Source organism: Xenophilus arseniciresistens (genome assembly GCF_028023875.1).
Lineage (GTDB): Bacteria > Pseudomonadota > Gammaproteobacteria > Burkholderiales > Burkholderiaceae_C > Xenophilus > Xenophilus arseniciresistens.
In genome coordinates this window covers 671,203-781,468 of sequence record NZ_JAQIPB010000002.1, presented here as the reverse complement: position 1 = coordinate 781,468, position 110,266 = coordinate 671,203, and the positions used below count along the sequence as shown (strand labels likewise).

Sequence of the window (110,266 nt, the reverse complement as noted above, 5' to 3'; positions counted from 1 at the left end):
CGTCAAGCCCGTCAACCAGAAAGCCTGGCTGCTCGTGCTGCCGGTGTTCATCTGCGTGGCCTTCTCGGCCATCCTGCCGTTGATGACGGTGGTGAACTACTCGGTGCAGGACATCATCTCGCCCGAGCGTCGCGTGTTCGTGGGCACCGAGTGGTTCGCCTCGGTGATGCGCGACGACGAGCTGCACGCGGCGCTGCTGCGGCAACTGGGCTTCTCGCTGGCGGTGCTGCTGGTGGAGATTCCGCTGGGCATCGTGCTGGCCCTGTCGATGCCGGCCACCGGCTGGAGGGCTTCGGCGGTGCTGGTGGTGGTGGCGCTGTCGCTGCTCATTCCCTGGAACGTGGTGGGCACCATCTGGCAGATCTACGGCCGCGCCGACATCGGCCTGCTGGGCTACGCGCTGCAGAAGCTGGGCGTGGACTACAACTACACCGGCAACGCCACCGACGCATGGGTCACCGTGCTGGTGATGGACGTGTGGCACTGGACGCCGCTGGTGGCGCTGCTGTGCTTTGCCGGCCTGCGCTCCATTCCGGATGCCTACTACCAGGCCGCGCGCATCGACGGCGCCAGCAAGTTCGCGGTGTTCCGTTACATCCAGCTGCCCAAGATGCGCGGCGTGCTCATGATCGCGGTACTGCTGCGCTTCATGGACAGCTTCATGATCTACACCGAGCCCTTCGTGCTCACCGGCGGCGGCCCGGGCAATGCCACCACCTTCCTCAGCCAGTACCTCACGCAGAAGGCCGTGGGCCAGTTCGACCTGGGGCCGGCCGCGGCCTTCTCGCTGATCTACTTCCTGATCATCCTGCTCTTGTGCTTCATGCTCTACAACTGGATGCAGCGGGTGGGCGCGCAGGATACGGAGGCGAAGGAATGAACGAGCAAAGACGCTTTCGCAAGCGCAGCATCTTCCTGCTGCTGTACCTCCTGTTCGCGCTGTTGCCCATCTACTGGATGGTCAACATGAGCTTCAAGACGAACGAGGAGATCCTCTCGAGCTTCTCGTTCTTCCCGGCGCAGTTCACCTGGGCCAACTACGTGCGCATCTTCACCGACGCGTCGTGGTACTCGGGCTACATCAACAGCCTGATCTACGTGGCCATCAACACGGTGATCTCGCTCACGGTGGCGCTGCCGGCGGCTTACGCCTTCTCGCGCTACTCGTTCCTGGGCGACAAGCATGTGTTCTTCTGGCTGCTGACCAACCGCATGACGCCGCCGGCGGTGTTCCTGCTGCCCTTCTTCCAGCTCTACACCACGGTGGGGCTGATGGACACGCACCTGGGCGTGGCGCTGGCGCATCTCTTGTTCAACGTGCCGCTGGCGGTGTGGATTCTCGAAGGCTTCATGAGCGGCATTCCGCGCGAGATCGACGAGACGGCCTACATCGACGGCTACTCGTTCCCGCGCTTCTTCCTCACCATCTTCCTGCCCCTCATCAAGGCGGGCGTGGGCGTGGCGGCCTTCTTCTGCTTCATGTTCAGCTGGGTGGAACTGCTGCTGGCGCGCACGCTCACCAGCGTGAACGCCAAGCCCATCGTGGCCACCATGACGCGCACCGTGAGTGCATCGGGCATGGACTGGGCCACGCTGGCCGCCGCGGGGGTGCTGACCATCGTGCCCGGCGCGATCGTCATCTGGTTCGTGCGCCACTACATCGCGAAGGGCTTCGCGATGGGGCGGGTCTGAAGGAGAACGCACATGCTCGACTGGATGGTCTGGACCACCCCGGTGGCGGTTTTCTTCTGCTGCATCGCGCTCATGCTCGTGGGCATGACGGTGTGGGAAATCAAGTCGCCCACCACCTTGCGCCGCGGCTGGCTGCCCATCGAGACCACGCGCGGCGACCGGCTCTTCATCGGGCTGCTCACGGCGGCCTACATCAACCTCGCCTTCGTGGGCCTGGCCGGCAAGCTGCAGGAATGGCTCAGCCTGGATGCGGAGCCTTCCATCTGGTGGGGCTTCGGCATCTCGATGGCCGCGCTGCTGCTGATCATGCGCAAGGGCTGAGGAGGGCCGCGCGCCGACCCGCTTTGTTTCCAGCATTCGATCCGGCTTTCCGCTGCCCCGAGGCCGGTCTGAATACCCAGGGAAGGGGGCAGCACCAACTGGAGACATTGCTATGGAGATGCGCCACACCGCATTGGTTCTTGCCGTCGCAGTCTTGTGCGCCGGGCAGCAGGCCGCATGGGCAGGGGAAGCCGAGGCCAAGAAGTGGATCGACAGCGAGTTTCAGCCTTCCACCTTGAGCAAGGAGCAGCAGGCCGCCGAGATGAAGTGGTTCATCGACGCGGCCGCCAAGCTCAAGGCCAAGGGCGTCAATGAAATCTCGGTGGTGTCCGAGACCATCACCACGCACGAGTACGAATCCAAGACCCTGGCCAAGGCCTTTGAGGAAATCACCGGCATCAAGGTCAAGCACGACCTGATCCAGGAAGGCGACGTGGTCGAGAAGCTGCAGACCTCGATGCAGTCGGGCAAGTCGATCTACGACGGCTGGATCTCCGACTCCGACCTGATCGGCACGCACTACCGCTACGGCAAGATGATGAACCTGACCGACTACATGGCCGGTGCGGGCAAGGAATTCACCAACCCCGGGCTCGACATCAAGGACTTCATCGGCACCAAGTTCACCACCGCGCCCGACGGCAAGCTCTACCAGCTGCCCGACCAGCAGTTCGCCAACCTCTACTGGTTCCGCGCCGACCTGTTCGACCGCAAGGACCTGAAGGACAAATTCAAGGCCAAGTACGGCTACGACCTGGGCGTGCCGCTGAACTGGAGCGCCTACGAGGACATCGCCGAGTTCTTCAGCGTCGACGTCAAGACCATCGACGGCAAGCCCATCTACGGCCACATGGACTACGGCAAGAAGGACCCCTCGCTGGGCTGGCGCTTCACCGACGCCTGGCTGTCGATGGCCGGCACCGCCGACGTCGGCAACCCGAACGGCCTGCCCATCGACGAATGGGGCATCCGCGTGGCCGACGACAAGTGCACGCCGGTGGGTGCCGCAGTCTCGCGCGGCGGCGCGACCAACTCGCCGGCCGCCGTCTATGCGCTGACCAAGTACATCGACTGGATGAAGAAGTACGCGCCCAAGGAAGCCACGGGCATGACCTTTGGCGAGGCCGGCCCGGTGCCCGCGCAGGGCCAGATCGCGCAGCAGATCTTCTGGTACACGGCCTTCACGGCCGACATGACCAAGAAGGGCCTGCCGGTGGTGAACGAGGACGGCACGCCCAAGTGGCGCATGGCGCCCGGCCCGAACGGCCCGTACTGGAAGCAGGGCATGCAGAACGGCTACCAGGACGTGGGCTCGTGGTCCTTCTTCAACGGCCATGACGCCAACAAGACCGCCGCGGCCTGGCTGTACGCGCAGTTCGTCACGGCCAAGTCGGTGTCGCTGAAGAAGACCATCGTGGGCCTGACGCCGATCCGCGAATCGGACATCCAGAGCAAGGCGATGACCGACATGGCGCCCAAGCTGGGCGGCCTGGTCGAGTTCTACCGCAGCCCCGCGCGCGTGGCCTGGACGCCCACCGGCACCAACGTGCCCGACTACCCCAAGCTGGCCCAGCTGTGGTGGAAGAACGTGGCCGAGGCCGTGACGGGCGAGAAGACGCCGCAGAAGGCGATGGACAACCTGGCCGACGAGATGGACAACGTGATGGCCCGCCTGCAGCGCGCCGGCATGGCCCGGTGCGCGCCCAAGCTCAATGCCAAGGGCGACCCGAACAAGTGGCTGAGCGACCAGCATGCGCCGTGGAAGAAGCTGGCCAACGAGAAGCCCAAGGGCGAGACCATCGAGTACGCCAAGCTGCTGAGTGCCTGGAAGGAAGGCAAGGTGCGCTGAGCGCCGCGCTCCCGCCTTCCTGCCGCCCGCATCGCCCTGCGGGCGGCGGCCGCAGCCGCGCCGCGAGGCGCGGCTTTTTTACTCGGTGCGCGCGGGGCGGTCCGCCTTCGTGCCCCGGGATGCGCTTCGCGTACATTTTGACGACCTTTGCCTGACTTTTTGCCTGCCTTGCCGCCCGTGACGACCGACCTCCAGAGCCCCGCCCAGGTGCCCAAGCGCGTACTGGTGCTGCGCTACTCGCAGACCGGGCAGCTCGACGCGGTGACCGACCGGCTCATCGCGCCGCTGCGCACCGACCCCGCGCTCTCGCTGACCGAGCTGCGCCTGGTGCCGCAGACGCCTTTTCCCTGTCCGTGGCCGCTGCTGCGTTTCTTCGACGCCTTTCCGGAATCGGCCCACCTCGCGCCCGGCCCGCTGCAGCCGCTGGCGCTGTCGAGTGACGAGCGTTTCGACCTGGTCATCCTGCCCTGGCAGGTGTGGTTCCTCGCGCCTTCGCAGCCCATCACGGCCTTCCTGCAGCATCCGCTGGCCGCGCGCGTGCTGCGCGGCGTGCCGGTGGTCAGCGTCATCGCCTGCCGCAACATGTGGATGCTGGCCTTCGACAAACTGCGCGGCCTGCTCGAGGGCTGCGGCGCGCGCCTGATCGACAACGTGGTGCTGACCGACCCCGGCCCCACCTGGGCCACCTTCATCACCACGCCGCGCTGGCTGCTGACCGGGCGCCGCAACGCCTTCTGGGGCATGCCCGCGGCGGGGCTGAACGCGGCGCAGATCGAAGGCTGCGCGCGCTTCGGCCATGCCCTGCGCGCGGCCCTGGCGCGCGGCGACGAGCGCGGCAGCGGCCCGCTGCTGGCGGGCCTGGGCGCGGTGCGGGCCGACGCGCGGCTGTACGTCAGCGAAAAAGCCGGCACGCGCAGCTTCTACCTCTGGGGAAAGCTGATCCGCGCCGTGGGCGGCGCGGGCAGCGCGGCACGCCAGCCGCTGGTGGCGCTGTACGTGCTGTTCCTGATCGTGCTGATCCTCACGGTGGTGCCCATCAGCATGACTGTGCAGGCGCTGGCCAGGCCCTGGTGCCGCGGGTGGCTGCATAGAATCCGCGCCCAATACGAATTGCCTTCCGGTTCGGCCACCGCCTCCGATGCACCGGCTGCCTCCGACCGCTGTCCCCCGCCATGACGATCGACGTCTTTCTGACGCGCACTGCCGCCTTCCTGCCTTTCTCGCCCGTGGACAACGAAGAGATGGAGGCCCGCCTGGGCCAGGCGGGCGACAGGCCTTCGCGCGCGCGCCGGCTGGTGCTGCGCAGCAACGGCATCGCGCAGCGCCACTACGCCATCGACCCGGCCACGGGCGAAGCGGCCATGAGCAACGCCCAGCTCACGGCGCAGGCCGTGCGCGCGCTGGGCGACGTGCAGGAGATCGGCCCGGTCGACGTGCTGGCCACGGGCACTTCGCTGCCCGACCAGCTGATGCCCGGCCATGGCGTGATGGTGCACGGCGAGCTGGGCTGGCCGCGGCTGGAGGTCGTTTCCTGCGCGGGCGTGTGCCTGGCGGGCACGGCGGCCTTCAAGCACGCCTGGCTGGCGGTGCGCGCAGGCGACGCGCGGCGCGCCGTGGCCACGGGCTCGGAGCTGTCGTCTTCCTTCATGCGCGGCGCGAACTTCGAGTCCGAGCTGGCGCACCGCGTGGAGCAGCTAGAGACCCGGCCCGAGATCGCCTTTGAAAAGGACTTCCTGCGCTGGATGCTCTCCGACGGCGCAGGCGCCGTGCTGCTCGAGCGCGAACCGCGCGGCCCGCGGCCGCTGCGCGTGGACTGGGTCGAACTCAGCTCGGCCGCCCACGAACTGCCCGTGTGCATGTACGCCGGCGGCGAGCGCGACGCGCAGGGCCGCCTGCAGGGCTACATGCGCACGCCGCCCGAGCAATGGGCCCGGCAATCCACCTTCGCCGTCAAGCAGGACGTGCGGCTGCTCAACGAGAACATCGTGCGCGCCACCCTGCGCGAGCCGCTGCTGGCGCTGATGCACAAGCGCCAGCTGCAGGCGCAGGCCATCGACTGGTTCCTGCCGCACCTGTCTTCGCATTACTTCGCCGATCCCGTGGCCCAGTGCCTGCAGGAGATCGGCCTGCCGATCCCGCGCGAGCGCTGGTTCACCAACCTCGCGAGCAAGGGCAACACCGGCTCGGCCTCGCCCTACATCATGCTCGACGAACTGCTGCGCTCGGGCCGCGTGCGGCCGGGCCAGCGCCTCTTGATGTTCGTGCCCGAGAGCGGGCGCTTTTCCAGCGGCTTCATCCACTTAGAGGCCCTCTGATCCGCCATGCGCCTGGACGACGTACCGCAGGAAGGCAACGCCACTTTGGGCGGCCACCGCAAGCTCATGTACGCGCGCGACGCGCAGGGCCGCAGCGTGACCGTGGGCTCCCAGGGCTGGGAGGCCGAGGAGATCTGCACCCTGCATGCGGTCGATGCGCTGGTGCAGCTGGCCGAGGCCGCGCGTGAACGCGTGCGCGCGGGCAGCGCCTCGCCGCTGGAGTACTGGATGTATGCGCGCCGCATGGACGCGGCGCTGCTGTCGCAGACCAGCGGCTTCTGGCAGTGGCGCGTGCGGCGGCACCTGACGCCCGCGGGCTTCGCACGGCTGTCGGCCGCGCAGCGCGCACGCTACGCGCAGGCGCTGGGCCTGGATGTGCAGGCGCTGGGAACCGTGCCATGAGCCAGACGAACACCACCACCGCCGCCGCCACGCCGGCCTTCGAGCACCTGCATGCCGCGCACTGCGAAAGCGGCGTGATGGCCAACATGCTGCGCCACCACGGCGTGCCCATGACCGAGAGCCTGGCCTTCGGCCTGGCGAGCGGACTGGCCTTCGCCTACCTGCCTTTCGTCAAGCTCTCGGGCTTGCCGCTCATCTCGTACCGCATGCCGCCGCGGGCCATCATCAAGGGCCTGCTGGCGCCGCTGGGCGCGCGCTTTCGCTTCCAGACCTTCGCCACGCCCGAGGCCGGCCAGCAGCGGCTGGACGAGCTGCTCGCGCGCGGCCAGAGCGTCGGGCTGCAGACCTCGGTCTACTGGCTGCCCTATTTCCCGCCCGACATGCGCTTTCACTTCAACGCGCACAACCTGCTGGTCTACGGCAAGGAGGGCGACGAGTACCTGATCAGCGACCCGGTCTTCGAAACCCCCATGCGCTGCAGCGCGGCCGACCTGGCGCGTGCGCGCTTCGCCAAGGGCGCGCTGGCGCCCAGGGGCCTGATGTACTGGCCCGAAGCCATCGCGCGCAAGGCCCCCACGCCCGACGCGGTGCTGCGCGCCATCCGCACCAACGCGCGGCGGCTGCGCGCACCCATCCCGCTCATCGGCGTGCGCGGCATGCGCATGCTGGCCGGCAAGCTCGAGAAGCTGCCGCCGGGCGAGCCCTTCACCGTCGCCTACATCGGCCACCTGGTGCGGATGCAGGAAGAAATCGGCACCGGCGGCGCGGGCTTTCGCTTCATCTACGCGGCCTTCCTGCAGGAAGCCGCGCAGATCACCGGGCGCGACGTGCTGCGCAGCTTCTCGGACCGGCTCACGGCCATCGGCGACGACTGGCGCGCGTTTGCGCTCAAGGCCGCGCGCATGGTCAAGGGGCGCGAAGCGGTCGACCCGCCCGCGCTGGCCGCGCTGCTGCGCCAGCAGGCCGCGCAGGAAGACGCCTTCTTCGCCGAGCTGGGCCGCGCAGCACGCTGAACGCGGCGCCGCTTTTTTCTTCTTCCAGCACGCATGCTCGCCATCGACGGCCTGTACCACCGCTATGCGGGCGCCAGCGCGCCGGCGCTCGACGGCGTGCAGCTGCAGGCCGCGCGCGGCCAGGTGCTGGGCCTGCTGGGCCCCAATGGCGCGGGCAAGACCACGCTGATCTCGCATCTTTCAGGCGCGCTTGCGCCGCAGCGCGGGCAGATCACCGTCGATGGCCAGCCGCTGGCCGCGGTGCGTGCACGCACGCCCACGCGCATCGGTGTGGCGCCGCAGGAACTGGCCTTCTACCCGCCGCTCACGGTGATGGAAAACCTGGCCTGCTTTGCAGCCGCCTGCGGCCTGCGCGGCGCCCGGCGGGCCGGGCGCATCGCGGCCTGCCTGGACTTCGCGCGGCTGCAGCCTTTTGCCGACGTGCGCGCGGAGCAGCTCTCGGGTGGCCTCAAGCGGCGCCTGAACCTGGCCATCGCGCTGCTGCCCGAGCCCGAGCTGCTGCTGCTGGACGAGCCCACCGTCGGCGTGGACCCGCAGTCGCGCGCCTTCGTGCTCGACGCCATCCGCGCGCTGGCCGATGCCGGCACGGCCGTGATCTACGCCTCGCACTACATGGAGGAGATCGAAGCCATCGCCGACCGCGTGCTGATCCTGGACCATGGCCGCGTGCTGCGCGACGGCCCGCTGGACGCGCTGCTGGCCGAAGGCGCCACCGTGCTCACCCTGCGCGCCGATGGCTTGAGCGCCGAGCGCCTGCAGCGCTGGGGCCAGGTGGAGCAGGGGCCCGACCCCTGGTGCCTGCGCCTGGCCGCACACCAGCGCCCCAGCGCCGTGCTGGTGGCGCTGGAGGCCGAAGGCGTGGACGTGCGCCAGGCCGAGTTCGGCCGCGCGAGCCTGGAGCAGCTGTTCATGGCGCTCACGCACCGGGCGTTGCGGGACTGAGGTGCGGGCATGAGCGAGCAGCGCACGCCACCCACGCCAAGACAGGCCGGTTATGCGGCCGTCCACACCGGCATCGTCACGCTGCTGGAGGCGGCTCGCCACGCCGCTGCGCGCAGCGTCAATGCGCTGATGACGGCCAGCTATTGGGAGATCGGCCGGCGCATCGTCGAATTCGAGCAGGGCGGGCAACAGCGGGCAGCACGCGGGCAACAGCTCTTGCAGCGCCTCTCGAAGGACCTGAGTGAGCGCTTTGGCCGTGGCTTCAGCGTCGACAACCTCGAGCAGATGCGGCTGTTCTATCTGGCTTACCCGCCCCAGAGGATTTCCGAGACGCTGTCTCGGAACAGGGCGCAGGCTCTGGGCACTCTCTCATCCGAGACGCCGTCTCGGAATATGGACAAGACGCGGCGGCAACTGGAGACGCAGCGCATGGCACGCGGCGGACTTGAGGAGGGCGGCGCATGAAGGCCGAATCCTCAAGCGTCCTGCGCGCCTGGCGCTTTGCCATGCTCGCCGCCCTGATCCGCAAGGAACTGCTCGCGCTGCGGCGCGACGTGCATGGCCTGGCCGTGCTCTTTGCCATGCCGGCGGTGTTCATCGTGATCATGTCGCTGTCGCTCAAGGAGTACTACAGCCCGCCGCTGACCACGCTGCGCTATGCGCTTGACGTGCAGGACCGCGGCGTGCCCGCGCAACTGGTGCGTGCGGCCTGGCTGCGCACCCATGGCGATCCGCTGCCGCTGCCGGCCGACTGGCCCGAGGCCCTGCGCAGCGGCCGCCTCAAGTACGTGGTGCAGCTGCAGGCGGGCCTGTCGGACGCGCTCGAATCCGAAAGCCTGCCGCGCAGCGCCCACGTCCAGTTGCTGGCCGAGCCCGGCATCGACGGCCATCTGCTCAATGCGCTGCGCGCCGAACTGGTGGGCGCGGCCGGCGAGGTGAAGGGGCGGCTGGCCTTCCAGGTGGCGGGCGCGCCGCTGGTGGGCGATGGCGACTCGATGGCCGTGCTGGTGCAGGCCCGGCGCTTTGCCGGCGCCAGCGTGCGGCCCACGGCCGTGCAGCAGAACGTGCCGGCCTGGCTGGTGTTCGCGATGTTCTTCGTGGTCGCTTCCATGGCCTCGCTGGTGGTGCAGGAGCGCGCCACGGGCGCGCTGGGCCGGCTGCAGAGCCTGGGCGTGCCGCGCGGCGTGATGCTGGCCTCCAAGGCCTTGCCCTACCTGGGCATCAACGCCCTGCAGGCGGGGCTGATGCTGGCCCTGGGCCTGTGGGGCGTGCCCGCGCTGGGCGGCGATGCGCTGTCGCTGGCCGGCGTGCACATCGGCGCGCTGCTGCTGGTGCTGGCCGCCATCAGCCTGGCGGCCGTGGGCCTGGCGCTGGCCCTGGCCTGCCTGGTGCGCACCCATGCGCAGGCCGCCACGGCGGGGCCCGCGCTCAACGTGGTGATGGCCGCCATCGGCGGCATCATGGTGCCCACCTTCGTCATGCCCGAGTTCATGCAGCGCGTGGCCCAGGCCTCGCCCATGAACTGGGCGCTGGAGGCGCTGATGACCGTGCTGCTGCGCGGGGGCAACTGCATGGATGTGGCCGCGCCCGTGGGCCGGCTGGTGCTGGGCGCCGCGCTGCTGTTCGCGCTGGCCGCCTGGCTGTTTGGAAAGAGAACGCGCTGATGACGCCCACCGCGATGGACCGCACCACCCTGATGGCCGAGCTGCCCGCCATGCTGCTGGCCGCCGTCGAACGCGCCGAGCCGCCCGGCGGCCTGCAGCCCGAGGAGCCGCTGTTCGGCCCCGACGCGCGGCTGGACCTGGACTCGCTGGACGCGCTGCAGCTGTCGATGGCCATCCAGAAGCGCTATGGCGTGCGCATGCCCGACAGCAAGGAAACCCGCCGCGCGCTGCAATCGCTGTCGCACCTGGCCGATCACCTGCTGGCGCACATGCGCGCGCAGGCTTGAACATGCGCACTGCGCGCGAAGCCGCATGAGCGAGCAAAGCGCACAACGCCTGCCCGTGCATGTGGCCGGCCGCGGCCTGGTCAGCAGCCTGGGCTGGGGCTGGGCTGCGGCCCGGGCCGCGCTGCAGCGGCCGCCGGCCGACGCCGGCTGCGTGGAGGTCGCCCCCGGCCATCGCTGGCCCCTGCATCGCCTGCCGCCGCTGCCCGGCCCATGGCAGGCGCGGCTGGCGCAGGCCGTGCGCGCCGTGGTGGCGCAGACCGGCCTGCAGCCGCAGCCGGGCATGGCGCTGTTCATCGGCTCCTCGTCGCTGGACATGGGTTACGAGGAAGAGCAGGCGGGGCTGCGCGCCCCGGCCTTCGCGGGTGACCTGCACAGCTTTGCCGATGCGGTGGCCCGTGCATTGGACTGGCCCGGCCCGGTGTTCTGCTTCTCCTCGGCCTGCACCTCGTCGGCGCAGGCCCTGATGGCCGCACGCGACTGGCTGCAGGCGGGCGAAGGCAGCGACGCGCTGGTGCTGGGTGTGGAGATGGACAACCTGTTCACGCCGGCCGGCTTCGGCGGGCTGCAGCTGCTGTCGCCGCTGCGCGCGCGGCCCTTTGGCGCGCAGCGCGACGGCCTGGTGCTGGGCCAGGCCGTGGCGGCGCTGCACCTGTGCACGGCGCCCACACGCTGGCGCCTGGCGGGCGCGGCCCATGCCGTGGACGGCAGCCAGCCCACCGGCGCCGCGCCGCAGGCCATCGAAGCCGCGGCGCGCGCCGCGCTGGCCCAGGCGGGCTGCACGCCGGCGCAGCTCGGCCTGGTCAAGCCACAGGCGGCCGGCAGTCCGGGCAACGACGCGGCCGAGGCGCAGGCCCTGCACGCGCTGTTCGGCGCGCAGGGCGTGCCGCCGCTGATCGGTTTCAAGCCCTGGATCGGCCATTGCATGGGGGCGTCGGCCGCCGTCGAGCTGGCGCTGCTGCTGGGCTGCTTGGAAGAGCGCCTGTGGCCCGCCGCGCTGGCGCCGGATGCACAGCCCGATCCGGCGCTGAACCTGCGCTGGCTGGCTCTGCACGAAGCGCCGGCATCGCTGGCGCGCGTGCTCTTCCACACCATCGGCTTCGGCGGGGGTCACAACGCCTGGGTTCTGGAGGCGCAGCCTTCATGACACGGCACCCGCTGCCACTGCACATGCCCGGCTGGCGCCTGTGCGCGCACGTGGGCCAGGCCGCGCCGCCTGCGCACTGGCGTGAGGCGCTGGCGCAGATGCTGGGCCATCGCCCGCGCCGCCTGGGCGAATGGACCGAGCTGGCGCTGTATGGCGCGCTGGGCTGCCTGCAGGCGGCTGGCGAAACGCAGCTGCCGCCCGCCGCGCGGCTGCGCCTGCTGAGCCGGGGCGGCCCCGCACAGGCGCAGCGCGAGGCGCTTGCGCAATGGCAGGAAGACCTGCCCATGCCCTTCACCTTCATGCAGAGCCAGCCGGCCATCACGCTGGCGGCGCTGGCGCAGGGCCTGGGCTGGCAGGGCGATGCGGCCTTCCTGGCCATGCGGGGCGAGGGGCCGGCCGCGCTGACGGCCCTGGGGCTGGCCGGGGCGGCCGATGCCGGCCTGCTGCTGGGCCGGGTGGAGGCCGGGCCGGATGGGCTGCGCAGCGAATGGTGGCGCTGGGTGCGTCAGTAAGGCGCGGCGGCCGGTTCCTCGCTGCACCAGGCCGGGAACAGAGCCTTGACCTGCTCGCCCGACAGCGCCCGGTGGCCGTCGACCAGTTCGGTGGTCAGGGCCTGGCGCGTGTCGTCGTGCAGGTAGCTCAGCGGAAAGCCCACGTAGGAACGGGTGGTGCGGGCCTGCTCGAAGAGCACGCGCATCCGGGTGTGCCGCGGGTCCATCGCAATGCGCGCCATGGTGGCGTCCACCGCCTTGGCGGGGCCCTCCAGCAGATGGGTGTAGTTGCGGCCGTCGAACATCAGCACGGCGGTGATGCGCTCGCGTTCATTGGCCGCGCGCGCCAGCGGGATGAGGGCTTGCAAATGACGGGGGGCCCGGTGGCGCTGCGCTCTGCTGACGTAGAGCACGGTCTTGATCGACATGGTGGGGGCGGCGTGGAGACAGGGCAGGGTTTTGCACCGGCGAGCCTAGTGGGCCGGGCCGCGCCTGGGTATCCCCCAAATTGGTGATTTACGCGTGGGGTGTGTCGCTGCCGTGACGGGCATGGAGCGCCTTCGCGCCGCGGGCGACTGCTACATTGGCTCATGCAAAAAACCCTGCTCGCGTGTGCGGCCGGCATGCTGGCCACGGCATGCGCGACGGCCAGGCCAAGCCTGCCCGAAGACGACTATGCCTTTCTGGGTTTTGGCCTGGCCAAGGCGGCGGGTTGCGCGCAGCAGGGCCACATGCCGCCCGAGCTGGCGGCCCGGGGCCGCAACCTGGTGCTGAGCGTGATCAACGCGCACACATACGACCGCTGGAAGCTGCAGCGGCATGTGGAGCTGGCCGCCCAGAGCCCCAGCTCGCCGGAGTTCTGCCGCCAGATGGGGCAGGGCCTGGAGGAAGCGCTGGCCCAGGCGCAGACGCGGGTGACCGCGCAAGCCCGGGAGGGCCAGGTCGGCCTGCAGCTGCGCGAGAAGGCGGGCTGGGCGCCGCCGCAGATCCGCTATTGCAACCGGGTCGGTTCGCAGACGGTGTGCAGCAGCGCCGACTGAGGCCGCGCGCTCAGCCGGGCGTGCCGCTGGCCGCGATGGCCTGCGTCAGATTCACGCGCGCCTGCGCTTCGCAGCGCGCATGCAGGCCGGGTGTCTGGTAGATGGGGTCGCGCGCCAGGAAGCTGCCCAGGATGCGGCGGCGCCGCGGCTCGAAGACCTCGGGCGGCACATGGGCGTACTCGCGCCGGATCTGGGCCTCGTACTGCGCGAAGCGCGCGGGCGCGGCGCCCAGGATGGCCAGGTCGATGTCCACCAGCAGCTGCGCGTCGGGGTCGATGGGCGCGGCGGCTGTGGCCTGGTGGCAGGTGGCCATGACGAGGGCATGCACGCGCGCGATGGCGTCGGCCGGCACGCGTGCCTCCTGCAAGGCACGCACGGCCCATTCGGCGCTGCGGGCCTCGTTGTCGTCGGCCTGCAGCGCGTACACCGCGTCGTGGAAGAACAGGCCCAGCGCCAGCTCGCCCGGGCGCCGGGCCAGCGCGCGCTCGCGGGCCAGCGCGTCCAGGCATTCGCCCAGGTGCTGCAGCGTGTGGTAGTGGCGCCAGGGTTCGGACCAGGCGGCGGCCAGGGCCTCGAACAGGCCCTCGGGCGCGCTCAGGCCCAGGTCCTGCCAGGCCTGCTGCCAGTGCGCGTGCAGGGCGGGGGATGCGGCAAGGGTCATTGCGCCAGCGCCGCCTTCACTTCGGCGCCCAGGTCCAGCACCGACATGGCGTAGTAGCTGCTCCAGTTGTAGCGCGTGATGACGTAGAAGTTCTGCGTGCCCGCCACATAGCTGGGCGCGTCTTCGCCGTTGCGCAGCTCGATCAGCGCGAGCAGGCCCGGGTGACTGAGGGCCGGGCCCTGCAGCTGCGCGCCCGCCGCCACGAAGCTGTCGGCGCTGAAGGTGGGCAGGATGTCGGGCGCCATGAGCACATCCATCTTCAGCCGCGCGGTGTCGAGGCGCACGGGGTAGACGCTGGGCATGCCGGGCTGCCAGCCGAAGGCCTTGAAGTAGTTGGCGACCGAGCCGATCACGTCCTGCGGGTTGCCCACCAGGTCGATGCGGCCGTCGCGGTCGTAGTCCACCGCGTACTTGGCGATGCTGCTGGGCATGAACTGCGGCATGCCCATGGCGCCGGCATAGCTGCCCAGCGGCGTGAGCGGGTCGGCGTGGGTGCGGCTGCCGGTGTCCAGGAAGCTTTCCAGTTCCTCGCGGAAGAAGGCGCGGCGCTGCTCGGCGCGCGGGTGTGCATCAGGGAAGTCGAAGGCCAGCGTGGCCAGCGCGTCGATGACGCGAAAGCGCCCCATGTCGCGGCCGTAGATGGTCTCGACGCCGATGATGCCCACGATGATCTCGGCCGGCACGCCGAACTCGCGCTCGGCGCGCGCCAGGGTGGTGGCGTTGTCGCGCCAGAAGCGCGCGCCCGCGGCGATGCGCACGGGGTCGATGAAGCGGCTGCGGTAGACGCGCCAGTTCTTCTGCGTGGGCGTGCGCGCGGGCAGCATGAGCCTGGGCACGTTGGGCAGGAAGCGGGCCTGGCCGATGGTCTGGCGCACCCAGGCGCTGTCCAGCCCGCGCCGCGCCGCCACTTCATCGGCAAAGGCCATGGCGTCGGCGCGCGTGGCGTAGGGCGTGCTGCCGCGCACGGGGTTGGCGGCCTGGGCCTGGGCTGGCAGCGGTGCCAGGACGGTGGTGGCCAGGCCGAGCAGGGCGGCCGCCAGGGTGGAGCGCAGGGCGGGGCAGAGCATCGGCACCATTGTGCCGCGCGGCCGGTGCCGGCCCGCGCGCATCAGCGACGGATGGGGCGGATCTGCTGGAGTTCGCGCCGCAGCGCCGCCAGGCCCGCGGGCGAGGGCTCGCGCCCGTAGCGCCAGGCCTCCAGGCGCAGCAGCCAGTCGCGCAACGGGGCATGGGCCTGCGCATCGGCCTCGCGCGCCAGGCGCTCGGCCATCTGGCGCGGCGCGGCATGGGGCGGCAGTTCGATGCCGGTCGCGGCCAGCCGCGCGCGCGCCTGGGCCAGCAGGCGCAGCCACGGGTCGGTGCGCCGGCGCTCCCACAGCGCCCAGCCGCCGACGGCCAGGCTGCCTGCGGCCAGCAGCACCAGCAGCACCCAGGCCAGGTCGGCCAGGCTGGGGCTGTCAAAGCCCAGGCGCTTGAGCAGATCGAGCTGGCGGCTCTGGGTGTAGTTGAGCACCCACTGGTTCCAGTGGTTGTTCAGCGCTTCCCAACTGGCGCGCAGGTTCTGCATCAGCGTGGGGCTGAAGGCGCCCACGGCCGAGGCCATGAAGCCCGGCTGCGGCGCCAGCCGGCGGAACTGGCCGATGCGCTCGGGCGAGATGGCGCCCGTCGGGTCCACGCGCACCCAGCCGCGACCTTCCTGCCAGACCTCGGCCCAGGCATGGGCGTCGCTGTTGCGCAGGGTCCAGTAGTTGTCGACCGGGTTGACCTCGCCGCCCTGGAAACCCGTGACGATGCGCGCCGGCACGCCGGCCGCGCGCATCAGCACCGCAAAAGCCGAGGCGATGTGTTCGCAGAAACCGGCCTTGTGCACGAACCAGAATTCGTCGGCCGTGTTCTCGCCGTAGATCTCAGGCTCCAGCGTGTAGCCATAGCCTTCGGTGCGCAGCCGCGTCAGCGCCATCTGCACCAGGCGCGGCGTGAGGTCGCCTTCGGGCTGTGCGGCACGGGCCTGCGTGAGCAGTTGCTCGGCCAACGCGCGCGTCTGCGGGTCGCGCCCTTCGGGCAGCGCGGTGTAGCGCGCCAGGCTTGGCACGCGGCGCAGCGGCCCGTGCGTGAATTCCAGGTGGCTTTGGGCGCGCAGGCGCAGCAGGTCGCCCAGCGGCCGGTTGGCCAGCCATTGCAGCTCGGGCGTCTGGAACACGCGCAGGTTGCCCGGCACCTCGGGCGCCTGGGCCACGGCGTCCAGCATCAGCAACCAGGGGCGGTTGCTGGGTTCGAGCGTGATCTCATAACCCACCGCCTGGCCGCGCACGCTGAGATTGCCGGGCAGGCCGACGCGCTCCCAGGGCTGGTCGGCGCGCCACTCGCGGCCATCGAACTGCGAGAGCACGGGGCCGCGGAAGTACAGCTGATTGCGCGGCGGAACGATGTCGTCGTCGAAGCGCACGCGCGCGGCGATGGTGTCGTCGAGCACCAGCGAGGCGATGGTGCCCACCTGCATGGTGTTCGACAGCCCGCTGCGGCCGGTCATGTTGTCGTTGGGCGTGCCCCACAGCGGCGACAGGCGCGGAAAGAACATGAACAGCGCCAGCATCAGCGGTGCGCCGGCCAGCGCCATCCAGCCCGCGGTGCGCGCGGCCTGCATCAGCGGCGGCCGGCCCGCGGGCATGTGCGCGTTGACCAGCGCCGTGAGCAGGCCCAGCAGCGCCAGCAGCATGGCTGCGGCCGTGAGCAGCGACTGCGACCAGAAGAAGTTGGTCAGCATCGCGAAGAAGCCCAGGAAGAAGATGACGAACGCATCGCGCCGCGCGCGCAGCTCCAGGGTCTTGAGGGCCAGCAGCACCACCACCAGGGTCACGCCCGCTTCCTTGCCCAGCAGGGTGCGGTGCGAGGCCCAGGTGGCCAGCAGCGCCAGCACCAGCAGGCCGGCGCGCCACCACAGGCTGGGCAGCGTGCGCGAGCGCAGCGCCAGCGCGCCGCGCCACACGAGCACGGCCAGCGCCAGGCCCACGCACCACAGCGGCAGGTGGCCCACCTGGGGCAGCAGGATCAGCGCGATCACCCCCAGAAGGAACAGCGTGTCGCGGGCCTCGCGCGGCATCTCGCCGAAGAGGCGTGCGCGCAGGGCGAGGGTTGGGCTCATGCTGTTGCCAAGGCTTCGAGGCAGGCGCGCTTGTGCGCTTCGCCCTGGTCCGGCCCAAGCGTGCGCGCACCCAGCTGCAGGCCGTATTCCAGCCCCAGCCGATCAGCCTGCAGCACCCAGGCCGTCAGGCGCGACAGGCGCGCTTCGTGGTCGGGCAGGCCGGTGGCGGCCGGCTCCAGCCACAGCTCGTGGCGCTGGGCCATGGCGGCGTCGCGGCTGACCAGCTCGTCGGAGCCCGCGGCCTGCGCGCGCGCCGCCTTCTTCCAGACCACCAGCTTGAGCGGATCGCCGCGGCGGTAGGGCCGCACGCCGTCGTACTCGCCGGCGCCCTGCGTGCTGGCCGAAGCCATGGCCTGGCCGCCGCGCGGCTGGCCGGCCGGCAGCGGCGGCGGATGGGCTTCAGGCTGCGGGTAGACCAGCATCTGCGCCGCGGGCCGCCACACGGTCCAGACGCGGAAGGTGCCCAGCGGAAAACGGGTCTCGGCTGTGAGCGGCGGCATCGCATGCCAGCCGCGGCGCGGCGGCTGGAAGGCGATCTCGACCGTGGACTGGCCCTGGCCCGGCACGTCGGTCCAGGCCCAGGCGATGGGGGCCGCGGCCTTGCGCCGGCGCGGGCCATGCACGGCCAGGCCGATGCCGTAGCGCGTGCGGCGCCGCGCGTTGTGCAGCACCACGCGCAGCAGCGCCGCGCTGCCGGCGTACTGCGGCGTGGGCGGCAGCAGGTGCAGGTCCAGCCCGCGCAGCGTGCCGTGGCCCACCTGCATGCCCACGGTCGCGCAGCCGGCCAGCAGGAAGGTGAGCAGGTAGCCCAGGTTGAGCTGGTAGTTGATCGAGGCCAGCAGCAGGATGGCCAGCGTGGCCATCAGCATCAGCCCCGCGCGTGTGGGCAGGATGTAGACGTTGCGCTGGTTCAGGCTGATCTGGTCGCTGGGCGCCAGCCGGGCCAGGAACCAGGCGTCCACACGCTGGCGCAGGCCGCGGGCGGCGGCGCCCTGCGCGGTGGAAGAGGCTGCCGCGACGGCCATCGCGGCTTCAGGGCAAAGGCGTGGCCGCCACCATGGCCCGCACCTGCTCCACCGCGCCGCGGCCCGCGTCGCCCACGGGCGTGAGGCGGTGGGCGATGGTCTGGGGCAGCACGGCCTGCACATCGTCGGGGGCCACGTAGTCGCGGTTGGCCAGCAGGGCCTGCGCCTTGGCCGTGCGCAGCACCGCGATGGAGGCGCGCGGCGACAGGCCCTGCAGGAACCAGCGGCCCGAGCGCGTGGCTTCCACCAGGTCCTGCAGGTAGTTGAGCAGCGGCTCGGCCGCATGCACCTGCAGCACGCGCTGCTGCAGCGCATGCAGCTCGGCGGCCGTGAGCAGTGCGGGCAGCTCAGTCAGCATCTCGCGCCGGTCGCGGCCCGAGAGCAGCTCGCGCTCGGCCGCGCGGTCGGGGTAGCCCAGCGAGATGCGCATCAAAAAGCGGTCCAGCTGCGACTCGGGCAGCGCGAAGGTGCCCAGCTGGTCCAGCGGGTTCTGCGTGGCGATCACGAAGAAGGGGCTGGGCAACGGGCGGGTCTCGCCTTCGACCGTCACCTGCTTTTCCTCCATGGCCTCGAGCAGCGCGCTCTGCGTCTTGGGACTGGCGCGGTTGATCTCGTCGGCCAGCAGCACCTGCGTGAACAGCGGGCCCGGATGGAACACAAAAGCCTGCTGGCCGCGGTCGTAGATGGCCACGCCCGAAAGATCGCCCGGCATCAGGTCGGAGGTGAATTGCACGCGCGAGAACTGCAGCCCGAAAGTGTGGGCCAGGGCATGGGCCAGCGTGGTCTTGCCCACGCCCGGCACGTCCTCGATCAGCAGGTGTCCGCCGGCCAGCAGGCAGGCCACGCAGTCGCGCACCTGCGCCTGTTTGCCGACGATCACCGTGTTAAGCTGATTCAGCAGACTGGCGAGCTTGGCAGCGACGTCCATTTTTGTATCCATCTGCAAACGATAGCGCATGCCCACGCAAGCCTTCATGTCGTGTGGTCATGGCTGAACCGACTCAATGAGACAAGAAGCTCCGCGCGTGCCGCGGCCCGTGCCAGTCACAGCGGAGCTGCCCCCATCCATGGCAAGCACCGGCTACTTCATCCACCGCGACTTCTGGCAGCATGAGATGGGAGGCGGTCACCCGGAATGCCCGGCCCGCCTGGACGCGATCGAGGACCGTCTGCTGCTCACGGGCGTGGCCGATGCACTGGCGCGGCGCGAGGACATCCCGCTGGCCACCTTGGCCCAGATCACGCGCGCACACAGCGCCACGCACCTCGAAACCCTCGAGGCGCTGCACCAGCGCCTGGTGGCCGATGAATCGGCCGGCGGCCCCACCCATGCGCAGGTCGACCCCGACACCGCCCTGAACCGCCGCACCCTGCTGGCCGCGCGCCGCGCCGCGGGAGCCGCCATTGCCGCCACCGATGCCGTGCTGGCCGGCGAACTGGGCAATGCCTTTTGCGCCGTGCGCCCGCCCGGCCACCATGCCTGCCGCGAGCAGGCCATGGGCTTTTGCTTCCTCAACAACGTGGCCATCGCGGCGCGCCATGCGCTGGACGCGCATGGCCTGTCGCGCGTGGCCATCGTCGACTTCGACGTGCACCACGGCAACGGCACCGAGGACATCCTGGCTGGCGACGAGCGCGTGCTGATGGTGGGCATCTTCCAGCATCCCTTCTACCCCTTCAGCGGCACCGAGCAGCCGGCGTCCAACATGCTCAACCTGCCCGTTCCGGCCTACACCAAGGGCATGGACGTGCGCGAGATGATCGACTGCATCTGGATGCCGCGGCTGGAGGCCTTCCGGCCGCAGATGGTCTTCATCAGCGCGGGCTTCGATGCGCACCGCGAAGACGAGATGGGCCAGCTGGGCCTGACCGAGAACGACTTCGTGTGGATCACCGACCGCGTCATGGACGTGGCGCGCAGGCATGCGAACGGCCGCGTCGTGTCCATGCTGGAGGGCGGCTACGCGCTCGATGCGCTGGCGCGCAGCGTCGAGGCCCATGTGCGCGTGATGGCCGAGCTGTGAGTCCGACCGGCACCGAAGCCCTGCGCGCCGTCCAGCCCGTCAGCGACTGGGCCGGCTTTCTTCAACGCCTGCAGCAGATCGACGCCCACAGCCTGGCGCTGGAGGCCGGCCTGGTGCTGCTTTGCCTGGCCCTGGCCTGGGGCGTGAGCCGCTGGTTCGGCCGCGACCAGCCGCGCGACTCCATCTGGTTCGGCGCCCGCATCTTCGACGGCCTGCTGTTCCCGCTGCTGGCGCTGGTCTTCCTGGAGCTGGCGCGGCGCGGCATGTCGCAGTTCCAGCCCGTGCTGCTGCTGCGCATCGGCGTCTCGGCCTTCCTGGCGCTGGCGCTGATCCGCCTGGTGGCGCGCGTGCTGCGGCTGGCCTTCCCGGCCTCGGCACTCGTGCGGCTGGTGGAGCGCACCGTCTCGTGGCTGGCCTGGCTGGGCGCGCTGCTGTGGATCGTGGGCCTGCTGCAGCCCGTGGTGCAGGAGCTGGACCAGATCACGCTGGGTTTCGGCAAGAACAGCGTAAGCCTGCGCATGCTGTTTGAGGGCCTGCTGTCGGCCGGCATCGTGCTCACCCTGGCGCTGTGGGTGGCGGCCACCATCGAAAAGCGCGTGCTGCGCGAGGCCGTGACCGACCTGTCCATGCGCAAGGTGGCCTCCAACGCGGTGCGCGCGCTGCTGCTGCTGATCGGCCTGCTGTTCGCGCTCTCGGCCGTGGGCGTGGACCTGACGGCGCTGTCGGTGCTGGGCGGCGCGCTGGGTGTGGGCCTGGGCTTTGGGCTGCAGAAGCTGGCGGCCAACTACGTCAGCGGCTTCGTGATCCTGCTGGAGCGCTCCATTCGCATCGGCGACAACGTCAAGGTCGACGCCTTCGAAGGCCGCATCACCGACATCAAGACCCGCTACACGCTGATCCGCGCCGGCAACGGGCGCGAGGCCATCGTGCCCAATGAGTCCCTCATCACCAGCCGGGTCGAGAACCTCACGCAGGCCGACCTCAAGTTCGGCCTGGTCACCGTGGTGGTGGTGGACGGCGGCGCCGACGTCGAGCAGGTGCAGCGCATCCTGGTCGAGGCGGCGCAGGCGCAGCCGCGCGTGATGCGCGAGCCTGCGCCCGTGGCGCACTTCACCAACTTCGCGGCCGACGGGCTGGAGTTCACGCTGAACTACTGGGTGCCCGACCCGGACAAGGGCAAGGACAACCTGCGCTCGGCCGTGAACGCCGCGGTGCTCGCGGGGCTGCGGGCCGCCGGCATCGAGATTCCCGGGCCGCAGCGCGTCGTGCGCGTGACAGCGCTGCCCGATGGGCACTCGACGTCGCGTGAGCCTGGCCTATAATTTTGTTGAAAAGCACGGTCGTGCTTTTTTGGCCATCCGTTCGCATCGCAGGCCCTGCCAGGGTGTCTGGAATGCAAAGCCTGCGCGGGGCGCTGCCTAGAATGATTGGCTGCCCCGGATATCTCAGCACCGGTTTCTCAATTCATTGGAGTTCTGCTCATGAAGGTTCTGGTCCCCGTCAAGCGGGTTGTGGATTACAACGTGAAGGTCCGCGTGAAGTCGGACGGCACTGGCGTGGACATCGCCAACGTCAAGATGAGCATGAACCCCTTCGACGAGATCGCCGTGGAAGAGGCGGTGCGCCTGAAGGAAAAGGGCGTGGTCACGGAAGTGATCGCGGTCTCCTGCGGTGACGCCAAGTGCCAGGAAACGTTGCGCACGGCCATGGCGATTGGCGCCGACCGCGGCATCCTGGTCGAAACCACCGAAGAACTGCAGCCCCTGGCCGTGGCCAAGCTGCTCAAGGCCCTGGTCGACAAGGAACAGCCCGGCCTGGTGATCCTGGGCAAGCAGGCCATCGACGACGACGCCAACCAGACCGGCCAGATGCTGGCGGCCCTGACGGACCTGCCCCAGGCCACCTTCGCAAGCAAGGTGGAAGTGGCCGGCGACAAGGTCAACGTCACGCGCGAAGTGGATGGCGGCCTGGAAACCCTGAGCCTGAGCACCCCCGCAGTCATCACCACCGACCTGCGCCTGAACGAGCCGCGCTATGTGACGCTGCCCAACATCATGAAGGCCAAGAAAAAGCAGCTGGACACCGTCAAGCCCGAAGACCTCGGTGTGGACGTCGCGCCTCGCCTGAAGACCCTCAAGGTGGTCGAGCCCGCCAAGCGTGGCGCTGGCGTGAAGGTGCCCGACGTCGCCGCCCTGGTCGACAAGCTCAAGAACGAAGCCAAGGTCATCTGAGGCCGAAGGAAGGAACACAGACATGACCGCACTCGTCATTGCCGAACACGACAACCAGTCGATCAAGCCCGCCACCCTCAACACCGTCACGGCCGCAGCGGCCGCCGGTGGCGACGTCCACGTGCTCGTGGCCGGCCAGAACGCGGCTGAGGCCGCCAAGGCCGCCGCGCAGATCGCGGGCGTGGCCAAGGTGATCCATGCCGACGGCGCCAGCCTGGCCGACGGCCTGGCCGAGAACGTCGCAGCCCAGGTGCTCGCCATCGCTGGCGACTACAGCCACCTCCTGTTCCCGGCCACCGCCAGCGGCAAGAACGTGGCCCCGCGCGTGGCCGCCAAGCTCGATGTGGCGCAGATCAGCGACATCACCAAGGTGGTCTCTGCCGACACCTTCGAGCGCCCGATCTACGCCGGCAACGCCATCGCCACCGTGCAATCGGCAGATGCCAAGAAGGTCATCACCGTGCGCACCACGGGTTTTGATGCCGCAGCCGCCACCGGTGGCAGCGCCGCCGTCGAAACCCGGGACGCCGTGGCCGACAGCGGCAAGAGCGCCTTCGTGGGCCGTGAGGTGAGCAAGAGCGACCGCCCCGAGCTGACGGCCGCCAAGATCATCGTCTCGGGCGGCCGCGCGCTGGGCAGCAGCGAGAAGTTCAACGAAGTGATGACCCCGCTGGCCGACAAGCTGGGCGCGGCCATCGGCGCCAGCCGTGCGGCGGTGGATGCGGGCTACGCCCCCAACGACCTGCAGGTGGGCCAGACGGGCAAGATCGTGGCGCCGCAGCTGTACATCGCAGCCGGCATCTCGGGTGCGATCCAGCATCTGGCCGGCATGAAGGACTCCAAGGTGATCGTGGCGATCAACAAGGACCCGGAAGCGCCGATCTTCAGCGTGGCCGACTATGGCCTGGAGGCGGACCTGTTCACGGCCGTGCCGGAGCTGGTCGGCAAGCTCTGACGCCACTGCGGGTTGGCAGGCACTGCTGACTGACCCCGCACAGGGCATCGCGCGCGATGCCCTTTTTTCCGCCCATTCACGCATCCCCGGCGCCGCCGCCGCCCCTCAAGAAAGACGCCCATGAGCTACACCGCCCCCCTTAAGGACCTGCTGTTCAACATCGAGCACCTGGCGCGCATCGAAGAGATCGCGAAGCTGCCCGGCTTTGAGGAGGCCGGCCTGGACACGGCCCAGGCCGTGCTGGAGGAATGCGCGAAGTTCACGCAGGACGTGGTGGCGCCGCTGAATGTGGAGGGCGACCGCAATCCCTCGTCCTTCAAGGCCGGTGTGGTCACGACCACGCCCGGCTTCAAGGACGCCTTCGCGCAGTACGCCGCGGGCGGTTGGCAGGGCCTGCAGCACCCGGCCGACTTCGGCGGCCAGGGCCTGCCCAAGACCATCGGTGCGGCCTGCGTGGAAATGCTCAACAGCGCGAACCTGAGCTTCGCGCTGTGCCCACTGCTGACCGACGGCGCCATCGAGGCGCTGCTCACGGCCGGCTCCGATGCGCTCAAGGCAACCTTCCTCGAGAAGCTGGTCAGCGGCGAGTGGACCGGCACCATGAACCTGACCGAGCCCCAGGCCGGCAGCGATCTGGCCCTGGTGCGCAGCCGCGCGGAACCGCAGCCCGATGGCAGCTACAAGGTCTTCGGCACCAAGATCTTCATCACCTATGGCGAGCACGACATGGCGGACAACATCGTCCACCTCGTGCTGGCCCGCGTGGCCGGTGCGCCCGAAGGCGTCAAGGGCATCAGCCTGTTCGTCTGCCCGAAGTTCCTCGTGAACGAGGACGGCAGCCCCGGCGCGCGCAACGACGTGCATTGCGTGTCCATCGAGCACAAGATGGGCATCAAGGCCAGCCCCACCGCCGTGCTGCAGTACGGCGACCACGGCGGCGCCGTGGGCTACCTGGTCGGCGAGGAGAACCGCGGCCTGGAGTACATGTTCATCATGATGAACGCCGCCCGCTATGCCGTGGGCGTGCAGGGCATTGCGGTGGCCGAGCGCGCCTACCAGCAGGCTGTGGCCTATGCGCGCGAGCGCGTGCAGAGCCGTCCGGTCGATGGCTCGGTGGCCGGCAGCGCGGCCATCATCCACCACCCCGACGTGCGGCGCATGCTGATGACCATGCGCGCCAATGTCGAGGGCTGCCGCGCCATGGCGGCCGTGGCCGCCGCAGCCTACGACGCCGCGCACCAGCACCCCGATGCCGATGCGCGCCAGCAGAACCAGGCTTTCTATGAATTCCTGGTGCCGCTGGTCAAGGGCTACAGCACCGAGATGAGCCTGGAAGTGACCAGCCTGGGCGTGCAGGTGCACGGCGGCATGGGCTTCATCGAGGAAACCGGCGCGGCCCAGCATTACCGCGATGCCAAGATCCTGACCATCTACGAAGGCACCACGGCCATCCAGGCCAACGACTTGGTGGGCCGCAAGACCGCGCGCGACGGCGGCCAGACGGCCAAGGCCATCGCGGCCCAGGTGCAGAAGACCGAGGCCGATCTGCTGGCCGAAGGCAGCGCAGACGCCAAGGCCGTGGCCCAGCGGCTGAGCGCCGCGCGCGAGGCCTTCGTCGACGTGGTGAACTTCATGGCCAGCCAGAGCAGGGCCGCGCCCAACGCGGTGTACGCGGGCAGCGTGCCCTACCTGATGCTGGCGGGCAACCTGGTGGCCGGCTGGCAGCTGGGGCGTTCGCTGCTGGTGGCGAGCGAGCTGGCCGCCAAGGGCCAGGATGTGGCCTTCATGCAGGCCAAGATCGCCACGGCGCGCTTCTATGCCGAGCACATCCTGTCGAAGGCGCCAGGCGCGCGCGACGCGATCGTGGAAGGCGCAGACAGCGTCACGGCGCTGGCGCTCGACGCTTTCTGACCTTCTGAGTCTTCGGGCCCGGCTGCAGGCGCCCATGACAGGCGCTTAACGCAAGACGCGCGAGAGTGGCCGAGCAACACTGGGGTGTCCTTGCGCGTGCGTCGTGACCATTTCGCTTCTGCGCCGGGCCGCCCGATTCCGCTTTCGTTTCCAGTTCCTCATCAAGGAGACCGCATGTCCAAGCTGCCCGGCGCACTGGCCAACCTGCCCCTGCCCATCATCGGCTCGCCGCTGTTCATCATCAGCACGCCCAAGCTCGTCATTGCCCAGTGCAAGGCCGGCGTGGTGGGGTCGATGCCCGCGCTGAACGCCCGCCCAGCCTCGCAGCTGGAGGACTGGCTGGCCGAGATCACCGAGGAACTGGCCGCCCACAACAAGGCCAACCCCGACCGGCCCGCCGCGCCCTTCGCCATCAACCAGATCGTGCACAAGAGCAATGACCGGCTCGACCACGACATGGAGATGATCGTGAAGTACAAGGCGCCGATCGTCATCACCTCGCTGGGCGCGCGCACCGACGTCAACGACGCCGTGCACAGCTACGGCGGCGTCACGCTGCACGACATCATCAGCAACACCTTTGCCAAGAAGGCCGTCGAGAAGGGCGCCGACGGCCTGATCGCCGTGGCGGCGGGCGCGGGCGGCCATGCGGGGGTGAAGAGCCCGTTCGCGCTGGTGCAGGAGATCCGCCAGTGGTTCGACGGTCCGCTGGCGCTGTCGGGCTCCATCGCCACGGGGGCCGGCGTGCTGGCTGCCCAGGCCATGGGCGCCGACTTCGCCTACATCGGCACCGCCTTCATCGCCACCGAGGAGGCGCGCGCCAGCGACGCCTACAAGGAGGCCATCGTGGCCGGCGACTCCGACGACATCGTCTACAGCAACCTGTTCACGGGCGTGCACGGCAACTACCTGGCGCCCAGCATCCTGGCTGCGGGCATGGACCCGGCCAACCTGCCCGAGGGCGACCTCAAGACCATGAACTTCTCCACCGCCGCGGGCGACAAGGTCAAGGCCTGGAAGGACATCTGGGGCTCGGGCCAGGGCATCGGCGCCATCACCGAAGTGGCCAGCGCCGCCGCCTACGTGGAAAAGCTCAAGGCCGAGTACGCCGCCGCGCGTCGCCGGCTGGCGCTCTGAGCGGCGGTCGCCATCCGAGCGCAGCCCAGGCACCCCTGGCGCTGTCACGCCTTGCCATCAGGCTGTGATCGGCTGCGGTTATAAGCTGCGGCGTGAGCTTCCTGACTTTCTTCGCGTCCTGGTCCGCCGAGGCGGCCGACGCCCATGAAGACCTCTTCCTGGTCCTGAATCCCGACCCCGAGACGGGCGGGAGCGCGCCTGCGCTGGTGGTGCTGGCGCGCCTGGCTTCCAGCGTGCTGCCCGAGGTGGTGGTGGCCCTCATGCTGCTGGGGCTGCTGCTGGGGCCGCGCGTGCGCGTGCAGCGCCATCGGCTGCTGATCGTGCTGGCCGCCATGGGGCTTGCCTGGCTGGCCGCGCGGGCGCTGCAGTCGCTGTGGCCGCAGCCCCGGCCCTTTGTGGTGGGCCTGGGCACGCCCTGGCTGGCGCATCCTGCCTCGCCCAGCTTTCCCAGCATGCATTCCACCGTGGCCTGGGCCTGGGCCGCGTCGCTGGTCCTGTGGCGCAAGCCCTGGGTGACGGCGCTGGCCGTGATCACGGCGGCCCTCATCGCCTGGAGCCGCGTGGGCCTGGGCGTTCATTTCCCCATCGACGTGACCGTGGGCGCGATGCTGGGCATCTGCGCGGCGCTGTTCACGCACATGTGCTTCTCGCCGCTGCGGCTGCGCTGGATGCAATGCGTGGGCCGGCGCACCGTGCGCCGGCAGCGCACGCGCTGGCTGGGCGCCCAGCGCGTGCTCTAGGGCCTGTTCACGCTATTTCAGGGGATCGCGTTGTGCCGGGAAGGGGCTGGATGCAAGGCGCCCGCGCTTGCAAGGCTGGAGCCTTGCAAGCGCGGGCAACGCCGCAGACGGCCCCTACCCGGCGCAACCCGAAGGGAAGCTCATCGCAGCCCGCCCCTCGGCGTTGCGCTCCTTGTGCGTGCATACGCACGCACGGCGTCGCGCGCCTTGATGGACGGGCTGGGATGAGCTTCGCGACCCCTGAAATAGCGTTAACAGGCCCTAGACAGGCAAGGACAAACGGCGCTGGCTGGTGAAGCAGCGCTCGGCGCCCGTGACCGGGTCGGTGAAGCGGATTTCCTGCGCAAGAAGCTGCAAGGGTTGTGCGAAATCGTCAGCGCCTTCGGCGCGCAGTTCGGGATAGATGCCATCGCCCAGGATGGGCACGCCCAGGGCACAGCAATGGGCGCGCAACTGGTGCTTGCGGCCCGTGTGCGGGCGCAGCGCCAGATGCGCGAAATGCCCGTGCTCGGCCAGCACTTCGATGGCCGTTTCGCTGTTGGCTTCGCCGGGTGTTTCCTCGGAGCGCATGAAGACCGATTCGAGGCGGCTGCGGTAGACCGCGGGCAGCGGCCGTGGGGGCGGCCAGTGCACCAGCGCTTCGTAGCGCTTGGCCACCGCGCGCTGTTCGAACAGGCGCTGGTAGGCTCCGCGCGTGGCGGGCTGGATGGCGAAGACCACCAGCCCGGCGGTCTCGCGGTCGATGCGGTGGATGGGCACCAGCGCGTCCAGCCCCAGCTGCTTCTTCAGCCGCACCAGCAGCGTCTCGCGCACGTAGCGGCCCGAAGGAATGACCGGCAGGAAATGCGGCTTGTCGGCCACCACCAGCCAGTCGTCCTGGAACAGCACGGGCGCCTCGCCCGCCACCACGGGTTCGTGCGGCAGTTCGCGGTAGTACCAGACGCGCAGGTCCTTGGCATAGGGCCGCTCCGGGGTCACCTGCCGGCCCTGCGCATCCATGACGCGGCCGCAGCGCATGCGGGCGACCCAGTCCTCGCGCGGCACCAGCGAAAAGCGTTCGCAGAAGAAGTCCAGCACCGTGGCCCAGGGGCCCGGGGGCAGGGCGACACAGCTGGGGCTGAGCCCCTCGAGCGTGGGCAGCGGGCAGGGCGTGCGTGCGCGGCGCTGGCTGCCGGAGCTGCGGGGCGCGCGCGGTGGCCGCGATGCAGCGCTTGGAGGGGAGGGCGGGCTTGCGGCCATGCGGGGCGGCGTTGGCGGACGGACGGTCTGGATGTTGGAGTCGGACTGTAGCCGCCACCAGGGGTTTGCCCGCGGCCGGCGGCCTTGTCCGCTCGCGCGTACGGGTTCAGAATTACGCGTAATTACAGCCAGCCTCAGGAGGCCCCGGGCGCTTCTGGCTGGCGGTTGCCGCAGCCGCACAGGCAGGGCAGCCGCCGCGCGCAGCGCCCCACGTTCCATGCGAGTGGTGTCCACTTCCCTGCACGAAGACGTGGCCGAGCGCCTGCGCGCGCTGATCTTCGAAGGCGTGCTGCCGCCGGGCGCCTTCGTGGACGAGCCCGCGCTGTGCGCGCAACTGGCGATCTCGCGCACGCCGCTGCGCGAGGCGCTCAAGGTGCTCACGGCCGAAGGCCTGCTGCGGCACGAACCGCGGCGCGGCTGCTTCGTGGCCGAGATCACGGCCAAGGACCTGGACGACATCTTCCCCGTCATCGCGCTGCTGGAGGGCCGCTGTGCCTTCGAGGCCGCGCTCAACGCCAGCGAGGCCGAGCTGCAGGCGCTCGAGGCCGTGCACGAGCGGCTGGCACGCCACGCGCGTGCGCGCCGCATCCAGGCCTACTACGACACCAATTACCTGATCCACGAAGCCATCATCCGGCTGGCCGACAACCGCTGGCTGGCGCAGGTGATTGCCGATCTGCGCAAGATCCTGCGGCTGGCGCGCCTGCAGTCGCTGCAGGTGCCGGGCCGCATGGAGCAGAGCCTGTCGGAGCATCTGGCCGTGTTCGCGGCCCTGAAGGCGCGCGACGCAGAAGGCGCCGAAGCCGCGATGCGCACCCACCTGCACCGCCAGCGCGAGGCGCTGCGCGTGCTGGCGGTGCAGGAAAAGGCCAGGCGCATCGGATAAAAGCCACAGCCACACGGGCCCCGCGTCGGCGGCCCAGGCATGCACAGGAGAGTCAGGCATGACTGCCAACGATTGGATCCAGCGCGGCGTTTCGCTGCTGCGCGCAGGCACCGCCGATGAGAAGGCGGCTGCCGAGCTGCCGGCCGCACCGCCCAGGCCGGCCGCCGACGCGCGCCCGCCGCGCACCCTGACCGAGCGCATGGCCGCCACGCTGCGCCGCCATGGCGAGGCCCTGGCGCCGCGCGCGCTGCGCAAGGCGCTCGAGGACATGCAGGCCGTGATCGACCCGCGCCTGAGCGAGGTGGAGGGCGGGCGCCGCGCGCTGGCGCTGGCCCAGTGGTATGAAACGCTGCAGCCCGACGAGCACCGCGACCTGTGGCTGCTCATGTGCGAGTGCCTGGCGCCCGATGCGCGCAAGCTGCAGGCCGCGCGCGAGCAGTTCGAGGCCGCGCAGCCGGGCTCGCCCGACTATGCGCAGGCCGAAGTCAAGCTGCGCAAGGCGCTGCTGTCGCCGCGCGCGCGGTTGCTGCAGCGCTTTTCCATGGCGCCCGATGGCATGCGCTTCCTGATCGAGTTGCGCGCCGCATTGCTGCCGGAAGTGAAGAAGGACCGGCGCCTGCTGGTGCTCGACGCCGAGCTGGAGCAGCTTTTTTCCACCTGGTTCGACGTGGCCTTCCTGGAGCTGCAGCGCATCAGCTGGGATTCGCCGGCCTCGCTGATCGAGAAGCTGATCCAGTACGAGGCCGTGCACGACATCAAGAGCTGGTCCGACGTGAAGAACCGGCTCGATGAGCGCGACCGCCGCTGCTATGGCTTTTTCCATCCGCGCCTGCCCGGCGTGCCGCTGATCTTCGTGGAAGTGGCACTGACCGGCGCGGTGAGCGACAGCATCACGCCGCTGCTGGACGAACAGGCCAGCGCCGATGCGCGCAAGGCCGACACGGCGATCTTCTATTCCATCAGCAACACCCAGACCGGCCTGCGTGGCGTGAGCTTCGGCGATTCGCTGATCAAGCGCGTGGTGCAGACGCTGACCGAGGAATTCCCGCGGCTCAAGACCTTCGCCACGCTCTCGCCCATTCCGGGCCTGCGCAACTGGCTGACGCGCGAGGCTCCGGCGCTGCTACAGCGACTGCCCGAGCGCCAGCAGCAGGCCCTGGGCCGCCTGCTGGGCGCGATGCCGCCCGCACCCGCGCAACTGCTGGCTGCGCTGGAGGAGGCGCCGTCGCTGGCGCCGCAGTCGCCGCTGCGCCAGTGGCTGCTGCAGGCGGCGGCCGAATACCTGGGCCGCGGCCTGCGTGACGGCCAGCCGCTGGATGCCGTGGCGCGCTTCCATCTGGGCAACGGTGCGCGCGTGGAGCGGCTGAACTGGGCTGCCGACCCCTCGGCCAAGGGGCTGCGGCAGTCCTGGGGCCTGATGGTCAACTACGTGTATGACCTCAAGCGGCTGGACAAGCACCGCGCCTGGCTGGCACAAGGCAGGATTCCGGTGTCGGGCGAGCTGGAGGGGCTGTTCCTCAAGGCGGCGCCCCAGGCGCCCGCCTGAGCCGGCCGGCGCGACGCGCCGCAGCAACGACGAAGACGGGCCGTTCCAACCATAAGGCGCCGCCGCGGCCCCGGCGCCAGGCAACAAGCAGGAGACAACAGCAATGACCCATGGAATGCAAAGGCGCGACATGCTGCGCCTGACGGCCGCCGGTGCGGGCCTTTACATGCTTGCCGGCGGCAGTGCCCGGGCGCAGGCCGGGGGCTGGCCCACGCGGCCCGTGAACCTGGTGGTGCCCTTCCCGGCCGGCGGCGGCACCGACGCCTTCGCGCGTCCGCTGGCGGCGCAGTTCTCCAAGATCACGGGCCAGACCCTGGTGATCGACAACCGGGGCGGCGCCGGTGGCACGGTGGGCGCCAGCATCGCCGCCAAGGCCGCCCCCGACGGCTACAACCTGTTCATGGGCGCCGTCCACCATGCCATCGCGCCCGCCGTCTACCCCAAGCTGGACTACGACATCGAAAAGGACTTCGTGCCCGTCATGCTGCTGGCCAACGTGCCGCAGGTGGTGGTGGTCAATCCCAAGCGCGTGACGCAGAACACCCTCCAGGAGTTCGTGGCGCACGTCAAGCGCAACCCCGGCAAGCTCAACTACGCGTCGGCCGGGGCCGGCACCTCGCACCACCTGGCCGGCGAGCTGTTCAAGCTGCAGACCGGCACCTTCATCACCCACATCCCCTACCGCGGTGCCGGGCCGATGCTGCAGGACCTGATCGCCGGCAATGTGGACTGCGGTTTCGATGGGCTGGGCTCATCGGCCCAGCACATCAAGGCCGGGCGCATCAAGGCGCTGATGGTGGCCGGCAGCAAGCGCAACCCGGCCTTCCCCGACGTGCCCTGCGCCGCCGAGGTGGGCCTGCCCGACTACACCGTGACCACCTGGTACGGGCTGTGGGCGCCCAAGGGCACGCCGGCCGAGGCGCTGGGCCAGATCACCGAGCAGATGCGCAAGGCGCTGGCGGCCGATGAGCTGCGCGCCATCTGGGCCAACAACGGCTCCGAAATCCCGAGCGTGAGCGGCGCGGCCTATGGCCAGTTCGTGCATGCGGAGGTCCAGCGCTGGGCGGGGGTGGTGAAGGCCTCCGGCGCAAAATTGGAGTGACACCTCCCAGGCCGCTTCGCGGCTCCCCCCTCTCCTTCGGGAGGGGGACGCACCCAGAGGCCCGGCAAAGCCGGTTCCTCGGGTGCCCAGAGGACTTCGCTGCGTTCGTCATCTTGGGGCGAGGGTGGGGAGTTCGGGGGCTCGGCCATGTTTTTCTGGACAGAATGACGGGCTTGCATGAAGCTGTCACGCTGACCGGCCGGCGCGAGGAGGCGCCAGGCGCGGTTGTCTTTCCTTACCGCCTACAACTATGTCTGCCATGAGCAAGCCAGCCAACGCCAATCTCTTTGCCCACCTGCGCGCCGCCTTCCCGCATGACCTGGACGCCATCGCCGTGGAAACGGACGACCGGCTGCACTATTCGTGGCGCGACCTGGAGCGCGCCAGCGCCATGATCGCCAACTTGCTGGGCGCCCTGAAGCTCAAGGCCGGCGCGCGCGTGGCCGTGCAGGTTGAAAAGTCGGTCGAGGCCATGCTGCTGTACCTGGCCACCCTGCGGGCCGGCTACGTGTTCCTGCCGCTGAACACCGCCTACCAGAGCGCCGAGATCGAGTACTTCATCGCCAACGCCGAACCCGAGGTGGTGGTCTGCAGCAGCGCCAATGCCCCCTGGGTGGGGCCCATTGCGCAGAAGGCCGGCACGCGCCACGTGTTCACGCTCGACGACGACCGCAGCGGCACGCTGCTGGAGCTGGCGGCCCAGTGCAGCGACGAGCATGCGGTGGTGCAGAGAAAGCCCGAAGACCTCGCGGCCATCCTCTACACCAGCGGAACCACGGGGCGCAGCAAGGGCGCGATGCTCACGCACCGCAACCTGCTGTCCAACGCCGAAGTGCTCAAGGACTACTGGGGCTGGGCCCAGGGCGACGTGCTGCTGCATGCGCTGCCCATCTTCCACGTGCACGGCCTGTTCGTGGCCATCCACGGCGCGCTGCTCAATGGCAGCAAGATGATCTGGTTCAGCAGGTTCGACCCCAAGCGCGTGGTGGCGCGCCTGCCCGACGCCACCGTCTTCATGGGCGTGCCCACGCTCTACGTGCGCATGCTGGCCGAGCCGCTTCTGGGCCAGCGCCAGTGCGAGGACATGCGCCTGTTCATCGCGGGCTCGGCCCCGCTGCTGATCGAGACCTTCCAGGAGTGGCAGCAGCGCACCGGCCACACCATCCTGGAGCGCTACGGCATGAGCGAAACCATCATGCTGACCTCCAACCCCTACACCTCGGTGCAGGGCGCGCGGCGTGGCGGCACGGTGGGCTTCCCGCTGCCCGGCGTGAGCCTGCGCGTGCGCGCCTATGACGAGCACGGCGAGCCGCGCGAATGCCCGGTGGACGAGATCGGCAACATCGAGGTCAGCGGCCCCAATGTCTTCGCCGGCTACTGGCGCATGCCCGAGAAGACCAAAGAGGAGTTCACCGCCGACGGCTACTTCAAGACCGGCGACGTGGGCAAGATCGACGGCCTGGGCTACGTCACCATCGTGGGCCGCAGCAAGGACCTGATCATCAGCGGCGGCTACAACGTCTACCCGGCCGAGATCGAGGGCTACATCAACGAGATGCCCGGCGTGGCCGAGAGCGCGCTGGTGGGCGTGCCGCACCCGGATTTCGGCGAAGTGGGCGTGGCGGTGGTGGTGCCCAAGGCCGGCGCCTCGCTGGCGGCCGATGCCATCGTGGCCGAGCTGAAGGGCAAGCTGGCCAACTTCAAGATTCCCAAGCGCTGCTACGTGGTCGACGAGCTGCCGCGCAACACCATGGGCAAGGTGCAGAAGGCGCTGCTGCGCGAGCAGCACAAGGGGCTGTTTGGGGCCTGAGCGCGCAAAGGGGCTGGCTTGGGCCCATGCGTTTCTCACGCCTGCAGGCAATGCAGAAGCACACGGTTCGAGCCGCAAGCGCCATGAGTTCAGAAATCCTCGTCCTGGGCGCCGGCATGGTCGGCGTCAGCACCGCACTGGCCCTGCGCCAGCGCGGGCATCACGTCACCTTGGTGGACCGCAAGGCGCCCGGCCAGGAAACCTCCTATGGCAATGCCGGCCTGATCCAGCGCGAGGCAGTGCAGCCCTATGCCTTTCCGCGCGACTGGCGCGTGCTGGCCGACGTGGCGCTGGGCCGCGGCAATGACGTGCACTACCAGTTGCCGGCGCTGCTGGCGCTGGCGCCGCGGCTGGCGCGCTATTGGGCCAACTCGGCACCTGGCGCCTATGCGCCGTTGGCGCGCGCCTATGCGCAACTGATCGTGCATTGCCTGAGCGAGCATGCGCAGTGGGTGGCGCAGGCCGGCGCGGATGACCTGGTCGAGCGCAAGGGCTGGGTGCGCGGCTTTCTCACGCCGGCCGCTTTCGAGGCCGCCAGCGTGCAAGCGCGCCAAACCGCGCAAGAACATCAGCTGGGCTGCACGCTGCTGGATGGCGCCGCACTTGCGCGCTTGATGCCCGCGCTGCGCGGCCCGCTGGCCGGCGGCATCCACTGGACCGACCCCTGGGCCGTGAGCGACCCCGGCGGCCTGGTGGCCCGCTATGCCGCGCTGCTGGGCCGCATGGGCGGCGAAACCGTGCGTGCCGAAGTCCGCAAGCTGCAGCCGCAGGGCGCGCATTGGCAGGTGCAGACCGATGCGGGCCCGCTGCAGGCGCAGCATGTGGTGCTGGCCCTGGGCCCCTGGGCCGACGGCGCCACGCGCGCGCTGGGCTACCGCCTGCCGCTGTTTGTCAAGCGCGGCTACCACCGGCACTATGTCGTGCAGCAGCCGCTGCCGATGCCGCTGCTGCTGACCGAGCCCGGCTTCATGCTGGCGCCCATGACGCGCGGCCTGCGCATCACCACCGGCGCCGAGTTCGCGCCGCACGAGGCCCCGGCCTCGCCGGTCCAGTTGGCCCAGGCCGAGCGCGTCGCGCGCGGCCTGCTGGAACTGGGCGAGGCCGTGGAGCCCCAGCCCTGGCTGGGTGCGCGCCCCTGCACGGTGGACATGAACCCCGTCATCGGCGCCGCGCCGCGCCACCCCGGGCTGTGGTTCAACTTCGGCCACGGCCACCAGGGCTTCACGCTGGGGCCGGCCAGCGGCCGTCTGCTGGCCGAGCTGATCAGCGGCGAGGCGCCGTACATCGACCCCAAGCCCTACTCGCCGCAACGCTTCTGAGTGGCGCACGGGCCGGCCACGCGCGGTCTATAGACTGTGGCGCATGGCATTTGAAACGGGCAGCAGCAGTCGCAACACCATCACTGAAGCGCAGCACCGCCTGGCGCAGGTGGACGGCCTTCGGGGCTTTGCGCTGCTGGGCATCCTGGTGGTCAACAGCCAGGTGATGGCCTCGCCCTACTACGCACAGGCCGTGGCCGATCCGGCCTTCTCGTCGCCCACGGATCTGGCCGTGCGCTGGCTGGTGGCCCTGGTCTTCGAGACCAAGTTCTACCTGTTGTTTTCCTTCCTGTTCGGCTACAGCTTCACCTTGCAGCGCGCCGCCGCCGATCGCCAGCAGGCGGCCTTCGTGCCGCGCTGGCTGCGCCGGCTGGCGGGCCTGGCCTTGCTGGGGCTGGCGCATGCGCTTCTGTTCTATCCCGGCGACATTCTTTTGCCCTATGCGCTGCTGGGCCTGCTGCTGCTGGGCTGGCGCCATCTGAGGCCCGAACGCGCGCTGCGCCGCGCGGGCTGGGTTCTGGGCCTGCTCGCCGTGCCCTGGCTGCTGCTGAGCGTGCTCTCGCTCATGCAACCGTGGGCTGGCGCCGACTTCAGTGTCTACGAGGCGCAGGCCCAAGTGGCCATCGCTTCCTATCGCGGCGACGTGGCCAGCACCGTGATGCAGAACCTGCGCGACTGGCGCGGCAGCGTGTGGTGGCAGCTGATGCTGGTGCAGGGGCCTTTCGTGGTGGTCATGTTCCTGGTCGGCCACGCGCTGGGCACGCGCCAGGCGCTGGCGCAGCCCTGGCAGCAGCCGGGCCGGCTGCGGCGCTGGGCGCTGATGGGGCTGCTGCCGGGCCTGACGGGCGCCGTGCTCTACGCCAACAGCGGCCAGCCTGCGGCCGACCCGGGCTGGCGGCTGATGGGATTTGCGGCGGGGCTGCTGACATCGCCGGGCCTGTCGCTGGCCTATGCCTGTGCCTTCCTGCTGGCCTGGCGCACGCGCACCGGCCAGCGCGTGGGCGCCTGGCTGGTGCCGGCCGGGCGCATGGCATTGAGCAACTACCTGATGCAGTCGCTGGTCTGCGCCTTCATCTTCACGGGCTGGGGCTTGGGCCTGAGCGCCGCGCTGCCGCCGCTGGCCGTGCTCGGCATCGCCGTGGGCCTGTATGCGCTGCAGCTGCCGCTGTCGGCCTGGTGGCTGCGCCGGCATCTGCATGGGCCGGTGGAGTGGGGGCTGCGCGCGTTGACGCTGGGTCGCTGGCCCGCCTGGCGGCACACGCCTGCGGTTTGAGTGCAGCAACAAAAAAGCCAGGCACTTCGGCCTGGCTTGGCGGGTTCAGCGGCTGCTTGCTTATTGCACCAGCAGCACGCTCATCCCGGCATCGGCGATCACGTTGGTGGCCACCGAGCCCATGAGGGCGCGGCCCAGCGTGCCGTGGCCGCGCGTGCCCATCACGATCAGGCCGGCGTTCACTTCCTTGGCGGCCGCCACGATCTCGGCCGCCGCGCTGCCGTGGCGTGACTGGATGCTGTAGTTGCTCACGCCCAGCTCGCTCAGCTGGGCCTTGACCGGCTCGAGCACCTTGGCGCTCTCGTCGCTGTAGTACTCGTTGAGCAATTCCTTGCTGATGTGGCGGCTGGCATGAGGCGGAATGGCTGCGCACACATTGACCAGAACCAGTTCATTGCCCTCCACGAACTGGGCCCGGTGCGCGACCAGGTAATCGAGGGCCTTGCGGGTGTAGGCGCTGCCATCCACGGCGACGACGATCTTCATGATTCAGGACTCCTTAAAAACACGGAAGGGCTGGCCGGGACACGCCCGAGCCAGGGAACATCGCAGCGCTGTTGTTCTTGGAGCTGCCTCGTTCGCGGGCAGGCTTGGTTTTTCTGGCCTTGCCAGGAAATTCTAGGCGCGCGCGGGCCCTGCACGATGTCGGCCGCGGGCGCGCGCGAAGTGCGGCGCGCCGGCCTGACCGCCGACCAGCGCCGGCGCGTGCGGGGATTTGCGGGACCACCGATCTGGCGCCCTGGGTCGTTTTTTCGCCCACGGCTTCGTCGGCAATTGCAGATGCCGCATGGAGCCGCCAAATCAGAAATCGCGCCCACGGCGCCACAGCAAAATCAGCCCGCCTCGCGTGCGGATTAGGCGCCATGCCTCAAAAAAAGGCGGCATGCCGGTGGAAAAAGCACTGCGCCTTGCTTTTCAGCGCCTGATTTCATCCACTAGAATCCGCGCATTCCAGATTTTCTTGAAAGGCCACAGAAATGACCGCCACCCTCGCGGAAATCAATTCCCAGATCCAGGCACACGACGACAAGATCGCCGAATTGCGCCGTCAGGCCGAGCAACTGCGCAATCAGGAACGCGCAGGCGTGATCGAGGAACTGCGCCGCAAGATCGCCGAATACGGCATCACCGCCAGCGATTTGCGCCTGACGGCGCGCGGCCCGGGCAAGCGCAGCGTCAGCGCATCTCCCTCGAAGCCCGCAGCACCTGCGGCCGCCAAATACCGCAGCCCCACGGGTGAAACCTGGTCTGGTGGCCGTGGCCGCAAGCCGCGCTGGGTGGTGGAAGCGCTGGCAGCCGGCAAGTCGCTGGAAGAATTCGAAATTCAGTGATCTTTGGAGGCGCCTGCATGGCCGCAGCCATGCAAGGGCGTCATCCAGATGAAAAAAAGCCCGCGCATGCGGGCTTTTTTTGTGCGCGCGAACGCCGCGCGAGAACCGATCAGTTGGTCAGCACCAGCTTGCCCATCACGCCGCGCGAGCCCATGTGCGCGTAGGCGGCCTTGAGTTCAGACATGGGCATGGTGCGATCGATCACGGGCTTGATCTTGCCCTGGCCGTACCACTGTGCCAATTCGGCCATCATGGCTGCGTTGGCCTGTGGCTCGCGCTTGGAGAAATCGCCCCAGAAAACGCCGACGAGCGATGCGCCTTTGAGCAGCGCCAGATTGAGCGGCAACGAGGGAATCGGGCCGGAGGCGAAACCCACGACCAGATAACGGCCGCGCCAGGCAATGGAGCGGAAGGCGGGCTCGGCGAATTCGCCGCCCACCGGGTCGTAAATGACATCCGGGCCGCGCCCGCCCGTGGCCTGCTTGATCGCTTCGCGCAATGCCGGGCCGGGTTTGTGTTCGCTGTAATTGATGGTGCTGTCGGCGCCCAGCGATTCACACAGCGCGCATTTTTCTGGCGACGACGCTGCTGCAATCACCTTGGCACCGGCGGCCTTGGCGATCTGGATCGCGGCCGTGCCCACGCCGCCGGCTGCGCCCAGCACCAGCACCGTTTCGCCAGCCTTCAATTGCGCGCGGTCCATCAGCGCATGCCAGGACGTCGCATAGATCATGATGAATGCGGCTGCGTCCACATGGCCGAAACCATCGGGCAGCGGCATGCACAACGCAGCCGGCGCGATTGTGTAGGTGCCAAATCCGCCGGTGCCCGAAAGGCAGGCCACGTTTTGCCCAACCTTCAGATGCTTCACGCCTTCGCCGACAGCCTGCACCACGCCGGCATATTCCGAGCCCGGCACAAAAGGCAGCGGCGGCTTGATCTGGTATTTGTTCTGGACGATCAGGATGTCGGGGAAATTCAGGCTGGCGGCCTTGATTTCGACGAGCACTTCGCCCGGGCCGGGTTGCGGCGTGGGCAGTTCCTTCCAGGTCAGCGCGTCCACGCCAACGGGGTCTTCGCAAAGCCAAGCATGCATAGATGAGTCGTCTCTGTGTCGTTGATCGGGGTCATGATAGGAGCCGGCCCGAAGCCTCTCTTGTCTCTGGCGTGACCCCGTGGCACGCCGCTGGCAGGGCCTTGCGCCATGGCGCGTGCGATGGGCGCGCGCAGTCATGAAGAGCATCCCTAGAATCGCCGGCAGACCATGAAGATCCTCATTTCCAACGACGATGGCTATCAGGCGCCCGGCATCGTGGCGCTGCATGATGCCCTGGTGCAACTGCCCGGTGTGCAGGTTGAAGTGATCGCCCCCGAGCACAACAACAGCGCCAAATCCAATGCCCTGACGCTGTCGGCGCCGCTGTATGTGCATCGTGCGGCGCACAACGGCTTTCGCTACGTGACGGGCACCCCGGCCGACTGCGTGCACATCGCGCTCAAGGGGCTGCTGGAGTACCGGCCCGACCTGGTGGTCTCGGGCATCAACAACGGCGCCAACATGGGCGACGACACCATCTATTCAGGCACCGTGGGCGCCGCGATGGAAGCCTATCTCTTCGGCATCCCGGCCATTGCCTTCTCGCAGATCGAGAAGGGCTGGGGCCATGTGGATGCGGCGGCGCACGTGGCGCAGCGCCTGGTGCAGCGCATCCAGCGCGAGCGCATGCTCGAAGGCCCGGCCTGGCTGCTCAACGTCAACATTCCGAACCGTCCGCTCGATGCGCTCAAGCCGATCAAGGTCTGCCGCCTGGGGCGCCGCCATGCGGCCGAGAAGGTGATCACGCAGGACAGCCCGCGTGGCGAGACCATGTACTGGATCGCCAGCGCGGGCGGGGCCAAGGACAGCGGCGAGGGCACCGACTTCCACGCGACGGCCGAAGGCCACGTGGCGCTGACGCCGCTGCAGATCGACCTGACCGATCACGCGCAGTTGGGCGAGTGGCGCCAGGCCGTGGCGCGCCTGGACGCCCAGGCCTGAGCGGCGGCACGCAGCACCCATGGCACAGGCTCCCCGTCCGTCCTTTCCTGCTCGCCTGAACGTCTCGTCGACGCCCGCGGGCCCGTCCTTCGCCAAGCCCCGATCAACCGCTGCGGCCAGCGCGCAGGTGGTGCGCCCGCCGGTCAGCAGCACGCCGGCCATGGCCTCGGCCGCGGTGCGGGCACGCATGGTGCAAAAGCTCGCGGCCCAGGGCATCGCCGACGCCCGCGTGCTGCAGGCGCTGGGCACGGTCGAGCGCCACGGCTTCGTCGACAGCGCGCTGGTGAACCAGGCCTATGAAGACACCAGCCTGCCCATCGGACTGGGCCAGACCATCTCCAAGCCCAGCGTGGTGGCCCGCATGGTCGAGCTGCTGCTGGGCGCGCCGGCGCTGGTGGGCAAGCCGCAGGACAAGCTGGGCCGCGTGCTGGACATCGGCACCGGCTGCGGCTACCAGGCGGCCGTGCTCAGCCATGTGGCCAGCGAGGTCTACAGCATCGAGCGCCTGCGCGGCCTGCACGAGAAGGCGCGTGCCAATCTGCGGCCATTTAGGCTCAGCACGGTGCATCTGCTGTTCGGCGACGGGCGGCTGGGCTACCCCAAGGGCGCGCCCTATGCGGGCATCGTCGCGGCCGCCGGCGGAGAGGACATTCCGGCCACCTGGATCGAGCAACTGGCCGTCGGTGGCCGCATCGTTGCTCCGATGCAATCTGCAAATGGCGGCCAAGCGCTTGTCGTCATTGACAAAAATGCCCGAGGGACTGAACGCCGAATGCTTGAGCCGGTGCACTTCGTCCCCCTAAAATCCGGCATTGCTTGAAGGAAAGACACACATGCAGGGTTTTGAGAAGCCGCGCGCGTCCCTTTGGGGCGCCGCGCTGCTGATGTCCATGGTCATCGCCGGCTGCGCGTCCAACACCGGCCCGGCGCCCGTGGAAGACCGCGGCACCATGGGCGGTGCACCAGTCGCCACCTCGGCAGCAGGCGACATGCCTGCGCCCGTGAAGCCGCCTCCGGGCATCGAGAATCTGGGCAAGCCCGGCTACTACGAGGTGCGTCCCGGCGACACCGTGCGCAAGATCGCGCGCGACACCAGCCAGAAGTGGCAGGACATCGTGCGCTGGAACAACCTGGACGGCAACCCCGACCGCATCGAAGTCGGCCAGGTGCTGCGCGTGGTACCGCCGGTGGCCACGGCTGCGGCCCCGGCACCTGCGCCCGCCGCCGCATCGCCGGCTGCCGCGGCTGCGCCTGCACCCACCGAGGTGGCCAAACCTTCGGCACCCGTGGCCACGGCCTCCGTCGCCTCGCCCGCCTCTGCGTCGGGCGACGAGAACGTGGGCTGGATCTGGCCGGCGCAGGGCAGCCTGCTGGCGGGCTTCGACGAAGCCAAGAACAAGGGCTATGACATCGGCGGCAAGGCTGGCGATCCGGTGGTCGCGGCCGCGGACGGTCAGGTGGTCTATGCCGGCGCAGGCCTGCGCGGCTATGGCAACCTCATCATCCTCAAGCACAACAACACCTACCTCACGGCCTACGCGCACAACCGGTCGCTGCTGGTCAAGGAAGACCAGCGCGTGCGCCGTGGCCAGCAGATCGCCGAGATGGGCAACAGCGACGCCGACCGCGTGAAGCTGCACTTCGAGATCCGCCGCCAGGGCAAGCCGGTCGATCCCTCGCGCTACCTGCCTTCGCGCTGAGCGTTTCGGCGCAGGACGTCATCCACCAGCCCGCCTCCTCGGAGGCGGGTTTTTGTTTTTAGCCCGCCGCGGATGCGGGGCAGGCCGCCAGGCGGGCCGGCGAGAATCCAGCCATGACAGAGAACACCCACGAGAACAAAGACAGCGAAGAAAAGGTCGCCGCCGCCCCCAACCCCTGGCTCAAGGTCGAATCCATGGACCTGGATGCGCAGGGTGTGGCGCATCGCGAAGACGGCAAGGTTGTCTTCATCGAGGGCGCCTTGCCTTTCGAGGAGGTGCGCGTGAACGTGCACCGCAAGAAGAACAACTGGGAGCAGGGCAGCCTGCTGGCCGTGCGGCGCGAGTCCTCGCAGCGCGTGCAGCCGCGCTGCCCGCACTTCGGCCTGCATGCGGGCGCCTGCGGTGGCTGCAAGATGCAGCACCTGGACGCAGCCGCGCAGGTCGCGGTCAAGCAGCGTGCGCTGGAAGACAACCTCTGGCACCTGGGCAAGGTGCGCGCCCAGACGCTGCTGCGGCCACTGGAAGGCCCGAGCTGGCACTACCGCTATCGCGCCCGTCTGTCGGTGCGTTACGTGGCCAAGAAGGGCACGACGCTGATCGGCTTTCATGAGCGCAAGAGCCGCTATGTGGCCGACATGTCGGTGTGCCCGGTGCTGCCGGCGCGCGTGAGCGCCATGCTGGTGCCCATGCGCGCGCTGGTCGACAGCATGGACGCGCGCGAACACTGCCCGCAGATCGAGATGGCCTGCGGCGACGCCCCAGGCGAGGCGAAGCTGGGCGTGATCGCGCTGGTGCTGCGCCACCTGGTGCCGCTTGGCGACGCCGACCGCGAGCGCCTGCGCGCCTTTGCACGCGCGAACGAAGGCGTTCAATGGTGGCTGCAGCCCAAGGGGCCCGACACGGTGCACCTGATGGACGAGGAGGGCGCCACCCAACTGGCCTATGAGCTGCCCGACTTCGACGTGCGCATGCCCTTCAAGCCGACGGACTTCACGCAGGTCAATCCGCACATCAACCGGGTGCTGGTCTCGCGCGCGCTGCGCCTGCTGGACGTGCAGCGCCACGAACGCGTGATCGACTGGTTCTGCGGCCTGGGCAACTTCACCTTGCCGCTGGCCACGCAGGCGCGCGAGGTGCTGGGCATCGAGGGCAGCGACACGCTGGTGCAGCGTGCCCATCAGAACCTGGACGCCAACCGCAAGGCGGCCAGCCGCCGGCCCTGGGCGCCGACGCAGTTCGTGGCCCGCAACCTTTTCGAGATGACGCCGGAGATGCTGGTGGCGGACGGCGTGGCTGAACGCTGGCTGGTGGACCCACCGCGCGAAGGGGCCTTTGCGCTGGTCAAGGCGCTGGCAGACCTGCACCAGCAGCCCGAACTGCGCCCGGCCGGTTGGACGCCGCCGCGCCGCATCGTCTACGTGAGCTGCAACCCCTCCACCCTGGCGCGCGACGCCGGCCTGCTGGTGCATCAGGCGGGTTACCAGTGCACCCATGCGGGCATGGTCAACATGTTTCCGCACACGGCGCACGTGGAATCGATGGCGGTGTTCGATCTGCTTTGATGTTCAGCGGTGCGCGCAAAGAAAAAAGGGGCCTCGCGGCCCCTTTCTCTTGGGTCTCCCAGGCTGCGCCTGGAGGACTATTCGCGCTCTCCGCCGAAGATGCCCAGGAGGGCCAGCAGGCTCTGGAACACGTTGTAGATGTCCAGGTACAGCGCCAGCGTGGCGCTGATGTAGTTGGTCTCGCCGCCATCGAGGATCTGCTTGATGTCGTAGAGCATATAGGCCGAGAAGATGCCGATGGCCGCCACCGAGATGGCCAGCATGCCGGCCGTGGAGCCCACGAACATGTTGATGATGGCGCCGAAGAACAGCACCAGCACCCCCACGAACAGGAACTTGCCCATGCCGGACAGGTCACGCTTGATCACGGTGGCCAGCGAGGCCATCACGAAGAAGACCGCTGCCGTGCCGCCGAAGGCCGTCATGACCAGCTCGGAGCCGTTCTTGAAGCCCAGCACCATCGCGATGAGGCGCGAGAGCATCAGGCCCATGAAGAAGGTGAAGGCCAGCAGCACCGGCACGCCGGCGGCCGAGTTCTTGGTCTTGTTGATGGCGAACATGAAGGCGAACGCGCCGCCCAGGAAGACCACCAGGCCCAGGCCGCCGCCCAGCGAGCGCGTGATGCCCGTGGCCACGCCGATCCAGGCGCCCAGCACGGTGGGGATCATGCTCAGTGCGAGCAGCCAATAGGTGTTGCGCAGGACGCGATGGCGCTCTGCCTGGGTCAGCGTCTGGCCATACGCGGCAGGCGTGTCGAAGGTATTGACGCGATCATTCATGGTCCCAAGCTCCTCTTGTTTGCTTTGCTGCGAGATGCAGGTGGGCCGATTCTAGAAGCCGGCCCGGCGCTGCGGCCCTCAATTCCTATGGCGTGAAGTCCCTTTGCCCGGTCGGTTCTTTGCCCTTTGCGTACCTGGCGGTGAAGACTGATTGAACTTTTGGCGCTGCAGCCGCGCGCTATGCTTGAGCGTTTTTTTGCAACCAGCGATCAGATCATGAAAACCAAGCACTACCTCGAACTCGACGACGTCAAGCAGATCGCCGCTGCAGCCGAGGCCGAAGCCCTGAAGAACCAATGGGCCGTGAGCATCGCCATCACCGACGACGCGGGCCACCTGCTGTGGTTCCAGCGCCTGAACGGCGCCCCGGCCATTTCCTCGCACATCGCGCCGGCCAAGGCACACACGGCGGCCGTGGGCCGCCGCGAGACCAAGGGCTATGAAGACGTCATCAACAACGGCCGCACCGCCTTCCTCACGGCGCCGCTGGTCAAGGGCATGCTCGAAGGCGGGGTGCCGATCGTCAAGGACGGCGAAGTCATCGGTGCCGTGGGCGTGAGCGGCGTGAAGTCCAACGAGGACGCCCAGATCGCCAAGGCCGGCATCGCAGCCTTGGGCCTGTAAGGCGCCCGGCAGCGTCCGCGCTGCGCATACAAAACAAAAAGAGAGGCCCGCTGCGCCAAGGTGCAGCGGGCCTTTTCTTTTCTTTGTCAGCCCTGCGCGGGGCGCAAAGCAAAACAGCCGGCTCGAAGGCCGGCTGTCGCATCGGGAAAATGTTTCAGCGTGGAAAAAAGGGCTTGGCTGGGGCTACAAGCATTGGCTAGCCAAAAACGACCCTTGGAGAGTGGTCTCCTTGAGTCGCCCCACGATGAAACTTGCTGGTTCGCGAAAGAAGGGGCTGATCGCGCGTTCGGATTACTTGGTCAGGATCAGCTTGCCGAGTTTGGTGGCCTGCAGGCGATAGAGCGAACCGTTGTGCATGATGCCGATCGTCTTCTGGCCTTGCAGCAGCTCGGCGCTCTGAACCAGATGGGACGGATGGGCTGCCACAGGGACGCTGCCGCCACCGGCCTGGTCCAGCGACGGGTGGCTCAGGACTTGGAAGGCATTGGGCATCGCTTGCATCGGTTGGTTCCTTTCGAAATCGATGAGCGAATGATAATGATTCGCAATAGAAAAGCAATCGGGGCGATGAAGTTTTTTTCTATCGCCCCGCCGCCCTGACCGCTCAGTTTGTATCGGGCTCGGTGATGAAGCCGATCTTGCGAACGCCGGCCAGCTGCGCGGCGGCCATGGCCTGGGCCACGCGTTCGTAGCGCACGGCCTTGTCGCCGCGGATGTGCAGCTCGGGCTGCGGGTCCTTGGCGGCCTCGGCCTGCAGCAGGGTGGCCAGCTGCGCGTCCTCGATCTTTTCGTTGTTCCACCAGTAGCTGCCGTCGGCGGCCACGCTGAACTGGATGGTCTGCGGCGGCGTCTGCTCCTGCTCGTTGGTGGCGCGCGGGAGGTCGATGTTCACGGCGTGCTTCATCACCGGGATGGTGATGATGAACACGATCAGCAGCACCAGCATCACGTCGATCAGCGGGATCATGTTGATCTCGCTCATCACGTCATCGCCGCCGTCGCTGTTCATGGATCCGAAAGCCATGGTGTCAGCCCTTCTTGAGTGCGACCACCGTGGAGTCGCCGCTGCCCTGCACGCGCGCGCCGGTCACGAAGTAGGCGTGCAGGTCGTGGGCGAAGCTGTTGAGCTTGCCCAGCACGAACTTGTTGCCGCGCACCAGCGCGTTGTAGCCCAGCACGGCCGGGATGGCCACGGCCAGGCCCAGGGCCGTCATGATCAGCGCTTCGCCGATGGGGCCGGCCACCTTGTCGATGGTGGCGTTGCCGGCCGAGCCGATGGCCATCAGCGCGTGGTAGATGCCCCACACGGTGCCGAACAGGCCGATGAAGGGGGCGGTGGAGCCCACCGAAGCCAGCACCGCCAGGCCGCTTTGCAGGCGCGCGGTGAATTCGTCGATGGCGTTGCGCAGGCTGCGCGTGACCCAGTCGCTGACGTCCAGCGCATCATGCAGGTGGGCCTTGGTGTTGCGGTGGTGGGCGGTGGCTTCGCGGCCTTCCAGGGCCAGCACGCGGAAGGGGTTGGCGTCGTCCTCGCCCAGCTTCTTCAGGCCGGTGGCGAAGTCCTCGCTGTGCCAGAAATCGCCCGAGCGGCGAACGTGGCGCTTGTAGCGCATGATGTCGAAGGCCTTGATCAGGATGACGATCCAGGACACCAGGGACATGCCCAGCAGGATGAGGGCCACCCCGCGGATGACCCAGTCACCCTGGGTCCACACGTGCATCAGGCCGAATTGCGAATCCATAAATACTCCAGCAAAGAAACTTGAACTGATCAGTTCAGGACGAAATTGAAAGGCGCGCGCAGGCGGTAGACCGTCTGGGCGTTGCCGCCCAGGCGGAAAGGCGTGACCTGCGAACTCAGCGCCGCGGCGCGCGCGGCCTGGTCCAGGCGTTCGTAGCCGCTGGACTTGGAGATCTCGGCGCGCTTGGCCATGCCCTGCGCGTCGTAGTACACGTCGATGATGACGGTGCCGGTCTCGCCCAGGCGGCGGCTCATGGCGGGGTAGACGACGCGCGGCTCGCGCACGTACTGGGTCTGGCCCTGGGTCACCTCGATCAGCGCGGGCGCGGGCGGGGCGGGCGGAGCAGGGGGCGGCGGCACGGGGGCCGGCGGCGCGGGCGGGGCCGGCGGGGCTTCCACCACCACGGGGGCGGGCGGCGGCGGCTCGACCTGGCCCACAGGGGCCCGGGGTGCCGGCGTGGGCACGGGCTCGCGCACGGCACGCGGCTTCGGCGGCGGCTTGGGCGGCTCCTTCTTGGGTGGTGCGGGCGGAGCCGGTGGCGGGGGAGGCGGCGGCGCCGGCTTGGGCGGCGCCACGATCTGCGCCATGATCTCCACGGGAATCACCACTTCCGCCGCCCGGCGGATCAGGCCCGACTGCAGGGCCCACAAGGCGGCCACGTGAAAGAGGATCACGCCGCCAGCGATGACGGTCGTGCGCGACAGGCCCAGCGGGCCGCTGGGGGGTGAGGAAAAGCGGCTAGACACGTTCCACCAAAATCATGTCCACGCGCGCAGGAAAAAGCGCGCGCCGACGTTGCAGCAAGCCGCCGAGGGATTGCTCAGTTACTTACGAAAGATCCACCATGCGGAGCCTGCGACAAGAATCAGGCTGCCGGCGACTGCCGAGACGATTTCCATGCGTTGCTCCCGGTGATGGCATTGGCAAGCTGGATCGTCCGCGTGTCAGGTTCGCAATGAAGCGCCGCGACCGGGTGCGATGCACTGCATTGAGCCACCACGTCCCGGGCACAGCTTTCGCAGCGGCCGCACTGGGTGGCCACGCCGAGTTCGAGTTGAACTTCGTCGAAAGTCATGCCCGCGCGCGCATGCCGTGCGATTTCGCGATCAGAGACCCGGCGGCAGACGCAAACGATCATGGTGGGCAGCAGGTGGCTGGCTATGGTTGACGCCCGCCAGTATAAATACGAATCCATCGCATTTCTAGGCCCCCGCAATGGCCCCCTGGAAACAGGGACTCTGCGCGGACCGGCCCGCGGCCGGCCGGGCGCGTGGCCGCCTGCTCGGTGGGCGAAGGCCCAAGCCGCGACAATCGAGCCCTTTTTGCCGCCCGAGCCCCGCCTCCAGTCCCCATGACGATTCAATGGTTTCCCGGTCACATGAACGCCACCCGCAAGGCCATTGCGGAGCGCATGAAGACCACCGACGTGGTGATCGAGCTGCTGGACGCCCGGCTGCCCGGCTCCAGCGCCAACCCGGCCCTGGCCGGCATGACGGCCACCAAGCCGCGCCTGAAGATCCTCAACAAGCAGGACCTGGCCGATCCCGCGCGCACCACCGAATGGCTGGCCCACTACGCCTCGCAGGAGGCAACCGGCGCCATTGCACTGGACGCCAGCCAGACCCCGCCGGCCCAGCGCCAGGCCATCATCGACGCCTGCCACCGGCTGTCGCCCAACCGCGGCGGGCTGGCCAAGCCCATGCGGGTGCTGATCTGCGGCGTGCCCAACGTGGGCAAGTCCACCCTGATCAACACCCTGAGCCTCAAGCGGCAGGCCAAGGCGGCCGACGAGGCCGGCGTGACCAAGCAGGAGCAGCGCATCCTGCTGGCCGACGACTTCTATCTGTATGACACGCCCGGCATGCTGTGGCCCAAGATCATCGTGCCCGAAAGCGGCTACCGGCTCGCCATCAGCGGCGCCGTGGGCCGCAATGCCTACGACGACGTGGAAGTGGCGCTGGAGCTGCTGGCCTACCTCAAGGGCCAGTACACCGAGCCGCTGCGCGCGCGCTACGGCCTGGCGGCCGACACCGCCCAGCAGGCGCTGTGCACGCAGACCGATGAGGAGATCCTCGAAGCCATTGGCCGCAAGCGCGGCGCGCTGATCAGTGGCGGCCGCATCGACCTGCAGAAGGCGGCCGAGGCGCTGATCACCGACTTCCGCGGCGGCGTGATCGGCCGGCTGACGCTGGAGACAGTCAAGCAGTTCTCGCAATGGCTGGTGGCCGGCCAGCGGGCCGAAGCCGAGCTGCGCCGCCAGCGGGCCGAGGCGCTGGAGCAGCGCAAGGGGCGCGGCCCCGGCACCAGGCGCCGCGACGACTGACGGCGCAGCGGCCGAATTCGAAAGCAAGACACGGAGTGCCTGGCCGCGTCAGACTTCCTAAAGTCCTTCCATCGTCACCGAAAGGAGGGACCCGATGAACATGAGCACCCGCACCGAAGCCCGCGAACTGCAGGCCGCCGCCACCGTCGCCGACCCGCGCTGGGCCGCCGTCGCGGCGCGCGATGCCAGCGCCGATGGGCGATTCGTCTACTCGGTCCGCACCACGGGCGTGTACTGCCGCCCTTCGTGTGGCGCGCGGCCGGCGCGGCCCGAGAACGTGGCCTTTCATGCCTCGCCCGAAGAGGCCCGGCGCGCCGGTTTTCGCCCCTGCCGGCGCTGCCGGCCCGACGCGCCGCCGCTGGCGCAGCGCCAGGCCGCGCTGGTGGCTCGGCTGTGCCAGGCCATCGAAGCGGCGCCCGAGGCCCTGGACCTGGCCGCGCTGGCCCGGCTTGCGGGCCTGAGCCCTTCGCACCTGCACCGCACCTTCAAAGCCGTGACCGGGCTGACGCCGCGCGCCTGGGCCGCGGCGCACCGGGCGCGCCGCGTGCGCGAGGCCCTGGACCAGAGCGCGCTGCGCGTCACCGACGCCATCTACGACGCCGGCTACGGCGCGGCCAGCCGCTTCTACGAGCGCTCCGGCGAGGTGCTGGGCATGACGCCCACGGCCTGGCGCAAGGGTGGGGCCGACACCGCCATCCGCTTTGCCATCGGCGAGTGCTCGCTGGGCGCCATCCTGGTTGCGTGCAGCGAGCGCGGCGTCTGCGCCATCGCGCTGGGCGATGACCCCGAGCAGCTGGCGCGGTCGCTGCAGGACCGCTTCGCGCATGCGCAACTGATCGGCGCCGATGCGCAATTCGAAGCGCTGGTCGCCAGGGTGGTGGGCCTGGTCGAGGCGCCGGGGCAGGGCGCCGATCTGCCGCTGGACCTGCGGGGCACGGCCTTCCAGCAGCGCGTGTGGCAGGCGCTGCGCGCCATCCCGGCCGGCCAGACGGCGAGCTATGCCGAGATCGCCGAGCGCATCGGCGCACCGAGCGCCACGCGCGCCGTGGCGCAGGCCTGCGGCGCCAACCCGCTGGCCGTTGCCATCCCCTGCCACCGCGTGGTGCGGCGCGACGGCAGCCTCTCGGGCTACCGCTGGGGCGTGGAGCGCAAGCGCGCATTGCTGGCGCGCGAGCAGGCGGGCGGCAGCGCGGCATGAACGCGGTTGCAGCGCGTGTGGCGGCCATCGCTTGGGAGCGCGTCGAAGCCGGTCTCGACCAGGAAGGCGCTGCCGTCTTGCCCGGCCTGCTGACGCCCGCCGAATGCGAGGCCGCCGCTGCGCTGTACGACCAGCCCGGGCGCTTTCGCAGCCGCGTGGTGATGGCGCGGCACGGCTTCGGCCGCGGCGAGTACCAGTACTTCGCGCATCCGCTGCCGGCCAGCGTGGCGGCGCTGCGCGCCAGCTTCTACCCGCGCCTCGTGCCCATCGCCAACCGCTGGCAGGGGGCCATGGGGCTGGCGGCGCGCTTTCCCGATCGGCATGAGGACTTCCTCGCGCGCTGCCACGCGGCCGGCCAGCTGCGGCCCACGTCGCTGCTGCTGCGCTATGGCCAGGGCGACTACAACTGCCTGCACCAGGACCTGTATGGCGAGCATGTGTTCCCGCTGCAGGTGGTCGTGCTGCTGTCGGCACCGGGCCGCGACTTCGAGGGCGGCGAGTTCGTGCTGACCGAGCAGCGCCCGCGCATGCAGTCGCGCCCCATGGTGCTGCCGCTGGGCCAGGGCGACGCCGCCGTGTTCGCCGTGCATCAGCGCCCGGTGCAGGGCACGCGCGGCGTGTATCGCGTGAACCTGCGCCATGGCGTCAGCCGCGTGCGCAGCGGCCACAGGCACACGCTGGGCCTGATCTTCCACGACGCGCAATGACCAGAACCGCCATGCAGGCCGACGCCCACACCGCCAGCCTCTTCGATGACCACGCCGACCCCGCGGCCAGCGCGCCGCTGCAGTTGGAGCCCGGCGCCGCCGTGCTGCGCGGCTTTGCGCTGGCGCAGGTGCAGTCGCTGCAGCAGGACCTGCAGGCCGTGCTGGCAGCGGCCCCGCTGCGCCACCTGGTCACGCCGGGCGGCAGGACCATGTCGGTGGCCATGAGCAACTGCGGCGCGCTGGGCTGGGTCAGCGATGCCAGCGGCTACCGCTACACGCCCACCGATCCGCTTTGCGGCCAGCGCTGGCCCGCGATGCCCGCGAGCTTTCGCGCGCTGGCCGTGGCAGCGGCAGCACGGGCCGGCTACGAAGGTTTCGCGCCCGACGCCTGCCTGGTCAACCGCTATGCGCCCGGCGCGCGGCTCAGCTTGCACCAGGACCGCGACGAGCGCCGGCTGGGCCAGCCCATCGTCTCGGTCTCGCTCGGGCTGCCGGCCGTCTTTCTCTGGGGCGGCCCGCAGCGCGGCGACCGCACGCGGCGCGTGCCGCTGGCCCATGGCGATGTGGTGGTCTGGGGCGGCCCGGCGCGCCTGCATTTCCACGGCGTCATGCCGCTGGCCGAGGGCGAGCATCCGTTCATGGGCGCCTGCCGGATCAACCTGACCTTTCGCTGCGCGGGTTGATGGCCTTCGCGTGAATCCGTGCAGATGTGCACAGGCACCGGGCGGCCACCTGCCTAGACTGCATCGATCCTCTTCCTTTTTTGCGAAGCGACCCCGCCATGCCCGACCAGCGGCTGAACGATCTTCACCTGCGTCCGTTTGCAGGAGACAGCGACTTTGCCGCGATGGCCGAAGTTGCCAACGCCGTGTTTGCGGCCGACGCCATGGGCTGGGTGCGCACGCCCGAGCACATGCGGCGCGAGTACGCGGCGTTCACCGACTTCGATCCGGCCAGGGACATCGTCATGGCGGAGGTGGGGTCGCGGCTGGTGGGTTATGTGCGCACCGCGCACTGGACCGACGAGACCGGCCTGCTGGCGCAAGGGCAGACCGGCTTCGTGCATCCGCAATTCAGGCGCCGTGGCGTGGGCACTGCGCTGCTGCGCTGGATCGAGGCGCGTCAGCGTGAAGTGGCCCGGGCGCGGCATGCCGCGGCCTCGGTCCACCATGTGTTCGTGACCGAAGGCGAGTTGGGGCGCGCCGCCATGCTGCAGCGCGCAGGCTACGCGACGGTGCGGCAATTCCTGCGCATGCAGCGGCCGACGCTGGACGACATCCCCGAGATCCCGATGCCGGAGGGCTTCGAGCTGCGCAGCGTGCAGCCCGAGCATCTGCGCCTCATCTTCGACGCGCACATGGAGGCCCTGCGCGGCCATTGGGGCATGGCCCCCGCCAGGCCCGGCGACTTCGAGCGCTGGACGAAGGCGCCCACCTTCCAGCCGCAGCTGTGGCAGGTGGCCTGGCATGTCGAAAGCGGCCAGGTGGCCGGTCAGGTCAAGCCTTTCATCAATGCAGAGCAGAACGCGACGCAGAACCGGCGCCGCGGCGAGACCGAGTTCATCAGCGTGGGCCAGCCCTGGCGGCGGCGTGGCCTGGCGCGCGCGCTCATCACGCGCTCATCACGCGCGCATTGGTGGCGCAACGCGAGGCCGGCATGAACGAATCGGTGCTGGGCGTGGATGCCGACAACGTGCACGAAGCCGCGCGGCTTTATGAGCAATGCGGCTTTCGCGTGACCCAGCGCAACAGCGTGCTGCGCAAGGCCGTTGCCGGCCTGCCCTGATCTTTTCGGTCAGCGCTGGCGTTGCAGCACCACATGCGCAGCCTTGTCCGAGGCCGCGAACTGCACGCACTGGTAGCCACGCGCGCGCAGGTCCGCGGTGTTGTCGAACAGCCGCTCGCCGCTGCCCAGCAGCACGGGTGCGATGGCGATGTGCAGCTCGTCGATCAGGCCTGCGTCCAGGTACTGGCGGATCGTGCTGGCGCCGCCGCCGATGCGGATGTCGCGCCCCGCGGCCGCCTCGCGTGCGCGCGCCAGGGCTTCATGGATGCCGCCGGTGACGAAGTGAAAGACGGTGCCGCCTTTCATGGCCAGGGGCGGGCGGGCATGGTGCGTGAGCACGAACACGTTCACGTGGTAGGGCGGCTCCTCGCCCCACCAGCCCGTCCAGTCCAGGTCGGGCCAGGGGCCGCGCACCGGGCCGAACATGTTGCGTCCCATGATCCAGGCGCCGATGTTCCGAAAGCCGCGCGCGGCGAAGTCCTCGTCGATGCCGGTGCTGCCACCCTCCTTGCCGAACACCGCCTTCTGGAAGGTGCGCGTGGGCAGCGCCCATTCGTGCAGCGCGGGGCCGCCCATGCCCAGCGGCTGCTCCAGGCTCTGCTGCGGCCCTGCACCGTAGCCGTCGAGCGAAATGGAAAAGCTCTCCACGCGAACCCGTGTCATGGCAACCCTTGCTGCGGCCCGTGGCCGATCGCATGAATGTGCCTTCACGGCGCGGCCGACGCAAGCCGGCTCAGCCGGCCAGCAGCTTCTGCACCAGCTCGGCCGTGGTGGCGGCGGCGTACTTGCGCATCAGGCGCGCGCGGTGCAGCTCCACCGTGCGATGGCTGATTGCCAACTGCTTGCCGATCTCCTTGCTGGTCAGGCCCTGCATCACGTGGGCCGCCACCTCGCGCTCGCGCGGCGTCAGCTCGGCCTTGCTCGCGCGGCGCGCGCCCAGGTCCTCGAAGGTCCAGATGCCGGCCTCGTGCGGCGCCGCGCGGTTGAGCGCGCGGCCCGTCACATGGCACCAGAAGGTCTCGCCGGGCCGCGCGCCGTGCAGGCCGCCCAGGCGCCGCATCATGCGGTTGTCGGCGTAGCGCCCGTGCGTGTTGAGGATCGGGATCATGCGCTGCCCCGTGCGCTCGTACTCGGCCACGCTGGGGTAGAGCACCGCGAAGGACTGGCCGATGAGCTGCTCGCGCGTGGTGCCGAACATCTCGCACAGGAAGGCGTTGCAGTCCACCATCACGCGCTGGCGCGACAGCACCATGCCCACGGGCGCGTGTTCGAAGGCGGCGCGGTAGTCGATGGGGTCAAGGCTCATGCGGTCTTCATCGTGATGACGTGCCAAAGGGGCAAGAATGGGTCCTCCTCGGGCCGCTCATGACGTAGTACTACGTATGTCTGTACGTAGTATCGTTGAGCCCTCATTTCCATTCCCATCCACCGTTTTCCTGAAGCGAGGAACCATGGCGAACAAGATCTACCCCGACGCCAAGTCGGCGCTGGCCGGCGTCGTTGCCGACAACCAGATGCTGGCCGTGGGCGGCTTCGGCCTGTGCGGCATTCCCGAGGCGCTGATCGAGGCGCTCAAGGACAGCGGCGTCAAGAACCTGACCTGCATCTCCAACAACGCGGGCGTCGACGGCTTCGGCCTGGGCAAGCTGCTGGAGACGCGGCAGATCAAGAAGATGATCGCCAGCTACGTGGGCGAGAACAAGGAGTTCGAGCGCCAGTACCTGGCCGGCGAGCTGGAGCTGGAGTTCACGCCCCAGGGCACGCTGGCCGAGAAGCTGCGCGCCGGTGGTGCGGGCATCCCGGCCTTCTTCACCAAGACCGGCGTGGGCACACAGGTGGCCGAAGGCAAGGAGCTGCGCGAGTTCGACGGCGAGACCTACGTGATGGAGCGCTCGCTGGTGCCCGACGTGGCCCTGGTCAAGGCGGCCGTGGCCGACAAGTCCGGCAACCTGCGCTTCAACCTGACGGCGCGCAACTTCAATCCCGCGGCTGCCACGGCCGGCAAGGTCTGCATCGTCGAGGTCGAGAAGATCGTCGAAGTGGGCGAGCTGGCGCCGGACGACATCCACCTGCCGGGCATCTACGTGCACCGCATCGTGCTCAACAGCAACCCCGAAAAGCGCATCGAGAAGCGCACCCTGAGCGCAGCCGCGCCAGTGGATGCAGCGGCCGCCAAGGTCCAGGCCCAGACCGTGATCGCGCAGGCCGCCGCCGGCAGCGAAGTGCCCGCACCGTCCACCCTCAAGAACACCCAGCAGTAACAAGGAAGGAGCGCACCATGCCCTGGACCCAAGACCAGATGGCCGCACGCGCGGCGCAGGAGCTGGAAGACGGCTTCTATGTGAACCTTGGCATCGGCATCCCGACGCTGGTGGCCAACCACACCGGCAGCAAGGAAGTGTGGCTGCAGAGCGAGAACGGCATGCTGGGCATCGGCCCCTTCCCGACCGAGGAGCAGGTGGACGCCGACCTGATCAACGCCGGCAAGCAGACCGTCACCACGTTGCCCGGCAGCGCCATCTTCGGCAGCGATCAGAGCTTCGCGATGATCCGCGGCGGCAAGATCAACCTGTCGATCCTGGGCGCCATGCAGGTCAGCGAAAAGGGCGACCTGGCCAACTGGATGATCCCGGGCAAGATGGTCAAGGGCATGGGCGGCGCCATGGATCTGGTGGCCGGCGTCAAGCGCGTGATCGTGCTGATGGAGCATGTGGCCAAGAAGAAGGACGGCACCACCGATCTGAAGATCCTGCCCAGCTGCACGCTGCCGCTGACCGGCGTGGGCGTGGTCGATCGCATCATCACCGACCTGGCCGTGATGGACGTGACGCCCGAGGGCCTGCGGCTGGTCGAACTGGCCGACGGCGTGAGCTTCGACGAAGTCCAATCCAAGACGGGCGTGACGCTGCTCAAGTGAGCGCGCAGGCGCGCGTCTGCGGCCTTGGCGGCTCGCGCGCGCAAGCCCGTCCGCGGCGCCGCCGCAACGGCTAGGATGTGTGCCCTATGAGAGGGAACACAGCCATCGGCGGTCTGGGGAATTCATCCTTCGCGAGTCTGGCCCCGGCGCCAGCTTCGGCGGACGAGGCCGAACCCTGGGTGCGCGGCGAGCTGATCCGCAGCCTGATGCGGGCCTCGCGCGGGGGCTACATCTTTTCGGCCGTGCTGCTGCCGGCCATGCTGGTGCTGTGCTGGGGCTACGCGCCGCTGTGGCAGTTGCTGCTGTGGTTCGCCTTCGGCATGGCCACCACCGCCGCCCGCGTCTTCCTGGAGCGCGTCTACATCACGCGCTATGCGGGCCGCAGCGCCCGCACGCAGGAGCGCTTCATCCGCCGCAACCGCTGGCTGTGGAACGCCAGCGCCCTGAGCTGGGGCACGTCGGCGCTTCTGTTCTTCGAGCGCGCGCCGCAGTCCCACCAGTTCCTGTGCTGGATGATCCTGGCCGGTGCGGTCACCTTCCCGCTCAACAGCCTGGCGCTGTATCCGCCGCTGCTGCGGCGCTTCGTCAACACCTTCTTCGGCGTGGTGCTGGTGGTGGTGGCGCTGCGGCTGATCCAGCACGGCTTTTTCGAGCTGCACTTCAACCATGCCTTCCTGCTGCTGCCGTTGTTCCACTGGTGGCTGCTGCTGCGCGCCGGCCGGCGCATCCACGAGACGGCGCGCAACAGCTTCGAGCTGCTGTTCCACAATCACATCCTGATCAACTCGCTGACGCAGCAGCGCCAGGCGGCCGTCTCGGCCGTGGCGATGAAGAACCGCTTCCTGGCCAGCGCCGCGCATGACATGCGCCAGCCGGTGCTGGCGCTCTCCCTGTATGCCGACTGGCTGCGCAACGAGCCCGAACTGGTGGAGGAGATCGCGCCCAAGATCGTGCGCGCCACGCATGCGGTCAATGCGCTGTTCGATTCGCTGTTCGACCTGGCCCGCATCGACGCCGGCCAGGTCAGGCTGCACATCGAGCGGGTGGACGTGGCGCAGTTGCTGCAGGACCTGGAGCTGCAGTACCGGCCCGTGGCCGAGGCCAAGGGCCTGCGCTTCAAGCTGCACGTGCAGCCCGGCACCGTGCTGACCGACCCGGTGCGGGTGCGGCGCATGATCGGCAATCTGCTGTCCAACGCCATCAAGTACACCGACCGCGGCGGCGTGCTGCTGGGTGCGCGCCGAACCAGCGAAGGCCTGCGGGTGGAAGTGTGGGACACCGGCATCGGCATCGCGCGCGAGAACCTGCGCGACGTGTTCCTGGAGTTCTACAAGGTGGCCGACCATGCCGGCACATCAGACGGCTTCGGCCTGGGCCTGGCCATCGTGGCGCGGCTGTCGCATGCGCTGGGCCATCCGGTGAGCGTGCGTTCGCGCCTGGGGCGCGGCAGCGTCTTTCGCGTGGCGCTGCACGACGCCGTGGAGTCGCAGGCGCAGGCCCGCGCGAGCGGCGCGGTGGGCTGAGCGCGCCGCGCGCCGCCGCGCGTCAATTGGCGCCGGTCGACAGCAGCCCGTGGCTGCGCGCGTGGTGCAGGGCCTGCGTGCGGCTCTTGACGCCCAGGCGGCGGAACAGCCGCCACAGGTGCACCTTCACCGTGTGCTCGCTGATGTCGAGCTGGGTCGCGATCTCGCGGTTGCTCAGGCCCTGGTCCAGCATGGCGATGAGCTGGGCCTGGCGCTTGGACAGCTTGCCTGCGCTGGCGGGCGCGGGCTCCTCGCCGTCGGCATCGGCCTGCAGCAGCCCGCGCAGGGCCGATGCCAGCTCGCTTGAGCCGGCCGACTTCTCGATGTAGATGTCGGCGCCGGCTTCGATGCAGGCCTCTTCCATGTCGGCCGCCGGCGAGGCCGAATACACCGCCACAGGGACCGCGGGGTAGCGCTGCTTGACGGCGATCACACCCGAGCAGCCCGTGGTGTCGGGCAGCTTGAGGTCCAGGCACAGCAGCTTGGGCGTGCCATGCTGCTTGATGCTGTTCGTCAGGCGCTCCAGGCGATCCAGCTCCACGATGTTCTCGGCCGGCTTCAGGCGGCGCAGCACCATGACGATGGCGTCGCGCATCAGCGGGTGGTCATCGATGACGTAGATGCTCAAGATGTGACTCCTCAGGTGCTGTCGTTATGGTGTGGGAATGAAGGCGAGGCCGACCCGGCGCGAAGACGTTCAGGTGGCGGCTTCGGCCTGCAGGGCCAGCAGGGCGTCCAGCGCGGCCTGGCGGCCCGCAGCGTCCAATGGTGCCAGTTGTGGGGCCAGCGTGTCGAGTGCCTGGGCCGGGCCCGCCTGCAGCGCGGCGATGGCCTGGCCCGCCTGCTGCGGCGAGGCGAAGCCCAGGCTTTGCAACAGCAGCGCGCCGCGGCCGTCCTGCAGCTTGAAGTAGAACTGGCCGTCGCGCTCGCGGTATTGCTTGAAGCTCGGGCCGCTGACCTTGGCGATGCTCTTCCTGGCCGAAGGCGCCGCCTGGGTTTCGAGCTTGCGCAGGCCCACGGCATGGCGCGCGCGCGCCATCAGCGCACGCGACTCGGCCCGCGCCTTCTCGGCACCGTCCAGAAGAATGCGCTCAATCTGAGCCGGGTCGGCCATCAGCGCGTCGTAGCGCTCGCGCAGCGGCGCGATTTCCTGGTCGATGCGCTCGAACAACTGCTGCTTGGCATCGCCCCAGCCGATGCCTTCGGCAAAGGCCCGGCGCATGGCCTCGGTCTCTTGTGCGGTGGCGAAGGCCTGGTAGATCTGGAACAGGGCCGAGCCTTCGGTGGCCTTGGGCTCGCCGGGCGCGCGCGAATCGGTCACCAGGCTGGCGATGGCCTTCTGCAACTGTGCACGCGGGGTGAACAGCGGGATGGTGTTGCCATAGCTCTTGCTCATCTTGCGCCCGTCCAGGCCCGGCAGCAGGGCCACCGCATCGTCGATCTCGGCCTCGGGCAGTGTGAACAGCTCGCCATACAGGTGGTTGAAGCTGTTGCCCATGTCGCGCGCCATCTCGATGTGCTGCACCTGGTCGCGGCCCACCGGCACCTTGTGCGCGTTGAACATCAGGATGTCGGCGGCCATCAGCGCCGGGTACATGAACAGGCCCACGGTCACGTCGGCGTCGGGGTCGTGGCCGGCTTCGGCGTTGCGGTCCATCGCGGCCTTGTAGGCATGGGCGCGGTTGAGCACGCCCTTGCCGGTCACGCAGCTGAGGAACCAGGTCAGCTCGGGAATCTCGGGAATGTCGGACTGGCGATAGAAGGTCACGCGCTCGGGGTTGAGCCCGCAGGCCAGCCATGTGGCGGCGATTTCCAGCGTGGAGCGCTGGATGCGCGCGGGCTCGTCGCACTTGATCAGCGCGTGGTAGTCGGCCAGGAAGTAGAAGCTCTGCACATCCGGGCGCTGGCTGAAGCGCACCGAATGCCGCACCGAGCCCACGTAGTTGCCCAGATGCGGGGTGCCGGTGGTGGTGATGCCGGTGAGGAAGCGGGTGACGGAAGGAGTGCTCATGGCAGGCAGGGGCGATGCGAATGGCTCAGCGCAGCAGCGCAAGCAGCGGTGACAGCAGGAAGTCGATGACGGTGTAGCCCACGTTCATCAGGGGGCGCAGCCAGTAGCTGCCCACCACGCCGGCGATGACCAGGCCCATCACGATGAAGAAGCCGAAGGGCTCGATGCGCGCCAGCCAGTATTGCGCCTGGCCATTGGGCAGCAGGCCCGCCAGCACGCGCCCGCCGTCCAGCGGCGGCAGCGGGAACAGGTTGAAGGCCCACATCACGAGGTTGACCAGGATGCCTGCCTGGGCCATGGCCAGGAAGAAGCGCTCCTGCACGCCGGCCAGGCTCAGCGCCACCAGCACCAGCGCCCACAGAATGGCCTGGATGAAGTTGGAGGCCGGGCCGGCCAGCGCCACCCACATCATGTCGCGCTTGGGGTGCTTGAAGTGGCGCATGTCCACCGGCACCGGCTTGGCGTAGCCGAACAGGAAGGCGCCCGAGGTCGCGAAGTACAGCAGGATCGGCATCGCGATGGTGCCGATGGGGTCGATGTGCTTGATCGGGTTGAGGGTGAGCCGCCCCAGCATCCAGGCGGTGTTGTCGCCGAAATGCCGGGCCACATAGCCGTGGGCTGCTTCGTGAACCGTGATAGCGAACACGACGGGCAGTGCGTAGATGAGAACGGTCTGGATCAGGTTGGAGAAGTCCACCGGCGGCATTGTCCCTCAAGCGCAATGCTGCGCCGGAGTAGGCATATGGGATTACCTCAGCCCAGACCCAGCGCCGCCAGCGGCCCGCGGCCTTCGCGCACCAGCAGGGGCTCGTCGCCGCTGCCCATGGGCGTGAGGTCCACCACCGTGGTGGGCTGCGAGGGGCAGGCGCCCGCATCGATCACGCCTGCGATCTGCTTTTCGAAGCGCGCGCGGATCTCCTGCGCGTCGTTCATCGGCTCGCTCTCGCCGGGCGGGATCAGCGTGGTGGCCAGCAGCGGCTGGCCGTGCAATGCCAGCAGTTCCTCCAGCGCGCGGTGGGCCGGCACGCGCAGGCCGATGGTCTTGCGCTGCGGGTGGCTCACGCGGCGCGGCACTTCCTTGGTGGCTTCGAGCAGGAAGGTGTAGGCGCCCGGCGTGGCCGCCTTGAGCAGGCGGTACTGCCGGTTGTCCACGCGCGCGTAATTCGCCAGCTCGCTGAGGTCACGGCACAGCAGTGTGAGGTGGTGCTTGTCGTCGACCTGGCGGATGCGCCGCAGGTGATCGACCGCGTCCTTGTCGTCCAGCCGGCAGGTCAGGGCGTAGCTGGAGTCGGTGGGTACGGCCACGACCTCGCCGCGCTGCAGCAGCGCGACGGCCTGCTTGAGCAGGCGCGGCTGCGGGTTCTCGGGGTGAACTTCGAAATACTGAGCCATGGCAGGAGTCTAGGACTAGGACTCGGCCGGTTCGATCGGAACACGGCGCTCGCGCACTGTCAGCCAGGCACCCGCAGCGCCGCACAGCGCGATCAGACCGATGCCCAGCAGCGAGGCCAGGTCGGGCATGTGGCCGAAGACCAGCCAGCCGCCCAGCATGGCAAAGCCGATCTGTGCGTAGAGATAGGGCGTGACGGTGGACGCCGGCGCGCGCTGGTAGGCCAGGATCAGCATGAAGTGGCCCACCGTGCCCATGGCGCCCATCAGGCACAGCAGCGCCCACCAGTGCCAGGACGGCAGCGCCTGCCAGAACGCGGGCAGCGCCAGCGACGCGATCAGCGTGCCAACCCAGCCGGTGTACAGGTGCAGCGTCAGCGGGTTCTCGGTCTGGGCCAGCTTGCTGGTCAGCACCTGGAACCAGGCATTGCTGGCCACCAGGCCCAGCGGGAACAGCATGGCCCAGCTGAAGGCCTCGCCGCCGGGGCGCAGGATGATCAGCGTGCCCACGAAGCCGCCGCTGACCAGCGACCAGCGCAGTGGCGACACGCGCTCCTTGAGCACCGTGGCCGCCATGAAGGTGATGGCCAGCGGCGTGACCAGCACGATGGCCGTGAACTCGGCCACGGGCATGTGCTGCAGGCTCAGGAAGGCGAACAGGCTGCTGGACAGCAGCAGCGCGCCGCGCAGCACCTGGTACACCGGGTGCGCCGTGCGCAGCAGGGCCGTGCCCTGGCGCGGCAGCAGCACGACGGTGGTGGCCACGGCCTGGAAGGCGTAGCGGAACCAGATGCCCATCATCACGGGCACGGCCGTCACGGCCACCTTGGTGGCCGTGTCCAGCACGGCGAAGCAGGCCACCGCCAGGATCACCAGCCCGATGCCGGCCAGCAGCCGTTCGGAGTCGCGGTCGCGGGTGTCCAGCGGGGCGGCCGCGGGCGTTGTTGCGCTGCTCAGGCTGGCGTCATTGGCCGCCACGATGCCGGCGGCCGGCGCCACCTTGGGCAGGACGACGGGGTCGGGCAGGGTGGGCGCTGCCGGCGCGTCGGCGACCGGCTTCACCGGATGCGGTCCGCCAGCAGCTCCCACACCGGCTGCAGGCCATTGGGCAGCGGCGGCAGCCGGCCCAGGTCGCAATGGCTCTCGTCGGGGCTGTGGAAGTCGCTGCCGCGCGAGGCCGCCAGGCCGTACTCGCGCGCCTTGTCGGCATATTCGATGAACTCGGCCGGCGAATGGCTGCCCGTGACCACTTCCACGCCTTCGCCGCCGTGGCCCTTGAACTCGGTGAACAGCGCGTATTCCTCGTTGGCGCTGAAGGCGTAGCGGCCCGGGTGCGCGATGACGGCCATGCCCCCGGCGCCCCGGATCCAGTGCACGGCGTCCTTGAGTGTGGCCCAGCGGTGCGGCACGTAGCCGGGCTTGCCTTCGGTCAGGTACTTGCGGAAGACCTCGCTGGTGTCGCGGCAGTGGCCGCGCTCGACCAGGAAGCGCGCGAAGTGGGTGCGCGAGATCAGCTCCGGGTTGCCCACGAATTTCAGCGCGCCCTCGTAGGCGCCATGGATGCCCACGCGCGCCAGCTGCTCGGCCATTTCCTGGGCGCGCTTGCCGCGCCCGCCCCGGGTGTCGTACAGGCCCTGCGTCATCGCGGCGTCATCGGCGTCGAAGCCCAGGCCCACGATGTGGACCGTCTGCTCGCAGAAGGTGACGGAGATCTCGACGCCCGTGAGGTAGCGCATGCCCTGCGCGTGGGCCGCGGCGGCTGCGCGGTGCTGGCCGCCCACCTCGTCATGGTCGGTCAGCGCCCAGAGCTGGACCCCGTTGCCGGCGGCGCGCGCCGCGAGTTCTTCCGGGGTGAGCGTGCCGTCCGACACCACCGAGTGGCAATGCAGGTCGGCGTTCAGGGCGAGGGGGCTGGGAGCATCGGGCACCGGGCCATTCTAGGAAAGGCGTGGCGCATGCGCTGGCGCAAGGGTTGAACCGGGGCGCCAGGTCCGCGCATGGCCCTGACGAACAACCCCTTGCACAAGTCAGGCTTGTCACAATCGCGCCGCGTGTGGGTTCAGAGAATCCGCGAACTTTCGGACTCATGCGCCTGCGCGCCCCCCTTTTTGTGAATGCCATCAAAGAAGCCCGCCGCTTCATCGAACGCCAACCCGAGGACGAGAGCGCCCGCGTCCTGACCAGCCTGGTGCTTGCCCTGGAGACGGACCGCAGCTTCGAACTGGCCACGCTCTACAAGCTGGACTACAAGGCATTCAACCTGGCGATGGACGTGCTGCGCGAATGGCGCCTGGACCGCTACTACGCCGGCAAGGCCAAGCTGTTCGACCTGTCGTTCCAGCTCAACGAGATGGCCCAGCCCAAGGCCGCCGCCAGCGAGCCGCCCGCTACTTCTTCCTGAACGCGATCCACGCGGCCACGGCTGTGAAGCTGGCCACGATGCCGACCACGACCCAGAAGCCGTGGGCGTCCTCGGCCAGCGGGATGCCGCCCACGTTCATGCCGAACAGGCCCGCCAGGATGTTGATGGGCAGGGCCAGCACCGTCACCACCGTCAGCACGAACAGGCTGCGGTTGTTGTCTTCCTGAACGCTGGCCGCTATTTCTTCCTGCAGCAGCTTGATGCGCTCCTGCAGCCCTCCCATGTCGCGCAGCACCACGGAGAACTCCTCCGAGGCGTCGCGCAGACCCTGCGCGTCGGCCTCGCCCATCCAGGCCGGCGGCTTGTGCAGCAGGCGAAAGAGCGCGGCCGGCTCGGGCGCCAGCAGGCGCTGCAGCCGAACCAGCACGCGGCGCAGCCCGCCCAGGCGGGCCCGCTGCTGATCGGGCCGGCCTGCCAGCAGGGCGTCTTCCACCGCGTCGATGCGCGCCGTCACGCTGCGCACGATGCCCACCAGCGCATCGGCCTGCGCGCGCATCAGCTGCTCGAAGAGTTCGGTGCTGGACTGCGGCGCGTGCCCCGCGCGCACCGCGGTGCGCAGCGCGTCGATGGAGCGCAGCGGCCGCGCGCGCGCCGTGATCACCAGCCGCGGGCCCACGGCCACCCACAGCGTGGAGATGTCCGAGGGCTCGAAGCCGAAGTCGAAATGCACGTCGTTGATGATCGCCAGCAGCAGGTCGTCGGCCCGCTCCACGCGCGTGGAAGGCTGCGTCTCGCGCAGGGCCTCATGAAAGCTGTCGGGCAGCGGTGCGTGCCGCTCCAGCCAGGCGCGGGCCGGCGCATGGCTGAGGTTGAAATGCAGCCACATGAAGCTGGCGTCTGGGGCGCCATCCGCGGGCTGCTGCGCCTGCGCCTCGATCCGCACGCGCGCGGCCTCCAGGTCGATGCCGCGCACGGGCTGCTGCCCGCCGGGTTCGAAGGCATAACCGCAGATCAGGCCGGCGGCATCGCCGTCCCAGGTCGGGGGTGCGGGTGGCGAAAGGGGGGTGGGCACGGCGGAAGGGTCCAGGCGGGTGCGGCCCATGATGTGTCAGATTCATGTCCATCGTGTGACGCCCCGGGGCAGGCGGCGGCTCGGGCCTGCGCCAGGTGGGCCGCCAGACTGACATGCAAATGTCATGGGTGCTTTCTAGCATCGCGCCATGAACGACAAGCTCCTGCCCGACCACCACGACAGCGTGATGCAGCGCATCGAACGTGATCTGCTCGACAGCTACGACGAGGAGCTGGAGATGGAGATCGACGACGCTCGCCTGGCCGAGGGCGCCGAAGGCGAAGATGGCCTGAACCGCCAGACCTACTTCCGCGAGCTGCTGCGCCTGCAGGGCGAGCTGGTCAAGCTGCAGGACTGGGTGCAGCACCACAAGAAGAAGGTGGTGATCCTGTTCGAAGGCCGCGATGCGGCCGGCAAGGGCGGCGTGATCAAGCGCATCACCCAGCGCCTGAACCCGCGCGTGTGCCGCGTGGCCGCGCTGCCCGCGCCCAACGACCGCGAAAAGACCCAGTGGTACTTCCAGCGCTATGTCTCCCATCTGCCTGCAGGTGGCGAGATCGTGCTGTTCGACCGCAGCTGGTACAACCGCGCCGGCGTGGAACGCGTGATGGGCTTTTGCACCGATGACGAGTACGAGGAGTTCTTCCGCACGGTGCCCGAGTTCGAGAAGATGCTGATCCGCTCGGGCATCACCCTGGTCAAGTACTGGTTCTCCATCACCGACGACGAGCAGCACCTGCGCTTCCTGGGCCGCATCCATGACCCGCTCAAGCAGTGGAAGCTCTCGCCCATGGACTTCGAGAGCCGCCGCCGCTGGGAGGCCTACACCAAGGCCAAGGAGATCATGCTCGAGCGCACGCACATCCCCGAGGCGCCCTGGTACCTGGTGCAGGCCGTGGACAAGAAGAAGGCGCGGCTGAACTGCATCGCCCACCTGCTGACCCAGCTGCCCTACGAGGAGATCGAGCATCCGGCCATCGTGCTGCCCGAGCGTGCGCGCAACCCCGATTACACGCGCCACCCCGTGCCGGCCGACATGTACGTGCCCGAGCGGTACTGACGAGTTTCAGTAGGGAAGGCCCGCGTACTGCTCGGCCAGCGCGGCCAGCGCCTTCTCGGAGCGGCTCAGGTGCAGCAGCTCGTTGTGGCGCAGCTTGCGCGCGAAGTCGGTGTCGTTCGGGAAGGTGTGCAGCAGCTGCGTCAGGTGCCAGGACAGCCGCTCCGACGACCACACGCGGCGCAGCGCGGTCTGCGAATAGTCTTCCAGCAGCGCGTCCTGCTTCTGGTTGAAATGGGCGTCGAAGGCGCGCGAGAGGTAGTAGACGTCGGACACTGCCAGGTTCAGGCCCTTGGCGCCCGTGGGCGGCACGATGTGCGCCGCGTCGCCGGCCAGGAACAGCCGGCCATGGCGCATGGGCTCGGCGACGAAGCTGCGCAGGGGCGCGATGGACTTCTCGATGGTCGGGCCCGTCACCACGGTGTCGGCCAGCGCCTTCGGCAGGCGCGCCTTGAACTCTTCCCAGAACCGGTCGTCGGGCCATTCGTTGATGTCGGTGTCGATGTCGCACTGGATGTAGTAGCGGCTGAGCATGGGGCTGCGCTGCGAGGCCAGCGCCATGCCGCGCTCGTGGTGCGCGTAGATCAGGTCCTTCATGGGCGGCGTGCGCGACATCACGCCCAGCCAGCCGAAGGGGTAGACCTGTTCGTAGCAGCGCAGCACCGAGGCCGGGATGCTCTGGCGGCCGATGCCGTGGAAGCCGTCGCAGGCCGCGATGAAGTCGCAGTCGATGCGCCCGGCCACGCCGCCGCGCACATAGGTCACGTAGGGCTGCCCGCCCGTCACGTCGTGCAGCGCCACCTCCGAGGCCTCATCGAGCACCACGCCGCCGGCGCGGTCGCGCGCCGCATACAGGTCTTCGGTGATCGCGGTCTGGCCGTAGGCCATCATCGGGCGGCCGGCGTACTTCGTGGTGTCGATCATGAAGGAGGCGTTTTCGCCCCAGGTCACGAGCGTGCCGTCGTGCACCAGGCCCTCGCGGTCCATGCGCTCGCCCAGCCCCACTTGGCGCAGCAGCTGCACCGTGCCGTGCTCGAGCACGCCCGCGCGGATGCGCTGCAGCACGTACTCGCGGCTCTGGCGTTCGACCACGATGTTGCGGATGCCGTGCAGGTCCAGGATGTGGGACAGCAGCAGCCCGGCGGGGCCGCCGCCGATGATGGCGACTTGGGTCTTGTTGTTCATGGCAGTCTCTGTGGGTTGGCGGTGAAGGGGCGCGCGTGGCCGCGGCTCAGGCCAGGCGCGCGGGCTGGGCCAGCCAGTCGCGCAGGGCCTGCGTCACGGCGGCCGGCTGTTCCATGGTGCTCATGTGGCCGCTGTGCTCCACCACGACCAGCGTGGAGCCCGGCACGCGCGCGTGCATGTCCTCGTGGCGCGCCAGCGGGCTCCAGGCGTCTTCGCGGCCGCACAGCAGCAGCGTGGGGCATTGCAGATCGGCCAGCACGCCGCGCGCGTCGGGGCGCGCGATCAGCGCCTTGAGCTGGGCCGCGAAGATGTCGGGCGTCTTGCGCTCGATCATGGCCAGGATCTCCTCGAACAGCGGCGTGTCCAGCCGCTCGCCATGCACCATGCCGCGGGCCCAGGCCTGGCCCATGGCGCGCATGCCGCTTTCGCGCGCGGTGTTCAGCAGGCTCATGCGGCCCTGGATCTCGCGCTCGCCGGCCGCGCCTTCGGCAATGGGGTCCATGCCGGTGTCCATCAGCGCGATGCGCTGCAGCCGCTGCGGCGCCAGGCGCGCGATCTCCAGCGCCACGCGCCCGCCCATCGAATGGCCGGCCACCGAGAAGACGGGCGAGCGCACCTGCGACAGCGCCAGGCGGGCCATGGCCTCGATGCTGTCGGCCTGGCCGTAGTCGATGACCAGGCTGTCCACCTCGTCGGCCAGGGCGGCCTGCTGCTCGCGCCACACGGCGTGGTCGCACAGCAGGCCGGGCAGCAGCAGCAGGGTGGGTTTCTGGAAAGCGTTCATGTCAGTGGCGCCCGGCCGCCCGAAGGCACTGAGGCACCCCCTTGGGGGGCAGCGGACCTCGCGAAGCGGGGGAGCGTGGGGGTAGTTTCATGTCAGCGTGTCTCCGGCGGGGTGGGGTCGCAAGCGGGTGGGGCGGGCTGCTGTTCGTGCAGGTAGCGGTTGCCCTCGGGCGAGCGGCCACCGGTCAGCATCATCTTCTGGTAGTCGAGTTCGCTCATGCCGCTCATGGTCGACACCATCTTGAGCACGCTCACGCCGTCGGTGGCGCCGATCTTGACGAGGAAGTAGATGTTGCCACCCAGCGCAATGCAGCGGTTGAGGTCGCGCGCCAGCACCGCTTCGCGCTGCTCCTGCGTCATGGGCCATTCGGCCAGGTAGGCGCGCTCGTCGGCCTTGAAGCGCGTGCGGTTCTCGGCCTTCATGAGGCTCATGCAGAACTGGTTGAGCCAGTAGCCCTTGCGCGACTGTTCGGCGTCGAAGACCGTGGTGCCGGGCACGTCCAGATAGGGTTTGTCCAAGGCCATCAGAGGCTCCCGAAAAAGCGGCTGAGAACGTGACACGTTCTGAGCGTCAAAGTATCTGAAAGCGCGCGCGCCAGGGCCAATGAGCAGTGCGCCAAGCCCATGCGTTTTGTTGATATGGCGGTAAACCCTGGGGGTTCGAATGCGCTCCGGATGAGGGTGCCGGATGCGCGGCGCGCAGATCAGCCCGGGTGCTGCAGCACGAAGCGGGCCGCGCGGCGCTGCAACTGCCACTGGCCATCGGCGCCGCGGCTGAGCTGGTCCTCGAACTCGCCCACCAGCTGGCGCGCATCGGCGCGGCGGCCATAGACGGGGTCGGCCTCGGTCAAGTCGCTGCTCCACAGCAACACATAGCTGCGCGCGTGGGCGTGCGTGTCGTCGGTCAGGGTCACGACCACGTTGCTGACCAGGTGGCGCGTCAGCCGTGTGGCCGGGCGCTGCGCATAGGCTGCCTCGATGGCGGCGCGGCCCTCGAGCAGGCTGCCGTTGGGCCGCACGAGCACCGCATCCGGCGCGAACAGCGCGGCAAAGGCACTCGCGTTGCCGTCGTCCACGTGCTGCACGCTGGTCTCGATCAGTTCACGGCAGGCCAGCTTGGCGATCCAGGTATCGAGGGTGGGGGCGGTGTTCATGAATGAGTCTTTGGAGGGGCTTGGGGTGCGCCGACAATTGTGCGGCGCTGCCGTCCCCGCAAACCGCAGTCGCCATCAAGATCGAGACCAGCGCATGCTTATTGTTTATGCCCAGCAAGTCCAGGCCTGAGCCCGCGCGGGCACGCCCTGGCGCATCGCGCGCCGATGAAGCCTCGTTGGCCTTCGCGCAGGCAGGCTTTCCGGTGCTGGTGATGCAGCTGCGCGGGCTGCGGGCGCTTTTGGCCGTGATCGAGCACGGCACCACCGTGGGCGCTGCCCAGGCCGTCCACCTGTCCCAGCCCGCGGTGACGCGGGCCATCGGCCGGCTGGAAGAAGCCTGCGAACAGGCGCTGTTCGAGCGCACCACGCGTGGCATGCGGCCCACGCCACAGGGCGAGCAGATCGCGGCGCGCGCGCGGGTCTTCTTCGACCGCCTGCGCCAGGGCGCGCATGAGGCGCTGGTGATGGAGGCGGCGCGCCAGCCGCGCCGCGCAGGCGCCGAGCGCTTTGCGCAGGCCGTCAGCGCCGGCCAGATCCGCGCGCTGGTGGCGGTGGCCGCCGTGGGCAGCGAATCGCAGGCGGCGCTGCAGCTGGGCATTTCGCAGCCGGCGGTGCATGCATCGCTGCAGGAGCTGGAGCAGCTGCTGGCGCTGACGCTGTTCTACAAGCGCAGCTCCGGCACGCGCCTGACGCCGCCCGGCGAAGCGCTGCTGCTGCGCGTGAAGCAGGCCGTGGCGGAGCTGCGCGGCATGGAGGGCGACCTGGCGGCCTGGCAGGGCCAGGCGCGCGGGCAACTGGTGATAGGCGTGCTGCCGCTGTCCGTGCCCATCTTCCTGCCGCGGGCGCTGGAGCGCTTCATGGCCGGCCACCCCGCGGTGCAGGTGCGCATCGTGGACGGCACTTATGAAAACCTGGTGCAACTGCTGCTGAGTGCCGACATCGACGTGATCGCCGGGGCCCTGCGCGCGCAGCCGCCCTCGGCCGACGTGCAGCAGCATCCGCTGTTCGACGATGAACTGGTGGTGGTCGCGCACCGCGACCACCCCTGCCTGGCCCAGCGCAGGAAGCTGAGTCTGCGCCAACTGCTGGACTGGCCCTGGGTGGCGCCGCTGGCGCACACGCCGGCCGAGCGCGTGCTGCATCGCGCCTTCGAGGCGCAGGGCCTGCTGCCGCCCGCGCGGCAGCTTTCGGCCAACAGCCCGCTGATGACCCTGAGCCTGGTCATGCAGTCGGGCCTGCTGGCCATCGCCTCGCGCGGGCAGGTGCTGCTCAACGACTTCGGCGGCCTGCTGCGCGTGGTGCCCGTGGCCCTGCCCGGAACCAGCCGCCGCATCGGCATCGCCACGCGCGCAAGCAGCCGGCCCGCGCCCCACCTGCAGGCTTTCATCGACATCTGCCGGACCGGCGTGCATTGATGCGCAATCGCCCCACGCCCAGCGCCTCAAGAAGCTGTTAAGGTGCGTGTTGCACTGCAACATCGCTGCGCGACACCGTCCATGCCACGCTCCCGCAAAGCCTCGCCCTTCTCGGCGCTCAAGCCCCTGGCCAGCCTTTACCAGCGCCAGCTCAAGGTGCTGAGCAAGGCCGGCGAGCGCAGCACGCGCAAGGCCGGCGAGGCGGTGCGAAAGGCCGCGCGCGGCAGCGCGGGCCGACCGCCGCCCGGCCCTGGCGACTGGCTGCAGGGGCTGGCGCTGGGTCCGGCCGGACCGCGCCGCTTCTATGTGTATCGCCCGCCCGGGCTGCGCCCGCCGGCCGGGCAGCGCCTGCCGCTGCTGCTGATGCTGCACGGCTGCGGCCAGGATGCGCGCGACTTCGCCGTCGGCACGCGCATGAACCGCATCGCCGCGCGCATGGGCTTCCTGGTGCTCTATGCCGAGCAGGACCGCGTGGCCCATGCGCAGGGCTGCTGGAACTGGTTTGCCACCCGCAGTGGCCGCGCGCAGGGCGAAGCCCTCACGCTGCTGTCGGCGGTGGACCAGGCCTGCCAGTTCTATGGCGCCGACCCCGCGCGCGTGGCCGTGGCCGGCCTATCGGCAGGCGCGGGCATGGCGGCCTTCCTGGCCAGCCAGTGGCCCAGCCGCTTCTGCGCCGTGGCCATGCATTCGGGCGTGGGGCCGGGCGCGGCCAGTTCCACCGCCACGGCGCTGCAGGCCATGCAGGGCCTGCGTGCGCCGCAGGTGCGCCCGCCGCATGCCAGCGTGGCGCCGGCCCTGCCGCCGCTGCTGGTGCTGCAGGGCGACTCGGACCGCGTGGTGGACATGCGCAACGCGCTGGCCCTGTGCCAGGCCTGGGCGCAGGCCAGCGGCGCCACCATCGGCGCGCCGCAGCTGCGCCAGCGTGGCCAGCGGCGAGCGATGCTGTGGCAGGACTGGCGCCTGCGCCGCCAGCTGCGGGTGCGCTGCATCACCGTGCAGGGGCTGGGCCATGCCTGGAGCGGCGGCAGCGCGCGCGGCAGCTTCACCGACCCGCAGGGGCCGGACGGGTCGGCGCTGGTGGCGGCCTTCGTGCGCACGGCCTGGGGTGCGGCGGCGCGCATCGCCGCCTGATCGCCCGCTCAGGCAGGGCTGCGGCCCTTGTACGCCAGCTGGCGTATTGGCCGCGCATGCGGGCGCAAAGAGACTTCCTCCATCGCGTCACAACCCCTGGAGAAGACCTCATGCAAACCCGATTCGCCCTTCGTGCGCTCACGGCCGGCATTGCGCTGGCCACCCTGGCGGCCTTGAGTTCGACGCCCGCGCTGGCGCAGCAGACCATCAAGGTCGGCGTGCTGCATGCCCTGTCGGGCACCATGGCCATCTCCGAGACCGCGCTCAAGGACATGGCGCTGATGACCATCGAGCAGATCAACGCCAAGGGCGGCGTGATGGGCAAGAAGCTCGAGCCCGTGGTGATCGACACCGCCTCCAACTGGCCCCTGGCGGCCGAGAAGGCCAAGCAGCTGATCGGCCAGGACAAGGTGGACGTCACCTTCGGCTGCTGGACCTCGGTGTGCCGCAAGTCGGTGCTGCCGGTTTACGAAGAGAACAACGCGCTGCTGTTCTACCCCGTGCAGTACGAGGGCGAGGAGCTTTCCAAGAACGTGTTCTACACGGGCGCGGCGCCCAACCAGCAGGCGATTCCCGCCGTCGAATACCTGATGAGCGCCGACGGCGGCAGCGCCAAGCGCTTCGTGCTGCTGGGCACCGACTACGTGTACCCGCGCACCGCCAACAAGATTCTGCGCGCCTTCCTGAAAGCCAAGGGCGTGGCCGACAAGGACATCCTGGAGAGCTACACGCCCTTCGGCCACAGCGACTACCAGACCATCGTCGCCGACATCAAGAAGTTCTCGGCCGGCGGCAAGACGGCCGTGATCTCCACCATCAACGGCGACTCCAACGTGCCCTTCTACAAGGAGCTGGGCAACGCGGGCCTGAAGGCCACCGATGTGCCCGTGGTGGCCTTCAGCGTGGGCGAGGAAGAGCTGCGCGGCCTGGACCCCAAGCCGCTGGTGGGCCACCTGGCCTCGTGGAACTACTTCATGAGCGTGAAGAACCCGACCAACACGGCCTGGATTAAGCAGTGGAGCGACTACGCCAAGGCCAAGAAGCTGCCGGGCCAGTCCACCAAGCCGCTGACCAACGACCCGATGGAAGCCACCTACGTGGGCATCCACATGTGGAAGCAGGCCGTGGAGAAGGCCAAGTCGCTGGAGACCGACAAGGTGGTGGCCGCCATGGCCGGCCAGACCTTCACGGCGCCCAGCGGCTTCACGCTGACCATGGACGCCAAGAACCACCACCTGCACAAGCCCGTGCTGATCGGCGAGATCCGCCCGGACGGCCAGTTCAACGTGGTGTGGAAGACCAAGGCGCCCGTGAAGGCCCAGCCCTGGAGCCCCTTCATCGAAGGCAACAGCGTCAAGAAGGACGAGCCGGACGGCAAGACCAAGCTGTAAGCGCCGCCGGCCTTCCTCCCTCTCCCTGCGGGGAGAGGAGCAATGCACCCCCTTTCTTGCCAAGGACGACGTGAAGAACCCTCTGTACCGATGGCTGCTGGCCGCCGTCGCGCTGTGCTGCGCCGCTGCCCTGCCGGCCCGGGCACTGACGGCCGAGCAGGCCCTGGCCATGGCCAGCGGCGATTCGCGCTCGCGCATTGCCGCCATCAACGAAGCCGTGCTGGCTGCCGACGAGAAGGCCGCGGCCCTGCTGCAGGCCCTGGCCGACGACGCCGTGAAGTACACCGAGACGCAGGTCTTCGTGATGAAGGGCGAGGGCTGGCAGGACGCCGCGACCGGCGCGCCCGCCGAGCCGCCCGCGCAGGCCGAAGACGTCATCAACAACAACCTCATGCGCGGCGCCATTGCCGCCGCGCAGGCCGCCCTGCAGCTGAGCAGCCCCGACGTGGCCGAGCGCGCCGCCGCGGCCGATGCGCTGTTCAAGGACCCCGACGCCTCGCGCCTGCCGCTGGTGGAAGCGGCGCTCAGGAAGGAGCAGGACCCGGGCGTGAAGGACAAGCTGGCGCTGGTGCGCGCGGCCTCCGCGCTGGAAAGCGACGACGTGGCCACGCGCCTGGCCGCCGCCAAGGCGCTGGGCGAGCAGCGCAGCCCCGCCACCAAGCTGCTGCTGAACAACCGGCTGGCCGAAGAAGGCGATGCGGGCGTCAAGGCCGCAATCCAGGCCTCGATCAAGCGCATCGACGCCATGCTGGTCTGGGGCGACCGCGTGAACGCCGTGTTCAGCGGCATCAGCCTGGGCTCGGTGCTGCTGCTGGCCGCGCTGGGCCTGGCCATCACCTACGGGCTGATGGGCGTGATCAACATGGCCCACGGCGAGCTGATCATGATCGGCGCCTACGCCACCTACGTGGTGCAGGGCCTGTTCCAGCGCTACTTTCCGGAGTCCATGTTCGGCTGGTACCTGGTGGCGGCCATGCCCGTGGCCTTCATGGCTTCGGCGCTGATGGGCGCGGTGCTCGAGCGCGGCGTGATCCGCTTCCTCTACGGCCGCCCGCTCGAAACGCTGCTGGCCACCTGGGGCATCAGCCTGGTGCTGCAGCAGCTGGTGCGCTCCACCTTCGGCGCGCAGAACGTGGGCGTGGAAAACCCCGCGTGGATGAGCGGCGGGCTGCAGCTGATGTCCAACGTCACGCTGCCCTGGAACCGCATCGGCATCATCATCTTCGCCGGGCTGGTGCTGGCCGGCATGGCCTGGCTCATCAGCCGCACGCGGCTGGGGCTGTTCGTGCGCGGCGTCACGCAGAACCGGCCCATCGCCTCGTGCATGGGCGTGAACACGGCGCGCATCGACACCTATGCGTTTGCGCTGGGCTCGGGCATCGCGGGCCTGGCCGGCTGCGCGCTCTCGCAGATCGGCAACGTGGGGCCGGACCTGGGCCAGAGCTACATCGTCGACAGCTTCATGGTGGTGGTGATGGGCGGCGTGGGCCAGCTGGCCGGCACCGTGTACGCGGCGCTGGGCCTGGGCGTGCTCAACAAGTTCATCGAAGGCTGGGCGGGCGCCGTGCTCGCCAAGATCGCCGTGCTGGTCTTCATCATCATCTTCATCCAGAAGCGTCCCCAGGGGATCTTCGCCATCAAGGGACGCGAAGCATGAGCCGCGCCGCTGCATCCTCCGTCGTGCTGCCCGCCAGGGCACCGCTGCTCACCGGCCGCGGCTGGACGGCTTTTTTCATCGCGCTGATCGCCGTGTGCGCGCTGGCGCCCGTGGCCAACCTGCTGGTGCCCCAGGGCAGCGCCTTCCACATGAGCGACTACACGGTCGCGCTGCTGGGCCGCATCATGTGCTATGCCATCTGTGCGCTGGCCATGGACCTGATCTGGGGCTACACCGGCATCCTGAGCCTGGGCCACGGCCTGTTCTTCGCGCTGGGCGGCTACATGATGGGCATGTACCTCATGCGCCAGATCGGGCGCGATGGCAACTACAAGAGCGAGCTGCCCGACTTCATGGTCTTCCTCGACTGGAAGGAACTGCCCTGGCACTGGGCTTTTTCGGACAGCTTCCTCGCCACGCTGGTGCTGATCGTCGCGGTGCCGGGCCTGGTGGCTTTCGTCTTCGGCTGGTTCGCCTTCCGCTCGCGCATCAAGGGCGTGTACTTCTCGATCATCACGCAGGCCCTGACCTTCGCGGCCATGCTGCTGTTCTTCCGCAACGAGACGGGCTTTGGCGGCAACAACGGCTTCACCGACTTCAAGCGCATCCTGGGCATCCCGATCGCCACGCAGGAGATGCGCATGTTCCTGTTCGCGCTCACGGGCCTCACGCTGCTGGCCTTCTTCCTGTTCGCAAGGTGGCTGGTGGGCAGCAAGTTCGGCCGCGTGCTGCAGGCCATCCGCGACGCCGAGTCGCGCACCATGTTCTGCGGCTACAACCCGCTGCCCTACAAGCTCACGATCTGGGTCATCTCGGCCATGATGTGCGGCGTGGCCGGTGCGCTGTACGTGCCGCAGGTGGGCATCATCAACCCGGGCGAGATGAGCGCGGCCAACTCCATCGAGATCGCGATCTGGGCCGCCGTGGGCGGACGCGCGACGCTGGTGGGCCCCATCGTTGGCGCGCTGCTGGTCAATGGCGCCAAGAGCTGGCTCACGGCCTTCGCGCCCGAGTACTGGCTGTACTTCCTCGGTGCGCTGTTCATCGCCGTGACGCTGTTCCTGCCCGACGGCATCGTGGGCCTGGTGCGCAAGTGGCTGCGCCGTGGCAAGCCCGACGCTGCACCGGCCGTGAGCGCCGGCCGCCGCGAAGCGCAGAAATCACTGGCCGCGGAGCAGGGCATGGAGGCCAGCGCGCTGGCGCCGCTGGCCACCGAGACGAAGGGAGCGCGCGCATGACGCCCGACCTGATGGAAGAAGGCGCGCGGCGCCTGAACCGCGGCGCCGCGCGGCCCGCCACGGGCCAGACCGAGTCGGGCGGCCGCACCGCCGGCTACGGCCGGCCCGCGCTGGCGCAGGGCGAGGTCGACCTGACGCACGGGCGCATCCTCTACCTCGAAGACGTGAGCGTGAGCTTCGACGGCTTCAAGGCCATCAACAAGCTCAACCTCGACATCGCGCCCGGCGAGCTGCGCTGCGTCATCGGCCCCAACGGCGCGGGCAAGACCACGATGATGGACATCATCACGGGCAAGACGCGGCCCGACGAGGGCACGGTGTTCTTCGGCAGCACCATCGACCTGCTGCGTCACCGCGAGGCCGAGATCGCGCAGCTGGGCATCGGCCGCAAGTTCCAGAAGCCCACGGTGTTCGAGCAGCTCACGGTGTTCGAGAACCTGGAGCTGGCGCTCAAGACGCACAAGGGTGTGAAGCACGCGATGTTCTTCAGCCTCGACTCGGCCCAGGCCGACCGGCTGGCCGAGGTGCTGCACACCATCCACCTGGCAGACAGCGTGACCCGCATGGCCGGCAACCTGAGCCATGGCCAGAAGCAGTGGCTGGAGATCGGCATGCTGCTGATGCAGGAGCCCAAGCTGCTGCTGCTGGACGAGCCCGTGGCCGGCATGACCGACGAGGAAACGGTGCGCACGGCCGAGCTGTTCCTCTCGCTCAAGGGCAAGCATTCGCTGATGGTGGTGGAGCACGACATGAGCTTCATCCGCACCATCTCGGAGATCGTCACGGTGCTGTGCGACGGCTCGGTGCTGGCGCAGGGCACGCTCGACGAAGTGCAGGCGGACGAGCGCGTGATCGAGGTGTATTTGGGACGTTGAAGAACATGCTGAGCGTCAAGAACATCCACCAGTACTACGGCGGCTCGCACATCCTGCGCGATGTGAGTTTTGAGGCCCACCCGGGGCACATCACCGTGCTGCTGGGCCGCAACGGCGTGGGCAAGACCACGCTGCTCAAGTCGCTGATGGGCCTGGTGCCCATCAGGAGCGGCAGCATTGCGTTCGACGGCCAGCCCATCCAGAAGAAGACGCCCTACGAACGCGCGCGCGCCGGCATGGGCTTCGTGCCGCAGGGCCGCGAGATCTTTGCGCGCCTGACGGTGGAAGAGAATCTGCGCATGGGCCTGGCCTACCGCAGCGGCAGCACGCCCATTCCGCCCGAGCTTTATGAGCTGTTCCCCGTGCTCAAGCAGATGCTGCACCGGCGCGGCGGTGATCTGTCTGGCGGGCAGCAGCAGCAGCTGGCCATCGCGCGCGCGCTGGCGCCGGGGCCCAAGCTGCTCATCCTCGACGAGCCCACCGAAGGCATCCAGCCCAGCATCATCAAGGACATCGGCCGGGCGCTGCGCATGCTGGCCACCGAAGGCTGGAAAGGCCAGAAGATGGCCATCGTGCTGTGCGAGCAGTACTACGACTTCGCCGAAGAACTGGCCGACCACTACGTCGTGATGGAGCGCGGCGAAGTCATCGCGCGCGGCCAGGGCAAGGACATGCAGGCGCAGGGCGTGCGCCAGCTGGTGGCCATCTGAGCCTGGGGCGCTGCGGCCGGGCAGCGCGCATGGCTTAGGCCATGGGGTGGGTGTTCCGCGGCGCCGGCGCGGCTTAGAGTCGGTCGGGGGCGCGGCCCGTCGGGCACCGAGGCGCTCACCAGCATGTCAGGGGGTAGCCATGAGCATTTCCGCTTCCGTGGGGCGCGGCGGCGTCAACCGCTTTGCCGATGTGGTCCATGTCCAGGGGCTGCTGAACGAATGGGCGCTGGCCAGCGGCGGCGCGCTGCTGGTGGTGGATGGCCTGGTCGGCCCCAAGACCATCGGCGCCATCCTGGGTTACCAGGGCGGCCACGGATGCGTGAAGGACGGGCGCGTGGACCCGGCCGGCGCGACGCTCAAGGCCCTTCAGGGTACCGACCCCGACCAGCCCTGCCGCCCCATCGCGCGGGCCATCGTCGAGCTGTGCGACAGCACCCTGGCGCGCCTGCCGGCCGTGGGCATGCCGCTCAACCAACAAAGTTTCGTCGGGCTGCGCACCAAGCTCTCGCAGACCGCGAGTGCGCTGCGTCCCTATGTGGCGGTGGGCTCGGCCGCGGGATCGGCCCGGCCGGTGTTTGCGTTCGCGGCCTTTCCGGTCGGGCCGGTGCTGCCGCTGGTGCAGTTCGCGCCCGCCGTGGCCATCGTGCAGTTCATGCTGGCGCTGATGGCCGCCGTCATCGCCATCATGATGCTGCAGGCGCTGGCGCCGCATGTGGGCCCCGCGGCCAGCAAGCTGGCGGCGGAGCTGGAGGCGCGCAGGCAGATCCTGATGTCGGCCCTGGCCGAGGCCATGGTCCGCTTCATCATCTTCGTCAACGACATCCAGCGCGCGCTCGAGCGGTGCAGGCCGCAGGGCAACCTCAACAACAACCCCGAATGCGCCCGCGCGCTGGAAAAGGCGGCGCGCATCCTCAAGAACCTGCTGTTCAAGCTCGAGGCGCTCAAGTTCCTCTGGAACAAGGGCGCGGGCGGCACCGTGCCCAACATAGCGGACTTTCGCAATGCGCGCCAACTGGTCGAGGAACTGCAGGCGCTTGCGACCGAGATGCAGGCCGCCGTGGCCGAGGTCATCGGCCGGTGCAAGTGCAACCTCCTCATCACCTGAGTACGCGCGACGCCGGCCGGGGCCGGGCCGGGCCGGCGCTTGCCGTTCAGTCCAGCCGCACGCCGGAAGTGCGGATCACCTTGCCCCAGTGCGCGCTCAGGGCGCGCGCCGTGTTTCGGAAATCCTCGGGCGTGCCTGGCGCGGGCTCCACGCCCATCGTCTCGAAGGCCTTCAGGATTTCGGGCGACTGCAATGCGCGCTGCAGGTCGGCATTGATGCGCCGGATCGCCTCGGCCGGCATGTGGGCCGGGCCGACCAGGCCCTGGTAGGCGAAGGCGTTGACCTCGGGGTGGCCGAGTTCCGCGAAGGTGGGCACCTGGGGCAGGTTCTTCGCGCGCTGCGGCAGCGCGACGGCCAGCGCCCGCACCTTGCCTGATTCGAGATGGGGCCGCCCGGCTGCCGCGTCGAGCATCATCATCGGCACCTGCCCGCCCAGCAGGTCCTGGATGGCAGGCGCTGCGCCCTTGTAGGCCACGTGCGTGATGTCCAGCCCGGCCTTCTGCTTGAACAGTTCCATGGCCATGTGGTGCGGCGAGCCCACGCCCGCCGAGGCATAGCTGGCCTTGCCGCCGCTGGCCTTCACGAAGGCGACCAGCTCCGCCAGATTGCGCGCCTGGAAGTCCTCGCGCACCACCAGCAGGATCGGGATGCGGCCGATGGCGCCGATGTAGCTGAAGTCGGTGGCCGGGTTGTAGGGCAGCTTGGCGAACATGTGTTCGTTGAACAGCAGCGCGGCGTTCTCGGCCTGCAGGATCGTGTGGCCATCGGGCTTGGCCTGCAGCAGGGCGGCCACGCCGATGTTCGTCGAGGCACCGGGGCGGTTGTCCACCAGCAGCGGCTGGCCCAGCAAGGGCTGCATCGCCTGGCTGAGCTGGCGGGCCATGGCGTCCGTGCCGCCGCCCGCGGGGTAGGGCACGATCCATTTGATCGGCTGGCTGGGGTAGCTGCCCTGCGCCAGCGCAACGCCGCACAGGGCCAATGCCAGGGTTGCGCCCAGTGTCTTGAGCTTTCGAATCATCGTGATGTCTCCTTCTTTTTTTGTTGAAGCGATGGCCGGGCTCAGTCGCGGTAGCCCGGCGCCTGCTGGTCCAGCATGCGGCGCAGGGCCTGCCAGTCGCGGTTGCGGATGTAGCTGTTGGAGCCCGCGAACTGCTGCGCCGCATGCTCGCACACCGCTGCGGGCGGCATCACCAGCGGCACGCCGCCGGCCATCGCGTCGAGCTGGATCTGGCAGGCCAGCTCCAGGTAGTACATCTCCTCGAAGGCTTCGCGCACGCTGGCGCCGGCCGTGAGCAGGCCGTGGTTGCGCAGGATCAGCGCCTTGTGCGGGCCGATGTCGCGCACCAGGCGCTGCTGCTCGTCCAGGTCCAGCGCGATGCCCTCGTAGTCGTGGTAGCCCACGCGGTTGTGGAAGCGCATCGCATGCTGGGAAATGGGCAGCAGGCCGCCCTGCTGCGCCGAGACCGCCACGCCGGCGCGCGTGTGGGTGTGGAAGACGCAGTCCACGTCGGGCCGCGCCTTGTGCACGGCCGCGTGGATGATGAAGCCCGCGGGGTTGGCTTCCAGCGGCGTGTCTTCCAGAAGGCGGCCTTCGATGTCCACCTTGATCAGGTTGGAGGCGCTGACCTCCGAGTACATCAGGCCGAAGGCATTGATCAGGAACTGGTCATGCCGCCCCGGCACCCGCAGCGAGATGTGGTTGTAGATCATGTCGGTCATGCGGTAGTGCACGGCCAACCGGTAGCAGGCGGCGAGGTCTTCGCGCGCCGCCCACTCCTGCGCATCCACCTGCTGGCGCACGCTGCGGCGCCGCTCCTCCAGGACCTGTGCCCATTCCTCGTCTCCCATCGTCATCGTCTTCAACTCCCATTTCCCGTCGTCATCGTCTTCAACTCGCCTTGGTGACAGCACTGTGGGGGAGTCTAGAAACGCGGTCGGCCTGGGGCCAATGACTTATGGCGGCAAAGGCATGACCGCCATGCATGAGGGTCAACCCGGGGCTGTGCGGGGCAGGGCGCGGATCATCTGCAGCAGGTCGTCGCGCAGCCGCACCGTGGCCGCCGACAGGGTGCCGTGGCGGCGCTGGTACAGCGCAAAGGTGCGCGCGGCGCGCACGCCCTGCACGTCCAGGATGTGCAGGCCCGGAGCATGGGCGGTGGGCTCGCCCAGCAGCAGCCGCGGCATCCAGCTCAGAAAGCCGCAGCGCTGCACCAGCGTGCGGATGGCGTTGATCGACGCGGTTTCGACGGCGACGGGTGGCGTGGCCAGGCCCTGCGTCCAGAAGGTCTGGTGCCATTCCTCGCGCGGCCCCGTGTGCCGCGGCGGCAGGGCCCAGCGCTGGCCTTCCAATTGCGCCAGCGTCAGGCGGCCCTGCGTGCGCAGCGGATGGTCGGCCGCGCACACGATGTGGCAGCCTTCCTGCCATTGGCTTTCCGAGACCAGGCTCACCGCCTCGCTCTGCGGCATGGCAAAGCCGATCACCAGGTCCACCTCGCCCTTGGCCAGTTGCACGGCCAGGCTGTCCGACATCCCTTCCACCACCTGCACCTGCAGGCCCGGATGCCCGGCAGTCAGCCGGTCGATGGCAGGGGGCAGGAAGTTCTCGACGGCGCTGGCGACGGCGCCCACGCGCACCACGCCGCGCTCCTGGCCCAGCATCTCGCGCAGCTCGCGCACGGCCTGCTCCGACTCGGCCAGCATCAGGCCGGCGTGCGGCTCCAGCGCGCGTCCGTAGTCCGTCAGCGACACGCCGTTCGCGTGGCGCTCGAACAGCGGCACGCCCAACTGGTGCTCCAGCCGCTGCAGCGTGCGCGTGAGCGCAGGCTGGGTGAGCGAAAGCGCTTCTGCGGCCTTGCCCAGGGAGCCGAGTTTGGCGATGGCCTTGAAGGCTTGCAGTTCGCGCAGGTTCAGGATCATGGCCGGTTTGGGGGCGCGAAAAGGCCCTGCGGCATTATGGGCTGGGCCGCGCCGCCGGCCGCTTCAACTTCGCGGCGGCGGCGTGCCCAGCGGCGGTGCGATGTCCTCCAGCGCGCGCCGCTCGGCATTGACCGCGAAGCGCAGCGCCAGCAGGCCCGCCACGATGACCAGCGCCGCGCCGATGGCGTAGCCCACGGCCACCGCGCCGCGGCTGCCGGTCTCGATCAGCGCGCCGAACAGCCAGGGCGCCGCAAAGCCGCCGGCGCCCGTGCCCACCGCGTAGAACAGAGAGATGGCCAGCGCGCGCATCTCCAGCGGGAACACCTCGCTCACCGTGAGGTAGGCCGAACTGGCGGCGGCCGAGGCCAGGAAGAACACCGCCGACCAGGCCAGCGCCTGGCTGCGCGCGTCCAGCAGCCCGGCCATGAAGGCCCAGCCCGTCAGGCCCAGGCCGATGCCGGCGCCCACGTAGGTCAGCGCGATCATGCGGCGCCGGCCCACGCGGTCGAACAGCGGCCCCAGCAGCAGCGGCCCCAGCACGTTGCCCAGCGCGAAGGGGAAGATGTACAGCGCCACTTTCGCATCGGGCACGCCATGAAAGCGCGTGAGCACCAGCGCGTAGGTGAAGAAGATGGCGTTGTAGAAGAAGGCCTGCGACAGCATCAGCGCCAGGGCCACGGCGCTGCGCTGGCGGTAGCGGCGCAGCAGCACCTGCACCAGCTCGCGCGCCGACGGTGCCGCGCGCGATTGCAGCGAAAGCCGCCCCGCAGGCGGCGGCAGCGGGCCGCGCTGGCGGGCCACCTCGGCCTCGATGGCGCTGACGATGCGCTCGGCCTCCTGCGCGCGGCCGTGCATCAGCAGCCAGCGCGGGCTTTCGGGCACGTGCCGGCGCACCAGCACGATGGCCAGCGCCAGCAGCGCGCCCAGCGCGAAGCCCGCGCGCCAGCCCCACACGGGCCCCAGCACGGCCGGGTCCAGCAGCAGCAGGCTCAGGCCCGCGCCCAGCGCTGCGCCCAGCCAGAAGCTGCCGTTAATCGCCAGGCTCACGCGGCCGCGCACGCGCGCCGGCACCAGCTCGTCGATGGTCGAATTGATGGCCGCGTACTCCCCGCCGATCCCCAGGCCCGTGATGAAGCGGCACACGGCAAAGAAGGCGAAGCCCGGCGAGAAAGCCGTGGCGAAGGTCGCGGCGGCGTAGATCGCCAGCGTGATCATGAACAGCCGCTTGCGGCCCCAGCGGTCGGCCATGCGGCCAAAGAGCAGCGCGCCCAGCACGGCGCCACCCACATACAGCGAGCCCGCCAGGCCGATCTGGCTGGCGCTCAAGCCCAGCGTGTCGCTGCGCTCCAGCACGCCGCCCAGCGAACCCACCAGCGTGACCTCCAGCCCGTCGAGCACCCACGCGGTGCCCAGCGCCAGCACCACGCGCCAGTGCCAGGCCGACCAGGGCAGCCGGTCGAGGCGGGCAGGGATGTCGGAGTGGACGAGGCCGGTGCTGTCGCCAGCGTGGGCCGCAGTGAAGGCGCCGCTCATGAACGGTGGGCGGCGCGGAAGGCGGGGCAGGGCATGGCGGCAAGGCTACGCGCTGCGCGGCAGCACGCGCGTCGGCGCAGGCCGACATTGGCAGGCCTGGCCGCCTGTGGGTGTCCGCTCAGGGCGTGCGGCTCATCTTCGGCACGGGAATCTGCGGGAACACCGGGTCGGGGCTGCGCAGGCCGCTTCCGGGCGTGGCGCCGGGGCCGAAGTGGTTGTTCGGCGTGCAGCGCCGTCCGCCCGACTGCACCTGGTCGCAGGCGCGTTGGGCCGCGGCAAAGCTTTCCTGGTATTGCCGGCGCTCGGCCGCGCTGACGCCCGGGCAGCCCGCATCGTGCATCTCGATGGCGGTGCGGGTCATGAACATCACGGTTTCCTGGCTGGCCGTGATGGAGGCGTTGGCAGGGATGCGGGTGTTCATCACCGCCTGTTCCCTGGCGCGGCACTCCTGGGCCGACAGGGCTGCGCCGCCCGTGCGCGCGGGCGCTGCGCCGCCACCCGAGCCGGCCGCATAACCGCTGGGGTTGGCCAGCGCAGCCTGCGTCTCGCGCTGGAGGACGGCAAACCAGGCCTGGTTCTGCGCTTCGTAGCCCTGCACGCCCCATTCCAGGCAGCCGCGCCCGTTGTTGCGGGCGCAGTAGTTTTCGTCTTCGCTCAGTGACTGCTGCAGCTGTGCCAGCAGCCGGGCCGCTTGCGGGTCCTGCGCGGCGCAGGGGGTCAGCACCTGCATCGACATCCGCTTGGCCTTCATATGGAAGCCCGCGCCATAGGCCGCGTAGCTCTTGTGGCCGGAGGCGTTGAGCACCTGGTTGATCTTCTCGGCATTGCGCGCGCACACCGAGGAGGCGGAGGAGGAGGAAGAGGAGGCGGTGCTGCTGCCCGTCGCCCGGGCGGGCGTGGCGCTCGCGCTGGCTGCGGCTGGCGCCGTGTTGGCTGGCAGGCCCGCCATCTGCCGGGCCGCGGTCAGGGCCAGCGGGTGATCGGGGAAGCGGCTGGTCAGCGCGCGCTGGGCTTCGCGCGCGCGGCCGGCATCGCCCTGGGCGCTGAGCTCGTCGGCCAGGGCATAGAGCTCGCCAGGGTTCGCGGTCTGAAGCCGGGCCTGAAACTGCTGCTGCTGGCGCGCGGCTTCTTCGCGCTTGCGCTGGGCCTGGGCTTCGGCCGCCTCGCGCGCTGCCGCCGCGCGTGCGGCAGGCAGATCGACCGAAGTCGTGTTGCCGGCGGCGTCGCGCTGCACACCGACCGAAAGCTGGCCGTTCTCGTAGCGGCCCTTTTCGCTCACCGTGCCGTCTGCGCGGAAGGCCGTGCCCTCCACGCGCTTGCCCTTTTCGATGCGGCCCGTGAAGGAACTGCCATCGGCTTCGGTGCGCGTGCCGATGAAGGTGCCGTCCTTCCAGTCCTTGCCCTTCTCCTTGACCCCGCTGGGCGTGACCCACAGGCCCTCGGTGGTCGAGCCATCGGTCTTGCCCACATGGCGGCTGCCGTTGGGAAGCAGGGTGTCGAAGGCGCCGTTGCGCTGGTTGTCCTTGAACTCGCCGCGCTGGATCTCGCCACTGGAATAGATCACCGTCCCGGTGCCATGCCAGGCGCCGTCGCGGGTCTGCCCGTAGTAGATCCAGTCGCTGCCCTTGCTGCTCTTGCCCGTCAGCTCGGAGTTGTGCCAGACATCGCGCACCTGGGCGCCGATCTCCTGGGCCTGTGCCTGGACGGCGGTGTCGCCGCCCAGCGTGCGCGCCGCGCCGCGGCTCTCATCGCCCAGAGTTGCGGTGAAGACCGCGTCGGGCGTGACCTCCTTGCGGGTGCCGAACAGCGTCCGGGTCCCCTCGCCGATGGCGGCCTGCAGGCGCTCCAGGTAGCCCTTGGCACGGGCGCAGGTCTTTTGCACGTTCAGCACGAAGCGGCATCCGACGTGGGCCGCGCACAGGTCGGCCTGCGTGACGGTGGCCTCGTCCTTGAGTTCGCTGCAGTTGGCGATTTCGGGGTTGACCTGGGCCACGGCCATGCTTGGCATCAGCAGCAGGACGCTGCCCAGCGCCAGCAGGCACGCGGGCAGCAGGCGGCGGATCGGGCGCGTGAACCAGGTATTCCGGGGCGTTGCGTTCGCTGTCATGGGAGCACCTTTGTGGAAGAAGGGATCAGTCCCGTGCGTCGCAACTCGATGGCGCCCGCAGCGCGGGTGCCCAGCGAACATGCCACACCACAGGTGAGCGCCGGATGGAGTTTCGATACATGGAGTTTTAAGGCGTAACAGTGGCGCTTGTCCACGGTGTTGATCCGGCTTTCGCGCGAGGCTGCCGAATCCCCCTTTGGGTCTTCGCCTACGCCCATGGTTGTGAACTTGGCCCAACCTGTGGATTCCGTTGAACGTTCCGACCGATTGATAAGGAGTCCCTGAATGCAGATCCAGCTGAACACGAGCAATGGCATCGAGAACAAGGAGTCGCTGGACCGCTGGGCCGACGAAGAACTGCGTCATCAACTGCAGCGCCACGCCGACGATCTGGTGCGCATCGAGGTTCACCTGAGCGACGAGAACGGCCAGCGCGCCAGCGCGGCCGACAAGCGCTGCGTGATGGAGGCGCGCATGGCCGGCCAGGGCCAGTTGGCCGCCACGCATGACGCGCAGACCATCGACCTGGCCTTCCGCGGCGCGCTCGACAAGCTCAAGCGCCAGATCGAGCACAAGGTGGGCCGCGCGGCTGATCACCGCGACCGCAGCAGCATTCGCACCGTCGCTGCCGATGGCCTGGACGCCGTGGACCAACAAGCAGGTGCGGCCCAGGACTGATGCGGATGCCGACCAAGGAGGAGGCCGGCGCGCGCGGCGCCCATGCCTGGCAGTTCGTGCGTGCCGGGGGCGTGGACCAGGTGGTGTTTCGCACGGGCGAAGACATTGCGCGCCTGGGCGAGCTGGACCGCAAGCTGTGGGTGGCGCTGGCCTGCCCCACGCAGGGCCTGGAGTTCGACACCCGCACGCTGGAGCTGATCGACACCAACAAGGACGGCCGCATCCGCCCGCCCGAGCTGATCGAAGCCTGCGAATGGGCCTGCCGCGAGCTGCGCGACCCCGACGTGCTGCTGGCCGCCCAAGACACGCTTGCAGTGCGGGACCTGCCCGAAGGCAGCGTGCTTGCGGTCGAGGCCCGGCGCATCCTGGCGCTGGTGGGCAAGCACGAGGACGATGCGCTCACCCTGCAGGACGTGACGGGCCGCAGTGAACTGCTGGCCGCCATGCGCTTCAACGGCGATGGCGTGGTCACGGTGAAGACGGCCGAGGGCGACGAGGCGCTGCAGGCGCTGATCCGCCGCATCATCGACACGCATGGCAGCATCAACGACCGCAATGGCGAGCCCGGCATCGCCCGCGCGCAGGCCGATGCCTTCCTTGCCGATGCGAAAGCCCTGCGCGACTGGCAGGCGCGCGCGGTGGCCGACGGAGCGGCCATGCCGCTGGGTGAGCGCACCCTGGCCGCGGCGCAGGCGCTGGACGCCGTGTATCACAAGGTCGAGGACTTCTTCGCCCGCTGCCGCGTGGCGGCCTACGACATCCAGGCCGTGCAGGCGCTCAACCCCTCGCCGGATGCGTATGAGGCACTGGCGGGCCAGACCCTCGATGCCCAGGCGCTGGCCGACCTGCCGCTGGCGGCGATCACGCCCGGGCGCATGCTGCCGCTCACCGGCCATGTGAACCCGGCCTGGAGCGACGCGCTGGCCAGGCTGCGCGAGGCCGCGGTGCAGCCCCTGGTGGGCGAGGCGGCCGACAGCCTGAGCGAGGCGCAGTGGCAGCAGCTCAAGTCGCAACTGGCGGCCTGCCGCGAATGGCTGCGCAGCCGGCCCGCCACGCGCCTGGGCACGCCCGAGCCCGAGGCGCTCGATGCCTGGCTGGCCGCGCTGCCCGCGCTCATCCAGCTGATAGACGAGGACAAGGGCGTGGAGGAACACAACCTGCGCCTGGTCGACCTGGAGCGCCTGCTGCGCTACAAGCGCGACCTGCTCAAGCTGCTGCACAACTTCGTCTCCTTCAAGTCCTTCTACCGGCGCGAAGGCGCGATCTTCCAGGCCGGCACCCTGTACCTGGACGGCCGCAGCTGCGACCTGACGGTGCGCGTGGAGGACGCCAAGAAGCACGCCATGCTGGCCGGCCTGGCCAAGACCTGCCTGGCCTACTGCGACTGCACGCGCGAAGGCAAGAAGATGGGCATCGTGGCCGCCTTCACGGCTGGCGACGTGGACTTTCTCTTCGTGGGCCGCAACGGCGTGTTCTACGACCGCGAGGGCCGCGACTGGGATGCCAGCATCACCAAGCTGATCGAAAACCCCACCAGCGTGGCGCAGGCCTTCTTCTCTCCGTACAAGAAGTTCGTTCGCATGCTCGAAGAGCAGGTGGCCAAGCGCGCCGCCGCGAGCGAGGCAACGGCCCAGGGCTCGCTGAGTTCCATGGCCACCACGCTGACCACGGCCGACAAGGCCGCCGCCGCCGCCAAGCCCGGCGTGGTGCCCAAGCCCGGCGCCCGGGTGGACGTGGGCACGGTCGCCGCCATCGGCGTCGCGCTGGGCAGCATCAGCGCCGTGCTGGTGGGCATCTTCGGAAAGTTCGTGGACCTGGGCGCGTGGATCCCGATCGCGGTGCTGGGCATCGTGATCGCGATCTCGGGCCCGAGCATGCTCATCGCCTGGCTCAAGCTGCGCCAGCGCAGCCTGGGGCCGATCCTCGATGCGAGCGGCTGGGCCATCAACGGCCGCATGAAGGTCAATGTGCGGCTGGGCGCCTCGCTCTCTCAGACCGCGCATGTGCCGGCCTCGGCGCGGCGCCTCACGCGAGACCCCTATGCCGAGCGACGCGGCTGGACCGGCTTGGCCGCCACCGCGGCGGCGGTCGCAGCCGTGGCCGCGCTGGCCTGGCGCATGGGCTGGCTGGACGAGCGCCTGCCGCCCGGGCTGCAGCAGACGCCCGCGACGGTCTCCGGCGCCGCGCACCCGGCCACGCACCGGGCCTGAGCGCGGGCACCCGCAGCCCGCGCCGCAGGGCGCCCGCGTGAAGGCCGCACGGCGCCATGGGGCGATGCGCGAGCGAGCCTGCTGCGGCTGGCGTGGCATGCTATCGTCGGCGAACTAGGGTTTTCCCTTGGTTTTCCCTTGGTTTTCCCTTGGTTTTCCCTCGATTCTTCCTGGCTGCGGCGCAGTTGCCGCCCCGCGTCCATCCCTGCGAGTCATCCCGTGAACCCGAGCTTCAGTGCCGACGACGCGAGCGCGTCGCCTTCCGCGCCGCCTGCGGCCTCTGCCCATTTCCTGCGCGCCGTGCTGGCGCTGGGTATGGGCGGCTTTTCCATCGGGACTGGCGAATTCGTCATCATGGGCCTGCTGCCCGAAGTGGCCCAGGACCTGGGCGTGAGCATTCCGCAGGCCGGCCATGTGATCAGCGCCTATGCGCTGGGCGTGGTGGTGGGCGCGCCGCTGCTGGCGGTGGCCGCCGCGGGCTGGGGCCGGCGCACGCTGCTGATGGCCTTGATGGCGCTGTATGCGCTGGCCAACTTCGCCAGCGCGGCGGCACCGGGCTATCTGTCGCTGAACCTGCTGCGGCTGCTCAGCGGCCTGCCGCACGGCGCCTACTTCGGCGTGGCGGCCCTGGTGGCCGCGGCCTTGGCGCCACCCGGGCGGCGCGCGCGGGCCGTGGGCCTGGTCATGCTGGGCCTGACCACCGCCACGCTGGTGGGCGTGCCCATCGCGGCCTGGATGGGGCAGCACTGGGGCTGGCGCGCGGCCTTTGTCTTCGTGGGGCTGATCGCGCTGCTGGCCGTGGTGCTGATCCGGCGCGACGTGCCCAACCTGGCCGCCGCAGCCGGCGCCAGCCCGCTGCGCGAACTGGGCGCGCTGCGCCGCAAGCAGGTGTGGCTCACCCTGGGCATCGGCGCCGTGGGCTTCGGCGGCATGTTCGCGGTCTACAGCTACATCAAGCCGACGCTGATCGAGGTTTCCGGCCTGTCGCTGGGCCATGTGCCGGCCGTGCTCGCCCTGTTCGGCGTGGGCATGGTGGCGGGCAACGTCATCGGCTCGCGCCTGGCCGACAAGGCGCTGATGCCCACCATCGGCTGGCTGCTGGCCTATTCCGCCGCGCTGCTGCTGGCCTTCGTGCCGGCCGCGCACCACTGGGCGTCCGCGGCGCTGGGCGTGTTCTTCCTGGGCACCATGGTGGCCATCGGGCCGGCGCTGCAGATCCGGCTGATGGACGTGGCCGGCGAGGCGCAGACCCTGGCCGCTGCGCTCAACCATTCGGCCTTCAATGCGGCCAACGCGCTGGGCGCCTGGCTGGGCGGGGTGTCGATCGCCGCGGGCCTGGGCTGGACTTCGACCGGCTGGGTGGGTGCGCTGCTGGCCGTGGGCGGCCTGGCCATCTTCGGCTGGGCAGTGGCCGATGCGCGCCGGAGGACCCGCGCGGAGCACTGACAACGAAGGCGAACCCGTCGGCCTGCACCTACGGACGACGGAGGCCTTGGCTGCGGCATGCAGGCCGCGGCGCAGGGCAGGGTGAAGGCATGTGCCCACAGGCGGCGCGCTGCACCACTCTTTGGCGATGCAGCACAGCCGCAGGGTTTGCAGGATCTGTTGCCATGTCCACCGCCACCCCATCCGTTTCCGACACCAAGCGCAGCACGGGCGCCGCTGCCGCCGCAGCCAAGTCCGGCAAGGTGCAAGCGCCCGACGTGGTGCGCACGCCGCCGCCATCGGCCCCGGCCACGCAGGCCGTCAAGGAAGAGCCTGAACCACGTTTCGAGCCCGCCATTCCTTCCGACGGCCGGGACGAACAAGGCGAGCAGATGATGGAAGAGCTGGGCCGTGAGCGGCGCGAGAAGCAAGAGAAGACGGGGCAGGCGCGATGAAGCACTGGACCGAATCTTCACCCGCGACCGTGCCGCCGCCCGCACCGGCACCGCCCGTGCCGCCTGAGCCTTCGCCCGAGCCGCTGCCGGCGCCCTTCCCGGCTTAGGTGTTCCAGATCCGCGGGCTGCCGGGGCCGGTCTGCCAGAGTTCCTGGCGCCAGGCCTGCCACACGCGGCGCAGCAGCATCCACGCCGGCTCCACCACGGGCGCAAGCACGCGCAGCACGATCACCTGCGGCTGCGGGCTGGTCACGCCGGCAGGCACGGACTGGGCCTGGGCGCCCGCGTCGGGCAAAAGTTCGCGCGCCAGTTCCACCAGCCGCTCGCGCCGCGCGCGGGGCAATGGCGTGCCGCTGAGGATGAACAGCGAGGCCATGCAGCGATGGCCGTCCAGGCCCAGCGGGCCGTCGAGCAGGCGCGCGTCATCGGCCTTGAGGCGGCCGCGCTCCAGCCACACGCCCGGCCATTCGATGTGCTGCTGGAACTGGCCCGCCACGAAGGGCTTGTCGGCATGCGGCAGGCCCAGGGCCGTCACGTCCCAGCCGATCATTTCCGCGCCGGGCGCCAGATCGATCTCGAGCCGGTTCTCGGCCAGGCAGCCGCTGTAGCACAGGGCTTCGAGCGGCAGCCATTCCAGGCGCGCGCCGGCTTCCACGCGCAGGCGCGTGTGCTGCAAGGCGGTCTCGCCTTCGCTGCGGTAGAAGCGCGTGGCGCCGGGGGTGGTGATCAGGCCGTGGCTGCCGGCCTGGGCATGCACGCGGATGTCCAGCGTGTCGCCGCCGACCAGCCCGCTGGGCGGATGCACCAGCACGTTGTGGCACACGGCCGGGCCTTCGGGGTAGAGGCTTTGCAGAATGCGCAGCGGGCCTTCATGCTGGAAGCGCGCGATGCTGCGTGCGCCGTCATGTCTGTAGTCGAGTTGGAGTCGCGCGTGCCATGGCATGGGGCGAGTCTACGGGCCGCGCGCGGCCGCAGGCGGTGCGTGGCGGTTCAGTCGTCGTCGAGCCTGCGCCCGCGCCGCAGCGGCGCCTCGGCCGGTGCCCGGGCCTCGCGCACCGCCAGCTCGCCGCGCTCGGTCACGCCGAAGACCACGGCTTCCGCGTCTTCGCTGAAACCCGAGTTCTCGCGGCTGCGCGGCACCGAGGCCGTGATCAGTTCCGCCGCCTTCAGAAGCCGCACCTTGTCCACGTCGCTGCTGCGTCGCACGACCAGCGGAAAGCGGGCGTGCGCAACGATGCGGGTCAGGAATTCCAGTGACATGCGCGGGCTCCTGAAAGGGTGTTGAAGGGGCATCGGGCGCGTGCGCCTGATGCGTCTTGGCGAACATTCTGGACAAGGTTGCGCTGCAGCATCAATGGCTGCGCGCAAGACCCTGCGCGCGCTCCTGTTGAATCGCGCGCAGGCGGCTTTTCAATGCGAACTTTGGTTCAGCAATGCGTCCAGCGCGGGCGCTTCATGGCCGGGCGGAAGGCCCACGCAGGCCACGCGCAAGACCTGCGATTCGGGGTCGCAGAGCACGGCCTGCCACTGGCCGTAGTAGGTGGCGAAAGGCCCTTGCAGCAGTTGGCCACCCTGCGCGATGCAGGCCTTTGCAGCCTGCTCAACGGCCGCGGGGTCGTGCAGCATCAGCGTGGGGTAGCAAGTCACGGGTGCGGTCTTTCCCGCTGCTGGAGCGCGTTCGCGCAGGCCCAGCAGTTCGTAGGCGGGCCAGGCGTTGAAGCCCAGCTCGAAGCCCGGGCCCTGCAGCGCGCGGTAGATGGGCGAGCGCAGGGCCTCGTGCTCGGGCAGGCCCAGCACGGCGCCGTAGAAGCGGCACTGGGCCTCGATGTCGCGGCAGAAGAAGTTGAGGTACAGCTTCATCATGACGTGGCCGTGATGCCGGTCTTCGCGTCCATGCCGTAGCTCTTGCGGTACATCTGCTGCAGATGTTCGCCTGCCGTGCAGGGCGCAAAGCGCGGCTGTTCACCGGCCGGCACGGTGCCGGGCACGGCCTCGATGCGCGCGAAGTAGTCGGGCTCGTAGAAGAAGGGAATGGAGTAGCGCGGGGCGCCGCCCGAATGCGTGTTGCGCACGCGGTGCGGGTTGGAGTGGTACAGCCCGTTGGTCCAGCGCGGAATCATGTCGCCCAGGTTGACCACGAAGCAGCCTTCGATGGGCGCGGCCGCCACCCAGTCGCCTTCGGGCGTCTGCACCTCCAGCCCGCCGTGGCCATCCTGCGCGAGGATGGTGATGGCGCCCCAGTCGGTGTGTGCGCCGGCGCCGAAGGTGCGCGCGTCGGCATCGGCCGGGTGCGCGGGGTAGCGGATCATGCGCAGCGTGACCATGGGACTGCCGCTGCTCGCGTCGAACCAGTTCTCGGGCAGCCCGAGCGACAGCGCCAGCAACTGCATCAGCCGCCGCGACAGCCCGAGCATGGCCTGGATGTAGGCCTCGCATTGCGCGGGTGCCTCGGGCACTTCGGCGGGCCACTGGTTGTGGCCGTAGGTCTGGTAGCCGGCCCGCACGTAGGGATGGTCCGCGGGGTAGGCCATGCCGCAGTAGAAGCTTTCCTTCAGGTCGGGCCGGGCGCTGGCGTCCAGCGTCTGCGCGCCCAGGTTCTCGAAGCCGCGCAGGGTGGGCGAGTGGCGCATGTCCAGCGCCTGCCGCGTGTCTGCGGGCAGGGTCAGCAGCCGCTCGGCCAGCGCGAACTGGCGCTCCAGCAGCGGCTGCGGCAGGCCATGCCCGCGCAGGTAGAAAAAGCCCGAGGCCATGGCTGCCGCGCGCAACTGCGCGGCCACCTCGGCGCTGCGCGCGCCACCGGGCACCTGCGCGCCGCGCAGGTCGATCACGGGGATGCTCATCGGCTACACCGCCTCAGGCCGTCTTCAGCGCACGTTCTGCGGGCGCGGGCAGGAAGCGATCGGTCCAGATCTGCGCCACCGCGAGGCTGCTTTTGAGATTGAAGGCGCCGACGGTCTCATCGATCGTGGCCTGCAGGCGCTCGGGCGTGGCCGCGCCCCAGCCGTGCGCGCGCGTGCCGGCCGTCTTCATGCTGCCCTCCACGATCAACTGCAGGCGTTCGAGTTCGATGGCTTCCTGCGCCAGCGGCTCGCGCGCCTTCACGGCCGCGGCGCCGGCGCGCGGATCGGCCATGGCCTCCACCCAGCCGCGCGTGCTGGCCTTGACGAAGGCGCGCATGGCGTCGGCCTGCGCCATGCTCTTCGCGTTGGCGACCAGGCCGTTGCCATAGGACTTGAGGCCGTAGTCCGAGAAGCGGAAGGTGCGGATCTGCTCGAGCGCCATGCCGCGGGCCTTGAGGTTGAGCAGGCCCGTGAAGTAGAAATAGCCGGCGCCGTCGAAATCGCCCTTGACGAAGCGCGTGTCGCCGATGTCCGGCGTCACGTTCTCCCACTTCACGCCCGAGGCGTCGAAGCCCTGGGCCTTGGCAAAGGCGGGGAAGAGCTTGCGCGAGGCGTTGAAGGGCTGGCCCAGCAGCGTGCGGCCGGCCAGGTCGGCGGGGCGGGTGATGGGGCCGTCCTTGCGCACCAGGATGGCGTTGGGGTTCAGGTCGTACTGGATGGCCACGGCCTGGAGGCCGGCCTCGGGGTTGTTGACGTTGAACTCCACCATGGTGGCCAGGTCGGCCGAGGCCGCGTCGTAGGCGCCGCTGCCCACCAGGCTGATGGCTGCGGCCGAGCCGTTGCCGGTGTCGATGGCCACGTCGAGCCCGGCGTCCTTGTAGTAGCCGCGCTGCTGCGCCAGCAAGAAGCCGGCGGCCGTGGCCTCCACCTTCCAGCCCAGGTTGAACCTGAACTTCTGCAGCGCGCCCTGCGCGCGGACGAAAGGCGTGGCGGCCAGCAGGCCGGCAGCGGTGCCGGCGCGAAGAAGGGAGCGTCGTTGCATGGTATGAAGGTTCTCCGTCGTCTAACTTTGGACGTGTGCACCTTCCGTGCCATGCGCGCCGGGGCGCCGCTGCCTGCAAAAGCATGTGGCCACGGTCGGTTCGGGTGCATGCGCACCCGTGCAGTGCGCAGGAGCCGCCTGCACGCCGATCCACATGGGTGCGGAACTTGCATGCGCAGCTGTCGAGAGTAGAAGCGTCCACCGGCGGCCGTGAGCAAAAGAAGCGGCCAGGAGGGAATTGCTCTTCGGTGCCGTCAGCCACGCCACCGAGGGCCCGACCTCGGAACGCGGCGCAGCGGCATCGCCCCATCCACACCCACCCTGGAGCGACGCACCGTCATGACTTCCTCTTCCACTGTTTCCACCCCTTCCGCCGCTGCCGTTGGCGAAGCCGAACTCGTCGAGCTGCGCAAGGAAGCGCGCATGGGCGCGCTGGGCACCGAAACCGGCACGCGCGAGATCCGCCGCATCGACCTGTCGGACTTCGAGAACCGCCGCGCCGAAATCGCCGACCAGCTCTGGGACGCGGCCGTGGACATCGGCTTCTTCCAGCTGGTCAACCACGGCATCGAACTGGGCGCCGTGCACGAAGCCTTCGCGATGACCGAGCGCTTCTTCGCGCTGCCCGATGCCGTGAAGGCCCAGTACCCGCTCAAGGCCAACGCCGGCTGGGAAAGCCGCGCCCAGGTCCGCCCTTCCACCGGCACGCCCGACCAGAAGGAGAGCTACCAGATCACGCGCCCGCGCATGGCCGGCCTGTACCCGAGCGAAGAGGAACTGCCCGGATTCAAGAAGACCATGCTGGCCTTCGAAGCGCAAAGCTGGGCCGTGGGCATGCGCGTGCTCTCGTGCTTCGCGCTGAAGCTGGGCTTTGACGACGAGTTCTTCACGCGCGCGCACGCGCCTTCCAGCGAGACCTACCAGAGCACGCTGCGCCTGCTGCACTACTACGCGATTCCGCCCGAGGAGCAGGGCAGCCTGGCGCTGTGGCGAGCCGGCGCGCACACCGACTTCGACTGCCTGACCCTGCTGTACCAGCGCCCGGGCCAGGGGGGGCTGCAGGTCTGCCCGGGCAAGGAGATGGAGGCCCAGGCCTGGACTTCCATCCCGCCCGACGAGACCGCCATCACCTGCAACATCGGCGACATGCTGATGCGCTGGAGCGATGACCGCCTGCCGAGCAACTTCCATCGCGTGAAGAACCCCGTGCCCGGCGAGTACATGGGCCCGCGCTACAGCCTGGCCTTCTTCTGCCAGGCCAACACCGACGCCGTGATCGAGTCGCCTGCCGGCAAGTACCCGCCGATCACCGCGGGCGAGTACCTGCGCCAGCGCGTGGCCGCGAACTTCGGCAAGAAGTACTGAGCACCCGAAGCCGAGCCCGCCCCCGGGTTTCCCTGGGGGCGGGCCTTTTTTTGATCTTTCTACAATATGGACAATCATCCACAATATGGACATAGCCCGACGATGCCCACCGACAGAACCGATCCCGAGCCGTTGACGCCCTACCAGTACCCGAACCCGCCCGAGGCGCTGCCCGAGATCGTCATCCCCAATGCCATCCCGACCGATGAACGCCTGTGGGTGCCGCAGGCCGAGAACGTGTGGTTCCGGCCGCTGTGCCTCAATGCCAGCCAGGGCTACTGGATGAACCTGCTGCGCGTGCGCAAGTCGGGGGTGCTCAGCCGCCACCGCCATCCGCAGGCCGTGCACGGCTTCGTGCTCAAGGGCCGCTGGAAGTACCTGGAGCACGACTGGTGGGCCGAGGAGGGCGGCTACGTCTTCGAACCGCCGGGCGAGACGCACACCCTCTACGTGCCCGAGGACGTGCAGGAAATGATCACGTACTTCCAGGTCAACGGCGTCATGTACTACACCGACCCCTACGGCAAGGGCATGGGCTACGAGGACGTGTTCACCAAGATCGACATGTGCCGCAAGCACTTCGAGGAAGTGGGCCTGGGCAGCGACTACGTCAAGCAGTTCATCCGATGAGCAGCGCCGCGCGCTACGACTTCAGCGGCCGCGTGGCCGTGGTGACCGGCGGCGCCAGCGGCATCGGCGCCGAGGCGGCCCGTCTGCTGGCTGCCTGCGGCGCCACCGTCGTGGTCTGGGACCTGGCGGCCAGCGCCGATGACAACGCCATCCAGGTGGACGTGGCCGTGCCTGAGAGCGTGGCCCGCGCCGCGCAGCAGACGGCCGCGCGCTTCGGCCGCATCGACGTGCTGGTGCACAGCGCAGGCTGCACCGGCCCCACCATGGCGCTGGACCAGTTCGATCCCGCGCTCTGGCACCGCGTGGTGCAGGTCAATCTGGGCGGCAGCTTCAACGTCTGCCATGCCGTGGTGCCGCTGATGCGCCAGGCCGGGCGCGGGCGCATCGTGCTGCTGGCCTCCCTGGCCGGCAAGGAGGGCACGCCCAACGCCTCGGCCTACAGCGCGGCCAAGGCCGGCGTGCTGGCGCTGACCAAGTCGCTGGGCAAGGAACTGGCGAGCACGGGCATCCTCGTGAACGCCATTGCGCCGGCCGCGGTGCGCACGCCCATCCTGGCGCAGATGGCGCCCGAACATGTGCAGACCATGGTGGCCAAGAGCCCCATGCAGCGCCTGGGCGAGCCCGAGGAGGTGGCGCAGATGGTGGCCTGGCTGGCCTCGGATTCGTGCAGCTTCAACACCGGCGCCGTGTTCGACCTTTCGGGCGGACGCGCCACCTATTGAGTTTTCCCCGCATCACACCCCAGAAGGAGACATCTCGATGAACAACACCCCCCTGAACCGGCGCCAGTTCGCCGCCCTGACCGGCGCGGCCCTGCTGGCCGGCCATGCGCACGCGCAGGCCGATTTCCCCAACAAACCGATTGAGCTGGTCGTGCCCTTCCAGCCCGGCGGCGGCACCGATGCGCTGGCGCGCTCCTTTGCCGACGCCACGCGCAAGCACACCACCCAAAGCGTGGTCATCGTCAACAAGCCCGGCGCCAGCGGCTCCATCGGCTGGCAGGACGTGATGAACGCCAAGCCCGACGGCTACCGCCTGGCCATCGTCACGGTGGAGCTGGCCACCCTGGCCCACATGGGCATCGGCAAGATCCAGGCGGCCGACCTGCAGCCCATCGCGCAGCTCAATGCCGACCAGGCGGCCATCACGGTGCGCAGCGATTCGCCCTTCAACACGGTCGAAGAGTTCCTGGCCGCCGCGAAGAAAGAGCCCGGCAAGATCGGCGTGGGCAATGCGGGCCCGGGCTCGATCTGGCACCTGGCGGCCTCGGCACTGGAAGACAAGACCGGCGTGAAGTTCAACCACGTGCCCTTCCAGGGCGCGGGCCCCGGCGTGCAGGCGCTGCTGGGCGGCCACATCGACGCCGTGGCCGTGAGCCCCGCCGAAGTCACCACCTTCGTGCAGGCCGGCAAGCTCAAGACCCTGGCCGTGATGGCCGAGCAGCGCGTCAAGGGTTTCGAGAAAGTGCCCACGCTCAAGGAGCGCGGCATCGACCTCGTGATCGGCACCTGGCGCGGCATTGCGGCGCCCAAGAACACGCCGCCGCAGGTGGTGGCCTACCTCAAGGACCTGGCCTTCAAGGCTTCGAGCGAGCCCAGCTTCCGCGAAACGCTGGACAAGCAGAACCTGGGTTTTGTCTATGCCGACGACGCCGCCTTCAAGGCCCGAATCATGAAAGACAACGAGTACTTCAAGGCGCTCATCACCAAGCTGGGGATCAAGGCTTCCTGATGACCTACCAAGCCGATCTGCTCAAGGGCAAGCGCGCCCTGGTCGCCGGTGCCACGCAAGGCATCGGCGCCGTCATCGCCAACCACCTGGCCGCGCTGGGTGCGCACACCACGGCGCTGGGCCTGGGCGCGGGCGATGGCACGCTCAATGCCGACATCGAAGCACGCCAGTGCGACGTGACTTCGGCCGACAGCGTGGAGGCCGCGCTGGCCGACATGCCCGAGCTGGACATCGTCTTCAACTGCGCCGGCATCATCCTGCGCGGCGCCGAGCACGATGTGGAAGTGTTCCAGCGCGTGCTGAACGTGAACCTCACGGGCACCATGCGCGTATGCACCGCCACACGCGAGCGGCTCAAGGCGCGGCGCGGCTGCATCGTCAACACCGCTTCGATGCTGAGCTTCTTCGGCGGCGGCCTGGTGCCGGGCTATGCGGCCAGCAAGGGCGGTGTGGCGCAGCTGACCAAGTCGCTGGCCATCGCTTATGCGGCCGACGGCATCCGCGTCAATGCGGTGGCGCCGGGCTGGATCGCCACGCCGCTCACGCAGGCGCTGCAGGACGACCCCGCGCGCAGCGGGCCGATCCTGGCGCGCACGCCCCTGGCGCGCTGGGGCACGCCCGACGACGTGGCGCGCGCGGCGGTCTTCCTGTGCACGCCGGCCGCCGCCTTCATGACGGGCGTGATCCTGCCGGTCGATGGCGGCTACATGGTGACTTGATAATCCGCGCCGCAATGAACGACCTGGCGCGCGACTCCACCCTCGATCCCTCCACCCCGGCCGTGGCTGGCACGCAGGCCTTTGGCAAGTTCATGCGGGTGCTGCAGATCGTGGCCGACGCGCCCGAGCCGCCCAACGTGGCGGCGCTGATGCGCGCCACCGGCTACCCGCGGCCCACCGTGCACCGCATCGTGGCCGCGCTGGTGGCCGAGCGCATGCTGGAGGAAGACCCGGCCACGCACCTGCTGCGCATGGGGCCGCGGCTGATCCAGCTGGCCAGCCGAAGCTGGGGCCGTTCAGACCTGCGGCTGGCCGCGGTGGACGCGCTGCGCCGCCTGCGCGATGCGACGGGCGAGACCGTGCACCTGGCCGTGCCCAACGGCCGCCACATGACCTTCATCGAAAAGCTCGAAAGCCCCGCCGCCGTGCGCATGAGCTCGCGCATCGGCACCAACGTGCAGCTGCATGTGACGGCCGTGGGCAAGGCCTGGCTGGCCGCGCTGCCCGAGGCCGAGCGCGCGGCCGTGCTGGCCGACCTGCCGCTGCCGCGCATGACCGAGCACACGCTGACCGACCCCGCCGCGCTGGCGGCCGAGCTGGCGCAAGTGCGCGCGCAGGGCTGGGCCTGCGACCGCGAGGAACACGAAAGCGGCATCCACTGCTTCGGCGCGGCCGTGTGCGGCTCCGACGGCCGGCCGCTGGGCGCCATCAGCGTGAGCACGCTGGTGTTCAGGCAGAAGGACAACCCGCAGCAGGCCTATGTGCAGCCGCTGCTGCAGGCCTGCGCCGAGGTGGCGCGGCGCATTGCCGAAGTGCCTGCGCTGGCGCAGGGCGCGTAGCTTCTTTTTTCTTTTCCGTCGGCGTTCAGAGCCGGCGCGCGCTCAAGGTCTGGCGCGACCAGTACACGCCGTCCAGCCGATCCACCCGCACCGTGCCGCCCGTGGAGGGCGCATGCACGAAGCGGCGCTCGCCCACGTAGATGCCCGCATGGTGCGGCCGGCCGCCGCCGAAGAGCACCAGATCGCCGCCGCGCAGCTCCTCGGCCTCGATGACCGCGCCGAAGCCCGAGAGTGCGGCCACGGTGCGCGGCGGCGCCATGCCCGCGCTGTGGCCGTACACATAGCCGATCAGCCCGCTGCAGTCGAAGCCGCCTTCGGGCGTGTTGCCGCCGTAGCGGTAGGGCGTGCCCACCAGGCCCAGTGCGTGGATCGCGATGTCATGCGCCTGCTCGGGCGAGAGGGCCGACACCGGCGCCGGGCGGCGCCTGCCCGCGGAAGTGCCCGTGGCCCGCGGTGCGCTGCCGCAGCCAGCCAGCCACAGGGCCGGCAGCGTGGCAATGCCCAGCGCGAGCAGGCTTCGTCGGTGGGTGGCGGCGGCAGGCGAATCGGGCAGGGCGGGCAGGTTTCGCATGGCCGGCTATTGTGCAGAAGCCCTGTGGCGCGCGCCTGCCAAAAACCCTGCGTGCGCTTCGCAGCCCGGTTGCGTCTTCATATGTGTTTCGTATGGATGGGGCCGAAGATTCATATTTGACCGAATGATGCGGCACGCCCTATCGTTGCCCGATCCCCAGAGTCCGGAGACAAGACGCATGAGATTCCAACTGGCCCCGCTGGTCGCCGCCGCACTGATCGCCCTGCCTGCGCTCGCACAGACCCAGGCCCCTGCGACCGCGCCCGCCGCAGCCGCACCCCGCGCTGCCGCTGCCGCACCGCGCGACGAGTTCTTCTGGCTCGGCGAGATCAACAAGGCCACCGCCGTCATCAACACCGACGAAGGCCTGCTGGACCGCGCCATGACCCCGCGCATCACGGCCGGCATCACGCAGGTGCTGCAGGCGGGCGCGCAACCCGGCGGCAAGCGGCCCTCCACCGTGATCAGCTTCGAGCCGCTGCTGATCGAGGCGGCCGGGCAGGAGGTGACGCTCCTGCACGCGGGCCGTTCCAGCCAGGACATGCACGCCACCTACCGCGCGGCCATGCTGCGCGAAGACCTGCTGCGCCTGTCGGAGCAGCTCAACCGCAGCACCGGCACGCTGCTGAAGCTGGCCGAGCGCCATGCGGCCACCATCGTGCCCAACTACACCAACGGCGTGGCCGCGCAGCCCAACAGCCTGGGCCACTACCTGCTGGGCCACGCGGCGGGCTTCGAGCGCGATGCGCAGCGCCTGCGCGAAGCCTATGCGCGCATCGACCGCTCGGCCATGGGCACCACCGTGCTCAACGGCAGCAGCTGGCCGCTCAACCGCGAGCGCATGGCCGCCTACCTGGGCTTTGCGGGCGTGGTCGACAACGCCTATGACGCCTCGCAGATATCGTCGATGGAGCACCCCGTGGAAGTGGGCGCGGTGGTCAGCAGCCTGGCGCTGCACACCGGCCATTTCGTCGAAGACATCATGACCCAGTACGCGCAGTCGCGCCCCTGGATGCTGCTGGCCGAAGGCGGTGCGAACACCTATGTCTCCAGCGCCATGCCGCAAAAGCGCAACCCGGGTCTGCTCAACAGCACGCGGCGCGATGCGTCCACGGCCCTGTCGCTGGCCATGGGCGTGGCCATCCAGGCCCACAACATCACGCCGGGCATGAGCGACCCCAAGGAGGTCAAGCCCAACCGCGCGATGGTCGATGCGGGCATCACCGCGCTGCGCAACCTCGAGCGCGTGTTCAATGGCCTGGTGGTCAGCCCCGAGCGCGCGCTGGAAGAACTCAACAGCGACTGGACCGCCTCGCAGGAGCTGGCCGACGTGCTGATGCGCAAGTACAAGCTGCCCTTCCGCGTGGGGCATCACTTCGCCTCCGAAGTGGTGGACTACGCGAAGGAGAAGAACATCAAGCCCCTGGACTTCCCCTACGCGCAGGCCCGCCGCATCTATGCGGAGGCGGTGAAGGGCACAGAGCACAGCGCCACGCTGCCCATGAGCGAGGCCGAGTTCCGCGCCACGCTGGACCCGGTGGCCATCGTGAAGAACCGCGCCACGCGCGGCGGCCCGCAGCCGGCCGAAGTGGCGCGCATGCTCCAGGAAGCCCGGCAGAAGCTGGCCGCGCAGGAGAGCTGGACGCGCGAGCGGCGCGCGCACATCGATGCGTCGCTGGCCAAGCTGGATGCAGACTTCGCGCGCCTGGCCGGCACGCGCTGAGCCTTCTATTCAGCCCGCGCCGCGTGATTCCCAGAACCCGCGGTGCGTGGCCAGCATCTCCGGCGCCACGGCAGCCACCGGACCGATCACCTCCACCGCACGCTGCCCGCGCGCAAAGACCTCGCGGCAGGGCAGGCTCAGCGTGGGGTTCTCGGGGTGGCTGCCGGTCAGCGCCAGCAGCTCGGTCTCTTCGGCGCCGTAGAGCACGCGGCCGATGCCCGCCCAGTAGACGGTGCCCGCGCACATGGCGCAGGGCTCGAAGGTGGTGACCAGCGTGCATTGCGCGAGGTAGGCGCCGGGGTAGTTGGCGGCGGCATGGCGCGCCAGCGTCGACTCTGCGTGGTTCACGGTGTCGATGTTGCCCTGTTCGGCCAGCACGGTTTCGCCGTCGGGCGCCAGCAGCAGCGCGCCGAAAGGGTGGCGGCCCATGTCCATGGCGCGGCGGGCCACGGTGTCGGCACGGCGCAGATGGCGCGCGCATTGGTCTTCGGTGAGGGCGGTGCTCATGGGATCGGTGTCGTTGCTCATCAAAAAAAGTGTCAGCGCCACTGCAGTAGCAGCGACCAGGGCTGGCGGCTCAGGTGGCGGTCGGGGCAGTTGGCGCTGGCGCCGTCACAGCCATCGCTCAGGTAGCTGCGGTCCAGCAGTCGGGCGCCGGCGGCGAAATCCAGGCGCCGGCGCATCACGGTGTCCAGCAGGTTGCCGCCCACGGTGTCGAAGCCGCTTGCATCCACCTGCGTGACCACATCGCAATGCATGGGCAAGGGGCGGCCATTGGCCAGCCGCTGCGCCAGTGCCTCGCCCAGCGCTTCATGGTCGGCCAGGGCCGCGCTGCTGCGCCCGCGCGCGCTGCACACCAGGTCGCCCACGCGCGGCGGCGTCTGCATCAGGTCGCAGGCGCGCAGGCCGTAGCTGCTGGGCTGGCCCTGGCGCTCGGCTTCGCTGGCGGCCCAGGCGGCGGCGGCATAGTCGGCATGGGCTTGAGAGAAGGCAAAGCGCGTGGGCGCCTCACCCGCTTCGCGCGCGAGCCAGCTGATGAAGGCCGCGGACCAGGGCGTGTCGATCACGGCCACGCGCGCCAGCGCCACGCGCGCGGCGGCCACCTCATGCGCGGCCAGCCCCTGGTCGGGCCCCACGCCAAGGCCCATGAGCCGCGCATCGCTGGCCTGATTCAAGGCTTGTTCAAGCAGTTGCCGGTCGGCCGGGCGCAGCGCGCCGAAGTGGATCTGCGCCGGCAGCGGTGAGTCGCTGTCCGGCGGCACCGCGCTCCAGTAGTCCATCACGCGCTGCCAGGGCGCGGGGTTGCGCGAAGGGCCCGGCTGCATGCCAGCCTCGACCGCGCCGGCTTCGATGAGCCGGCCCTGCGCATCGAGCTGCGAGCCGCCCCAGGCCGCATGTTCAACCAGCGCGAGCCGGGCCATGCGCTGTGCTGCGTCGGGTGCAGCCTGGATGGCGGTGCGGGTGCAGAGCGCGTCGTTGGCCTGCGCAAGCGGCGCGCTCAGCAGACCCAACGCAACAAGAAGGCCGCAGGCCAGGCGCCGCGGCATGGCAAGAAAGAGAAAAACGAAACGGTGCATGCGCCGCGCAGCTTAGCAAGCCGCGCGATTCCTGCGCGAGGCTCAGGCCATGCCTTCGCTGCTCACGAAAAAAGAAGGCGCGCCTTAGACCGTGAACACGTTCTTACAGCAGCGAGATCTGCTGCGCGCGCGCCAGCGCACCCGTGCGGTTCTTGACGCCGAGCTTGGCGAAGATGTTGTGCAGGTGCCATTTGACCGTCGCTTCGGAGAGGAACAGGCTCTGCGCCACTTCGCGGTTGCCCAGCCCGGCCTGCAGCAGGCGCAGCACCTTCAGCTCGCGCTCGGTCAGCTCCACGGCAGGCGCGCTGTCGGCCTTCGGGTGGGCTGCGGGCACGGCGGCTGTTGCCGCCCGGCCGGCCGCCTGCAGCAACTGCTGCAGGTAGGCCAGGGGCACCGGCTGCGTGTCTGACGGGCCGCCCGCGCGCGCAGGTCGGGCGGCGATCAGCGCATCGACCAGGTCCATGAGCTGCGGGTCCAGATCGACCAGGCTGCGCAGCAGGCCGCCGCGTGCGCCCAGCGCCAGGGCCTCCTGCAACGTGCGCAGGGCCTGCGCGCGGTCCAGGCCCCGGTGCTGGTGCAGCGCGCGCAGGGCCAGCAGCCGGGCGAGCTGGGCCTGGTGGCCCTGGCGCTGCGCGCGGCGCACGGCATCGGCCAGCAGCGGGGCCAGCCCGTCGGTGCCCTGGGCGCCCTGCGCGCGGGCCAGCCGAAGGCGAAGCCGCAGCAGGTCCACGCTGCCCTCGGCCGGCGGCTCGGGGTCGTCGGCGCGGCGCGGTGCGGGGCCCAGGCCCGACGCTTCGCCTTCCATGAAGCCGTAGGAGCGTGCGAGCCGCTGCGCGTCGGTGCCCGCGCCGATGGCCAGCCGCAGCGCGCAGCGCTCGGCCGCGAGGATGCGCGCCAGGCGCGGCAGCCGCAGCCGGTGGCCCAGCGATTCGCCTTCGAGCAGGCAGGCGTCGGCGCCGGCGGTGTCGCCGGCCAGCCGCAGCAGGCGCGCGCGCGTCAGGTAGCCGGCCGTGCTCATCTCGACCAGGCCATGCTCGTCGATGAAGGGCAGGCCCAGGTCCAGGTAATGCCGGGCCTGGCCCAGCTCGTTGAGTTCGTAGCAGACCTCGGCCGCCAGCAGCGTGAGCATGGAGCCCGCATAGGAGGCCACGCCCAGGCTGGCCTCCACGGTGGCCATGCCCTGGCGCGCATGCTCCAGCGCCTGCACGAAATCGCCCCTGCGCATCGCGATCAAGGTGGCCAGCGCACTGGCCCAGGCCAGGCCGTAGTGCGCGCCGCATTCCTCGAAGGCCCGGCGTGCGATGGCCAGGGCCCGCATGCCCGCTTCAAATTCATCGGTGGCGCAGCAGCCGGCCGCCACCACGTTGGCCACCACGCCGGTGCGAAAGGCCTCGGCCTGCGGCCAGTGGTGCAGCCAGGCTTCGCCGGCCGCCTTGGCGCGCAGCGGCTGGTCGGACAGCGCGTAGTACACGCAGCGGATCATCTCGACCACGCAGCGCACGGCGCCGTCGTCGTCCTGCGCATCGGCGCCCAGGCTTTCGAGCGCGCGCAGCTCGGCATCGGCTTCGGCATGGCGGCGCGTGAGCACCAGCGACCAGGCATGCCCGGTTCGGATGTGCGGCCGGGCCTGCACCAGCGCCTGCGGCAGGCGGGCCAGCCAGGCCAGCAAGGTCGCATGCTCGCCGCGGTACTGCACCAGCTCGGCCGAGAAGGCGGCCACCAGGTCGGCGGCGCGCTCCAGGTCCTGCGCCTCGAAGGCATAGCGCACGGCTTCGTGCGGCAGGCGGCGGCGGTCGAACCAGGCGCTGGCGCGCAGGCAGATGCGCTGCAGGTGCGCGGCGGCCCGCTCGCGGCCGCGCTCGCGCAGGTAGTCGGCAAACAGGTGGTGGTAGCGGAACCAGGTGCGCGAGCGGTCCAGCTCCGAGAGGAAGAGCTGGCGCGCCTGCACCTCGGCCAGCATGGCGCGGCTGTCGTTGCGCTCCAGCACCTCGTCGCACAGCTCGGCGCAGAAGCGGTTCAGCGGCGCGGTGTCGAGCAGGAATTCGCGCAGTTCGGGGCGCAGGCTGCTGAGCACCTGCTCACCCAGGTAGTCGGTGATGTCGCGGTCGGTGCCCGAGAAGGCGGCCAGGAAGGCGCCCTTGTCGTGGCTTTCGCGCAGCGCCAGAGAGGCCAGCTGCAAGCCGGCGATCCAGCCTTCGGTGCGCTCGTGCAGCGTCTGCAGCTGCGCGCGGTCGAGCACCGAGCCGCTCACGCGGTCGACGAAATCGGCGGTCTCGTCCAGGCCCAGGCTGAAGTGCGCGGTGTCCAGCTCCAGCAGTTCGCCGCGCAGGCGCATCTGGGCCAGCGCAAAGGGCAGTTGCCTGCGGCTCGCGATCACGAAACCGATGTGCGCCGGCAGGTGGCTCATCAGCCATTCGAGCTTGCGGTGCACGTCGTCGGCCTGCACCAGATGGAAGTCGTCCAGCACCACCAGCAGGCGCCGCGGATGGCCGATCAGCTCGTGCAGCAGCGAGGCGACCACGGCATCGAGCGAGACCATCGTGCCGCTGTCCATCTGCGCCAGCGCGGCGCGGCCCAGGCTGGCGTCGGCGCGTTGCAGCGCTGCGGCCAGGTAGCGCATGAAGTGCAGCGGGTCGTTGTCTTCGGCGTCCAGGCTGAGCCAGGCGCTGGGCGCGCCCAGGGGCTCGAGCTGGGCCACCAGCTGGGCCAGCGCCGTGGTCTTGCCATAGCCGGCCGGCGCCGTGAGGCTGACCAGCCGCCGCGTGAGCCCGGCCTGCAGCAAGGTGGACAGCCGCGGCCGCGCCAGCAGGCGGGCCTCCAGCTGGGGCGGCACCAGCTTGGATTCGATCAGCAAGGCCGCCGTGCTGGGCGGCGGGGAGCCGGGCATGGACGTTTCCTGGATGCGGGGGGCCTCAGTGTGCCCGATGCGCCTGATACAGCGTGAGCACGCAGGCGCCGCCCAGGCCCAGGTTGTGCTGCAGCGCGATGCGCGCGCCCTCGACCTGCCGCGCCTGCGCCTGGCCGCGCAGCTGCTGCGTGAGTTCAAAGCACTGCGCCAGCCCGGTGGCGCCCAGCGGGTGCCCTTTGGAGAGCAGGCCGCCCGAGGGGTTGGTCACCACGCGGCCGCCGTAGGTGTTGTCGCCGGCGTCGATGAAGGCCGCGGCGCCGCCTTCGGGGCACAGGCCCAGCGCCTCGTAGCTGATCAGTTCGTTGTGGGCGAAGCAGTCGTGCAGCTCGACCACGTCCAGGTCCTGGGGCCCGATGCCGGCCTGTTCGTAGACCTGCCGCGCGGCGGCCTGCGTCATGCCATAGCCCACCACGCGCATCATGTCGTGGCTGCCCAGGCTGTCGGGCGTGTCGGTGCTCATGGCCTGGGCCGCGATCTGCACATCGGCGCGCAGGCCGTGGCGTTTGGCAAAACCTTCAGACACCAGCACCGCCGCCGCCGCGCCGCAGGTGGGTGGGCAGGCCATCAGCCGCGTCATCACGCCGGGCCAGAGCATGGGGGCGTCCATCACATCCTGAACACTGAGTTCCTGGCGCAGCAGCGCCAGCGGGTTGCGCGCCGCATGGCGGCTGGCCTTGGCGCGGATGCTGGCAAAACTCTGCAAGGGCGTGCCGTACCGGTTCATGTGCGCCAGGCCCGCGCCGCCGAAGTAGCGCAGCGCCAGCGGCAGATCCGCCATGCCCACGAGATCGCTGACCTCGCGGTCGAAGGCCTCGAAGGGGCTGGGCCGGTCGTCGAAAACGGTGCCCAGCGCACCCGGATTCATCTGTTCAAAACCCAGCGCCAGCACGCAGTCGGCGGCGCCGCATTCGATGGCCTGGCGCGCCAGGAACAGCGCGCTGGAACCCGTGGCGCAGTTGTTGTTGACGTTGAAGACCGGGATGCCCGTCATGCCCACTTCGTAGAGCACGCGCTGGCCGGCCGTGGAGTCGGCGTACACATAGCCGGCGTAGGCCTGCTGCAGCCGGGCGTAGTCCAGGCCGGCATCGGCCAGGGCCTCGCGCACGGCCTGCGCGCCCATCTGGGGGTAGGGCGCGCTGGCGCCGGGCTTGCCGAAGGCGATCATGCCCACGCCGGCCACGCACACGCGCGCCGTGCTGCTGCTCATTCCGCCGCTTCCTTGAGCCGGCGCAGCAGTTCGGCGCGGATGTCCTTCTTCATCACCTTACCCACCTTGGAGCGCGGCAGGTCGGGCCAGACCTCGATCTGCTTGGGCGCCTTCACGCTGCCGATGCGGGCCTTGACGAAAGCCTGCACCTCCTCCGCCTGCAGGCTGCGGCCCGCATGCGGCTGCAGCACGGCCACCACGCGTTCGCCCCACTTGTCGTCGGGCAGGCCGATCACGGCGCCGTCCTGCACGTCGGGGTGCTGCATCAGGGCCTGCTCCACCTCCACCGAATAGACGTTGAAGCCGCCCGTGATGATCATGTCCTTGGCGCGGTCGACGATGTAGAGAAAACCGTCGGCGTCGAGCCGCCCGATGTCGCCCGTGTGGTGCCAGCCATGCGCGCCGGCCTCGGCCGTGGCGGCGGGGTTCTTGTAGTAGCCAGCCATCACGAGCGAGCCGCGGATCACGATCTCGCCGGTCTCGCCCGTGGGCAGCAGCTTGCCATCGCCGTCCATGGTGGCCACCTGCACCAGCGGGCCGGGCCGGCCGGCCGAGGACAGGCGCTCGCGCGCGACGCTGCCGTCGGCGCGAAAGTGCTCCCTGGGCGCCATCATCGAGATCATCATCGGCGCCTCGGTCTGGCCGAAGAGCTGCGCCATCACGGGGCCGATCTTCGTGAGCGCCTCCTCCAGCCGCGCTGCGGCGATGGGCGCGGCGCCGTACCAGAAGCATTGCAGCGAATCGCGCTTCGTGGTCGCCAATTGCTCGTGCGCCAGCAGCATGTAGATCAGCGTGGGCGGCAGGAAGGTGTGGGTCACGCGGTGGCGCGCGATGAGCGCCAGGAACTCCGTCAGGTCCGGCTTGGGCATGACGACGATGCGCCCGCCCAGCGTCATGATCGGGAAGCACAGCACGCCCGCCGCGTGCGTGAGCGGCGCCAGCGCCAGGTAGCAGGGCCGGCCCTCGAAGGGGTAGCCCATCAGAGTGAGGGCCGACATGCTTTCGAGGTTGGTGCCCGTGAGCATCACGCCCTTGGGCTGGCCCGTGGTGCCGCCGGTGCCGGCGATCATGGCCAGGTCGTCCACGGGCCTCACATGCAGCGGCGCCTCATGAACGCCTTCGAGCCACTGCGCGAGCGATGGCGCGAAGCTCTGAGGCTGGTCCAGGCAGACCCAGACGCGCACCTTGGGCAGGCCGGCGCGCATCTGCTCCACCATGGCCGCGTAGTGGCTGTGGAAGATCAGGCAGGTGCAGTCGAAGGCGTCGAGCACGTAGCGGTTCTCGGCCGCTTCGTTGCGCGGGTTGATGGGGCACCACACGCCGGCCGCGCGCGAGATGCCGAACACGCAGGCAAAGGCCGTGGCATCGTTGCTCGACAGCACTGCCACCTTCTCGCCCGGCGCGATGCCCGAACGCTGCAGCGCCCGCCCCACGCGGTGGCTGATGCGCTGCACCTCGCCGTAGCTCAGGTCTGCATCGCCCATCGTGAGGCAGGGGCGCCCGGCGCCGAGCTGGGCGCCCTTGTCGAGGTAGTCGACCAGTCGCATGTTGCTGCTCAGTTCTGTACGGTAAGGAGCGGCGCCTGCACCAGGCCGAAGCTGCGCAGCACGCCCAGCAGCTCGCGGTGGCCAAAGGCCTGGCAGCCCGAGGCGAAGCCCACGCGCCGGGGCGCCTGCTGCAGCAGCGAGGCGGCGGCATAGGCGTTGAGCAGGCCGGTCTGCTTGTAGTTGCAGTTGCCGTAGATCACGCAGTGCGCGCGGCCCAGCGGCCCCTGGGCGTGCACCGAATCCACGGACTTGTTGATGCGCGGGTTCTCGCGCGGCGGCATGGTGTTCATCACACCGGCCGCGGTCTGGGCCAGGGCCGCGTAGCGGGCTTCGGGGTCCATGTCCTTGGTGGCCTCGAGCGCGGCTTCCACGATCTTGGGCACGCCCAGCATCAGCGGCTTGTTGAACACGCCACCCAGCACCTTCACATTGGCCACGCGCGGGTCGCGCCTGAACCACACGGGGTGCGAGGTGCCGCCCCAGGGCAGGGCCAGCGCCGTTTCGTGTTGGCCCGGGATGGCCAGGGTGTACAGGCCCGCGTCGGGCTGCCATTCCTTGTACTGGTTCTGCTCCAGGTAGAAGGCTTTCGACGTGGCGGCGTTCACGAGGATGGTCTGCGTGGACGCGATGGTGGGGCTGCCGCCCCAGAAGACGGCGATGTCCAGCGTGTCCAGGCCGGGCGTTTCCAGGCACAGCTGCGCGGCGATCTCGCCGGTGGTGTACATCTGCGCCAGGCCGGGCGAGAGCAGCAGGCCCTTGGCCGCGAACTTCGCGCCGTACTGCTCGTCGAGCGTGATCAGCCAGTCCTGCTCGCCCGTGGTGTCGGTGTAGTGGCAGCCCGCGGCCAGGCAGGCCTGCACCACCTCGGGCCCGAACTTGGCGAAGGGGCCGACGGTGTTGAGCACCACCGACGCGCCGCGGAACAGCTCCGTCAGCGCCTCGGTGCTGTGGATCACCTCCACCACCTCGTAGTCGGCGGTCTCGATGCCGGGCACATGGGCCCGCATCGCATCGTCGAGCTTGTCCTTGCTGCGGCCGGCCGCGATGAAGGGAATGCCGTACTCGCGCAGGTATTCGCAGACCAGGCGGCCGGTGTAGCCGCTGGCGCCGTAAACGATGACGGGTTTGTTGTGGCTCATGGATGTCTCCTTGCTGGGAAATCGAAATGGCTCAGAGCTCAGAGTGGGGTGCGCGGGCTCACATGCCCATGCCGCCGTCCACCGCGAGGCCGACGCCGGTCACGAAGCGCGCCGCGTCGGAGCTGAGGAACACCACGGCATCGGCCACTTCGTTCATTTCGGCCAGGCGGCCCAGCGGGGTCTGCCCGACCACTCCCGCCACGGCGGCAGGCACGTCGGGCGCCAGGCCCAGTGCGACGATGTCGTTGGCGAGAGCCACGCCCATGGGGTTGGCGATCAGCCCCGGATAGACGCAGTTGACGCGCACGCCGTAGCCCAGCTTGCCGGCTTCCATCGCTGCCACGCGGGTGGCGCGGTCCACCGCCGACTTGCTGGCCGAATAGCCGGCGATCGCAGGAAAAGCGATGGTGGCGGCCACCGAGGCGATGTTCACCACCGAGCCGCCCTTGCCGGCGCCGCCGCCCGGGCGCATGGCGCGGAAGGCGTGCTTCATGCCCAGCAGCGTGCCAACCACGTTCACGTCGAACATGCGGCGCAACTGGTCGGCATCCACCTCGGTCACCAGCGAAGTGACCTCGATCCCCGCGTTGTTGACCAGCAGGTCGAAGCCGCCGAGCTGCGCGAGGGTGGCCTGCGTGGCGTGGGCCCAGTCGGCGTCCTGGGTCACGTCCATCTTCACGAAGCCGGACCTGGCGCCACCGCTCAGGGGCAGGGCCTGGGCGGTGGCCAGGCCCTCTTCGGCCAGCAGGTCGCCGATCATGACCGAGGCACCGGCCTGCGCCAGCGCCTGGGCAATGGTGGCGCCGATCGCGCGCGCACCGCCGGTCACCAAGGCCTTGCGACCGCTCAGATTGAATTCGCCCATGATGCATCTCCTGTGTTGGCGGCACCTGGCATCGGGTGGCCAAGCTGGTGAGCATTCCAGCAGGAGGGCGCGGGCAGCAGCGCCCAACAAAAGGTTGGATTTTTGTGTTGCGACGCAGCAGATCAGGCGCGGGAAGAGGGCTGAAATCGGCCCGGGGGAACGAACACCAGGCAGTGCTGTTGTCCGGCGGCGGGGCGGGGCAGGGCCGGTGATCCCCGACACGGGGCAGGCCTTCGAGCCCAAAACAAAAGCCCGCTGGTAGCGGGCTTTCATGGCGTCTCGGGATTTTGCCCGGCGCTGGCGGCGCGTTCGAGGCGACCGGTCTCAGTGGTTCTGCGAGCCGCGATGCGCCCAGGCCGTGGTGTGCTTCTCGATGGCGCTGAAGAGTTCGTACATCAGCATGGCCATCGCACCCACCACCAGCAGGCCGGCAAAGGCCAGGCCCATCTGCATGGCCGAGCCGGCGCTGATCAGCAGGTAGCCGATGCCTTCGTTGGCGGCCGTCATCTCCGACACCGTGGTGCCCACGAAGGCCAGCGTGATGGCGACCTTGAGCGAGCCGTAGAAATACGGCATGGAGCGCGGCAGGCCCACCTTGATCAGCACGTCCCAGCGCTTGGCGCCCAGCACGCGCAGCACGTCTTCCAGCTCGGGCTCCAGCGTGGCCAGGCCGGTGGCGATGTTCACCATGATGGGGAAGAAGCTGATCAGGAAGGCCGTGAGGATGGCCGGCCCGATCCCGATGCCGAACCACACCACCAGGATGGGCACGAAGGCCGCCTTGGGCAGTGCGTTGAAGGCCGTCATCAGCGGGTACACCGCCGCATAGGCCAGGCGCGAGCTGCCGATCACGAAACCCAGCAGCACGCCCACCACGATGGCGATGCCAAAGCCCGCCATCGTCACCCAGAAGGTGCGCCAGGCATGGCCCGCGATGATGGCCTTGAACTCCCAGAACTGTTCCCAGATGCGCGCCGGACTGGGGAAGATGAACTCCGAGATGTTGAAGGCCGAGCAGATGATCTGCCACAGCACGATGGTGGCGGCCAGCAGCAGCCAGGGGGACCAGAGTTCGGCGATTCGTTGCTGTTTGGTATTCATTGCGCCACCTCCGCGCCTTGCTTGCGCATGGCCCCGATGTGCCCGCGCAGTTCATGCACGATGTCGGAGAACTCCTTGGTGTAGGTCACTTCCAGCTCGCGCGGGCGCGGCAGTTCGATCTCGCGCTTGACCACGAAGCGGCCCGGCGATTTGCTCATGACGTAGACGGTGTCGGCCAGGAAGACCGACTCGCGCAGGTCGTGCGTGACCAGG

At 69.5% G+C, this 110,266-nt stretch carries 111 protein-coding genes and 1 pseudogene (2 of these 112 running past the window's edge); 64 read left to right on the top strand and 48 right to left on the bottom strand.

From position 1 onward, the window contains the following. The 14 genes and pseudogenes from PGB34_RS08300 to PGB34_RS08235 all read left to right on the top strand — a co-directional run. Positions 1-880: the 3' portion of a carbohydrate ABC transporter permease gene (locus PGB34_RS08300; RefSeq protein WP_271427584.1), read on the top strand. Its footprint begins 11 nt before the window's first position; 880 of the gene's 891 nt are visible here — the last part of the coding sequence; its start codon lies off the left edge, out of view; the stop codon is at positions 878-880. After that, a complete protein-coding gene (locus tag PGB34_RS08295; protein ID WP_271427583.1) occupies positions 877-1,692 on the top strand; it encodes a carbohydrate ABC transporter permease in 816 nt (271 codons plus the stop codon). Before PGB34_RS08300 ends, PGB34_RS08295 begins: the two co-directional genes overlap by 4 nt. A 12-nt stretch (positions 1,693-1,704) precedes the next feature. Further along, the gene (locus tag PGB34_RS08290) at positions 1,705-2,013 is read left to right on the top strand and encodes a DUF2160 domain-containing protein (RefSeq protein ID WP_271427582.1); all 309 of its coding nucleotides are present in this window, start codon (positions 1,705-1,707) and stop codon (positions 2,011-2,013) included. A 112-nt stretch (positions 2,014-2,125) separates the two neighbouring features. Continuing rightward, entirely contained in the window at positions 2,126-3,862 is a 1,737-nt protein-coding gene (locus PGB34_RS08285) for an ABC transporter substrate-binding protein (RefSeq protein ID WP_271427581.1), read from the top strand. Between the two features lie 177 nt (positions 3,863-4,039). Then, positions 4,040-5,038 carry a dialkylrecorsinol condensing enzyme gene (locus tag PGB34_RS08280; RefSeq protein ID WP_271427580.1) on the top strand — a complete coding sequence of 333 codons (999 nt, stop codon included), beginning with the start codon at positions 4,040-4,042 and terminating at the stop codon, positions 5,036-5,038. Continuing rightward, on the top strand, positions 5,035-6,177 hold the full coding sequence (locus tag PGB34_RS08275; RefSeq protein ID WP_271427579.1) for a beta-ketoacyl-ACP synthase III: 1,143 nt from the start codon (positions 5,035-5,037) through the stop codon (positions 6,175-6,177). The genes PGB34_RS08280 and PGB34_RS08275 overlap by 4 nt, the downstream gene beginning before the upstream one ends. A gap of 6 nt (positions 6,178-6,183) precedes the next feature. Further along, the gene (locus PGB34_RS08270; protein WP_271427578.1) at positions 6,184-6,579 is read left to right on the top strand and encodes a hypothetical protein; all 396 of its coding nucleotides are present in this window, start codon (positions 6,184-6,186) and stop codon (positions 6,577-6,579) included. Next, on the top strand, positions 6,576-7,592 hold the full coding sequence (locus PGB34_RS08265) for a BtrH N-terminal domain-containing protein (protein ID WP_271427577.1): 1,017 nt from the start codon (positions 6,576-6,578) through the stop codon (positions 7,590-7,592). Before PGB34_RS08270 ends, PGB34_RS08265 begins: the two co-directional genes overlap by 4 nt. A gap of 33 nt (positions 7,593-7,625) precedes the next feature. Next, complete coding sequence (locus tag PGB34_RS08260) at positions 7,626-8,534, top strand: ABC transporter ATP-binding protein (RefSeq protein ID WP_271427576.1); 909 nt, start codon at positions 7,626-7,628, stop codon at positions 8,532-8,534. A 9-nt stretch (positions 8,535-8,543) separates the two neighbouring features. Then, positions 8,544-8,873, top strand: a pseudogene (locus PGB34_RS08255) (DUF1016 N-terminal domain-containing protein); the annotation flags it as partial. A gap of 122 nt (positions 8,874-8,995) precedes the next feature. Next, positions 8,996-10,198, top strand: a complete 1,203-nt coding sequence (locus PGB34_RS08250; RefSeq protein ID WP_271427575.1) for an ABC transporter permease — start codon at positions 8,996-8,998, stop codon at positions 10,196-10,198. Beyond that, on the top strand, positions 10,198-10,485 hold the full coding sequence (locus PGB34_RS08245) for a phosphopantetheine-binding protein (protein WP_271427574.1): 288 nt from the start codon (positions 10,198-10,200) through the stop codon (positions 10,483-10,485). Before PGB34_RS08250 ends, PGB34_RS08245 begins: the two co-directional genes overlap by 1 nt. 25 nt (positions 10,486-10,510) lie before the next feature. Then, complete coding sequence (locus tag PGB34_RS08240; protein WP_271427573.1) at positions 10,511-11,629, top strand: beta-ketoacyl synthase N-terminal-like domain-containing protein; 1,119 nt, start codon at positions 10,511-10,513, stop codon at positions 11,627-11,629. Further along, complete coding sequence (locus PGB34_RS08235; protein ID WP_271427572.1) at positions 11,626-12,141, top strand: hypothetical protein; 516 nt, start codon at positions 11,626-11,628, stop codon at positions 12,139-12,141. The genes PGB34_RS08240 and PGB34_RS08235 overlap by 4 nt, the downstream gene beginning before the upstream one ends. Here PGB34_RS08235 and PGB34_RS08230 read toward each other — a convergent pair. Next, a complete protein-coding gene (locus PGB34_RS08230) occupies positions 12,135-12,548 on the bottom strand; it encodes a BLUF domain-containing protein (RefSeq protein WP_271427571.1) in 414 nt (137 codons plus the stop codon). The genes PGB34_RS08235 and PGB34_RS08230 overlap by 7 nt on opposite strands. A gap of 162 nt (positions 12,549-12,710) precedes the next feature. Here PGB34_RS08230 and PGB34_RS08225 point away from each other — a divergent pair, with 162 nt between their 5' ends. Continuing rightward, entirely contained in the window at positions 12,711-13,160 is a 450-nt protein-coding gene (locus PGB34_RS08225; protein ID WP_271427570.1) for a hypothetical protein, read from the top strand. 10 nt (positions 13,161-13,170) lie between these two features. On the opposite strand, the gene PGB34_RS08220 is transcribed toward PGB34_RS08225, so the two are convergent. The 5 genes from PGB34_RS08220 to PGB34_RS08200 are packed head-to-tail and all read right to left on the bottom strand — an operon-like array spanning position 13,171 to position 18,916. Continuing rightward, positions 13,171-13,821, bottom strand: a complete 651-nt coding sequence (locus PGB34_RS08220) for an HD domain-containing protein (RefSeq protein ID WP_271427569.1) — start codon at positions 13,819-13,821, stop codon at positions 13,171-13,173. Beyond that, on the bottom strand, positions 13,818-14,888 hold the full coding sequence (gene mltB / locus PGB34_RS08215) for a lytic murein transglycosylase B (protein ID WP_408647851.1): 1,071 nt from the start codon (positions 14,886-14,888) through the stop codon (positions 13,818-13,820). The genes PGB34_RS08220 and mltB overlap by 4 nt, the downstream gene beginning before the upstream one ends. A 41-nt stretch (positions 14,889-14,929) precedes the next feature. Beyond that, entirely contained in the window at positions 14,930-16,963 is a 2,034-nt protein-coding gene (locus PGB34_RS08210) for a transglutaminase family protein (RefSeq protein ID WP_271427568.1), read from the bottom strand. Further along, on the bottom strand, positions 16,960-17,988 hold the full coding sequence (locus PGB34_RS08205; RefSeq protein ID WP_271427567.1) for a DUF58 domain-containing protein: 1,029 nt from the start codon (positions 17,986-17,988) through the stop codon (positions 16,960-16,962). Before PGB34_RS08205 ends, PGB34_RS08210 begins: the two co-directional genes overlap by 4 nt. Positions 17,989-17,995: 7 nt before the next feature. Further along, entirely contained in the window at positions 17,996-18,916 is a 921-nt protein-coding gene (locus PGB34_RS08200) for an AAA family ATPase (RefSeq protein ID WP_271427566.1), read from the bottom strand. 139 nt (positions 18,917-19,055) lie between these two features. Between PGB34_RS08200 and PGB34_RS08195 the strand changes: the two genes are divergently transcribed. The 7 genes from PGB34_RS08195 to PGB34_RS08165 all read left to right on the top strand — a co-directional run bounded on the left by PGB34_RS08195 (position 19,056) and on the right by PGB34_RS08165 (position 26,986). Further along, positions 19,056-20,012 (top strand): histone deacetylase family protein, encoded by a 957-nt coding sequence (locus PGB34_RS08195; protein ID WP_271427565.1) that lies wholly within the window; start codon positions 19,056-19,058, stop codon positions 20,010-20,012. 77 nt (positions 20,013-20,089) lie between these two features. Continuing rightward, complete coding sequence (locus tag PGB34_RS08190; protein ID WP_408647853.1) at positions 20,090-21,334, top strand: mechanosensitive ion channel family protein; 1,245 nt, start codon at positions 20,090-20,092, stop codon at positions 21,332-21,334. Positions 21,335-21,493: 159 nt separating this feature from the next. Then, a complete protein-coding gene (locus tag PGB34_RS08185; protein WP_271427564.1) occupies positions 21,494-22,243 on the top strand; it encodes an electron transfer flavoprotein subunit beta/FixA family protein in 750 nt (249 codons plus the stop codon). Between the two features lie 22 nt (positions 22,244-22,265). Then, positions 22,266-23,198 (top strand): electron transfer flavoprotein subunit alpha/FixB family protein, encoded by a 933-nt coding sequence (locus tag PGB34_RS08180; RefSeq protein ID WP_271427563.1) that lies wholly within the window; start codon positions 22,266-22,268, stop codon positions 23,196-23,198. A gap of 120 nt (positions 23,199-23,318) precedes the next feature. After that, entirely contained in the window at positions 23,319-25,109 is a 1,791-nt protein-coding gene (locus PGB34_RS08175) for an acyl-CoA dehydrogenase (protein ID WP_271427562.1), read from the top strand. A 174-nt stretch (positions 25,110-25,283) separates the two neighbouring features. Next, on the top strand, positions 25,284-26,246 hold the full coding sequence (locus tag PGB34_RS08170) for an NAD(P)H-dependent flavin oxidoreductase (protein WP_271427561.1): 963 nt from the start codon (positions 25,284-25,286) through the stop codon (positions 26,244-26,246). Between the two features lie 92 nt (positions 26,247-26,338). Continuing rightward, positions 26,339-26,986 carry a phosphatase PAP2 family protein gene (locus PGB34_RS08165; protein WP_271427560.1) on the top strand — a complete coding sequence of 216 codons (648 nt, stop codon included), beginning with the start codon at positions 26,339-26,341 and terminating at the stop codon, positions 26,984-26,986. Between the two features lie 261 nt (positions 26,987-27,247). Here the strand turns inward: PGB34_RS08165 and PGB34_RS08160 are convergent, their stop codons facing one another. Further along, positions 27,248-28,225 carry a pseudouridine synthase gene (locus PGB34_RS08160; RefSeq protein ID WP_271427559.1) on the bottom strand — a complete coding sequence of 326 codons (978 nt, stop codon included), beginning with the start codon at positions 28,223-28,225 and terminating at the stop codon, positions 27,248-27,250. Positions 28,226-28,442: 217 nt separating this feature from the next. Here PGB34_RS08160 and PGB34_RS08155 point away from each other — a divergent pair, with 217 nt between their 5' ends. The 6 genes from PGB34_RS08155 (at position 28,443) to PGB34_RS08130 (ending at position 36,161) form a co-directional block, all read left to right on the top strand. Continuing rightward, positions 28,443-29,111, top strand: a complete 669-nt coding sequence (locus PGB34_RS08155; protein WP_271427558.1) for a GntR family transcriptional regulator — start codon at positions 28,443-28,445, stop codon at positions 29,109-29,111. A 58-nt stretch (positions 29,112-29,169) separates the two neighbouring features. After that, positions 29,170-30,657 (top strand): malonyl-CoA decarboxylase, encoded by a 1,488-nt coding sequence (locus tag PGB34_RS08150; RefSeq protein WP_271427557.1) that lies wholly within the window; start codon positions 29,170-29,172, stop codon positions 30,655-30,657. 103 nt (positions 30,658-30,760) lie between these two features. Beyond that, on the top strand, positions 30,761-31,759 hold the full coding sequence (locus PGB34_RS08145; protein ID WP_271427556.1) for a Bug family tripartite tricarboxylate transporter substrate binding protein: 999 nt from the start codon (positions 30,761-30,763) through the stop codon (positions 31,757-31,759). Between the two features lie 259 nt (positions 31,760-32,018). After that, a complete protein-coding gene (locus tag PGB34_RS08140; RefSeq protein WP_271427555.1) occupies positions 32,019-33,569 on the top strand; it encodes a malonate--CoA ligase in 1,551 nt (516 codons plus the stop codon). 83 nt (positions 33,570-33,652) lie between these two features. After that, the gene (locus tag PGB34_RS08135; protein WP_271427554.1) at positions 33,653-34,888 is read left to right on the top strand and encodes an NAD(P)/FAD-dependent oxidoreductase; all 1,236 of its coding nucleotides are present in this window, start codon (positions 33,653-33,655) and stop codon (positions 34,886-34,888) included. 43 nt (positions 34,889-34,931) lie between these two features. Further along, positions 34,932-36,161 (top strand): DUF418 domain-containing protein, encoded by a 1,230-nt coding sequence (locus PGB34_RS08130; protein ID WP_271427553.1) that lies wholly within the window; start codon positions 34,932-34,934, stop codon positions 36,159-36,161. Positions 36,162-36,221: 60 nt separating this feature from the next. Here PGB34_RS08130 and PGB34_RS08125 read toward each other — a convergent pair whose 3' ends face one another. Further along, a complete protein-coding gene (locus PGB34_RS08125; RefSeq protein ID WP_271427552.1) occupies positions 36,222-36,647 on the bottom strand; it encodes a universal stress protein in 426 nt (141 codons plus the stop codon). A gap of 491 nt (positions 36,648-37,138) precedes the next feature. Between PGB34_RS08125 and PGB34_RS08120 the strand changes: the two genes are divergently transcribed. Then, the gene (locus tag PGB34_RS08120) at positions 37,139-37,492 is read left to right on the top strand and encodes an H-NS histone family protein (protein ID WP_271427551.1); all 354 of its coding nucleotides are present in this window, start codon (positions 37,139-37,141) and stop codon (positions 37,490-37,492) included. Between the two features lie 109 nt (positions 37,493-37,601). Here PGB34_RS08120 and PGB34_RS08115 read toward each other — a convergent pair whose 3' ends face one another. Next, entirely contained in the window at positions 37,602-38,588 is a 987-nt protein-coding gene (locus PGB34_RS08115) for an NADPH:quinone oxidoreductase family protein (RefSeq protein WP_271427687.1), read from the bottom strand. A 168-nt stretch (positions 38,589-38,756) separates the two neighbouring features. Between PGB34_RS08115 and surE the strand changes: the two genes are divergently transcribed. From surE to rlmD, 4 genes are all read left to right on the top strand, one after another. Beyond that, on the top strand, positions 38,757-39,530 hold the full coding sequence (gene surE, locus PGB34_RS08110; protein WP_271427550.1) for a 5'/3'-nucleotidase SurE: 774 nt from the start codon (positions 38,757-38,759) through the stop codon (positions 39,528-39,530). A gap of 19 nt (positions 39,531-39,549) precedes the next feature. Further along, on the top strand, positions 39,550-40,350 hold the full coding sequence (locus PGB34_RS08105; RefSeq protein WP_408647850.1) for a protein-L-isoaspartate(D-aspartate) O-methyltransferase: 801 nt from the start codon (positions 39,550-39,552) through the stop codon (positions 40,348-40,350). A gap of 13 nt (positions 40,351-40,363) precedes the next feature. After that, positions 40,364-41,230 carry a peptidoglycan DD-metalloendopeptidase family protein gene (locus PGB34_RS08100; RefSeq protein ID WP_271427549.1) on the top strand — a complete coding sequence of 289 codons (867 nt, stop codon included), beginning with the start codon at positions 40,364-40,366 and terminating at the stop codon, positions 41,228-41,230. A 113-nt stretch (positions 41,231-41,343) separates the two neighbouring features. Continuing rightward, positions 41,344-42,792 (top strand): 23S rRNA (uracil(1939)-C(5))-methyltransferase RlmD, encoded by a 1,449-nt coding sequence (gene rlmD, locus PGB34_RS08095; protein ID WP_271427548.1) that lies wholly within the window; start codon positions 41,344-41,346, stop codon positions 42,790-42,792. Positions 42,793-42,869: 77 nt separating this feature from the next. Here rlmD and PGB34_RS08090 read toward each other — a convergent pair whose 3' ends face one another. Further along, complete coding sequence (locus PGB34_RS08090; RefSeq protein WP_271427547.1) at positions 42,870-43,571, bottom strand: Bax inhibitor-1/YccA family protein; 702 nt, start codon at positions 43,569-43,571, stop codon at positions 42,870-42,872. A gap of 216 nt (positions 43,572-43,787) precedes the next feature. Here PGB34_RS08090 and PGB34_RS08085 point away from each other — a divergent pair, with 216 nt between their 5' ends. Next, the gene (locus tag PGB34_RS08085) at positions 43,788-44,195 is read left to right on the top strand and encodes a GlcG/HbpS family heme-binding protein (protein WP_271427546.1); all 408 of its coding nucleotides are present in this window, start codon (positions 43,788-43,790) and stop codon (positions 44,193-44,195) included. A 291-nt stretch (positions 44,196-44,486) separates the two neighbouring features. On the opposite strand, the gene hemP is transcribed toward PGB34_RS08085, so the two are convergent. The 5 genes from hemP to PGB34_RS08060 form a co-directional block, all read right to left on the bottom strand. Continuing rightward, positions 44,487-44,696, bottom strand: coding sequence for a hemin uptake protein HemP (hemP, locus tag PGB34_RS08080; protein ID WP_271427545.1), 210 nt, complete (start codon positions 44,694-44,696; stop codon positions 44,487-44,489). Between the two features lie 103 nt (positions 44,697-44,799). Then, on the bottom strand, positions 44,800-45,219 hold the full coding sequence (locus PGB34_RS08075) for an ExbD/TolR family protein (RefSeq protein ID WP_271427544.1): 420 nt from the start codon (positions 45,217-45,219) through the stop codon (positions 44,800-44,802). 4 nt (positions 45,220-45,223) lie between these two features. Beyond that, a complete protein-coding gene (locus PGB34_RS08070; RefSeq protein WP_271427543.1) occupies positions 45,224-45,937 on the bottom strand; it encodes a MotA/TolQ/ExbB proton channel family protein in 714 nt (237 codons plus the stop codon). Between the two features lie 29 nt (positions 45,938-45,966). After that, positions 45,967-46,683, bottom strand: coding sequence for an energy transducer TonB (locus PGB34_RS08065; protein ID WP_271427542.1), 717 nt, complete (start codon positions 46,681-46,683; stop codon positions 45,967-45,969). A gap of 119 nt (positions 46,684-46,802) precedes the next feature. Continuing rightward, positions 46,803-47,075, bottom strand: a complete 273-nt coding sequence (locus PGB34_RS08060; RefSeq protein ID WP_271427541.1) for a (2Fe-2S)-binding protein — start codon at positions 47,073-47,075, stop codon at positions 46,803-46,805. Positions 47,076-47,288: 213 nt separating this feature from the next. Between PGB34_RS08060 and ylqF the strand changes: the two genes are divergently transcribed. From ylqF to PGB34_RS08030, 6 genes are all read left to right on the top strand, one after another. Then, positions 47,289-48,260, top strand: a complete 972-nt coding sequence (ylqF, locus tag PGB34_RS08055) for a ribosome biogenesis GTPase YlqF (protein ID WP_271427540.1) — start codon at positions 47,289-47,291, stop codon at positions 48,258-48,260. 94 nt (positions 48,261-48,354) lie between these two features. Next, the gene (gene ada / locus PGB34_RS08050) at positions 48,355-49,458 is read left to right on the top strand and encodes a bifunctional DNA-binding transcriptional regulator/O6-methylguanine-DNA methyltransferase Ada (RefSeq protein WP_271427539.1); all 1,104 of its coding nucleotides are present in this window, start codon (positions 48,355-48,357) and stop codon (positions 49,456-49,458) included. Further along, positions 49,455-50,165, top strand: coding sequence for a 2OG-Fe(II) oxygenase (locus PGB34_RS08045; protein ID WP_271427538.1), 711 nt, complete (start codon positions 49,455-49,457; stop codon positions 50,163-50,165). The genes ada and PGB34_RS08045 overlap by 4 nt, the downstream gene beginning before the upstream one ends. After that, positions 50,162-50,848: a DNA oxidative demethylase AlkB gene (gene alkB / locus PGB34_RS08040; RefSeq protein ID WP_271427537.1), complete on the top strand. Its 687-nt coding sequence runs from the start codon at positions 50,162-50,164 to the stop codon at positions 50,846-50,848. Before PGB34_RS08045 ends, alkB begins: the two co-directional genes overlap by 4 nt. 98 nt (positions 50,849-50,946) lie before the next feature. Next, on the top strand, positions 50,947-51,825 hold the full coding sequence (locus PGB34_RS08035) for a GNAT family N-acetyltransferase (protein WP_271427536.1): 879 nt from the start codon (positions 50,947-50,949) through the stop codon (positions 51,823-51,825). Further along, the gene (locus PGB34_RS08030; protein ID WP_271427535.1) at positions 51,822-51,950 is read left to right on the top strand and encodes a hypothetical protein; all 129 of its coding nucleotides are present in this window, start codon (positions 51,822-51,824) and stop codon (positions 51,948-51,950) included. Before PGB34_RS08035 ends, PGB34_RS08030 begins: the two co-directional genes overlap by 4 nt. Before the next feature lie 9 nt (positions 51,951-51,959). Here the strand turns inward: PGB34_RS08030 and PGB34_RS08025 are convergent, their stop codons facing one another. Beyond that, positions 51,960-52,613, bottom strand: coding sequence for a dihydrofolate reductase family protein (locus PGB34_RS08025; RefSeq protein WP_271427534.1), 654 nt, complete (start codon positions 52,611-52,613; stop codon positions 51,960-51,962). Between the two features lie 70 nt (positions 52,614-52,683). Continuing rightward, positions 52,684-53,256, bottom strand: coding sequence for a LuxR C-terminal-related transcriptional regulator (locus PGB34_RS08020; protein ID WP_271427533.1), 573 nt, complete (start codon positions 53,254-53,256; stop codon positions 52,684-52,686). Positions 53,257-53,401: 145 nt separating this feature from the next. On the opposite strand from PGB34_RS08020, the gene PGB34_RS08015 reads away from it, so the two are divergent. The 3 genes from PGB34_RS08015 to PGB34_RS08005 all read left to right on the top strand — a co-directional run bounded on the left by PGB34_RS08015 (position 53,402) and on the right by PGB34_RS08005 (position 56,390). Beyond that, entirely contained in the window at positions 53,402-54,211 is an 810-nt protein-coding gene (locus PGB34_RS08015; RefSeq protein WP_271427532.1) for a CoA transferase subunit A, read from the top strand. Between the two features lie 17 nt (positions 54,212-54,228). Further along, a complete protein-coding gene (locus tag PGB34_RS08010) occupies positions 54,229-54,867 on the top strand; it encodes a 3-oxoacid CoA-transferase subunit B (protein ID WP_271427531.1) in 639 nt (212 codons plus the stop codon). An 86-nt stretch (positions 54,868-54,953) separates the two neighbouring features. Beyond that, a complete protein-coding gene (locus PGB34_RS08005) occupies positions 54,954-56,390 on the top strand; it encodes a sensor histidine kinase (RefSeq protein ID WP_271427530.1) in 1,437 nt (478 codons plus the stop codon). Positions 56,391-56,412: 22 nt separating this feature from the next. On the opposite strand, the gene PGB34_RS08000 is transcribed toward PGB34_RS08005, so the two are convergent. From PGB34_RS08000 to PGB34_RS07975, 6 genes are all read right to left on the bottom strand, one after another. Further along, a complete protein-coding gene (locus PGB34_RS08000) occupies positions 56,413-57,018 on the bottom strand; it encodes a response regulator transcription factor (RefSeq protein WP_271427529.1) in 606 nt (201 codons plus the stop codon). Positions 57,019-57,087: 69 nt separating this feature from the next. Further along, on the bottom strand, positions 57,088-58,401 hold the full coding sequence (locus PGB34_RS07995; protein ID WP_271427528.1) for a tryptophan--tRNA ligase: 1,314 nt from the start codon (positions 58,399-58,401) through the stop codon (positions 57,088-57,090). 25 nt (positions 58,402-58,426) lie between these two features. Beyond that, on the bottom strand, positions 58,427-59,107 hold the full coding sequence (locus tag PGB34_RS07990) for a site-2 protease family protein (protein WP_408647848.1): 681 nt from the start codon (positions 59,105-59,107) through the stop codon (positions 58,427-58,429). Between the two features lie 47 nt (positions 59,108-59,154). Next, positions 59,155-59,793: an L-threonylcarbamoyladenylate synthase gene (locus PGB34_RS07985; protein ID WP_271427526.1), complete on the bottom strand. Its 639-nt coding sequence runs from the start codon at positions 59,791-59,793 to the stop codon at positions 59,155-59,157. Between the two features lie 15 nt (positions 59,794-59,808). Next, positions 59,809-60,747 carry a DMT family transporter gene (locus tag PGB34_RS07980; RefSeq protein ID WP_271427685.1) on the bottom strand — a complete coding sequence of 313 codons (939 nt, stop codon included), beginning with the start codon at positions 60,745-60,747 and terminating at the stop codon, positions 59,809-59,811. Positions 60,748-60,848: 101 nt separating this feature from the next. Further along, on the bottom strand, positions 60,849-61,718 hold the full coding sequence (locus PGB34_RS07975) for a 3',5'-nucleoside bisphosphate phosphatase (RefSeq protein WP_271427525.1): 870 nt from the start codon (positions 61,716-61,718) through the stop codon (positions 60,849-60,851). 182 nt (positions 61,719-61,900) lie between these two features. Between PGB34_RS07975 and PGB34_RS07970 the strand changes: the two genes are divergently transcribed. Then, entirely contained in the window at positions 61,901-62,191 is a 291-nt protein-coding gene (locus tag PGB34_RS07970) for a hypothetical protein (RefSeq protein WP_271427524.1), read from the top strand. On the opposite strand, the gene PGB34_RS07965 is transcribed toward PGB34_RS07970, so the two are convergent. Further along, on the bottom strand, positions 62,178-63,254 hold the full coding sequence (locus PGB34_RS07965) for a transporter (RefSeq protein ID WP_271427523.1): 1,077 nt from the start codon (positions 63,252-63,254) through the stop codon (positions 62,178-62,180). The genes PGB34_RS07970 and PGB34_RS07965 overlap by 14 nt on opposite strands. Positions 63,255-63,372: 118 nt before the next feature. Here PGB34_RS07965 and ppk2 point away from each other — a divergent pair, with 118 nt between their 5' ends. After that, complete coding sequence (ppk2, locus tag PGB34_RS07960; protein ID WP_271427522.1) at positions 63,373-64,284, top strand: polyphosphate kinase 2; 912 nt, start codon at positions 63,373-63,375, stop codon at positions 64,282-64,284. Between the two features lie 6 nt (positions 64,285-64,290). Here ppk2 and pobA read toward each other — a convergent pair whose 3' ends face one another. The 4 genes from pobA to PGB34_RS07940 form a co-directional block, all read right to left on the bottom strand. Beyond that, positions 64,291-65,466 (bottom strand): 4-hydroxybenzoate 3-monooxygenase, encoded by a 1,176-nt coding sequence (pobA, locus tag PGB34_RS07955; RefSeq protein WP_271427521.1) that lies wholly within the window; start codon positions 65,464-65,466, stop codon positions 64,291-64,293. A gap of 46 nt (positions 65,467-65,512) precedes the next feature. After that, complete coding sequence (locus PGB34_RS07950; RefSeq protein ID WP_271427520.1) at positions 65,513-66,250, bottom strand: alpha/beta fold hydrolase; 738 nt, start codon at positions 66,248-66,250, stop codon at positions 65,513-65,515. Positions 66,251-66,342: 92 nt separating this feature from the next. Next, a complete protein-coding gene (gene ligA / locus PGB34_RS07945; RefSeq protein ID WP_271427519.1) occupies positions 66,343-66,774 on the bottom strand; it encodes a protocatechuate 4,5-dioxygenase subunit alpha in 432 nt (143 codons plus the stop codon). A 179-nt stretch (positions 66,775-66,953) separates the two neighbouring features. After that, entirely contained in the window at positions 66,954-67,403 is a 450-nt protein-coding gene (locus PGB34_RS07940) for a nuclear transport factor 2 family protein (RefSeq protein WP_271427518.1), read from the bottom strand. 176 nt (positions 67,404-67,579) lie between these two features. On the opposite strand from PGB34_RS07940, the gene PGB34_RS07935 reads away from it, so the two are divergent. The 8 genes from PGB34_RS07935 (at position 67,580) to PGB34_RS07900 (ending at position 76,925) form a co-directional block, all read left to right on the top strand. Then, a complete protein-coding gene (locus PGB34_RS07935; protein ID WP_271427517.1) occupies positions 67,580-68,818 on the top strand; it encodes a LysR substrate-binding domain-containing protein in 1,239 nt (412 codons plus the stop codon). An 81-nt stretch (positions 68,819-68,899) separates the two neighbouring features. Further along, the gene (locus PGB34_RS07930) at positions 68,900-69,949 is read left to right on the top strand and encodes an extracellular catalytic domain type 1 short-chain-length polyhydroxyalkanoate depolymerase (protein WP_271427516.1); all 1,050 of its coding nucleotides are present in this window, start codon (positions 68,900-68,902) and stop codon (positions 69,947-69,949) included. 110 nt (positions 69,950-70,059) lie between these two features. After that, positions 70,060-71,340: an urea ABC transporter substrate-binding protein gene (urtA, locus tag PGB34_RS07925; protein WP_271427515.1), complete on the top strand. Its 1,281-nt coding sequence runs from the start codon at positions 70,060-70,062 to the stop codon at positions 71,338-71,340. 70 nt (positions 71,341-71,410) lie between these two features. Then, entirely contained in the window at positions 71,411-72,997 is a 1,587-nt protein-coding gene (gene urtB / locus PGB34_RS07920) for an urea ABC transporter permease subunit UrtB (RefSeq protein ID WP_408647847.1), read from the top strand. Continuing rightward, on the top strand, positions 72,994-74,235 hold the full coding sequence (gene urtC, locus PGB34_RS07915; protein ID WP_271427514.1) for an urea ABC transporter permease subunit UrtC: 1,242 nt from the start codon (positions 72,994-72,996) through the stop codon (positions 74,233-74,235). The genes urtB and urtC overlap by 4 nt, the downstream gene beginning before the upstream one ends. Beyond that, the gene (gene urtD, locus PGB34_RS07910; RefSeq protein ID WP_271427513.1) at positions 74,232-75,110 is read left to right on the top strand and encodes an urea ABC transporter ATP-binding protein UrtD; all 879 of its coding nucleotides are present in this window, start codon (positions 74,232-74,234) and stop codon (positions 75,108-75,110) included. The genes urtC and urtD overlap by 4 nt, the downstream gene beginning before the upstream one ends. A 5-nt stretch (positions 75,111-75,115) precedes the next feature. Further along, positions 75,116-75,820 carry an urea ABC transporter ATP-binding subunit UrtE gene (gene urtE, locus PGB34_RS07905; RefSeq protein ID WP_271427512.1) on the top strand — a complete coding sequence of 235 codons (705 nt, stop codon included), beginning with the start codon at positions 75,116-75,118 and terminating at the stop codon, positions 75,818-75,820. 139 nt (positions 75,821-75,959) lie between these two features. Further along, entirely contained in the window at positions 75,960-76,925 is a 966-nt protein-coding gene (locus PGB34_RS07900) for a peptidoglycan-binding domain-containing protein (protein ID WP_271427511.1), read from the top strand. 46 nt (positions 76,926-76,971) lie between these two features. Here the strand turns inward: PGB34_RS07900 and PGB34_RS07895 are convergent, their stop codons facing one another. The 5 genes from PGB34_RS07895 to PGB34_RS07875 form a co-directional block, all read right to left on the bottom strand. Further along, the gene (locus PGB34_RS07895) at positions 76,972-77,943 is read right to left on the bottom strand and encodes a Bug family tripartite tricarboxylate transporter substrate binding protein (protein ID WP_271427510.1); all 972 of its coding nucleotides are present in this window, start codon (positions 77,941-77,943) and stop codon (positions 76,972-76,974) included. Positions 77,944-77,984: 41 nt separating this feature from the next. Then, positions 77,985-78,779: a class II aldolase/adducin family protein gene (locus PGB34_RS07890; protein ID WP_271427509.1), complete on the bottom strand. Its 795-nt coding sequence runs from the start codon at positions 78,777-78,779 to the stop codon at positions 77,985-77,987. Between the two features lie 135 nt (positions 78,780-78,914). Then, a complete protein-coding gene (locus PGB34_RS07885) occupies positions 78,915-79,841 on the bottom strand; it encodes a LysR family transcriptional regulator (protein ID WP_271427508.1) in 927 nt (308 codons plus the stop codon). A gap of 63 nt (positions 79,842-79,904) precedes the next feature. After that, positions 79,905-81,374 carry an MFS transporter gene (locus PGB34_RS07880; RefSeq protein ID WP_271427507.1) on the bottom strand — a complete coding sequence of 490 codons (1,470 nt, stop codon included), beginning with the start codon at positions 81,372-81,374 and terminating at the stop codon, positions 79,905-79,907. 118 nt (positions 81,375-81,492) lie between these two features. Next, positions 81,493-83,481: an MORN repeat-containing protein gene (locus tag PGB34_RS07875; protein ID WP_271427506.1), complete on the bottom strand. Its 1,989-nt coding sequence runs from the start codon at positions 83,479-83,481 to the stop codon at positions 81,493-81,495. A 285-nt stretch (positions 83,482-83,766) separates the two neighbouring features. Between PGB34_RS07875 and PGB34_RS07870 the strand changes: the two genes are divergently transcribed. The 4 genes from PGB34_RS07870 to PGB34_RS07855 all read left to right on the top strand — a co-directional run bounded on the left by PGB34_RS07870 (position 83,767) and on the right by PGB34_RS07855 (position 88,249). Further along, on the top strand, positions 83,767-84,159 hold the full coding sequence (locus PGB34_RS07870) for an HPF/RaiA family ribosome-associated protein (RefSeq protein ID WP_271427505.1): 393 nt from the start codon (positions 83,767-83,769) through the stop codon (positions 84,157-84,159). A 5-nt stretch (positions 84,160-84,164) separates the two neighbouring features. Further along, on the top strand, positions 84,165-86,369 hold the full coding sequence (locus PGB34_RS07865; protein WP_271427504.1) for a hypothetical protein: 2,205 nt from the start codon (positions 84,165-84,167) through the stop codon (positions 86,367-86,369). Positions 86,370-86,588: 219 nt separating this feature from the next. Next, entirely contained in the window at positions 86,589-87,815 is a 1,227-nt protein-coding gene (locus PGB34_RS07860; protein WP_271427503.1) for an MFS transporter, read from the top strand. 164 nt (positions 87,816-87,979) lie between these two features. Beyond that, positions 87,980-88,249 (top strand): hypothetical protein, encoded by a 270-nt coding sequence (locus tag PGB34_RS07855; protein ID WP_271427502.1) that lies wholly within the window; start codon positions 87,980-87,982, stop codon positions 88,247-88,249. Positions 88,250-88,352: 103 nt separating this feature from the next. Here PGB34_RS07855 and PGB34_RS07850 read toward each other — a convergent pair whose 3' ends face one another. The 5 genes from PGB34_RS07850 to PGB34_RS07830 all read right to left on the bottom strand — a co-directional run bounded on the left by PGB34_RS07850 (position 88,353) and on the right by PGB34_RS07830 (position 92,131). Continuing rightward, positions 88,353-89,192 (bottom strand): urease accessory protein UreD, encoded by an 840-nt coding sequence (locus PGB34_RS07850; protein WP_271427501.1) that lies wholly within the window; start codon positions 89,190-89,192, stop codon positions 88,353-88,355. Between the two features lie 47 nt (positions 89,193-89,239). Continuing rightward, positions 89,240-89,509, bottom strand: coding sequence for a hypothetical protein (locus PGB34_RS07845; RefSeq protein ID WP_271427500.1), 270 nt, complete (start codon positions 89,507-89,509; stop codon positions 89,240-89,242). Between the two features lie 150 nt (positions 89,510-89,659). Then, positions 89,660-90,112: a VOC family protein gene (locus PGB34_RS07840; protein WP_271427499.1), complete on the bottom strand. Its 453-nt coding sequence runs from the start codon at positions 90,110-90,112 to the stop codon at positions 89,660-89,662. Beyond that, positions 90,109-91,089 carry an isopenicillin N synthase family dioxygenase gene (locus PGB34_RS07835; protein WP_271427498.1) on the bottom strand — a complete coding sequence of 327 codons (981 nt, stop codon included), beginning with the start codon at positions 91,087-91,089 and terminating at the stop codon, positions 90,109-90,111. The genes PGB34_RS07840 and PGB34_RS07835 overlap by 4 nt, the downstream gene beginning before the upstream one ends. 13 nt (positions 91,090-91,102) lie before the next feature. Next, positions 91,103-92,131 carry an ABC transporter substrate-binding protein gene (locus tag PGB34_RS07830; protein ID WP_271427497.1) on the bottom strand — a complete coding sequence of 343 codons (1,029 nt, stop codon included), beginning with the start codon at positions 92,129-92,131 and terminating at the stop codon, positions 91,103-91,105. Positions 92,132-92,470: 339 nt separating this feature from the next. Between PGB34_RS07830 and PGB34_RS07825 the strand changes: the two genes are divergently transcribed. From PGB34_RS07825 to PGB34_RS07800, 6 genes are all read left to right on the top strand, one after another. After that, the gene (locus PGB34_RS07825) at positions 92,471-93,496 is read left to right on the top strand and encodes an isopenicillin N synthase family dioxygenase (protein WP_271427496.1); all 1,026 of its coding nucleotides are present in this window, start codon (positions 92,471-92,473) and stop codon (positions 93,494-93,496) included. 102 nt (positions 93,497-93,598) lie between these two features. Continuing rightward, positions 93,599-94,126 carry a 2,4'-dihydroxyacetophenone dioxygenase family protein gene (locus PGB34_RS07820; RefSeq protein ID WP_271427495.1) on the top strand — a complete coding sequence of 176 codons (528 nt, stop codon included), beginning with the start codon at positions 93,599-93,601 and terminating at the stop codon, positions 94,124-94,126. After that, positions 94,123-94,848, top strand: coding sequence for an SDR family NAD(P)-dependent oxidoreductase (locus PGB34_RS07815; protein WP_271427494.1), 726 nt, complete (start codon positions 94,123-94,125; stop codon positions 94,846-94,848). The genes PGB34_RS07820 and PGB34_RS07815 overlap by 4 nt, the downstream gene beginning before the upstream one ends. A gap of 37 nt (positions 94,849-94,885) precedes the next feature. Further along, positions 94,886-95,857 carry a tripartite tricarboxylate transporter substrate binding protein gene (locus PGB34_RS07810; protein ID WP_271427493.1) on the top strand — a complete coding sequence of 324 codons (972 nt, stop codon included), beginning with the start codon at positions 94,886-94,888 and terminating at the stop codon, positions 95,855-95,857. Next, positions 95,857-96,576: an SDR family NAD(P)-dependent oxidoreductase gene (locus tag PGB34_RS07805; protein ID WP_271427492.1), complete on the top strand. Its 720-nt coding sequence runs from the start codon at positions 95,857-95,859 to the stop codon at positions 96,574-96,576. The genes PGB34_RS07810 and PGB34_RS07805 overlap by 1 nt, the downstream gene beginning before the upstream one ends. Positions 96,577-96,590: 14 nt before the next feature. After that, on the top strand, positions 96,591-97,415 hold the full coding sequence (locus PGB34_RS07800) for an IclR family transcriptional regulator (RefSeq protein ID WP_271427491.1): 825 nt from the start codon (positions 96,591-96,593) through the stop codon (positions 97,413-97,415). Positions 97,416-97,440: 25 nt separating this feature from the next. Here the strand turns inward: PGB34_RS07800 and PGB34_RS07795 are convergent, their stop codons facing one another. Beyond that, positions 97,441-97,986, bottom strand: a complete 546-nt coding sequence (locus PGB34_RS07795) for a C40 family peptidase (protein WP_271427490.1) — start codon at positions 97,984-97,986, stop codon at positions 97,441-97,443. A 178-nt stretch (positions 97,987-98,164) separates the two neighbouring features. Here PGB34_RS07795 and PGB34_RS07790 point away from each other — a divergent pair, with 178 nt between their 5' ends. Continuing rightward, entirely contained in the window at positions 98,165-99,709 is a 1,545-nt protein-coding gene (locus PGB34_RS07790; RefSeq protein ID WP_271427489.1) for an argininosuccinate lyase, read from the top strand. A gap of 9 nt (positions 99,710-99,718) precedes the next feature. On the opposite strand, the gene PGB34_RS07785 is transcribed toward PGB34_RS07790, so the two are convergent. From PGB34_RS07785 to PGB34_RS07745, 9 genes are all read right to left on the bottom strand, one after another. After that, positions 99,719-100,216: a nucleoside deaminase gene (locus PGB34_RS07785; protein ID WP_271427488.1), complete on the bottom strand. Its 498-nt coding sequence runs from the start codon at positions 100,214-100,216 to the stop codon at positions 99,719-99,721. A gap of 32 nt (positions 100,217-100,248) precedes the next feature. Further along, complete coding sequence (locus PGB34_RS07780) at positions 100,249-101,286, bottom strand: DUF2272 domain-containing protein (RefSeq protein ID WP_271427487.1); 1,038 nt, start codon at positions 101,284-101,286, stop codon at positions 100,249-100,251. A gap of 103 nt (positions 101,287-101,389) precedes the next feature. Further along, positions 101,390-104,173, bottom strand: a complete 2,784-nt coding sequence (locus PGB34_RS07775) for a helix-turn-helix transcriptional regulator (protein ID WP_271427486.1) — start codon at positions 104,171-104,173, stop codon at positions 101,390-101,392. A 25-nt stretch (positions 104,174-104,198) separates the two neighbouring features. Further along, on the bottom strand, positions 104,199-105,401 hold the full coding sequence (locus PGB34_RS07770) for a lipid-transfer protein (RefSeq protein ID WP_271427485.1): 1,203 nt from the start codon (positions 105,399-105,401) through the stop codon (positions 104,199-104,201). Continuing rightward, positions 105,398-106,948: an AMP-binding protein gene (locus tag PGB34_RS07765; protein WP_271427484.1), complete on the bottom strand. Its 1,551-nt coding sequence runs from the start codon at positions 106,946-106,948 to the stop codon at positions 105,398-105,400. The genes PGB34_RS07770 and PGB34_RS07765 overlap by 4 nt, the downstream gene beginning before the upstream one ends. Positions 106,949-106,956: 8 nt before the next feature. Further along, positions 106,957-108,087, bottom strand: a complete 1,131-nt coding sequence (locus PGB34_RS07760; protein WP_271427483.1) for a DUF5938 domain-containing protein — start codon at positions 108,085-108,087, stop codon at positions 106,957-106,959. A 58-nt stretch (positions 108,088-108,145) separates the two neighbouring features. Beyond that, positions 108,146-108,952, bottom strand: a complete 807-nt coding sequence (locus PGB34_RS07755) for an SDR family NAD(P)-dependent oxidoreductase (RefSeq protein ID WP_271427482.1) — start codon at positions 108,950-108,952, stop codon at positions 108,146-108,148. 324 nt (positions 108,953-109,276) lie between these two features. Next, positions 109,277-110,053 carry an ABC transporter permease gene (locus PGB34_RS07750; protein ID WP_271427481.1) on the bottom strand — a complete coding sequence of 259 codons (777 nt, stop codon included), beginning with the start codon at positions 110,051-110,053 and terminating at the stop codon, positions 109,277-109,279. Continuing rightward, positions 110,050-110,266, bottom strand: the 3' end of a protein-coding gene (locus tag PGB34_RS07745; protein WP_271427480.1) for an ABC transporter ATP-binding protein. 617 nt of this gene lie beyond the right edge of the window; the window shows 217 of its 834 coding nt (coding positions 618-834); its start codon lies beyond the right edge, outside the window — the gene reads right to left on this strand; the stop codon is at positions 110,050-110,052. Before PGB34_RS07745 ends, PGB34_RS07750 begins: the two co-directional genes overlap by 4 nt.

Bases quoted from the DNA above. Each gene is read 5' to 3' on its own strand.
- PGB34_RS07775 (WP_271427486.1), bottom strand. From the start codon at position 104,173: ATGCCCGGCTCCCCGCCGCCCAGCACGGCGGCCTTGCTGATCGAATCC.
- PGB34_RS08210 (WP_271427568.1), bottom strand. From the start codon at position 16,963: ATGAGCCCAACCCTCGCCCTGCGCGCACGCCTCTTCGGCGAGATGCCG.
- PGB34_RS07900 (WP_271427511.1), top strand. From the start codon at position 75,960: ATGAGCATTTCCGCTTCCGTGGGGCGCGGCGGCGTCAACCGCTTTGCC.
- PGB34_RS07885 (WP_271427508.1), bottom strand. From the start codon at position 79,841: ATGATCCTGAACCTGCGCGAACTGCAAGCCTTCAAGGCCATCGCCAAA.
- ada (WP_271427539.1), top strand. From the start codon at position 48,355: ATGAACATGAGCACCCGCACCGAAGCCCGCGAACTGCAGGCCGCCGCC.
- hemP (WP_271427545.1), bottom strand. From the start codon at position 44,696: ATGCAAGCGATGCCCAATGCCTTCCAAGTCCTGAGCCACCCGTCGCTG.
- PGB34_RS07865 (WP_271427504.1), top strand. From the start codon at position 84,165: ATGCCGACCAAGGAGGAGGCCGGCGCGCGCGGCGCCCATGCCTGGCAG.
- PGB34_RS08245 (WP_271427574.1), top strand. From the start codon at position 10,198: ATGACGCCCACCGCGATGGACCGCACCACCCTGATGGCCGAGCTGCCC.
- alkB (WP_271427537.1), top strand. From the start codon at position 50,162: ATGACCAGAACCGCCATGCAGGCCGACGCCCACACCGCCAGCCTCTTC.
- PGB34_RS08005 (WP_271427530.1), top strand. From the start codon at position 54,954: ATGAGAGGGAACACAGCCATCGGCGGTCTGGGGAATTCATCCTTCGCG.
- PGB34_RS08290 (WP_271427582.1), top strand. From the start codon at position 1,705: ATGCTCGACTGGATGGTCTGGACCACCCCGGTGGCGGTTTTCTTCTGC.
- PGB34_RS08275 (WP_271427579.1), top strand. From the start codon at position 5,035: ATGACGATCGACGTCTTTCTGACGCGCACTGCCGCCTTCCTGCCTTTC.
- PGB34_RS08135 (WP_271427554.1), top strand. From the start codon at position 33,653: ATGAGTTCAGAAATCCTCGTCCTGGGCGCCGGCATGGTCGGCGTCAGC.
- PGB34_RS08240 (WP_271427573.1), top strand. From the start codon at position 10,511: ATGAGCGAGCAAAGCGCACAACGCCTGCCCGTGCATGTGGCCGGCCGC.
- PGB34_RS07985 (WP_271427526.1), bottom strand. From the start codon at position 59,793: ATGGCTCAGTATTTCGAAGTTCACCCCGAGAACCCGCAGCCGCGCCTG.
- PGB34_RS07755 (WP_271427482.1), bottom strand. From the start codon at position 108,952: ATGGGCGAATTCAATCTGAGCGGTCGCAAGGCCTTGGTGACCGGCGGT.
- PGB34_RS08020 (WP_271427533.1), bottom strand. From the start codon at position 53,256: ATGAGCCTTGACCCCATCGACTACCGCGCCGCCTTCGAACACGCGCCC.
- urtA (WP_271427515.1), top strand. From the start codon at position 70,060: ATGCAAACCCGATTCGCCCTTCGTGCGCTCACGGCCGGCATTGCGCTG.
- PGB34_RS07765 (WP_271427484.1), bottom strand. From the start codon at position 106,948: ATGCGACTGGTCGACTACCTCGACAAGGGCGCCCAGCTCGGCGCCGGG.
- PGB34_RS08115 (WP_271427687.1), bottom strand. From the start codon at position 38,588: ATGCATGCTTGGCTTTGCGAAGACCCCGTTGGCGTGGACGCGCTGACC.
- PGB34_RS08125 (WP_271427552.1), bottom strand. From the start codon at position 36,647: ATGAAGATCGTCGTCGCCGTGGATGGCAGCGCCTACACCCGCAAGGCC.
- PGB34_RS08270 (WP_271427578.1), top strand. From the start codon at position 6,184: ATGCGCCTGGACGACGTACCGCAGGAAGGCAACGCCACTTTGGGCGGC.
- PGB34_RS07800 (WP_271427491.1), top strand. From the start codon at position 96,591: ATGAACGACCTGGCGCGCGACTCCACCCTCGATCCCTCCACCCCGGCC.
- urtE (WP_271427512.1), top strand. From the start codon at position 75,116: ATGCTGAGCGTCAAGAACATCCACCAGTACTACGGCGGCTCGCACATC.
- urtD (WP_271427513.1), top strand. From the start codon at position 74,232: ATGACGCCCGACCTGATGGAAGAAGGCGCGCGGCGCCTGAACCGCGGC.
- PGB34_RS07790 (WP_271427489.1), top strand. From the start codon at position 98,165: ATGAGATTCCAACTGGCCCCGCTGGTCGCCGCCGCACTGATCGCCCTG.
- PGB34_RS08030 (WP_271427535.1), top strand. From the start codon at position 51,822: ATGAACGAATCGGTGCTGGGCGTGGATGCCGACAACGTGCACGAAGCC.
- PGB34_RS07990 (WP_408647848.1), bottom strand. From the start codon at position 59,107: ATGCCGCCGGTGGACTTCTCCAACCTGATCCAGACCGTTCTCATCTAC.
- PGB34_RS07810 (WP_271427493.1), top strand. From the start codon at position 94,886: ATGAACAACACCCCCCTGAACCGGCGCCAGTTCGCCGCCCTGACCGGC.
- urtC (WP_271427514.1), top strand. From the start codon at position 72,994: ATGAGCCGCGCCGCTGCATCCTCCGTCGTGCTGCCCGCCAGGGCACCG.
- PGB34_RS08260 (WP_271427576.1), top strand. From the start codon at position 7,626: ATGCTCGCCATCGACGGCCTGTACCACCGCTATGCGGGCGCCAGCGCG.
- PGB34_RS07995 (WP_271427528.1), bottom strand. From the start codon at position 58,401: ATGAGCACTCCTTCCGTCACCCGCTTCCTCACCGGCATCACCACCACC.
- PGB34_RS07830 (WP_271427497.1), bottom strand. From the start codon at position 92,131: ATGCAACGACGCTCCCTTCTTCGCGCCGGCACCGCTGCCGGCCTGCTG.
- PGB34_RS07850 (WP_271427501.1), bottom strand. From the start codon at position 89,192: ATGCCATGGCACGCGCGACTCCAACTCGACTACAGACATGACGGCGCA.
- PGB34_RS07875 (WP_271427506.1), bottom strand. From the start codon at position 83,481: ATGACAGCGAACGCAACGCCCCGGAATACCTGGTTCACGCGCCCGATC.
- PGB34_RS07965 (WP_271427523.1), bottom strand. From the start codon at position 63,254: ATGGGCCGCACCCGCCTGGACCCTTCCGCCGTGCCCACCCCCCTTTCG.
- PGB34_RS08225 (WP_271427570.1), top strand. From the start codon at position 12,711: ATGCAAAAAACCCTGCTCGCGTGTGCGGCCGGCATGCTGGCCACGGCA.
- PGB34_RS08205 (WP_271427567.1), bottom strand. From the start codon at position 17,988: ATGGCCGTCGCGGCAGCCTCTTCCACCGCGCAGGGCGCCGCCGCCCGC.
- rlmD (WP_271427548.1), top strand. From the start codon at position 41,344: ATGACAGAGAACACCCACGAGAACAAAGACAGCGAAGAAAAGGTCGCC.
- PGB34_RS08160 (WP_271427559.1), bottom strand. From the start codon at position 28,225: ATGGCCGCAAGCCCGCCCTCCCCTCCAAGCGCTGCATCGCGGCCACCG.
- PGB34_RS07815 (WP_271427494.1), top strand. From the start codon at position 94,123: ATGAGCAGCGCCGCGCGCTACGACTTCAGCGGCCGCGTGGCCGTGGTG.
- PGB34_RS08175 (WP_271427562.1), top strand. From the start codon at position 23,319: ATGAGCTACACCGCCCCCCTTAAGGACCTGCTGTTCAACATCGAGCAC.
- PGB34_RS07795 (WP_271427490.1), bottom strand. From the start codon at position 97,986: ATGCGAAACCTGCCCGCCCTGCCCGATTCGCCTGCCGCCGCCACCCAC.
- PGB34_RS08100 (WP_271427549.1), top strand. From the start codon at position 40,364: ATGCAGGGTTTTGAGAAGCCGCGCGCGTCCCTTTGGGGCGCCGCGCTG.
- PGB34_RS08180 (WP_271427563.1), top strand. From the start codon at position 22,266: ATGACCGCACTCGTCATTGCCGAACACGACAACCAGTCGATCAAGCCC.
- PGB34_RS08025 (WP_271427534.1), bottom strand. From the start codon at position 52,613: ATGACACGGGTTCGCGTGGAGAGCTTTTCCATTTCGCTCGACGGCTAC.
- PGB34_RS08085 (WP_271427546.1), top strand. From the start codon at position 43,788: ATGAAAACCAAGCACTACCTCGAACTCGACGACGTCAAGCAGATCGCC.
- PGB34_RS08145 (WP_271427556.1), top strand. From the start codon at position 30,761: ATGACCCATGGAATGCAAAGGCGCGACATGCTGCGCCTGACGGCCGCC.
- PGB34_RS07870 (WP_271427505.1), top strand. From the start codon at position 83,767: ATGCAGATCCAGCTGAACACGAGCAATGGCATCGAGAACAAGGAGTCG.
- PGB34_RS08295 (WP_271427583.1), top strand. From the start codon at position 877: ATGAACGAGCAAAGACGCTTTCGCAAGCGCAGCATCTTCCTGCTGCTG.
- PGB34_RS07855 (WP_271427502.1), top strand. From the start codon at position 87,980: ATGTCCACCGCCACCCCATCCGTTTCCGACACCAAGCGCAGCACGGGC.
- PGB34_RS07880 (WP_271427507.1), bottom strand. From the start codon at position 81,374: ATGAGCGGCGCCTTCACTGCGGCCCACGCTGGCGACAGCACCGGCCTC.
- PGB34_RS07950 (WP_271427520.1), bottom strand. From the start codon at position 66,250: ATGAACGCTTTCCAGAAACCCACCCTGCTGCTGCTGCCCGGCCTGCTG.
- surE (WP_271427550.1), top strand. From the start codon at position 38,757: ATGAAGATCCTCATTTCCAACGACGATGGCTATCAGGCGCCCGGCATC.
- PGB34_RS08235 (WP_271427572.1), top strand. From the start codon at position 11,626: ATGACACGGCACCCGCTGCCACTGCACATGCCCGGCTGGCGCCTGTGC.
- PGB34_RS08195 (WP_271427565.1), top strand. From the start codon at position 19,056: ATGGCAAGCACCGGCTACTTCATCCACCGCGACTTCTGGCAGCATGAG.
- PGB34_RS08120 (WP_271427551.1), top strand. From the start codon at position 37,139: ATGACCGCCACCCTCGCGGAAATCAATTCCCAGATCCAGGCACACGAC.
- ppk2 (WP_271427522.1), top strand. From the start codon at position 63,373: ATGAACGACAAGCTCCTGCCCGACCACCACGACAGCGTGATGCAGCGC.
- PGB34_RS07820 (WP_271427495.1), top strand. From the start codon at position 93,599: ATGCCCACCGACAGAACCGATCCCGAGCCGTTGACGCCCTACCAGTAC.
- PGB34_RS08105 (WP_408647850.1), top strand. From the start codon at position 39,550: ATGGCACAGGCTCCCCGTCCGTCCTTTCCTGCTCGCCTGAACGTCTCG.
- PGB34_RS07930 (WP_271427516.1), top strand. From the start codon at position 68,900: ATGCCACGCTCCCGCAAAGCCTCGCCCTTCTCGGCGCTCAAGCCCCTG.
- PGB34_RS07780 (WP_271427487.1), bottom strand. From the start codon at position 101,286: ATGCACCGTTTCGTTTTTCTCTTTCTTGCCATGCCGCGGCGCCTGGCC.
- PGB34_RS07835 (WP_271427498.1), bottom strand. From the start codon at position 91,089: ATGAGCATCCCCGTGATCGACCTGCGCGGCGCGCAGGTGCCCGGTGGC.
- ylqF (WP_271427540.1), top strand. From the start codon at position 47,289: ATGACGATTCAATGGTTTCCCGGTCACATGAACGCCACCCGCAAGGCC.
- PGB34_RS08010 (WP_271427531.1), top strand. From the start codon at position 54,229: ATGCCCTGGACCCAAGACCAGATGGCCGCACGCGCGGCGCAGGAGCTG.
- PGB34_RS08220 (WP_271427569.1), bottom strand. From the start codon at position 13,821: ATGACCCTTGCCGCATCCCCCGCCCTGCACGCGCACTGGCAGCAGGCC.
- PGB34_RS07890 (WP_271427509.1), bottom strand. From the start codon at position 78,779: ATGACGATGGGAGACGAGGAATGGGCACAGGTCCTGGAGGAGCGGCGC.
- pobA (WP_271427521.1), bottom strand. From the start codon at position 65,466: ATGAACAACAAGACCCAAGTCGCCATCATCGGCGGCGGCCCCGCCGGG.
- PGB34_RS07825 (WP_271427496.1), top strand. From the start codon at position 92,471: ATGACTTCCTCTTCCACTGTTTCCACCCCTTCCGCCGCTGCCGTTGGC.
- PGB34_RS08155 (WP_271427558.1), top strand. From the start codon at position 28,443: ATGCGAGTGGTGTCCACTTCCCTGCACGAAGACGTGGCCGAGCGCCTG.
- PGB34_RS07805 (WP_271427492.1), top strand. From the start codon at position 95,857: ATGACCTACCAAGCCGATCTGCTCAAGGGCAAGCGCGCCCTGGTCGCC.
- PGB34_RS07840 (WP_271427499.1), bottom strand. From the start codon at position 90,112: ATGATGAAGCTGTACCTCAACTTCTTCTGCCGCGACATCGAGGCCCAG.
- PGB34_RS07845 (WP_271427500.1), bottom strand. From the start codon at position 89,509: ATGTCACTGGAATTCCTGACCCGCATCGTTGCGCACGCCCGCTTTCCG.
- PGB34_RS07760 (WP_271427483.1), bottom strand. From the start codon at position 108,087: ATGAGCCACAACAAACCCGTCATCGTTTACGGCGCCAGCGGCTACACC.
- PGB34_RS07770 (WP_271427485.1), bottom strand. From the start codon at position 105,401: ATGAGCAGCAGCACGGCGCGCGTGTGCGTGGCCGGCGTGGGCATGATC.
- PGB34_RS07940 (WP_271427518.1), bottom strand. From the start codon at position 67,403: ATGAACACCGCCCCCACCCTCGATACCTGGATCGCCAAGCTGGCCTGC.
- PGB34_RS08075 (WP_271427544.1), bottom strand. From the start codon at position 45,219: ATGGCTTTCGGATCCATGAACAGCGACGGCGGCGATGACGTGATGAGC.
- ligA (WP_271427519.1), bottom strand. From the start codon at position 66,774: ATGGCCTTGGACAAACCCTATCTGGACGTGCCCGGCACCACGGTCTTC.
- PGB34_RS08285 (WP_271427581.1), top strand. From the start codon at position 2,126: ATGGAGATGCGCCACACCGCATTGGTTCTTGCCGTCGCAGTCTTGTGC.
- PGB34_RS08130 (WP_271427553.1), top strand. From the start codon at position 34,932: ATGGCATTTGAAACGGGCAGCAGCAGTCGCAACACCATCACTGAAGCG.
- PGB34_RS08200 (WP_271427566.1), bottom strand. From the start codon at position 18,916: ATGGACGTCGCTGCCAAGCTCGCCAGTCTGCTGAATCAGCTTAACACG.
- PGB34_RS07785 (WP_271427488.1), bottom strand. From the start codon at position 100,216: ATGAGCACCGCCCTCACCGAAGACCAATGCGCGCGCCATCTGCGCCGT.
- PGB34_RS08015 (WP_271427532.1), top strand. From the start codon at position 53,402: ATGGCGAACAAGATCTACCCCGACGCCAAGTCGGCGCTGGCCGGCGTC.
- PGB34_RS08035 (WP_271427536.1), top strand. From the start codon at position 50,947: ATGCCCGACCAGCGGCTGAACGATCTTCACCTGCGTCCGTTTGCAGGA.
- PGB34_RS08140 (WP_271427555.1), top strand. From the start codon at position 32,019: ATGAGCAAGCCAGCCAACGCCAATCTCTTTGCCCACCTGCGCGCCGCC.
- PGB34_RS08250 (WP_271427575.1), top strand. From the start codon at position 8,996: ATGAAGGCCGAATCCTCAAGCGTCCTGCGCGCCTGGCGCTTTGCCATG.
- PGB34_RS08090 (WP_271427547.1), bottom strand. From the start codon at position 43,571: ATGAATGATCGCGTCAATACCTTCGACACGCCTGCCGCGTATGGCCAG.
- PGB34_RS07895 (WP_271427510.1), bottom strand. From the start codon at position 77,943: ATGATTCGAAAGCTCAAGACACTGGGCGCAACCCTGGCATTGGCCCTG.
- PGB34_RS08060 (WP_271427541.1), bottom strand. From the start codon at position 47,075: ATGATCGTTTGCGTCTGCCGCCGGGTCTCTGATCGCGAAATCGCACGG.
- PGB34_RS08265 (WP_271427577.1), top strand. From the start codon at position 6,576: ATGAGCCAGACGAACACCACCACCGCCGCCGCCACGCCGGCCTTCGAG.
- PGB34_RS08045 (WP_271427538.1), top strand. From the start codon at position 49,455: ATGAACGCGGTTGCAGCGCGTGTGGCGGCCATCGCTTGGGAGCGCGTC.
- PGB34_RS08150 (WP_271427557.1), top strand. From the start codon at position 29,170: ATGACTGCCAACGATTGGATCCAGCGCGGCGTTTCGCTGCTGCGCGCA.
- PGB34_RS08185 (WP_271427564.1), top strand. From the start codon at position 21,494: ATGAAGGTTCTGGTCCCCGTCAAGCGGGTTGTGGATTACAACGTGAAG.
- PGB34_RS08170 (WP_271427561.1), top strand. From the start codon at position 25,284: ATGTCCAAGCTGCCCGGCGCACTGGCCAACCTGCCCCTGCCCATCATC.
- PGB34_RS08070 (WP_271427543.1), bottom strand. From the start codon at position 45,937: ATGGATTCGCAATTCGGCCTGATGCACGTGTGGACCCAGGGTGACTGG.
- mltB (WP_408647851.1), bottom strand. From the start codon at position 14,888: ATGCTCTGCCCCGCCCTGCGCTCCACCCTGGCGGCCGCCCTGCTCGGC.
- PGB34_RS08230 (WP_271427571.1), bottom strand. From the start codon at position 12,548: ATGTCGATCAAGACCGTGCTCTACGTCAGCAGAGCGCAGCGCCACCGG.
- PGB34_RS07750 (WP_271427481.1), bottom strand. From the start codon at position 110,053: ATGAATACCAAACAGCAACGAATCGCCGAACTCTGGTCCCCCTGGCTG.